This window comes from Qipengyuania sp. L-5Y (assembly GCF_056859455.1).
Genome location: NZ_JBSXOM010000028.1, coordinates 1 through 110,367, shown reverse-complemented (window position 1 = coordinate 110,367; position 110,367 = coordinate 1). Strand labels below are relative to the sequence as shown.

Here is a 110,367-nt window from a genome sequence, read left to right as displayed (position 1 = left end):
GGCATCGGCAAGGGCGGCAAGCAGATCGAAAACCGGCCACCCGACGGCGCGGAAGGCGGCGAATCGCAGGCCGAGGAAAAGGCTGGCGAAAAGGGCAAGAAGGAAACCGCGCTCGACCAGTTCACGGTCAATCTCAACAAGAAGGCCGAAGACGGGCGGATCGATCCGCTGATCGGCCGTGGCCCCGAAGTCGACCGCACCGTCCAGATTCTCTGCCGCCGCAGCAAGAACAATCCGCTGTATGTCGGCGATCCGGGCGTCGGCAAAACGGCGATCGCCGAAGGTCTCGCCCGCAAGATCGTGGAAGGCGACGTGCCCGAAGTGCTGCAGGATGCAGTGATCTATTCGCTCGACATGGGCGCGCTGCTTGCCGGTACCCGCTATCGCGGCGACTTCGAAGAACGGCTCAAACAGGTCGTGAACGAACTCGAAGGCATGCCCGAAGCGATCCTGTTCATCGATGAAATCCACACCGTGATCGGTGCCGGTGCGACCAGCGGCGGGGCGATGGACGCCTCGAACCTGCTCAAGCCCGCATTGTCCAGCGGTGCGATCCGCTGCATCGGATCGACCACCTACAAGGAATTCCGCAATCACTTCGAAAAGGACCGCGCCCTGCTGCGGCGCTTCCAGAAGATCGATGTAAACGAACCCACGATCGAGGATACGATCAAGATCCTGAAGGGTCTGAAGTCCGCATTCCAGGATCACCACAAGGTGACCTACACGGTCGATGCGTTGAAAACGGCGGTGGAATTGTCGGCGCGCTACATCAATGATCGCAAACTGCCCGACAAGGCGATCGACGTGATCGACGAAGTAGGCGCGATGCAGATGCTCGTGGCGCCCAGCCGCCGCAAGAAGAAGATCACCGCGAGGGAAATCGAAGCGGTCATCGCGACCATGGCGCGCATTCCCCCCAAGTCGGTATCGAGCGACGACAAGAAGGCGCTCGAGAATCTCGAACGCGACCTGAAGCATGTGGTTTTCGGGCAGGATGCGGCGGTGCACAAGCTGTCCACCGCGATGAAGCTCAGCCGTGCAGGGCTTCGGGATCCGGACAAGCCGATCGGCTCTTTCCTGTTCTCCGGCCCGACCGGCGTCGGCAAGACCGAAGTCGCCCGCCAGCTTGCCTCCATCATGGGGATCGAACTCAAGCGCTTTGATATGTCCGAATATATGGAGCGCCACAGCGTTTCGCGGCTGATCGGTGCGCCTCCGGGCTATGTCGGCTACGATCAGGGCGGTTTGCTGACCGATGCAGTCGACCAGAACCCGCATTGCGTGCTGCTGCTCGACGAAATCGAAAAGGCCCATCCGGATCTCTTCAACATTCTGTTGCAAGTCATGGATAATGGCCGCCTGACGGATCACCACGGCAAGACGGTCGATTTCCGCAATGTCGTGCTGATCATGACCACCAATGCCGGGGCAGCCGACATGGCACGCAGCGGTATCGGGTTCGGCGATGTCAGCAAGGAAGATGCGAGCGAAGAAGCGGTGAAGCGGATGTTCACACCGGAATTCCGCAATCGTCTCGATGCGATCGTGCCGTTTGCCTATCTCGGTAAATCGACGGTGGGACGCGTGGTCGACAAGTTCATTCTCCAGCTCGAACTCCAGCTGGCCGAACAGAATGTCGACATCCAGTTCGATAAGGAAAGCCGTTCCTGGCTGGCGGACAAGGGTTACGACCGCCTCTATGGTGCCCGTCCGATGGGCCGGTTGATCCAGGAAAAGATCAAGCAGCCTCTCGCCGAAGAACTGCTGTTCGGCAAACTGGCCGATGGCGGCGAGGTGTCGGTAACAATGAAGGACGGCAAACCGTCCTTCGAACTCACCCCCGCCCCGCCCAAGGCGAAGAAAAAACCAGCGGCCAAGAAAAAGGCCGCCCCGAAACGCAAGTCGGCTCCGAAAAAACCCGAAGCCGATACGCCGGAAGGCGCCGACGAAACCAAGGGCTGATCAAGCCTGCAATCGAAGAAGGGGCACCACCGGGAACGGTCGGTGCCCTTTTTTCTATCCGCGATGGTCTTTTGATAAATATCTTCCGAGGGCGGGCCGCCGGGAATTTCTTCGGCGCGAATACCAGCTAGCGAGCCCCCTCGATGGGGCTCTGTTGATCGTTCACCGAGCCACGCTTGTGAAGGTGGACAGCTTCACTTACGCCCTACCGTTACATAGTCGGGGGGATGCATGTCGGTTCTCAAAATATCCAATCTGGTCAAGCGGTTCGAAGGCGTGGTCGCTGTCGACGACCTGTCGTTCTCGGTTTCCCCAGGCGAGATTTTCGGATTTCTCGGTGGTAACGGCGCTGGCAAGACAACGACCTTGCGCATGGTGCTCGACATCATCCGTCCGACGTCAGGGACCATCAGTGTGCTGGGCAGCCCGCCCGACCGACGCAATGCGCAGGCCATTGGGTTCCTCCCGGAAGAGCGTGGTCTGTACGCCGGAATGAGCGCGATCGACACGATCGTGTATTTCGGACGGCTGAAGGGGATGAAGCCCGCCGATGCCCGTAGTCGCGGAATGGAACTTCTCTCCCGCTTCGATCTCGCCGACCGCGCCAAGAGCGATATCGGCGACATGTCGAAGGGGATGGCCCAGAAGGTCCAGCTTGCCACTTCGCTCGTCAACGATCCCGAATTGCTGATGCTGGACGAGCCGTTTTCAGGACTCGACCCGGTGAATCAGGGGCTGCTGGAAAACGAAATCCTGCGCGCATCCGATCGGGGCGCAGCGGTCATCTTTTCTACCCATGTGATGCAGCACGCCGAGCGCCTGTGCGATCGCCTGCTGCTGCTGCGCAAGGGCCGAAAGCGGTTCGAAGGCACGCTGGATGAAGCGCGCGCGGCCTTGCCCGCACGGCTGATCGCCATGGCCAAATCGGATCTTTCGCTGATCCCCGGCGTCGCCCGCGCCGAACGGGGCGAGGCACATGGCGATGGCTGGCACGACTGGACCCTGCATCTATCCGATGGCGTCGATCCCGCTACGGTCCTCGAACACTGCAGTGCCAATGCGATTGCGCTACGCCGCTGGGAAGAACACCGGGCAAGCTTGCACGATGTGTTTGTTCAGTTGGTCGGGGCGGATCCCGATCAAGCGGCGATGGAAAGGGAGGCCGCCTGATGAGCCCGTCGATCGACATGAATAATGTGCTGCTGGTCGCGGGGCGCGAAATTCGGCAGATCCTCAAGATGAAGAGCTTCTGGCTCACTCTGCTGATCCTTCCCGTCGCATTCGCGCTCGGGCCGATTTTTGCTGAGAGTTTGGATGACGATGAGCCCACCCGGGTAAGCGTGGTGGATCGGTCCGGAGGCGATGCGGCGAAGGCGCTGGAGGCGCGGTTTGCGGCCGAAGATGCCCAATGGCTGCTGCGCGACCTGTCGCGCTACGTCCAGCGCTACGGACTGGAACAGGCCGATCCGAAAGCAAGCTGGGCACAATATGACCGCTGGTATACCGACGCGGACATCGCGGCGTTCGAGCGTGCGGGCGGGCTGGACGCCGCTCTTGAAAAGATCGCTGCCGTCCGGCCAGAGGGCGTCCCCCAATTCGAGCCTGATCCGCCCGCCTATGCTTTTTCCGCTCCGTCAGCAGAACTCTCTGCCGCAAGGGGAGAGGATTTCGGTACCGAGGCCCGTGCCCTGTTCGATGCAGATGACGATGCTTCGCCGGAAATCGTTGTTCTGATCGGCGAGAATTACCCCGCCGACCCGCGTATCCAGCTCTTCTCCGCCAACCAGCCCCGCGGCAGCTTCGTCACTACCATGCAGGAAGTGCTGACAACCGATCTGCGGGCGCGCCTGTTGGCCGCTCAAGGTGTCTCACCTGCGAATGCGGCGGCCGTGCAGAGCGCAGCCCCCGTCATCGCGGTCGATACACCTCCTCCCGGCGGCGGCGCGCGCGAGGCTTTGCTGGTACGCTCGATCGTGCCGCTGGCCCTCGCCTATATCCTCGTGATGAGCCTGATGCTTTCGGGCAGCTGGATGCTGCAGGGCTCGGTGGAGGAGCGCTCAAACAAGCTCCTCGAATCGCTCCTTGCCTGTATTCGCCCGGAAGACCTCATGTACGGCAAGCTCCTGGGCTCGCTCAGCGTCGGTCTGCTGATGATCCTCGTCTGGGGTGTCTGTGCAGGCGTTGCCGCTTATGCGACGCAGGGCGCGATATCGGATATGATCCGCCCCGCGCTCGATCCGGTCTCCAGCCCCGGCATCATCGCTGCGATCCTGTTCTTCTTCATCGCCGGCTACATCGCGATTTCCGCCCTGTTCGTGGCGATCGGCGCGATGGTCGATTCGATGAGCGAGGCGCAAGGCTACCTCATGCCCGTAATGCTCCTGATCCTGCTGCCGGTGACCTTCCTGATTCAGGCGATCCTGGCGGGGAATTCGGGCTGGATCGTACAGGTTCTCACCTGGGTTCCGCTATGGACGCCGTTCACCGTGCTGGCGCGCCTCGGCATGGGCATCGAGTGGTGGGAAATGGTCGGCTCGGGCGTCCTGCTTGCCGGTGCCATCGTAATCGAGCTGGTCCTGATCGGCCGACTGTTCCGGGCCAGCCTGCTCTCCACTGGCCAGAAACCAAGCCTGAAGCGCGTTATCGAGCGTCTGCGCGCGTCTCCTGCTCGATAGCGGGCACCTACGCGGGAACGCTTGTGCGTTCCCGCGCTTGAATCGAGGATGGCCGCCGCCCCCTTCTCCTGGATCAAGCCTGAACCGCACGGTATTCATATCGTCCCTGCCGATTGCTGGGTCGATCCCAGCCGCGCGGTCGACAGGGCGCTGGTGACCCACGGCCATGCCGATCATGCGCGCGGCGGGCATGGGCAGACCGTCGCCACGCCCGAGACGCTGGCCATCATGGAGTTGCGCTACGCCACGCGCGACGGAGCGACGCCAGTCGCCTATGGCGAGACCATCCGCCTCCCCGGCGGCGTCGATGCGACCTATATTCCGGCAGGGCATGTCCTCGGCAGCGCGCAGATCCTTCTGGAACATGCGGGGGAGCGCGTGATCGTCACCGGCGATTACAAGCGACGCCACGACCCCACCTGCCCGCCTTTCGAAGTCACTCCATGCGACATCTTCATCACCGAGGCGACGTTCGGCCTGCCGGTCTTCTGCCACCCGCCGATCGAGGACGAGATGGCCAAGCTGCTCGATCGCCTCGCCGCGAACCCAGACAGCTGCGTGCTGGTCGGCGCCTACGCCCTGGGCAAGGCGCAGCGTGTCATCGCCGAATTGCGGCGCGCGGGGCACAAGGACCCGATCTACCTCCACGGCGCGATGGAAAAGATGTGCCGGCTCTATGAAGAACACGGGATCGACCTCGGCGAGCTGCGACTGGTTGCCGATCATGCCAAGGACGATATGCGCGGATCGATCGTCATCTGCCCGCCGTCGGCCCTCAACGATCGCTGGTCGCGCCGTCTGCCCGAACCGATCACCGCCATGGCCAGCGGCTGGATGCGCATTCGCCAGCGCGCGCGTCAGCGCAACGTCGAACTGCCGCTGATCATTTCCGATCATGCCGACTGGGGGGAGCTTACCCGCACGATCCAGGAAGTCGGCGCGCAGGAGAACTGGATCACCCACGGGCGCGAGGATGCCCTGCTGCGCTGGTGCCAGTTGCACCAGAAGCGCGCACGCGCGCTTGCCATGGTCGGCTACGAGGACGAGGACGATTGACCGGAACGAGCACGCGGTTCGACAGTTTTTCCAACCATTCGCGTAAGGCGAAAAAGGGAGATTGCGATGCGTAAGACGTTGGCAACACTATCGATGGCCGCAATTCTGGTGGCCGGTTGTTCGGTAAAGGAAGACAACAACCAGGCCGAAGGCTCCACCATTTCGACAAGCGATCAGGCTGACGAAGCATCCGCCTCCGACGATGGCGCGCTGTACGCCGATGGCGAAGCGATGCCGCTCGATATCGAACAGACGCACCCTACCGGCACCAGCATCGCGCTCGAATCGATCCGCGCAACGCCTACCGAAACGCTGGTCACCATGACGATCAACAATGGCGCCGATTTTCCGGTAACGCTGAACGGCTTCGGCGGCGCCTATCTGTTCGGGCCGGATGGCGGAAAGCTCGAAGTCCAGGCCCCCGCCAATAACGAAAAGCTAGAAATCCCTCCCGGCCAGCAGGTTCGGGCAGAACTCGTCTTCAAGGGCCGTCTCAGTCAGGGTGGCCCTGCGACCCTGTTCTTCAACGAAGCCCGCGACCTCGACAATGACTCGTCCCGATATCCGGGCTTCCGCATTCCGATGCAGCTGACCAGCGCCGCCTTCACCGAAGACGGAGCAAAAAAAAAATCTAGTTCGCTTCGGCTGATCGGCTCCGCGCCGGGCGCGTCGGCGCGATCGGCCAGTTCGGTCTCCACGCTGCGCTCCGAACTGGAAGCGAAGGAAACCGATCGCGGTACGCTCGTGTCGCTGCCCGGCGATGTCCTGTTCGATACGGACAAGGCCGAAATCCGCGCTGCCGCCCGGCCCACGCTCGACAAGCTGGCTGAGCTGATCAAATCCGATTCCTCGGCCAAGGTGGCCGTGGAAGGCCATACCGACAGCCAGGGCGACGATGCCTACAACCAGCGACTGTCGGAACGGCGGGCGCAGGCGGTCCGCGACTATCTGAAGGATGTGCGCCAGGTCCCGGCAGACCGGATGACCGTAAAGGGCCTGGGCGAAAGCAGGCCCGTGGCGCAGAACATGACGCCGGACGGGAAGGAAAATGCCAGTGGCATGCAGAAGAACCGCCGCGTCGAAGTGGTCATAGCCAAGAGCTGACGGCTTGGAGCAGTTCGCCGCCCTTATCGATGCGCTGGTCTATACGCGCAGCCGCAACGAGAAATTGCGGCTGATCGCCGAATATCTTCGGGCGACACCCGATCCCGATCGCGGCTGGGCGCTGGCCGCCCTGTCCGACGGGCTGGATTTTCCGGCCGTCAAATCCTCCACCATCCGCAATCTGCTCAAGGATCGGATCGATCCGGTGCTATGGACGCTGAGCCGCGATTTTGTGGGCGATACCGCGGAAACGGCCAGCCTGTTGTGGCCCGCGCCCGAACATCCTCCCTCGCCCCCGGGCGTGACCGAAACGGTCGAACTGCTCGAAGCGATGAACCGCAAGACCGTCGTTTCCGAACTGCCCCGGCTGCTCGACCGGCTCGACGCATCCGGCCGCTACGCCCTGCTCAAACTCGCCACCGGGGGTATGCGGATCGGCGTTTCCAGCCGCCTAGCCAAGACTGCCTTTGCGCAGGCTTTCGACGTCTCGGTCGACGAGGTGGAGGAATATTGGCACGGCCTCGCCCCGCCCTATCCCGAACTGTTCGACTGGGCCGCCCATGGCGAAGCGCCGCCCGACATGGCGAACCTGCCGACCTTCCGTCCCTTCATGCTGGCCCACCCGCTAGAAGAAACGGTGGTCGATCTCGCGGATTATGCGGCAGAATGGAAATGGGACGGTATCCGCGTGCAATTGGTACGGGCGGGGGACGAAACGAAACTGTTCTCCCGCTCGGGCGACGATATCTCCGCAACCTTCCCCGAACTGCTCGATGTACTGCCCTTTCCCGCCGTTCTCGATGGCGAACTGCTGGTGCGCGGAACGCATCAGGGTGGGGAAGAAGGGGGCGCAGCCAGCTTCAACGCGCTGCAACAGCGGCTTGGGCGCAAGACGGTGTCCAAGAAGATGCTGGCCGAAGCGCCCGCCTTCGTGCGGCTTTACGACGTGCTGCTTCTCGACGGCGAAGATCTGCGCGCCCTGCCCTGGACCAAGCGGCGCCAACGCCTGGAAAAACTGATGGAGCGCCTGCCCGAAAGCCATTTCGACCTCAGCCGGGTGGTCGACGCGCGCGATTTCGAACATCTGGGCGAAATCCGCGAAGGCAGCCGGGATGACGCAATCGAAGGGCTGATGCTGAAACGCAAGGACAGCCCCTACATCGCCGGACGCCGGATGGGATATTGGTACAAGTGGAAGCGCGATCCCCTGCTGGTGGATTGCGTGCTGATGTATGCCCAGCGCGGCAGCGGCAAGCGGTCGAGTTTCTATTCCGACTACACCTTCGGATGCTGGGACGGCGATCCCGATGCCGGGGCGGATCTCCTCCCGGTCGGCAAGGCTTATTCCGGTTTCACGGACGAGGAACTGAAGAAGCTGGATCGCCATGTGCGGCAGAACACGGTCAACCGCTTCGGGCCGGTGCGCGAAACGGACAAGAGCCTGGTCTTCGAGGTGGCCTTCGACAGCGTGCATGACAGCAAGCGCCACAAATCCGGCCTCGCCATGCGATTTCCCCGCATTCACCGCATCCGCTGGGACAAACCGCCGCACGAAGCCGATCGCATCGAAGCGCTGAAGGCGCTGATCAAGGATTGATTTCAAACCTGCGGTGGGCATGGTGCCGGCGTGCACCGTTACGATCCCGCAGGAAACTCGCTCTCGGCCTCGCCTTTCTGGCAGGCACGGTGGATGCGACAGGCTTCATCAGGACCGGCGGATATTTCGCCTCCTTCATGTCGGGCAATACCACCCGGCTGGGTCTGCACATCGCCGGGCAGCCGTCGATCGCCTACATCCCGTTTGCGCTGATCTGCGGCTTTGTTACCGGCGTGGTGCTGGGATCGCTGCTTGCATCGCGCTGGCCTGACTGGCGCAAGAGAGCCCTGCTGGCCGCCGTCACCCTGGTCCTCGGCGCCGGTGCGATCGCCAGCATGCTCGGATCGACGGTCGGGTTTCTCGCCGCATCGGCGCTCGCCATGGGAATGGCGAACAACGTCTTTACCAAGGATGGCGAAGTGACCGTCGGCGTGACCTACATGACCGGGGCGCTGGTCCGGTTCGGACAGGGCCTTGCCGCGCGCATGTCGGGCCGTTCTCAGGAAGGTTCGCGCGGCTACGGGTGGCTCTGGATGGCGCTCGCTCTGGGCGCGATTGCCGGCGGGATGCTCCACAAGCTTGTGCAGGATCACTCGCCGGCGATCCTGTGCGCGATGGCCTTCCTGCTGTTTTGCTACGCCGCCCTGGTGGAAAAAGGTCGAACGGACGATCCGCCCGCGGACGAGGGGATCTAGAGCGCAATCCGCAGCAGTTTCTCGCGCGAAGTTGCGCCGCGCAACAGTTCCACGCGTGACGGCGCCAGATCGAGGGCGCGCGCGACCAGCTGGATCACGGCCGTGTTGGCGGCCCCCTCCTGCGGCTTGGCGCGTACTTTCACGCCGACGCCGGTCTTGGTGATCGTGATGGTTTCGCTTCGTGCGCCTGGGGTGGCCCGAACGGCAAGGCGTCCGTGCTCGTCGATCAGGGCGCGCAGGGCGTCCGCGTCGGATAGGTCAGCGGGTAAGCGCTTCATCCACCGCTGCCGCGTGATGCCTGGCGTTTTCGGCGTAATGCGCCACGCCCATCCGCATGCCCGCGATTGCCGCATCGTCGAGATCGCGCATCTTTCGTGCAGGCCGCCCGCCCCATAATTCGCGCGGCCCCATCACCTTGCCCTCGGTCAGCATGGCGCCTGCGGCCAGCATGGAATCGCTGGCGATAACCGCCTTGTTCATCGCGATGGCACCCAGTCCCACGAAGCCGCGGTCCTCGATCGTGCAGCCATGTACCATGGCCATATGCCCGATCAGCACGTCGTCGCCGATGATCAGCGGCGATCCGTCCGGATCGCCCGGGCGCTCCGGGTCGCAATGGCAGACACTGCCGTCCTGGATATTCGTCCGTTCGCCAATGACGATGCGGCTGACATCGGCGCGCAGCACGCAATTGTACCATACCGAACTGTCGGCACCGATCTCGACATTGCCGATGACGGTACAGCCAGGCGCGATGAAGGCGCTGTCATGGATTTTCGGCGTGTGGCCGTGAATCGGAATAATGGTGACGCCCGGTCGGGACACAGGGGGGCGGCTCGCGGTCATCGTGTGCTCTCCCATTGCTCGCGTGAAAGCGAATACTGGATCGTCGGATTGTCCTCGGCCGGATAGGCGGGGTCGGAGAAATCCAGATCTTCGCGGCGCACCATGCCGAGCTTTTCCATCAGTTTCCAGCTGCCGATGTTGGCGGGGCTCGTCAGCGCGACCACATGGGGCGCCCCTACACGGGTAAAAGCCCAGTCGAGCACGGCATGCATCGCTTCTTCGGCATAGCCGCGCCGCCAGCGATCCTCCCGCACCAGCCAGCCGATCTCGTGATCGCCCTGGTTCCGCGCCAGTGGATTGTCGACCTGTTTGATGCCGCAGTGGCCGACCATTTCACCGCTGGCCTTTTCGATTATGAACAGGAAGCTGAAACCATGCTGCGCATAAAGCGCGCGCGATTTCGCATGTTTCGCTTCGATCTCGTGCAGCTCTTTCACGCCGCCGAGACGCGCCATCACGGTCGGCGTATTCAGCACGCGATCCTGTTCCGCCGCATCGCCTTCTTCGATCGTGCGCAGGATCAGCCGGTCCGTTTCGGCAATGATGTCAGCCACGGTCCGTACTCCATGCATCGCGGTCAATCGAATAGACGATGGTCGGGTTCCACGGTTCTTCGTAGCGGTTGTCGACATAGTCGAGCTCTTCGCGCCGGGCCATGCCCAGCCGCTTCATCAGGCCCCAGCTCGCCGTGTTGCCGGGAACCGTCAGGGCGAAGACTTCTTCTGCGCCGAATGTGTCGAAAGCGGCATCCAGCGTCGCCGTGGCCGCTTCTCTGGCATAGCCCCTGCCCCAGGCATCTTCGCGCAGGCGCCAGCCCACCTCGAACTCGCCCGTCAGCGTCGATCCCGGCGCGTCGGCGCGCTTGATCCCGCAGAAGCCGAGCATGGCGCCGTCTTCCTTGCGCTCGACGACCCAGAAGCAGAATCCGTTCTTCGCGCGGCAGGCCTCGACCCGGGCGCGCTGCTTGGCGCGGCCTGCATCGTCGAGCACGTCGCCCAGCCATTGCATGACCGCGGGGGTGTTGGTGACGCGGAAGAACTCGTCCCAGTCGGCATCGCCGCGCCAGTCGCGCAGGATCAGCCTTTCGGTCTCCAGGCGGAACTCAGCCATTGAGGAGCTGTGCGGCGCGCGGGGCGTGATAGGTCAGCACGCCGCTGCATCCGGCGCGCTTGAAGGCGAGCAGCTTTTCCATCAGCAAGGCATCGCGGTCGCCCACGCCCGCTGCCGCACCGGCTTCGATCAGCGCATATTCTCCGCTCACCTGATAGGCGAAAACGGGGACGTGGAATTCCTGTTTCGCGCGCCAGATGATGTCGAGATAGGCCAGCCCCGGCTTGACCATCACGCTATCCGCGCCCTCGGCAATATCCATCGCGATCTCGCGCATGGCCTCGTCGCCATTGGCGGGATCCATCTGATAGCTTTTCTTGTCGCCCTTCAGCAGGCCGCCCGACCCCACGGCGTCACGGAACGGGCCATAGAAGGCAGAGGCATATTTGGCCGCGTAAGCCATGATCTGGACATTGGGGTGCTGGTTCAATTCCAGCGCCATGCGGATCGCCCGCACGCGCCCGTCCATCATGTCCGACGGCGCAATGATATCCGCGCCGGCATTCGCCTGGTTCACGGCCTGATCCACCAGCACTGCAACCGTATCGTCGTTGAGGACATAGCCGCTATCGTCCAGCAGCCCGTCCTGCCCGTGGCTGGTATAGGGGTCGAGCGCGACGTCCGTCAGAATACCGATGTCCGATCCGCAGGCATCGCGGATCGCCTTGATGGCGCGGCACATCAGATTGTCGGGATTGAACGCCTCTACCCCATCGTCGCTGCGCTTGTTCGGCTGGGTGTTCGGGAACAATGCTACACATGGAATCCCCAGATCAAACGCTTGTTTCGCATGCTTTGCGATACCGTCGACGGACCAGCGCGATACTCCGGGCAGGCTCGCCACCGGCTCCTCCACACCCTTGCCGTCGGTGACGAAAAGCGGCCAGATGAGGTCCGCCGGCGACAGCACGGTTTCGCGATACATCGCGCGGCTCCAGCTGCTCGCACGGGTGCGGCGCATGCGGGTGTTGGGATAGCTTGCGTTTGTCATACACGCGCTCTGCCGCAAGCACGCACGCGGCGCAATCGCCGGGCTACTTCTTCGGCAGCGCCAGCCTGTCGATTTCGCGCACGGGCGCTTCGGCAGCGACCTCGGTGGCGGTCTGTTCCAGCTCGGCAAGCGCGGCCCCGGGCTCGACCGTCTTCATCCTGGCCAGAGTATCCTTGAACCGCTGCAATTCGGCCCCCGCAAGCTGCGCCCGCGTCACATACTGGACCGATGCGGGATCGATGGCGCGCCCGTTGCGATACATCTCGTAATGGAGATGGGGCCCGGTCGACAGGCCGGTCGAGCCGACATAGCCGATCACCTGCCCGCGCCGTACATTCTGCCCGCGGTCCACGGCGATGCGGCTCATGTGGCAATAACGCGTATCGATGCCGCCACCGTGGCGCAGCTTCACCGCATTGCCGCATCCGCCAGCGCGCCCTGCCGACAGCACGCGGCCATCCGTGACTGCGACGATGGGCTGGCCGTGGCCCGCCTTGAAATCGAGCCCCGAATGCATCCGGCGATAGCCGAGGATCGGATGGCGGCGCATGCCGAAGCGCGAGCTCATACGACCCGGCACGGGCGCCATCAGGCCGCCGCGTTGCTCCCCGACACCCGATGCCTCGTAAAACTCGCCATCCTTGCCCCAGCGCATCAACTGGACGGCAGATTTTTCGCCCCGGTCCAGACCCGCATAAAGCAACTGGCCCGCCTGCCGTTCGCCCGTGGCGGCACGGCGATGCGCGACGATGAAATCGAATGTATCTCCGGACCTGACTTCCCGGTCGAGGTTCACGTGCTGGCCCAGCGTCTTGAGATAGGCCTGAACGGCGCTCGCCGGTGCTCCCGCCGCTCGCGCCGAGCGGTACAGACTGTCGCCCACCACACCGCGTATCCGCAAAGGCGTATCGTCGACGCGTATAATCTTGCGGGTAAGTGAAAGATCGGCGCCATCGTCAAGGCGGCCAACGTCCAGTTCGAGATCGAACCGCGCGCGAAATGCGATCGACTGCAGCGGCCGGGGTTGGCCAGGGGCCGTACGGCGCCCCAAGGTGATATCGAATTGCGTGCCCGATTCCAGGTCCGACAGGGGGATTGCCCCTGCGACCAGCGCGGCTACGCGATCGGTGTCGCCCACACCGACACCTGCCCGGCGCAGCATGCGTTCGAAGCTATCGCCCTTGGCCAGCGTCGCGACCATCTCAATCGTGGGTCGCTCCGGCGCTGCGGCAAGCGGCGCGACGAGAGCGGTCGCCCCCATGTGGCGGCCACTGTCTGCACCGAGTCCCAGTGGCAGAATCATCTGGCTGCGAAACTCGTCGCGTACAGCATCATCGATATGCGCAGGTGGCGCAGCCTCGAGCGGCGCGAAAGTCGGCCAGAAAGCTAGAGCGGCCGCGCTCAGGCCAAGAAAGGTTCCTAAGCCGCGGAACCAGCGTTTGCTGCCGATTTCACTGCCAAGGTCGGGTGCCAGGTCCAGTCCGGCGATGCGACCCGAAAGGCGTTCGCGCACGGCGGACCACGAAAATTTGGAAAGAGGCAGGTTAGGCAGAATCTGGTCGTGCGCAAGCGCTGCGGCCGAGCCATTTCGCCCACCCGTCGCCGACTGCAGATCCGCTTCGTTACTGTCCGTATGGGACGTATACACGCCTGTCCCTCCGTATTGGTCACCCGATGCGTGTTCGGTGCGACCCAATCCCGCTTAAAGAGCCTGTGCCCGCTTTGCCTGCCAAAACAAAGTAAAGACGGTCTTAACTTGCGGCCATGCGAGTCCGGATTGCGGTGAATCGAACTTCCGGCGCGCCGCACGGTTGCCCTGAGGCCCGCGCACTGCCACCTAGGGCGCGTGCAGAGAAGCGCTATCAAGGCAGTCCTCGGACCCACCAATACCGGCAAGACGCATCTGGCGATCGAGCGCATGGCCGCGCATTCCAGCGGCTGCATGGGCTTCCCGCTTCGCCTGCTTGCTCGCGAAGTCTATGACCGCGTTCGCGCGATCAAGGGCGATGACGCCGTGGCGCTGATAACTGGCGAAGAGCGTATCGAGCCCAAAGGGGCGCGTTACATGTGTTGTACCGCCGAAGCGATGCCGCGCGATGGAGCGGGCGCCGCCTTCGTTGCTCTGGACGAAGCCCAGATCGGAGCGGATCGCGAGCGGGGGCATATCTTTACCGATCATTTGCTCAATACGCGTGGGCGCGAGGAAACGATGCTGCTGGGCGCGGCCACGCTCGAACCACTGGTGCGCCAGCTGGTGCCCGAGGCAGAGATTTCCGATCGCCCCCGCTTCTCCACCCTTACCCACATCGGGCCGCGCAAGCTGTCGCGCCTTCCGCCCCGAAGCGCGATCGTCGCATTCAGTGCCGAGCAGGTCTACGGCGTGGCCGAAATGCTGCGGCGCTTTCGTGGCGGCGCCGCAGTGGTCATGGGTGCACTCAGCCCGGAGACGCGCAACAAGCAGGTCGCCTTGTTCCAGAATGGCGAAGTCGACTACATCGTTGCCACCGATGCGATCGGCATGGGGCTGAACCTTGACGTCAACCATGTCGCCTTCGCCGGCCTGTCAAAATTCGACGGGGTCCGGATGCGCCGGCTTTTTCCCGCGGAAATGGCCCAGATCGCCGGGCGGGCTGGCCGTCACCAGCGTGACGGGACCTTTGGCACGCTCGCCGGGACGAACAAGCACGGCACGGCGCCCGAATTTACCGAAGAAGAAGTCTATGCGATCGAGGAACATCGGTTCGCGCCGCTCACCCACCTCTACTGGCGCGAGCCGGAACCGCGCTTCGATTCGCTTGCGACGCTGATCACGGACCTGGAGACGCCGCCGGGCGATCCTGCCTTGCGCCTTGCCCCGGAAGCCATCGACCTGGCCACGCTCAAGCGCCTGGCGGACGAACCGATTGGAGCCAATGTCCGGGGCGCAGGCATGGTGCGCCGGTTCTGGGAAGCCTGTTCCCTGCCGGACTTCCGTCAACGCGGCGCCGATGTTCACGCCCGTTTCGTCGCGCGATTGTGGCAGGACCTTGCGCAAGGCTATCTTGGCGCCGATTATGTCGCGGCGCGCATCAGCGAACTCGACAACATGTCCGGGGACATCGATACGCTGCAGGGGCGGATCTCGGCGATTCGCACTTGGGCCTATATTTGCCAGCGACCCGATTGGGTGCTGGCGCGTGACGAAATGGCGTCGCGGGCGCGCGCCGTCGAAGCCAAATTGTCGGATGCGCTCCATGCGCGACTGACCGAAAGATTCGTGAACCGAAGGACGGCGATATTGATGAAGTCGCTAGGACAGGATGCAGGCATGCTGCCGATTGAATTGAATGACAGTGGCGAGGTTAGCGTGGAAGGCGAAGTGCTGGGCCACGTTGAAGGATTGCGGTTCAAGGTGGATTCCTCTGCCCGCCACGAAGACCGGCGCATGCTTCTCGCGGCCGCGGAAAAGGCGCTGCCCAAACTGCTTGGGACGAAGGCTGACCAGCTGGTGGCTGCAGACATGGAAGGCATCGAGCTTGCACGCGGCGCCATACGGTGGAAGGGCGAGGTTCTGGCCGAACTCGAACGTCGAGACGGGAGCATAAAGCCACTGCTGAAACCCAGTCGTGAAGTGTCTGCATTGCCCGAAAATGCGCGCAACAATTTGATGGCCGGGCTGGAAAAATGGCTCGACAAGAAGCTCCAGCCTCTGGAGCCGCTTGAAAAGATGCACCATGCGGCAAGCAATCCGGATGCCGGGTCGCAAGCGCGCGCTCTGCTGCTCAATCTCATTGCCGGGCATGGTTACGTTACGCGCGACAGAGCGGGGATCGAGCATCTGCCCAAGGAGATGCGACCGTTCCTGCGAAAGATAGGGGTGACCTTCGGAGCCCTGGACGTCTTCGCGCCAGCCTTGCTGAAACCCGCTCCGCGGCAATTGCTCAATATGCTCGGCGTGGATCGCCGACCTTTGCAGGAAGCGATGCTGCCGGTGATTGCGGAAACCAAGAAACTACCCTCGGGCTATCGCGCCGCTGGCACGCAGGCCATCCGAATCGATCTGGCAGAGAAGATACTGCGCGCGGCGCATGAAACGCGGGCGAAGGCGCAAAGCAAGGACCGCAGACGCAAATTCGTGCTCGACTATGCCCTGCCGATATCCATCGGTTTGGAGGAAGATAACATCTCCCGCTTGCTGGGGAATGCTGGTTTTCGGGTGCAGAAAGCAAAGCCGCTGCCCGAAGGCCAATTCGGTCCGCCTCGACCCGATCGCTGGGAATGGCGGCCATCGCGCCGCAAACAGGAGCGACCTACCCCCATGAAACCCCGTGAAGGGAGTGCCTTTGCCGCACTTGCCGATCTAGTGCGTACATGATGGGGCCCGTGTGAGGATCGACAGGCTGCTGTGCCATTTGCGCTTCACACGAACGAGGAGCGCGGCACACAGGCTGATCAACGAGGGCCATATTCGCCGCAACGGCGAACGCGTCAGGCGCTGTTCGCGCGACATCGTCGAGGGCGACATCCTCACCTTGCCGCTCGGTAACACGGTAAAACTGATCGAAATCCTCGCGTTGCCGGAACGCCGCGGGCCGCCCCGGGAAGCACAAGCCTGTTATCGGGAGCTTGACCCCAACGGATAATCCGCCCTAGCAGCGCGTTCAGGCAAACAGTTCCAGGGATTACGCCACCAATGACCTATGTCGTCACCGACGCCTGCATCAAGTGCAAGTACACCGATTGTGTAGAGGTGTGTCCGGTCGATTGTTTCTACGAGGGCGACAATATGCTCGTCATCAATCCCAGCGAATGCATCGATTGCGGCGTTTGCGAGCCCGAGTGCCCCGCTGAAGCGATTCTCCCCGACACGGAAGATGGCCTGGAAAAATGGCTTGAACTGAACACCAAGTTCAGCGCCGAATGGCCCAACATCACCCAGTCGAAAGAACCGCCGGCCGATGCCGACGAGCACAAGGACGAAGAAGACAAGTACGACAAGTACTTCTCGGCCGAACCCGGCGAAGGCGACTGATCGCTTGCGGCCGTTGCCGCTCTCAGTTGAACGCTGCATCCTTGCCAATTGCGATTCGCAATTTTGTTGCGGCTGTGCTATATAATGCAACAACTGAGCCGGCTTGCTCCCGGCCAGGTGAGATAATTGAAAGGGCACGCCGCTTCCAGCAACGTCACAACCGGGTTTACACTGCACTCTCGCATGGGTCGCAGTCAGGCCTTTCTTGACGCTGCTGCCTTCGCGCCGCGCTCCGACGAAAGGAAAGATTGCATGGCTAGCAAGCCTGATGCCTTCGACGTTGGCGATTACGTTGTTTACCCCAAGCACGGTGTGGGCCGTGTCATCGAGCTCCAGAGCGAAGAAATCGCCGGTATGCAGCTCGACCTTTATGTCCTCCGCTTCGAAAAAGAACGCATGACGCTGCGCGTTCCGGTCAACAAAGTCGAATCCATCGGCATGCGCAAGCTGTCTTCCGACAAGACGCTCAAGGAAGCGATGGAAACTCTCAAGGGCAAACCCAAGGTCAAGCGGACCATGTGGAGCCGCCGTGCGCAGGAATACGAAGCCAAGATCAACTCGGGTGAAATCGTGCTGATCGCTGAAGTGACTCGCGACCTCTTCCGTCCCGACGATCAGCCGGAACAAAGCTATTCCGAACGGCAGATCTTCGAAGCCGCGTCCAGCCGGCTCGCGCGCGAACTCGCCGCAATGGAGAAGACGGACGAGCCGACTGCGCTCGAGAAAATCCTCGACGTGCTGCGCGAACATGCCCCGCAATATTACGAGAATGCCGAAGACGCGTAACGCGCTTGATTAATCGAACACGTAAGGGGCGCCATGCGGCGCCCCTTTTCGTTGGTGCCACTCCGGCCATAATCCGCCAAGCGATTACATTTGTCGACGAACGCGTTGGACGTGGTTATTCCGCGGTGCGAATGATGCAGTCTGCAATTTGGAGACTGCACATGGTACGCACTTTGACGATAGCTGCACTCGCGCTGGCAACCGTTACCGCCATCCCGACAACGCCCCTGCTTGCAGAAAAGACATGGCGCTCGACACTGGATGACGGCCGCCTGATCGGCGAGACGAGCACAGCCACGCAGCGCTTCGAAAAGGTCACTCTGGCAGGCAACGACACGGTGTCAGTCACGCGAGGCAATCAGTGGCGAATCCGCGCCTCCGGCAGCCCAGCCGTGCTGGCCGAACTGCGTTATGTCGTCGATGACGGGCAATTGGTCATCGGCCGCCGCTGGCGCCGTGAACCGATAAAGGGCACAGCCAGAATCGAAGTCACCGCGCCATCTGTCACCTCTGCCACGCTTGCTGGATCGGGCAATCTCATTGTCGATAGCATGAGCGGATCGGATATCGGCGCCACGGTTGCTGGCTCCGGTACGCTGGAGATCGGCCGGGTGAAAGCTTCGCATCTGTCAGCAGCAATTGCAGGGTCAGGCGACCTGAAGATCGTAGGCAATGCAGAGGACAGCAGTATCAATATCGCCGGGAGCGGAGATATCGATGCAACGCGCCTTCGTGTCGGTCGATCGGCCGTATCGATCGCGGGATCGGGCGGTGCCAGGTTCCGCGCCGACGGCCCGGTGAAGGCAAGTATCGTGGGTAGCGGCAGCGCCATCGTTACGGGAACCACTGACTGCTCCCAGACCCGCATGGGATCTGGACGTCTGACCTGCTCACGCTGAGCCGCATCCAAATCGGATGACCGAATACAGCATTCTTACCTTGTTGATGATCAAGCACTGTATTATATCAGCAATACGGACTGCCGCAGCGAGAGGAATACTACACCGATGATCCACCGAATTCTGAAAGGCCTTGCCCCGCTCGCAGCCTTGGCTGGAGCAGCACTTGTAACAGGGTGCGACAACATGAACATCCACATCGGCGATGGCGACGGTGTGCCGCTTGCCGAGCTGGATATGAGCGGTGCCGCACCGACCGAACTTGCTCTTGCCGGACCGGACAAGGTTATTGTGACCGAAGGCGAAAAGCTGGACATCGCCGTGTCCGGAGAAGACGCGGCCGTCGACGCGGTGCGTTTTTCGCTCGACGAGGGCTCTTTGGGCATAAGCCGCGCCAAGGATATGGGCAAAATCGGTGGTGTGGCCACCGTTCGGGTGACGATGCCCAGCCTTACGGCGATGGTGCTTGCAGGATCGGGCGATATCGAGGCCGCCTCCATGCGAGGCAAAGCCGATGTCACCATCGCTGGATCGGGGAAAGCCAAGGTCGCCCGGTTCGACGCTGATTCACTGGATCTGACCATTGCTGGATCGGGAAGCTTCGAAGGCGCCGGAACCGTCGATATGCTGGATATGACCGTAGCCGGATCCGGCAAGGCCGATATGGCCGGCCTCAAGGTCGGCAATGCCGACATATCCGTCGCCGGCTCAGGCGATGCCGAATTCGCCTCGGACGGCAAGGTTGATGCGAGCATCATGGGCTCGGGAACGATCACGGTAAACGGCCGCGCAGACTGCACAGTAAGCGCGATGGGGTCGGGCGCGCTCAACTGCCGCGATATCCGGACGGCAACACAGGCACCCACTGCACCTGACGCCCCTTCGAGCCCGACTGCGCCGGATGCTCCAGCAACGCCCGAAACGTAAGTTCATCGACGGCTCACGCTATTTAGGCTAGGCGGCGCGGCGAGAGGATTTCGCCATGCGCCGTCTAGCCTTAATCATTCTGCTGCCTGTGACCCTTGCCTTGCCCGGTTGCCTTGCAAAGACCGTGGTGGATGTTGCCACGCTGCCGGTGAAGGCAGTCGGCAAGGGTGTCGATATAGCCACTACCAGCCAATCTGAAGCCGACGAGAAGCGCGGCCGCGAAATTCGGCGTCGGGAAGCCCGGCTTGCCCAGTTGGAACGGGACTATGACAAGCAGCTCGACCGCTGCAAGGATGGCAATCGCCGGGCCTGCGACGATGCACGCAATAGTTATGCCGAGATGCAGCAGATCATTCCATCGATACCGGTCGAGCCCGAGTGATCAATCGGGCGGAGTGGCGGCACGGCGTAGCCGGTCGTTGATCGCAATCCCCACGCCCACTTCCGGAATTTCTGCAACCGCAATGCGAGGTTTGGCCGACAAGGCTCCCTCGTGAAGGCAGGCATAGAGGCGTGACGCCGCTTCCGTGAGATCACCCCTCTCCGACAACGAGCAATCGCCAGCCAGATCACCGAAGCCGATCAAGAACTCGTCTGGCGCAACTTCTGAAGCCATCAGCCGAACGGGCTTGCCCGGTGCGTAATGGCTCGCAAGCTGCCCCGGCGCTTCAATATTCTTTCCATCTGCCGCCGAGGCCGCGAGAAGTATGGGACCTGGGCGCAAAACGGCGACAGATCCATCCGCACGAACCGCCGCAATCGTCGATTCCAGGCCCTGCTCGCACACGCCGCCGTCGATCACCGCGTCGATCCTGCCGTCGAGCGATGCGAGAACATGTGCCGTCGAGGTCGGGCTGATGAAACCGCTGCGATTCGCGGATGGCGCGGCGATCGGCAGACCGCTATTCTCGAGCAAGGCGCGCATGACGGCGTGCGAGGGCATGCGTATCGCGACCGTTTCAAGCCCCGCTGTCACGGCCTCGGCAAGACCGGCATCTCGGCGGCGCGGGAGCACAAGGGTGAGCGGTCCCGGCCAGTGCTCTGCCGCCAGCTTCTCCGCTACGTCGGAAAAGTCGGCCAGCTTGCGCGCAAGCTCCAGCGATGCCACATGGACGATGAGCGGATTGAAATCGGGTCGACCTTTTGCGCCATAGATCCGCGACACCGCCTCGTCGTTATCTGCGCGCGCGGCAAGGCCATAGACCGTCTCGGTAGGTACGGCGACGAGACCTCCATCGCGCAATATCCGTGCAGCGCGTGTAATTTCGTGCGCATCGGTCCCTATCGTTTCCGTAACGTATTTGCCGCTCATGCCCGCGCGCTATATCTCGTTCGGCACAAAGCCAAGAGGATTACCCGTGACCTACACCCCCGCCACCCAGGACCAGTTGCTCGCCATCCGCGTAAACGCCGGAATCGACGATTTGGCGAACAGCGAAAAATTTGCCGCCGCCGAACCGGATATGGTCGAGGCCATCGTGGCCGGCATTGGCGAATTTGCTGCTGGGGAATGGGCGCCCCTCAATCGCATCGGCGATATCGAGGGCGCAAAGCTGGAGAACGGTGTGGTCCGCCTTCCTGACGGATTTGCCGAAGCCTATGCGCATTATGTCGAACAGGGCTGGAATGCCATTTCCGGACCCGTGGGGTTCGGCGGACAAGGCCTGCCGTTTACCCTGTCATGCAATGTTCTCGAAAACCTCGGCACGGCGAACATGGCCTTCAACTTGCTTCCAATGCTGAGCGTTGGCGCGATCGAATCGCTCGACCATCATGGCTCTGCGGAACTTCAGGAAAAATACCTTCCCAAACTGGTGAGCGGCGAATGGTCAGGAACTATGAACCTAACCGAGCCTCAGGCTGGTTCGGATGTCGGTGCACTGCGTACTACCGCCAGACCCATCTCGGAGGGAGAGCACGCAGGCAGATATCTGATCAAGGGTCAGAAAATTTACATCACCTGGGGTGAACACGAACTTGCCAAGAACATCATCCACCTCGTGCTCGCCCGTTTACCCGACGCGCCCGATGGTACGCGCGGTATTTCGCTGTTCGTGGTGCCGAAGTACCACGTGAAAGAGGACGGGTCGCTCGGATCCCACAATGACTTGCGATGCGTAAGCATCGAGCACAAGCTCGGCATCAACGCCTCGCCGACCTGCGTCATGAGCTATGGCGACAATGACGAATGCATCGGCGAACTGGTTGGTGCCGAAAATCGCGGCCTGATGGCGATGTTCACCATGATGAACAATGCGCGCATAAATGTCGGCAACCAGGGGGTCCAGATCGGCGAACGGGCGACGCAGCAAGCTTTTGCGTACGCGCAAGAACGCGTGCAATCCGCACGCGCCGGATCGCCCGACAGATCATCGGTGGCCATCATCGATCATCCCGATGTCCGCCGCATGCTGCTACGAATGAAGGCCCTTACTGAAGGCGCGCGCGCGCTGCTGTATTATACGGCGGGACAGGTCGATCGCGGGACGCTGGGCGATGCCGGCGCGCGTGCGCGTGGCGAGGTTCTCACCCCGCTGATCAAGGCCTGGGGAACCGATATCGGAATCGAAGTGGCGAGTCTGGGCGTCCAGGTCCATGGCGGCATGGGCTTCATCGAGGAAACTGGGGCCGCACAACACTGGCGCGATTCGCGCATTGCGCCGATTTACGAAGGCACGAACGGTATTCAGGCCGCCGATCTCGTCACCCGCAAGCTCGCGCTCGACGATGGTGCTGCCTTGGCGACGCTGACGGCCGACATTGCCCGAGATGCGCAGGACGAGCCGACGCTTGCTGCGCTTGCTGCCGATTGCGACACAGTGGCGAAATGGATGCGCGCTGATGCCAGCGTGGACGATAGCCTTGCCGGGTCGGTTCCCTTCTGCACCATGCTCGCAGTGGCCGTTGCCGGGTGGCAATTGCTACGCCAGCTGCGGGCGATCAAGGACGGTGCCGCGCCGGAGTTGGCGACCACAAAGGCCGCTAGCGTTCGGTTCTTTCTCGACCGGATCGTGCCCGAGGCACGTGGCCTAACCGCGGCAGCGACCGCAGGAGCCGAATCGCTTTACACACTGACCGCCGAGCAATTGGCTGGGTAGGCTATTCCGCCGTCACCCGGCGCGCGTAATCGTCTGCACCGAAGGTAGCTTCCTGTCCCCGCAGTTCGCGCTGCGGGGGCAAACGGTCACCGGTGATCCGACCGATTGCGCCCTGCCCCTGTGCACCGGGAGCGAAGACACGCCAGATGATTCCCGCGGTGTCGTCGGACACGAGCAGAGACCCATCGCTCGCCCATTCGACCCAGGTCGGGCGGCCGCGCGTCGTCCCATCGTCTTTGAGGAAGCCGGTCAGTACGGGCACGGGCTTACCGGTAGGGTTCCCGCGCTCGTCGAATGCAACATAGACGACGTCATAGCCCGACGGCGGCTTGCGGTTCCAAGATCCATGCTGGGCGACGAATGCGCCGCTGCCGAACCTGTCGCCCATCTTTGCGCCTTCCTTACTGAAGACAAAACCGAGGGCAGCCACGTGCGGTCCCAGGGCATATTCGGGGGTACGAACGTAATTGATATATTCAGGGATCGGATATTTCACGCGGCGATCGAAGTTGTTGCCGTAATAAACCCACGGCCAACCGTAATTCGCGCCGATCGGCACATTGGTGAGATAATCCGGCACCAGGTCAGAACCGAGCATGTCGCGTTCGTTGACGGTGGTCCATAATTCTCCCGACCATGGGCTGAAATCGAGTCCATTGGCATTTCGCAAGCCGCCTGCGAACATGCGCTGGCGGCCAGTCTCGAGGTCGATTTCCCAGATCAACGCACGGCCTTCTTCGGCTTCGAGACCTTTGTCAGCAATGTTCGTATCCGAACCGACAGCCGCGTAGAGGCGATTGCCGTCGGGATGCAGCGCCAGGTTGCGCATCCAGTGTCCGCCCCCAGGCGCAAGATCGGCGATCTTGCGTGGTTGGCCCGATACACGAGTGGCCCCCAGCTCGTAAGGATAGGCAAGCACAGCGTCGTTGTTGGCGACGTAGAGCGTGCCATCACCCCAGGCCAGACCGGATGGAGAGTTGAGGCCATCCAGCAGTACCTGGCGAATTTCGGCCTTGCCATCGCCGTCCGCATCGCGAAGCAGAACGACCTGGTTCGGCGATTCTCCAGTGGCACCTGCGCGCGACATCAGCAGATTGGCAATCCATCCGGTGATACCGCCGCTCTCTTCGCTCTTCGGGGCGCGGGTCAGCGAAACGAGGATGTCGCCATTTGGCAGTGCCCGCAGGGTACGCGGATGATCCAGCCCTTCCGCAAACCGGTTGACTGCAAGCCCTTCTGCAGCGGCGGGAACTTCGTTGGCAGCCCATCCCACCGGCTTGGCGACCGCGACAGTGGGAATGCTTTCCGCATTCGCTTCCTGCAATGTCGGGTCGGTCCCGACGACATCATCGAACGGAACATCGGCCGTATCACCGCGTGTGAGGAAATAACCCGCGACGGCAACGACCAGCAGGATGACAACGAGCGCGATGCCCAGTTTCTTGAGAATACTCATGCGCACCGGATAAGCGACCGCGCGCCGCGGAGCAATGGGGCTTGCGAGCCGCCAGTTCGCCGCTACATCGCCCGGCATGTACGATTTTCGCCCTGCTCCCGATACGCCCAAGCCCGAAACCTACCGCCAGCTGCTCGATGCAGCCGATGCGCTGACCGCGGGCGAACCGGACGCGGTGGCCAATATGGCGAATATCGCGGCCTTGTTGTGGGATTTCCTGCCGGATTTGAACTGGTCGGGCTTTTACAGGGTCGTGGACGTGCAATTGGTGCTTGGCCCCTTCATGGGTCGACCGGCCTGCATCCGCATTCCGCTCGGTCAGGGTGTCTGCGGCATAGCTGCGAGCGAAGGCAAGACTCAACTCGTAGAAGATGTACACGCCTTTCCCGGGCACATCGCCTGCGATGCGGTAACCAATTCGGAGCTCGTTGTGCCCGTTGCGCGCGATGGCCATGTCATTGCGGTGATCGATCTCGACAGTCCGAAACCGGCCCGCTTCGACTCTGAAGACGCCGCGGGCATCGAGGCCGTCGCAGCCATGTTATCTACGCGGATCTGACAACCCCTGCCCCATCACGGCACACCCGCGAGCGCGCTTTTGCGCGCGGGTTGGCGGCTGCTAACGAATGGCGATCACGAACGGGCTCGAGCCGAGTCGCCCGAAGGAGCACGCATCATGAACGCCCGCGCCGCCATTGTTCTTACTGTCTCCAGTCTGGCGTTGATTCCGTTCGGCGCCTTGGCACAGAGCACCATACCCTATGAGGTCGGGCAGTATGAATTCGCACAGCCCTTGCCGGAACTCGATGATGATGTCGTCACGGAAACGGTGACAGAGGACGCAGCGGAAGCCGCACAAGCTGTGCAGAGCAACGCAGCCCCCGTCTTCGTGAGCAGTCCGACGATCCAGACGATCGATCCGTCGGATTCAGCCTATGCTGGCAATGAAACCGTGCCGGCGGCTCGCTCCATCCCTGCCCGCACAGGTGCCGATTTCGTTACCACGCCAACACCGGCAGCAGGGCCCGCTCCCGTGATCTATCGCGATGCGTCCCGTAGCGCGCCGGCGCCTGCTGGTACCAGTCGGACGGATAATGTCCCGGGGACGACCACTTACAATGCCGCGACCTATCTGCCGGCGGGTGGTCGGGTTGTTGCCTTCGATCGCTCTGCCTGGCTGGATGAATGCCGCGCTCGCCTGGACACGTATGACAATGAAAGCGAGCGCGGAAAGGTTATGGGTGCCTTGATCGGGGGCGTCGCCGGAGGCGTTCTGGGCAACCGCATCGCCGGCGCGGGCAATCGCACCCCAGGCACGATCATCGGTGCAGGCGCAGGCGTTGCGGCAGGCATGGCCGTCGGCGATGCCATCGACGATCGCAACCGATCGCGCAGCGACAGCTACGGGCAATGTGAGGCCTATCTCGACGATTACATGCGCAGTGTAACCGCCGAAGCGGGAAGCGTTCAGTACGTTCAGCCCGGGCAGTACATGCTGGTGCCGGTTACCGTTTCGGTGCCTCAACGAGTAATTTACCGCGAGCGTACATCGGGCAACTAATCCTTGAGCGCGATGGCGCGTGATGTGCAATGCGCCACAAGTTCGGGCATTTCAAAGCTGTCGGGATCCAATTTCGGCAAGGCAGTCCGGCAATTGTCGCGCACATCTGAACCAAGGGCTATCCAGTCATCAGTGGACAGGCCGTTAAAATCCACCAGTCCATCAAACGCGACCATGTATTCACGGCCCGATGGCAAGGCCACGATGGTGCTGCCGACCGGTAACGGTTCGCCGCGTTCATCGATTACTCGCATCAGCACGGACCGATACGCCTCTATGTCCATATCGACCAGAACCACGCCACCGCGCGATGCCTGCATCCTGCGGAATGTGGACCTTGCTACGGCGGCCGAAGGAAGCTTGTCGGGGGCGATATCGAACTGCATCGGTACGAGAGGGGTGATGCGCGTAACCAGCAGCCGCCCGCTGTCGTCCGAACGGCCGACTTCCCGATGCTCATGGGTCACCGTAACGCCCCCCACGTTGCCGGTGCGCACCAACGCATAGGCATCCGATGCCCTGTCTCGCGCAAAGATTCGCTTGTCGGCGATGACCAGCGATCCTTCCGCTCGCACGCGCGCGGCAACATTCCCCGCCGCATATTCGGCATCCGCTGCCACGCGCGCAAACGGCGCGCGATAAGCAACCGTCCCCGCATACCGCGAACGCTCGCCGACCCTCGCATGTGCGGCATAGCCGAACTCGCCGATTTCGGTATCTGGCCGGAAATAGCTGAGCTGTGCGGCCACAGTCTCCGCCGCCGTGTGCTGCAACGATGCGCTGGCGCTCGTGCGCGGCCCGAACCTCATGTTGAGATTGAGCCCCGCCACAAGTTCACTACGGCCCGCGGACTTGCGAAAGCTGACATCGGCTGCGAGCGTCATCTGGTCGGTCAGTTCATGACGCGCCGCCGCGCGCAGAACGGTTGTTTTCTCCGCCGAAATCAGTTGCGACGGATCGAAAGGCCTCGACAGGCGAGCTACAGAGAACTGAAATCGTGTTGAATCGGCAAGGTCAAAATCCAAAGACCCTATGAATTGTCTGGGGACCGGGCCGTCGCCGGACTGGGCCGCAATGTCGCGATATCCTTTGGTCGGCAGCACTGCCTCTACACGGCCGGAGACACCCCTCCCGACCGATTCGGCACCGAACTTCAACAGAGCTCCCATTTCACGAGAAGTGCGGCTGTACCGCGCCTCGCCATAAAGCATGGCTAGCGCGCCAATCGTGCCTTGCGCGTGGGCGCCCACATTCCACAGTCCTACCCCTGCTTCGCCGGACATGCCGACGGTGAGTGACCTTGTCAGTCCTCTTCGGACGTAGAACGTTCCGACAAGGTCTCGATAGTCATTGCTACGTGTACCGAATCTTCGTCGGATCCAGCCTATGGCCGCCCCCCACTGGCTGAGGCCTTTGTCCAGCATTTCCGGGGCGGTATATATTCGCGCTGTCTGGACCGTCTCCTGCCCAAGTTCATCGCGCAAGACGACGGACACTTCGCCACGCCCTGCGGCCATCGGGATGTTGTGGACGCGAAACTCGCCCGCCTCGATCTCCGAAGACTGGAAGCGGCGGTCGTTGACGATAAGATCGACGGATGTCGGTACTGCCACCTGCCCTTGAAATTGTGGCAGCGGATTGGTGATGAGATCTGGCCTGAGCGCGAAATCTGAGCCGATCTGTATGCCGCCAACCCGGAGCGGGCGCTGCACTTCGCTACCCAGGGTTATCACGTCGCCAGCGCTGATCAGAAGAGCCTTTTCGGGCAGGGCAAGTGTCGCCGTTGTGTTGAGGCGAACCAATTTGTCCTCCGAAGCGTCTACGTTCGTGCGATAGGTGAAGGCACTGCCAAGGATGAGATTTCCGTAAGTCACCCGTGGCGCGACATATGCGCCCAAATCGCTTTTGCCACCGGATCGGGTGGCGGTCAGGCTGTAATCGACGATCCCGGCGAGGAGAGGCGACATCTCTCCGGGGTCATAGTTGCGCCGCGCAACATTTACGTCGTTGGGCCCATCGCCTTTTCGATATCTCTTTACCGTGAGCTGCTGGGTAATCCGGTCGAATTCGAACCGGGCTATCTGCATTGTCTTGAGTTTGAGATATCCGCTACTTTCCTCTTCTATAGGTAGGCCAGCAGCCGCTGCGGATTCGGCCAGAATGGCAAGCTCACCATCGATCCACTTGAGGTCGACCATGCGTTTTTGCTCAACGCCGTCGACAAAGATCGCACTCAGCCCGGGCCCATCTTTTTCGGCCTCCACGGCACTCTTGAGAGTGAGATCCCTTTCGATCGCAAACGGATCGTTCGCTTGGGCGAACAGGCTGACGGGCGCCATGAAGACGCCCGTCGCAACCAGCCAAGCCGCAGCGAATGATTTAGCTGCAGATAACAGGGACCTGGACACGCTGCGTGTCGCCCTCGATACGCGCCTGAAGGGTTAGCGGTCCTGTGGGACACCCCGCTGGCAGCTTCCATTCGAGCCATGAGCCGCCGTGCACGTAATGGAGCGACGCTCCATCGATTTCGACCGGTGAATTAACCGTATTGGTAAGGGCCAAACTAACCATACGAGCGGATTGCTGACCGCGATTTGCGACGCGCAACGTATCGCCATTAACGGTCCATTCTAGATCGGCGGGGCTTGCCGCCGCTCGGTCCACGAACATTGGAATAGTAAAACGGATACGCGTCATCGCAGTGCCGCTTTGTGCCTGCTCGGGATCAGGTAGCTGATCAATCGCCACTCGATAACGGCGTTCACCCTCAGGCGGGAGCGCGCGGCGTTGTACGCGAAAGAATTGCGTATCGCCGGGCTGAATGACCACGATCGCCGGTGAAACGAGTACATCCGTCGTGGGAGCATAGACATCTTCGCCATCGGATTGTGTCCAGTCGAATGCCCTGACCTGGATACCGATCGGTCGATCCGAAGGATTGATAACCCGGAGCGTCTCCTGCATTTTCTCACCGTCCATCTCGAGGCGGAGCGGCGCTACCGTTACGCGCGCCGACGGAGCCGATGAGGCAGCGTTGGCTGGCGCCTCTTGGGCAAGCACTCCGCTAGACGGTATGAGGGAAGCAGTAGCCAGTATGGCTGCGAGACATGTTTTCATGATTGGCTATCCGGAGTGGCGACCGGCGGGCCGAAACCCGCCGGACGAGGATCAGAAGGTAACCGTGACGGCAACCGAGTCCGAATAAGTGTCGGCCGCTACGTTGCCTGCAGTCGAAGGAATGCGACCGCCGATAGTGAGCGTCTGCGCGCTGCCAGTCCCGGTTCCAGCCGCGATGGCATTGTTGACCGCGAGAAGCGTGCCCGAAGCAGGAACACCGAGATAGAGGCTGTACGGAATCTTGTCCGTGCCCGAGCCGGCCATGTAGCGCTGGCCCGAAACGGCGTTCCCGCCTGCACCCATAGTTACGTTGAAGTCGGAACCGTCAGTGCAGGTGAGCGACATCGAGGTGCTGGTATCGTGGTTGGCGCCGTTGAGCACGCCAAGTCCAGTCCAAGCCAGTGTAGCGTCGCTTACCTCGCATGATTCGAGGACTTCGGCGGTGACGGTCAGAGTGGCCGAGTTGGTACCAGCAACGGCGGGCGTTGCAGCGACCACACCGGCAGCACTGGCGGCGACCAGAATAATCTTACGCATTTGTTGATCTCCTAAACCCTGTTCCAAGCGGGTGATTCGGAAAATACTTACCGGCGGTATAGATTCCGTTAAGCAGCCCGCGGGGGTTCGGATTGACAGCGCGTCCGAGCGGATCTCTCCACTAAAGTATTGATTTTACGAGTGGCAAAAAGGTGTGGCGGGAGAGATGCGCTAGAATTCGACGGTTACTGTGACGCTGTCTTCATAGCGTCCGGTCACAGCAGACCCGTCGAAGGTCAGTTCGCCATAGACGGGAAAAGCGATCGATCCGGTCGAGCCTGAATTGCCGCGAACCTGCCCTGCACGTTGATCGGTCCAGCGGCGGGAATAGGCTGGATCGGAGTAGAGATTGTATCGCATGTACGCACCGCTCGTCGCATTGCGCATTCGGCGATTGATGCCTTGGCTGTGCTGGCCACGGTCCATGGAGATCGCAAAATCGAGATTGGCGGTACACTGAACATCGACCGCACCTGTGGAGCGCAGGGTTCCTCTCGTTCCGATGATCAAGCCAAATGCGACGTCTGTAGTCGTGACGGTGCACCCGTCGACGATTGCCACATTGACCTGGAGATCGGCCGCATTTTCCCGCGCCTCAGCGGGAGTGTGAGCAGCGCCGAGAGCTGCCGCGCCGATCAAAATCGGACAAAGGCGAATGGGAAGTGCCATAGCAGGTCAGTAGTGACCCGTACTGCACCATTAGGGTAAACAAAGGGTTTGAGGGCGCGTTGGCGCGCTGCCCTGCTAGATGTCTCCGCCCGTAAGTCTCTGACAGATCAGATCTAATTGATCTAGTGTGCGATACCGGATTGTCACGCTTCCGGTGTTCGGTGTGGCATCCGTGGTAATCTTTACCGGCATGCCGAGGAATTCTTCGAGATGCCCCTGCACGGCCGAGATATCCGCATTTCCCTCCGCTGTCTGCTCCGGTCGCGCCTTTTCGCCACTGCCACTCTTACGCGGTTTTCGCGTCAGGGCTTCCATCTGACGGACGGAAAGGCCTTCGGAGACAGCCTTTTGAGCCATCTCCGGCGCATCGTCGCGCCCGATAAGTGCGCGCGCGTGGCCCATGGAGAGCGAACCTTCTGCCAGAAAGGTAAGCACGGATTCCGGGAGCGCCAAGAGACGTTGAAAATTTGCGACGTGGCTGCGCGACTTGTCGACCAGCTTGGCAATTTCAGCCTGGGTCATGCCCTCGTCGTCCGCGAGCTTCTGATAGGCTCGCGCTTCTTCGACAGGGTTGAGGTCCTCGCGCTGAAGGTTCTCGATGAGGGCGAGAGCCATGACCTCGCGTTGGTCGAGTTCACGGACGAGTGCCGGGATCTGGTGCAACCGCGCTCTTTGCGCAGCGCGCCAGCGGCGTTCGCCGGCGACGATGCGGTAACGCCCCCTGCCCAGCGGCGATACGATGATGGGCTGAATCACACCGCGCTCGGCGATGGACGACGCGAGCGAATCTAGCGCTTCCTCATCGAAGCGGGTTCTGGGCTGTCCGGGTAGCGGTTCGATGTCGGCCACCGGGATCGAAGCCAGGCCTTCCGACATGGTTGCGCGCCCGGAACTGTCCGGCATCAACTGATTACTGTCGTTACTGGATTCCCGCGCCACCAGCGGTTCCTCGCGACGCGTTTCCCCCAGCAGGGCACCAAGACCTTTGCCGAGCTTCTTCTTGCGGTCGATAGGATGCGCTCCTCGTTCAGCGTGTGTCTGGCTCATGCGGCTTTCCGATTTTCAGGCAAACGCCCGATAAGTTCGCGAGCGAGGCCGATATAAGCACGGCTGCCCGGGCAGTTGTGGTCATAGACGAGAGCTGGCATGCCATGGCTCGGTGCTTCCGACAGGCGGACATTGCGCGGGATTACACTCTCGAAAACGAGATTGCCGAGACAATCGCGAACATCGTCGGCAACCTGGTCGGTCAGGCGATTGCGTCGATCAAACATTGTCAGAACGACACCGACGATGCCCAGCGAGGAATTGAAACCCTGTTGAACCCGCTCAACGGTCTGAAGGAGCTGGCTGAGCCCTTCCAAGGCGAAGAACTCGCACTGCAGGGGGACGAGCAGGGTATCAGCAGCACACAGGGCGTTGAGTGTCAAAAGCCCCAGCGACGGTGGGCAATCGATAAAACAAACGTCGTAACCGGTGAAACCACCGGGAGTTTGTTGATGAAGTGCATGCGTGAGGCGAGCGGTTCGATCGTCGACGGAAACCAGTTCGACTTCGGCGCCGGAAAGATCCTGCGTGGCCGGTACGATGTCCAATCCGGGAATTTCGGTCGGTTGGGCGCATTCGGACAATGTCGCCTGCTGAAGGAGAAGATCGTAGCTGGTATTTTCACGTGCGGAACTGGCAACCCCGAGGCCCGTCGAAGCATTGCCCTGAGGATCGAGATCGATCAGCAGCGTTTTCCACCCGGTTGCCGCCATCGCTGTGGCGATATTGATCGCGGTGGTCGTCTTGCCCACCCCGCCCTTCTGGTTGGCTATGGCGATGGTGATCATTGATTCTTGCTCCATTGTCCGCGGCCGACGACAATTCCTGCGTCCTGATCGGTGAGAGATTGTTCCACGTGAAACATCTTACCGTGATTCTTCGGCAGGTCTTTTACTTCTTGCGATGCAGACCGCCCCTTCGGCAACACCCAAAAGGTATCCTTTGTGGAGAAGCGTGCGGATAACGCGAGCAACCGATCCAGAGGCGCAAAGGCCCGGGCAGAGATTGTGCTGGCAGGGAAGGCCTCCACACTCTCGAGACGGGCGCCTTCTACACGACAGTTCTGCAGGTCGAGCTCGGCGATCATGCGCTCAAGCCAATCCACCCGTCGCTTGCGCGATTCAACGAGCACAACCGACAGTTGAGGGCGCATGGCGGCAATCACAAGACCGGGGAAACCGGCCCCACTGCCGAGGTCGAGCCACGCGGATTCACCCCCGCCCCAATTCAGGAGTTGGGCCGAGTCCGCGATGTGCCGCTGCCACACTGTTTGTAATGTTGCACGTGCAACAAGATTCTGACGCTCGTTCTCCTGCACCAGCTCAGTGGTGAGTGTTTCGAGTTTGTCCATAGCAGCGGCGTCACACAGATCGGACACGTAGTGCTTTGCCTGATCTTCGTTGGTGATCATGCCGCTCTGCTTTCCAGCTTGCGCGCATGAACGAGCAAAGCCGCCATGGCTGCGGGCGTGACACCGCGAATCCTACCGGCAGCTGCGAGGGACTCCGGCTTCGCCCGTGAGAGCCGCTCTATCATTTCATTCGACAGGCCAGGAACCTGATGGAAGGGAAAGTCGCTGGCCAGAAATTGCGCTTCGTTCGCGCGCAAATCGGCCAACTCCGCATCCTGCCGCGAAAGGTACGGAGCATAGAAAGCGTCTTCCGCCATCTCGACGGCCAGAGGATCCGACGCATCAACCTCGCCGATCCATGGCCGCAGTTCTTCCAGAGTAGCATGACCGCCGCCAATCCATTCCGAAACCGGACGGGGGCCCGCATCACGTTTCACGTGAAACCCCGCATCTGCCAGTGTTTTCGAATGAAGCGGAGCCTCGAACTGCCGGGAATAGCGCACCCTGAGCTCTTCACGTCGTTCATACCATTCCGCCCGTTCTGCGCCAACGATCCCACTGGCGATACCCAAGGGGGTGAGCCGCGTATCCGCATTGCTCGCACGGAGCCGCAAGCGATATTCCGCCCTCGACGTCAGCATACGATATGGCTCGGTAATGCCCTGCAGGGTCAGATCATCCAGCATAACCGCGATGTAAGAATTGGACCGATCCATCTGGACGGCGTCACCGCCAGTTACACGCGCGGCAGCGTGCATCCCAGCGACCAGACCCTGCGCGGCCGCCTCTTCATAACCGGTTGTCCCGTTAATCTGGCCCGCACAATACAAACCGGGGATCGCGTGTGACTCAAGACATGACAAGAGAGCGCGCGGATCGATATGATCGTATTCGACGGCGTAGCCTGGAACCGCCATCTCGACCCTTCCCAGACCATCCATCTCCCGCAGCATAGCTAACTGCACGTCCGCAGGCAGCGAGGTAGAGATGCCGTTGGGATAAACGAGACTGGTATTCAGCCCCTCCGGTTCGAGGAAAACCTGGTGACCATCCCGATCGGCAAAGCGGTGAATCTTGTCTTCGATCGACGGACAATAACGGGGGCCCGCAGCGCCGATAGCCCCAGAGAAAAGCGGCGACCGATCGAGATTGGCGCGAATAATATCATGAGCGCGTTCGTTGGTGCGCGTGATAGCGCAGAAAATCTGCGGATTGACGCGCCGGGTAGAAAGCGCACTCATCGTCCAGACTTCCTCGTCCGAAGCTTGCTCTTCCAGACGCGCCCAGTCGATGGTCCGACCATCCAGCCGGGGCGGTGTGCCAGTCTTTAGCCGGCCCATGGGAAGCGCTGCATCCCGCATCTGTGAAGCGAGCCGGTGCGCTGCGCCCTCCCCGATACGGCCGCCTTCGAACCGCTCTTCCCCTCGATAAAGAACGCCGCCGAGGAACGTGCCCGTGCACAATATTACCGCGGAAGCCTCGAGCCTGTCGCCACTCGCCAGATCAATTCCGGCAACACGATCTCCCTCCAACCGGAGTGCGGCTACCTCTCCCTCTACCAGTTCGAGCAAGGGGTCCTTGCGAACCACCTGCTGGACGGCCTGGTGAAACAGATGCCGGTCCGCCTGTACACGGGGGCCCCATACCGCGCTGCCCTTGGACCGATTGAGCATGCGATAATGAATCGCCGCAGCATCCGCGGCCCGTCCGATGACTCCGTCAAGAGCATCCACCTCCCGAACCAGATGACCTTTGCCCAAGCCGCCGATAGCCGGGTTGCAACTCATCGACCCGACCTTGTCGATATCAAGCGAGACAAGCGCAACGCGCGCACCCGTGCGCGTAGCAGCGCAGGCTGCTTCGACGCCGGCGTGACCGCCACCGACTACAACTACATCGAACTGGTGCATGCAGGCGCTTTACTGAAGGCACGCTTGCGCGTCAAAGGCCCATGTTTCACGTGAAACACTATTTACCGATGCAAAACCGACCAAACAAAGCGTCGAGCATCTCTTCCGTGGAATCCCGACCGACCAGACGATCAAGCGCCCGCCGCGCGGCCCTGAGATTCTCGGCAGCGATCAACAAATCCGAATGTGTATCTACAGCCTCCAGGCTCTGCGCCGCGGTCTGGGCCCATTCCCGCTGCCTGCGATTGAAGGCGATCTGATCGACCGGAGGTAAAATTTCCTGCGCTTTCTCAACCAGCATGTCCGTCAATTCAGATAAGCCAAATCCAGTTACAGCCGAAACTTCCAAGCCTTCCGATTGCCCTGCCCCAAGGTCGGATTTCGCGCTGATCTGGATCGCGCCAACGGGCAGCTCATCCGGAGCGCCGAGCCACAGAACAATGTGCCCATTCGCAACCTCCTTGCGCGCGCGTTCGATGCCCATCTCTTCGATCGCACCTGCGCCGCTATCGCGCATACCGGCTGTATCGACCAAAACGAGGGGTACGCCGCCGATAGAAACCGGGCGTTCAAGGACATCCCTCGTGGTCCCGGCCTCACTCGTCACGATGGCCGCATCGTCGGACAGCAATGCGTTGAATAGCGACGATTTTCCGGCGTTTGGCGGGCCCGCAAGCACGACGCGAATGCCGTCCCTCAACCTCTCGGTCGCCGGTCGCTGCGATGTCGCCCGGATTTCGCCAATCAGTTCGTCGAGTTCACGTGAAAAGGATGCAGGAAGCGATACATCATCCTCATCCGCGAAATCGATCACCGCTTCGATTGACGCGGCAAGGCCAAGTACACGGTCCCGCCATCCTTCAATGCGGCGGGACAAATCTCCCCCGGCTGCGAGCAGCGCACCGCGGCGCTGCAATTCGGTTTCAGCTGAAAGTAAATCGGCCAGACCCTCGGCTTCAGCCAGATCGATACGGCCATTGCTGAAGGCGCGGCGGGTGAATTCACCCGGTTCCGCTTCCCGTAACCCGTCGATACTGGACAATGCCGCAAGAAGGGCCGCAACCACCGCCCGCCCCCCGTGGCAATGAATTTCCGCAAGATCCTCACCCGTGGCCGTGTTCGGTCCCGCAAACCACATCACCAGCGCCTGATCCAGCGCATCACCCTCGCCATTCCGCACTATCCGCAACCGGGGCGAGCGGGCTGGCGGAAGACCACCTGCCATTCGCGACAGAGCTTCCCCTGCCAGAGGACCACTGATCCGTATAACGCCGATGCCTGCAGGTGGCGCGCCGCTGGACAGCGCGTAAATCGTGTCAGCCATCGGGCGAGTAAACCTCAGTCGCTATCTGAAGGCTTGCTCTGCGACGAAGATCGACCGGCGTTGGCCCCTTCCATGAAACTCTGGAACAGTTTGAAGCCGGCCTGCCCCATCGGGGCGAGCTGCTTGGCATATTCCTGCAGCTGATCGGTGCTGCTCACGCCCTTCATCGCTTTCGACATCATGTCGACATAAACGGCGTTCGCCTTGCCCACATCGGGAAGACCCATGAAAGTCCGCGCCTCTTCAGGCGTGCAATCGATTTCGACATGGACCTTCATCGCGTTTCCTCCGTTATGGTATGCGAGATCCTATTTGGGTCCGCACACCGCGTCACGCAAGCACAGACACCAATCAAATCGAGGGAGCCCCCCGCCCATGAGCGAAACCGTCACCGTAACGAGCCTGACCGACAATGAAGAATTCGACGCCTATGTCGCGCGTCCTGCGGACACGCCGAAGGCTGCCATCGTCGTGATCCAGGAAATCTTCGGGGTGAATGCCGGCATCCGCCGCAAATGCGACAAGCTGGCAGAAGACGGCTATCTTGCCGTTGCGCCGGATTTGTTCTGGAGGCTCGAGCCGGGCATCGAACTCGACCCCGATGTCGAACCGGAATTCCAGCGCGCGCTCGACCTGATGGGCAAGTTCAACCAGGATCAGGGCATTCGCGATATAGAGGCGACCATTCATCACATCCGCGAACGCGAAGGTGTGAAGAAGGTCGGTGCCGTCGGCTACTGCCTTGGCGGCCGCCTGGCTTATATGACCGCAGCGCGAACCGATGCGGACGCCACGGTCGGCTATTACGGGGTTGGTATCGACGAATTGCTGCGCGAGAAGAATGCCATCGCCAATCCGCTGATGCTGCATATTCCGACCGAAGACGGCTTTGTCGACAAGGACACGCAGAAAGCAATGCATGACGGTCTGGACGATCATCCCAAGGTGACGCTCTACGACTATGAAGGACTGGACCACGGCTTTGCCACCGAATTCGGCAAGCGGCGTAGCGAAGATGCCGCGCAGCTGGCCGACAAGCGTACGGCAGAGTTCTTCGCCGAACACCTCGGCTGATGCGCAATCTCGCGCATATGCGCGAATCGTCCGAACTGTTCATGCGGTTTGGCCCGACGTTGGTCGTCGTGCTGCTGACCGCCCTGTTCGGTATGGTCGGATCACTGCGCTGGGGCCTGGTCTTCACGATCCCGTTACTGGTCGTGGCGGTGTATGACTTCTGTCAGCGCCGCCATACCTTGTGGCGGAATTATCCGCTGCTCGCCCATGTGCGCTGGATGATGGAAGACCTGCGCCCCTATGCGCGGGCCTATCTGGTAGAGGGTGACCTCGAAGGGCGGCCCTTCAACCACCAGCAGCGTGCGCTGGTCTATGCGCGATCGAAGGGCCAGCTCGACAGCCACCCATTCGGCACGGAACTGGACGTATATTCGGACGAATACGAGTGGCTTGCCCATTCGATGACACCGAATGCCGATGTACCCGCGGAATGGCGGGTCGATGTGGGCAGCAGCCAGTGTGACAAACCCTACTCCGCGGCGCTGCTCAACATCTCGGCAATGAGTTTCGGATCGCTGTCGGCCAATGCGATCATGGCCCTGAACAAGGGCGCAGCGGCGGGCAATTTCTACCACGACACGGGCGAAGGCGGCATTTCGCGCTATCACCGTTCGCATGGCGGGGACCTCGTCTGGGAAATCGGCAGCGGCTATTTCGGATGCCGCAAGGACGACGGATCGTTCGACCCGGACCGGTTTGCCGACAATGCACGCGACGACCAGGTCAAGATGATCGAAATCAAGATCAGCCAAGGCGCGAAGCCGGGTCACGGCGGTGTATTGCCCGGCACCAAGGTAACGGAAGAAATCGCCGAAGCACGCGGCGTGGCCGTGGGCACGGATTGCATTTCACCCGCGGCGCATTCGACCTTTTCGACACCGATCGGCATGCTGGAATGGGCCGCAAAACTGCGCGCTCTTTCCGGAGGCAAGCCGATCGGCATGAAACTCTGTGTTGGCAAGCCGCACGAAGTCTTTGCCGTGATAAAGGCGATGCGGGAAACCGGCATCGTGCTCGATTACATCGTCGTCGATGGCGCAGAAGGCGGCACGGGTGCAGCGCCGGTCGAATTTTCGAACCGGGTGGGCATGCCTTTGCGCGAAGGGTTGATCCTGGTTCGCAACGCTCTGGTCGGCTCTGGGCTTAAGCCCGAGATAAAGCTGGCGGCGGCGGGAAAGGTGCATTCCGGCGCGGGCATGGCGATGAATTTCGGGCTCGGCGCGGATTTCTGCAATGCCGGCCGCGCCTTCATGTTTGCGCTCGGCTGCGTCCAATCGCTCAAATGCCATACCGATGCCTGCCCTACCGGCGTCGCCACGCAGGATTCGACCCGGCAGCGCGGGCTCGTACCCATGGAAAAGGCCGAACGCGTAACACGCTTCCAGCGGCATACGCTGCATTCCTTCCGCGAAATGGTGATCGCCATGGGACTCGATAATCCCTGGCAGATCGCGCCGCATCTGATGTCGGAGCGGATCAACGGGGTGCAGTCGGACAGTTTCGAGCATCTCTATCGCTTCCTCGAACCCGGCCAGCTGCTCGACTCTCCCGAATCCACCCCCTATGCCAAAGCCTGGGCAGCCGCGCGTGCGGACACGTTCAGGGAGGTAGCATGAGCGCAGAACTCGGCTTGCATAAGTGGCACAAGGTCATCGAAGAAGGCAGCGCGCCGGACGCACTGGCAGCGATCATCCGCGAAGACGCGGTATTCCATTCGCCGGTCGTGCATACGCCGCAGGAAGGTCGCCAGATCGTGGTCGCCTATCTAGCGGCGGCCGGGCAGACGCTCGGCAACGACAGTTTCGAATATGTACGCGAGCTCGTCGATGGCGATAACGCGATGCTCGAATTCACGACCGAGATGGATGGCATCCACGTGAATGGCATCGACCTCATCCGCTTCGATAAGGATGGCATGATCGCCGACTTCAAGGTGATGGTGCGGCCGCTGAAGGCCGTCAACAAGGTCTGGGAACAGATGGCGGCGATGCTGGAGCGTCAGAAAGCCTGAGGTATCAGGATCTTACGCAGTCATGCGCGGTGTCATGACGGTTTCGACCAGACGCGCTATCGTCGCCTGCGAAATTTCGGTCTGCCGCAGTTTCTGCTCGAGCATCCGGGCGTCACCGCCAGATACGGCCAGCCGCTCCATCCGCCAGTTCGGGAAACAGCGCCCGCGCCCTTCCCGGCGTTCCAGAACCTCGAGGCGCTCGTGCCTGCTGTCGGCCTTGAGATCGTCAAGCAAGGCGTCGAGCGACGCGGCGGGACCCTCGACGAACTGAACGAATGTGTCGTGGGCGTAGACCAGGAAACCGGTCACATCCCGCGTGGGATTGTTCCGCGCGGACGTCTCGATGATCTTGAATACATCGCCCGACTGGAAATCGTAGCTCGCGTATGAAACGTAAATCAGTTGCTGCATAAATCTTCCTTGCAGCAACTGATACGTCCGACGTGTCTAACAGGTCGTTAACCGCAAATGGTTGTATTTACTGGTTCATATTGGCGAAGAAATCTTCGTTGGTCTTGGAATCCTTCATCTTGTCGAGGAGGAATTCCATCGCATCGATCGTGCCCATCTGCATGAGGATACGGCGCAGGACCCACATCTTGGAGAGCTTGTCCTTCTCGACCAGCAGTTCTTCCTTGCGCGTGCCGGACTTGCCGACGTCGAGAGCGGGGAAGATGCGCTTGTCGGCGACCTTGCGATCAAGCACGATTTCGGAGTTACCCGTGCCCTTGAATTCTTCGAAGATAACCTCGTCCATGCGGCTGCCGGTATCGATCAGCGCCGTGGCGATGATGGAAAGCGAACCGCCCTCCTCGATATTACGCGCCGCACCGAAGAAACGCTTGGGCCGCTGCAGGGCGTTCGCATCGACACCGCCGGTCAGCACCTTGCCCGAGCTGGGAACCACGGTGTTGTAGGCACGGCCGAGACGGGTAATCGAATCGAGCAGGATGACGACATCCTTCTTGTGTTCGACCAGGCGCTTGGCCTTTTCGATGACCATTTCCGCGACCTGGACGTGGCGATTGGCCGGTTCGTCGAAGGTCGAGGAGATGACCTCGCCGTTCACGCTGCGCTGCATGTCGGTGACTTCTTCCGGGCGCTCGTCGACGAGCAGCACCAGCAGGAAGACTTCCGGATGGTTGTCGGTAATCGCCTTGGCGATGTTCTGCAGCAGCACGGTCTTACCGGTGCGTGGCGGCGCAACGATCAGCGCGCGCTGGCCCTTGCCCTGCGGCGAGATGATGTCGATCACCCGCGCGCTTTTGTCCTTCACCGTCGGATCGAGCGTATCGAGCGTCAGCTTTTCTTCGGGATAGAGCGGCGTGAGATTGTCGAAATTGGTGCGTGTGCGCACATTGGCCGGATCTTCGTAATTGACCGAAGTCAGGCCGGTCAGGGCGAAATAGCGCTCGCCTTCCTGAGGTGCGCGGATCTGGCCTTCGACCGTATCGCCGGTGCGCAGGCCCCATTTGCGGATCTGGTTGGGCGAAACGTAGATATCGTCCGGGCCGGCAAGGTAATTCGCTTCGGGCGAACGCAGGAAGCCGAAGCCGTCCTGCAGCACTTCGATCGTGCCGATGCCCATGATTTCTTCATTGTATTCTTCATCGTCCGCAAGTTCGCGCAGGATGCAGAACATGAGATCCTGGCGGCGCATTGTGCCCGCCGCTTCGACGCCCAGTTCTTCGGCCATCGCGACCAGATCTGCCGGAGCTTTTGCTTTGAGGTCTTTAAGATGCATGTGGTTATACTCGGTATTCGGTTGGGATGGCCGGCGGGTCGGTAGGGGCTTGGAGAAAGCAGACCCGGCCTCGTCAGGATGCGAAGCCCGTAGCCGGTTGATGATGCGCAGTTACGCCCGCGTCAGGGGGGCGTCAATTCACAAAGCGACGTACCGAAGCTCAGAACGGTTTGACGACAACCAGCACGACGATGATGGCGAGCGCGATCCCGGGAAATTCACCCCAGATCCGCAATTGTTTTACCGTCATCGGGCGCTCGCCCGCTGCCATCTTCTTGGATCGTGCAACCATTATGCCGTGGAACGCCGTCAGAAGCACCACAAACAACAATTTCGCGTGGAACCATCCCTGGTCCCATGCACCGATCGACATCGCCAGAAGCAGGCCCAGAACCCAGACAACGATCAGGCTGGGTGTGAGGATCACCTTTCGCAGCAGACCCATCCTTTTCGCCCACAGAGCCGATTCTTCGGATCCGGGCGCCGCTGCATGCAGATAGATCATCTGACGGGGCAGCATGAACAGACCGGCCATCCAGAACACCATGAAAATGATGTGGCCGGCCTTCAGCCAGTAGTAGGTCATGGCGAGGACATCCTGCATTGCCCGAACATGTAATGACCGCTCACGCCCTCGTCACCCCTTGAAACTACGAACCGTCGCAATCAGCCGATCGACATGTTCGATCGGGGTGCGCCGGTCTATCCCGTGACCGAGATTGAAAACATGCGGGCGGTCTGCAAAGGCTTCGAGGATCAACCGGACGCGTGGCTCCAGCCGATCGCTGCCGGCGAGCAGCAGCAGCGGATCGAAATTGCCCTGCACGGGCATGCCGGCGGGTAATTCGCGGGCCGCCCAGTTCGGGTCGATCGTTTCATCCACTCCCACCGCCTGCACCCCGGTTTCGCGGGCGTAGGCCGGCAATTTCTCCCCTGCCCCCTTCGGGAAACCGATCACCGGCGTATCGGGATGGCGTGCACGCAGTGCGGCGACGATCCGCGCATTCGGCGCAATCACCAGCCGTTCGAATTCGTCGGGTGCAAGACTGCCTGCCCAGCTGTCGAATAGTTGGACCGCTTCGGCGCCAGCATCGATCTGTCCCGAAAGATATTCGATCGTTTCGCCCACGATCGCATCCAGGATCGCGTCGAGCTTGGCTGGATCGCGATAAGCCATGGCCCGGGCATTGTGCTGGTCGCGGCTGCCCTCGCCCGCCACCATGTAGGTCGCTACCGTCCAGGGGCTGCCTGCAAAACCAAGCATCGTCACACCATCTGGAAGTCGCTGGCGACAGCGCCGGACGGTTTCGTAGATCGGATCGTAGCGCGAACGGTCGCAGGTCAGGGCATCGAGTGCTGCATCGACCAGCGGCGGCGACAGCTTGGGACCCTCGCCCGCCAGAAATTCCAGATGTTGCCCCAGAGCGTGCGGCACGATCAGGATATCGGAAAACAGGATCGCCCCGTCGAAGCCAAACCGGTCGATCGGCTGCAAGGTGATTTCGCAAGCCGCTTCGCTGTCGTAGGCCATGGCGAGAAAGCCGCCCTTTTCCGCCCGCAGCGCGCGATATTCGGGCAGGTAACGACCAGCCTGGCGCATGAGCCAGAGAGGCACCTGCGCACCGCGCTTGCCGTTAAGCGTATCGAGAAGAAGACCGGGCATCGATGAGTCCAATCCAATAAATAATATTATTTATATAGAGGTTGAAGGAGTCTGTTGGCCCTGTGGATTTCAGGGATAACTGGCCCCTGCCCGATTTCTCCCGCGCTGCAAAGGGCAACCTCTGCAATGCGACTCGCCCGCCGTGTTGAGTCGAGTCAAACTTATCCTCGCTGTCCCCACCCCTGCGCATAAATCGGATTTGCTGTGCGGGAATCGGCCCGTGAAAGACTCGTTTCGTGGAGGGTTTTTCGTCCCGAACTTGTCGCCAGCTTTCTCCCGTGGTTTATGCCACCCGTTCTCCACAGGCTGCAGGACCGCCAAAATCTCCAATCGCGTGCATCTCCATCTGCTGTCAGATTCGACCGGCGAAACGCTCGAAATGCTCGCCAAAGCGGCCCTCGCGCAGTTCGAGGATGCCGATGTCGTACGCCACTTCTGGCCGATGGTCCGCAGCCGGCAGCATCTCGAACGGATCCTGCCCGAGCTCAAGGGCAATCCGGGGCTCGTATTGTTCACGCTCGTCAATCTGGACACTCGCACGAGGCTCGAAGAAGCATGCGGCCAGCTGGGTCTGCCCGCCGTCCCGATCCTCGACCGGGTGACGGAGGCGCTGGAGAAGGCGCTCGGCCAGGAAGCGCATGGTCGGCCGGGCCGGCAGCACGCCATGGACCAGGCTTATTTCAATCGGGTCGAGGCAATCCAGTTCACCATCGCCCATGATGACGGGATCGGCTGGGAGAACTGGGAGGAAGCGGACATTGTTCTGGCGGGCGTCTCGCGCAGTTCGAAGACCCCGACCAGCATCTACCTCGCCAATCGCGGGTACAAGGTCGCCAACATTCCGCTGGTGGTGGAAAGCCCGCCGCCGCCCAAGCTGTACGAATTGCAGAACCCGATGGTGGTGGGGCTCACGACCGCGCCCGAGCGGCTCATCCAGATCCGCCGCAACCGGCTGCTTACTCTGAACGAGGAACGGGAAACCGACTATGTCGATAACGAGCGCGTGAAGGACGAATTGAAGTTCGCCCGCCGCATGTTTGCCGACAATGGCTGGGCGGTAATCGATGTAACGCGCCGTTCGATCGAGGAAACTGCCGCCGCGATTATTCGGCTCCACAACGAACGAAAGGCGCGGGGTACGCGCCAGGGAGCAAAGCCCATATGACGAAACTCGGCGGAACCGGCATCGTGCTCGCCTCGAACAGCGCGTCGCGCAAGGCGATGCTCGAAGCGGCGGGCGTCTCGTTTACCGCGCAAGCGGCAGATGTGGACGAGCGCGCGCTCGAAGCGGAGATGGACGATGCCGACCCTGCCGAGATTGCACAGGCGCTGGCCGCGGCGAAGGCAGCCACGGTTTCCGCAAGCCGGCCCGGCGATCTGGTGCTGGGATCGGATTCGCTGGTCGAGATTGATGGCAAGCGGTTCGACAAACCCACCAGCCGCGAGAACGCGGCAGACCATCTGCGGTCTTTTTCCGGTGGGGTAATGACATTGCACAGCGCTGCAGCGCTGGCGCGTGATGGCCAGATCCTTTGGGTCGGGTCCGACTTTGCAAGGTTGCATGTGCGTGAATTGAGCGACGCGTTCATCGAAACCTATCTCGATGCGGAATGGCCCGCAGTAAGCCAGTGCGTTGGCGTATTCCGTATAGAAGGCCCGGGCGCGCAGCTCTTCGACGGTATCATGGGAGACCAGTTCACCGTGCTGGGGATGCCCCTACTGCAGGTGCTCGATGCCTTGCGGGAAGAAGGCGCCTTGCTGTCGTGACGCGCCATGCCGAGGTGATCGGCGATCCGATCGCGCAATCCAAATCGCCCGCGATTCACGGTTTCTGGATAGAACGGCTGGGGCTGGAAGCCGATTATCGCGCGACACAAGTCGATGCGGGTGGACTTGCGGACTATGTTGCAGACAGGCGCAGGGCCTCGGATTGGTGTGGATGCAATGTCACCATGCCGCACAAGCAGACAATCATGCCACTGCTCGACCGCCTCGAACCACTGGCAAAGCAGGTTGGCGCGGTGAACACCGTCGTAAAAGCGGCTGATGGAAAGCTGGTTGGGCGCAATACCGATGTGGCAGGATTTCTCGAACCCTTGACCGATCGACTTCGCCAGCAGCATTATTTCCGCATGGCGCGAGTAATCGGAACAGGCGGCGCTGCACGGGCGATCGTTTCGGGTCTCGCAAGAGAGGGCTTCACCCTCGTCGTCGCGGGACGGGACCGGGCCAAGGCCGACGCCCTGCTGGAGGAACTGGACCCAAGCGGGGAACACCATGCAGCACAGATCGACCACTTTGCTGCGGCCACGGACTTCGTCTTCGACGACCGCAAGGGCTGCTGCGATCTGGTCGTCAACGCTTCGCCCCTGGGAATGAAAGGCAAGCCGCCGCTGCCCTTCGACTGGAGTCATGCTCCGCCGGGTTCGATTGCTTACGATATCGTCACGGACCCCGTGGATACACCATTTTTGAAATCCGCTCGCGAAGCCGGGTTCGAGACCATCGATGGACTGGCGATGCTGATCGGGCAGGCGGCCGCAGCATTCACGCACTTCTTCGGAATAGAGCCGCCGCGTGAATTCGATGGGGAATTGCGGGAAAGACTTATGGCGTGACCCGCCCCCTCATCATCGGCCTTACCGGCTCAATCGGCATGGGAAAATCGACCGTAGCGGCCATGTTCGAGGCTGCAGGGGTGCCCGTATTCGATGCCGATGCCGAAGTGAGGGCCATGCAGGGACCCGGCGGCGAACTGGTTGCTGCCATTGAGCATGCGTTCCCCGGCACTACGGACGAAAGCGGCGTTTCGCGCGAAATGCTCGGCGCGCTGGTCTTCGGTAATGCCGCACAATTGGCTCGGCTGGAATCCATCGTCCACCCCGCCGTCGCACAGAAGCGTCAGGCCTTCATGATCGAACATTCGGGAGCGCCGGTCGTCGTCTTCGACATTCCGCTCCTGTTCGAGAAAGGTGGCGCCGCTGCAGTGGACCGGGTGGTGGTCGTTTCGGCATCGGCTGAAAAACAGAGGCAACGGGTACTTGCCCGGCCCGGCATGACCGAGGAAAAATTTACCCAGATCCTCGCCATCCAGACTCCCGACAGCGAAAAGCGGAAGCGGGCGGACCATGTGATTGATACCGGCACCAGCCTTGGCGAGACGGAAGATGCAGTCCGCGTGCTGATTGAGGAATTGAAGTCTGCGCCAAGGCAGCAAGGCTCGCTGTAACCCCCTTGTAATCTGCGGTCACGGGGCCGATAGAAGTATGGATGCGTGAGATCGTATTCGATACCGAGACAACCGGCCTGGATCCCAAGACGGGGGACCGAATGGTGGAGATCGGCTGCATCGAGATGGTCAATCTCGTGCCGACGGGCGCAACATATCACGCCTATTTCAATCCCGAACGCGACATGCCGGCTGGCGCTGAAGCCGTTCATGGTCTTTCGGCAGCATTCCTGTCGGACAAACCCCTGTTTCGCGAAGTGGCGCAGGAATTGCTCGACTTCATCGGGGATTCGCCGCTTGTCGCGCATAATGCCGGCTTCGATTTCGGTTTTCTCAATGCGGAACTGGCACTGATCGCCATGGAGCCGGTGTGTACGACGCGTATGGTCGACACGGTGGCCATTGCGCGCAAGCGTCACCCGGGTGCCAAGCTTTCGCTCGATGCGCTGTGCAGCCGCTACGGGATCGATCGCAGCCACCGGGTCAAACACGGCGCGCTGCTCGATGCCGAGCTGCTGGCGCAGGTCTATGTAGAACTGAAGGGCGGCCGCCAGATCGGATTGGAACTGGCAGCTGAGGCGGCGATGGCCGAGATCGCTGGCGAACAGACTATCGTTGCGGTGCGAAAGGCTCCCACGGGGCCGCGGCGCGAACCGCGTCCGCATTTCGCCAGCCAGGCGGAACTTGCGCGGCATCGGGAATTCATGGCGGGAATCGAAAACCCTCTCTGGGGCTAGATTCCCGGCAGATGGAAACCGGCAGACGGGCCGGAGAGTTGGGGTCACACGGGGGACGATAAAGGAGAAAACGACAAGATGGACATTCGCGTTTCCGGCCACCAGATCGACACTGGCTCCGCCCTGCAGGAACATGTCGACGATCGACTGAACTCCATCGTCGATAAATATTTCAACCGCGCAATTTCATCGCACGTCACCTTCGGCAAGGGGCCGGGTGGCGCCTTCACCTCCGATATCGTGACTCATGTGATGCAGGGTCTCATCCTGAAGGGTCATGCCGAAGCGCATGATGTGCATCAGGCATTCGATGCCGCCGCGAGCAAGATCGAAAAGCAGTTGCGCCGGTACAAGCGCCGGATAAAGGACCGTCACGAACAGGCCGCTCACGCGGTACGCGAAACGGAAGCTGCCTATACGATCCTGGCAGCGCCCGAACCCGACAATGACGAGGAAGTCACATCGGACAGCCCGCCCATCGTCGCCGAAACCAAGGCCATGATACCCGAATGCAGCGTTGCCGATGCGGTCATGCTGCTGGATCTGCAGAACGCCAATGGTCTGCTGTTCAAGAATGCCGGTAGCGGGGCCCACAATATGGTCTATCGCCGGCACGACGGGTCGATCGGCTGGGTCGAGCCGCGCTAGGGGAGAGAGGGAGCAATGACCGGGGCCGCATCCAGCGGGGCACAGCGCCATCACCGGGCGCTGGAAAGCCTCTACGCTTCGGCGCCGGTCAATGCACTCTTCGCATCCCGCCTCGAAATCACGGGCGAAGGGGCTGCGCGCATCACCTTCAATGTGACCGAAGAGGTCTATCACGCCGCTGGGGCAGCCCACGGCACGATCTATTTCAAGATGCTCGACGATGCCGGCTTCTATGCAGCGAACACCTTCGTTTCCGACCGTTTCCTGCTGACGACATCGTTCAATCTCCATTTCACCAAGCCGGTGCGGATCGGCGAAGTGGTGGCGGAAGGGCGCTGGGTGAGCGGGCGCAAGCGGGTATTCGTCGCGGAATCTAGGCTGGTCGACGCCGAAGGCGACGAGATCGGCCGGGGAACCGGGACATTCATGCGCTCGCACATCCCCTTGTCCAGTCTGCCCGGTTATCTGGCCGAAGGTTGAGGGCGATGTCCGATGCCCGCCTCCCTGCCCATCTGGAAGTGTCCGGCCTCGTGCGCGCCGTGGAATCAGCGGGCGGCTTTGGAATGGTAATCCAGAAGGGGGAAAAAGACGCGGGCGTCATCCTCGTGTTAACCACACATAATGGCGCGAATACAATGCTCTGGGAGCGTATGCCGCAGCGTGACGGCTCCCGCGCCTTCACTTGCACCCGTGAGCAAGATGCTGAAAACAAAACCGATTTTGATGAGTATCTCGCCCGCAGACGCAATTCCGACCCGGATTGCTGGGTGATCGAGCTGGACGTCGAAAACGCAGAACGCTTCATCGCACAGGGCGCGCATTAACTTGACTTGATTGCAATTGAGACTATTTGGCCGCTCAACTTCGATGCGCAGGCGGCGTAGGACGGCAATGGGGTCGGTACGCATGCACGCAGACGGGGGGTGGTCGGCAGGCCAGTAAACGGATCCGCATTTCAGGACGCAACCAACGCGCCAAGGACCCCGACCTGCGACAGACTGCCAACCGCTTAGTTGTCAGTGACAAATGATTCGCAAGACTACCGGTTTCACCGCGATTATCGCGGCAATTACCCTTACTATTCTTGCCGGAGCCGAAGGTTCCGGGGCCAATGCCCAGGTTGCGGCACATGCAACCGATCAGAATGCTACCGAGGCACAGCTTACCGAAGAAGTGGTGCCCGTCTTCGTAGAGAAGGCCGTAGTGCAGGAGCTTCCCGGCGACGCGGAACTCCCCGCTGAAGATTCAACCGATTCCGCCTCCAGTGCCAGCAGTCTGCGCGAACTGGTTTCGACCATACCCACCGCGGGCCGGCTTTCCGACGAGCTGCATTGCCTTGCCGGTGCCGTCTATTTCGAGGCACGCGGCGAACCGCTCGAAGGTCAGCTTGCCGTCGCTCAGGTAATCGTCAACCGTGCCGAAGATCGCCGGTTCCCTTCCAGCTATTGCGGCGTGGTTTACCAGCGCTCGCAATTCTCGTTCGTGAAGGGCGGCCGTATGCCCAAGGTCCGCACCGGTTCGGCCGCGTGGAAACGGGCAGAAGCGATCGCTCGCATTGCCCATCGCGGTCTGTGGGACAGCAAGGCGGGCGACGCGCTGTTCTTCCATGCAAATTACGTGCGGCCGCGCTGGAGCCACCGCAAGGTCGCCCTCGCCACCATCGACACGCACGTCTTCTATCGCTGAGCGGCTTTAACGTCTGTTGTGCAGGAGCAGCCCATACAGGGCCCCCTCGCGCAGCCTCAGTCCCTCAGGTCCACCCAGACCGGGGTATGGTCGCTCGACTTTTCCCTGCCGCGATAGGCCTTGTCGACACCTGCGGCCGTCATGCGGTCGGCCAGTTGGGGCGACAGCAAGAGATGATCGATGCGGAAGCCGTGGTCACGCTGCCATGCGCCTGCCTGGTAATCCCAGAAGGTCCACACGCCGCCCCGGGGGTTGAGCGTGTCGATCGCATCGGTCCAGCCATCGGAAAGAAAGCGCGCATAGTGATCGCGTGATTCGGGTTGCATCAGCGCATCGTCCGCCATGGCCCTGACGGACCAGACATCCTTGTCTTCGGGGATGACATTGAAATCGCCGAGGATGACCGCCGGGACTTCCTCGTCCCAGATTTGGCGTGTCCGCTCGCGCAGCTTTTCCATCCAGGCCAGCTTGTAATCGAACTTGGGCCCTGGATGCGGATTGCCATTGGGCAGGTAGAGGTTGCAGATCCGTACGCCGTTTACGTCGGCTTCCAGATAGCGGGCCTGTTCACCCTCCCCTTCTTTCGGGCCGTCGATGCCGAGGCCGCGCTGTATTTCCTTGGGCTCTACACCGTCGGCCAGAATGGCCACGCCGTTGAAGCCCTTCTGGCCATGCCAGATGGCTTTGTAACCGATCGCCTCGAATTCGTCCGCGGGGAAACCTTCGTCCATCGTCTTGATTTCCTGCAGGCAGGCGACGGTCGGACGGGTTTCCTCAAGCCATTCCTTGAGACGAGGCAGGCGGGCCTTGATACCGTTGATGTTGAAGCTGGCGATACGCATGGCGGACCTGATGCCCGAAACGCCAGCGCGGGTCTAATCTAAATGCCGAAGCTGGAACCGCAGCCACAGCCGGCAGCCGCCTGCGGGTTTTCGACCCGGAACGCGGCTCCGCCCAGCGATTCGACGAAATCGACGGTGCTACCCGCTACCAGGTCGAGACTGACGGCATCGACCACCAGTTTCACGCCGGCATTCTCGCTGATCGAATCCTCGTCGTCCATGTCTTCGGCGAGCCCGAACCTGTACTGGAAGCCCGAACAGCCGCCCCCTTCGACGGACAGACGCAGAATCGCAGGCTTGGCCTGCTTTTCGGCGATTGCCGCAATACGGGCAGCGGCAGCGTCGGTCAGGGTGGGTGCTGTTGTCATGGCCAGGATGTAGGTTGTCCCGAGCCCGGTCTCAAGCGGTACGGATATATTCGCGCATGGCTTCCGCCTCGTGCTGGATCTCGTCCAGACGCGCCTTGACCAGATCGCCGATCGAAATGAACCCGCACATCGTCTCCCCGTCGACAACAGGCAGATGGCGGATCCGGCGCTTCGTCATGAGAGCCAGCGCATCGAGAACGGTCGCCGATCTTTCGACGGTGATGGCCGGGGCGGTCATCACCTCGCCGATCGGACGCTCCAGGCAGGCATCACCTTCGTCGGCCAGACGATAGATCACGTCGCGCTCGGAAAAGATGCCGACGATTCGGCCGCCTTCCATGATGGGGACCGCGCCGATGCGTTTCGATGCAAGGAGCGCGATCGCTTCGCGGACCGGCGCGTCCACAGTCGAGGATATGACGTTCGAACTTGCCCGTCCCTCGATCAGTCGGCTGATTTCCATGCGAGATCTCCTCCGTTGCTGTTCACCTAGAATGCCAGTTTCACAGGCAAAAAGCGAATCGGAAGCAGGCGGGCGTTGAATCACGGTGCGATGACGGCCATGTGCGGTGGCGATGGTTCAGAAATCTCCCCTCGACGATCCTGAACAGGCTGCGTTTGCCTGGGCGCGTTATCGGCGGATCATGCGGTTCATGTTCCTGCTGACTGTCGGGGTCGTCGCCATCGCCCTGGCCCTGCTGTACAAATATGGACACGAGGAAATCTCGATCCATTATTACATCGCATCTGCCCTAGGGATCGGGTTCACCATGCTGCTGACCAGCGCATTGATGGGCCTGGTTTTCCTGTCGTCCGGGACGGGTCACGACGAATCCATCGAAGACCGTCTTCGCGACGACGATTAATCGGCCGGGCGCAGCCGATATTCTTCGACCGGGACGCCAGCGATCAGATGGCGCTGGATGATCGCCTCGAGCACCTCCGGTCCGCAGGAATGGTACCAGACGTTATCGGGCCAGACGACTGCAATAGGCCCGGCTTCGCAGATCTGCAGGCAATCGGCCTTGGTCCGCTGGACTGTTCCTTCGCGCCCGACAAGGCCAAGATCCTTCAGGCGCTTCTTGAGGTAGTTCCAGGCTTCCTTGCCTTCTTCGCGGCGGCAGCATTTCTGCTTTTCCGAAATGGCGCACAGGAAAATCTGACGCTCTGCTGATGCGCCCCCGGTCTTCGCCAGCGCCTTTTCGGCCTTGCGCGTGGATTTGGAACTGGAGGTCAAAGGAGCCTGATTAACTGCGCTTGCCGGCGATCCGCGCGATTTCCGCCTTCACCAGGTCTTCCACCATGCCAGGCAAATTGTCGTCCAGCCACTGGGCAAGCATCGGTCGCAGCATTTCCCGCACCAGACCTTCCAGTGACGTTTCGCCAGACCGTACGATCTGCGGCTGCTTGCCGGGCTTGGCCAGCATCGCAAGGGCAGCGAAGTTCTGCCGCATCGCGTCGCGTGTATCGCCGCGAGTCAGCGCGTCCGTATCGGAATCGGCGCTTTCGCCACCATCGCCGGAGGTTGCAGATGCATCGTCGAGAGCGATCTCTTCGGCCAACTCGAGGACTTCGTCCGTTTCGCGTTCGTCAGACGGGGATGCGCTTTCTTCGGTGCTTCCGGGCGAAGAACGCCGACGGCGCTCGAGGATCATGCCTTCGCGATTGTCGCGTGCGATGACCTTCTTGATCGAGTCCAGAATTTCTTCGACCGACGGTTCACCCTGTTGCTGCATTGTCTGTCAGGCCCCTGTTAACGAATCGGTTCTTCCCGATTCGGTACACGAACGCGATAGCCTGATTCCAGAGTGTTTTCACCATCGGTCGGATAGCTTGCGTCCGGCGCAGGCACGTCCACCGTTCGGGTCGCTTCGGCTTCAGGGTCCGGATCGCGGTCCCAATCCCAGATCTTGCCGCGGACGCGTTCGTAGTTGAGCGCAGGATTATAAAGCATTCCTTCGCCCATCAGGTTGAGGTCGCGCGCTTCCGCCCGGCCCATGGCGGCAAGCAGTGAAAAGCCCGCAACATAGGCGTTTCGGCGGGCCGTCACAAGCTGCACGCGCGCATTCAGCAATTCCTGTTCGGCATTCAGCACGTCGAGAATCTGGCGCGTACCGATCGAATTTTCCGCCTGCACGCCTTCCAGGCTGAGCGATGCGGCATCGACGGCCACCTGGCTGCTATCGATCACCGCCAGCGATGCCTGCCAGCTTGCCCACGCGGCGCGGACCTGCGCGATCACGTCGCGTTCGGTAGCGATGACCTGTTCCAGCGCCGCCGACTCGCGAGCCTGCGCCTGCCTTTGGCGCGCCGCGGGCAAACCGCCCTGGAAGATCGGGATGCTCAGACGTACGCCGGCATTGGATGTTGTTTCGGATTGCGACACGCCGGCCAGATTGCCGCCCAGCGTGCCCAGATAATCGGTGTAATTGCCGCCGGCAAAAACCGACACACGCGGGGTTCGTCCCGATCCCGCCACCTCGCTGTCGAAACCCGCGGCTACGGCGCGTTCCTTGTCGCCGATCAGGTCGGGATTGTTGGCCAGCGCCACATCGACCGCTGTTTCCACGTCAGCGGGGATGCCCGGAAGGTCGGGGGGTGCCTGCAAATCCTGCGGCGCCTCGCCCACCAACCGAATGTATGTTTCGCGGGCGCTGATCAGGTTCGACCGCGCGCTTTCCAGATCGCTCTGCGCCAGCGCGAGCCGGGATTGCGACTGCGCCACGTCGGTGCGCGTGAGATCGCCTATTTCGAACCGGTCGCTCGTGGCCCGAAGATTGACGCCCAAGACTTCGACCTGATTGGCCGACAGCGACACGATCGCTTCGTTGCGCAAGACGTCCATGTAAGCGGCGACGACCTGGCTGAAGACCGAACTTTCGGTTGCACGCAGATCGGCTTGTCCGGCCGAAACGCGCTCCTTCGCTGCCTTCAGGGAGTTCTTGACGGCGCCACCCGAATAGATCGGTACTTCTAACGTGGGGCCAATCTGGACCACTCGATCAGGTGCGGCGAACTGGACGGCGCTCTGCTTGAGAAATTCGGTGTAGGCGCCCGCCACGCTGACGGTGGGCAGGCCTTGGGCGCGCTGGATCGGAACTTCTTCGTCGGTCGCGCGCTGACCTGCTCTTGCTGCCAGCAGGATCGGGTTGTTTTCGTAAGCGCTGGTCAGCGCTTCCTGCAGTGTGTCTGCCTGCGCAGGGTTGGATGCCGCGAGCGCGAAGGCACTCGCCCCGATGCTCAGAACACTGACAAACCCGGCGCGGCGCATCAAAAGCTCCAGCTTTGTGGCCGGTCGAACGCGCCGAGCCGCGGAATTCCCATCTCGGCGAGTGGAAGCAGTGCCAGCGCCTTGCCGGACTTGCGCCCGGTGGCGAGCCGCGTGACGCCCCGTTCGACCATGCCGGTAACGACACGGCCGCCATCTTCGACCATTTTGGCCAGCGCCGCGGGCACATGCTCGATCGCGCCATCGACCAGGATGAGCGTATACTTTCCACGCTTGTCACCGTTGGCGGCTTCTTCCGGAGTGATCACATCGACTTTGTCGGCCAGCGGTGTGACCAGCGCCGGCAGATATCCGCTACCGGCGTCCACGATCAGAACCCGGTCGTCCAATGCCGGCCGCGCTTCTGCCAGCATCGCACCGTGAAACAGGGGAGCGGGCAGGAAGCCGCCGCCTTCAAGGCGAATGGCTCTATCCATATAGGCCGTGGCCTTTGCGCTTTCAGGTACGAAATCTTCGCGCGGAACGGCCTTCATGCGATCGAGCACGAAAGTCTCGTTCACGCCGCTCGTGCGCAGCTGGCTATCGATCATCGCCTTCCGGGCGGCGGCATAATCGGGGCGGGTAGAGGTCAATGTCATGGTCATTCCGCGAACTGTATTACATCAATAATACGCTTGTGCAAGCATCAGATGCCTTTAGGCGCATGGCCGGTTTGGGCCAAGCGCTTTGACCGATGGCCGGTAACGCGCCTATCGGGGAGCGCAAATCTGCAACATGGGAATTTGCGGCGATGAGCGACATGACTGTCATCAGCGAAAACGACCTTATCGAGAGCGTCGCCGACGCCCTCCAGTATATTTCTTACTATCATCCGATGGATTACATCCGCGCCCTGGGCGATGCCTACGAGGCCGAGAAAGGGCCCGCGGCAAAGGATGCAATCGCCCAGATCCTGACGAACAGCCGCATGTGCGCCGAAGGGCACCGGCCGATCTGTCAGGACACCGGTATCGTCAACGTCTTCGTCAAATGGGGCATGAACTGCCGCCTCGACAGCGAACGCTCCTTGCAGGAAGTCGTCGATGAAGGGGTTCGCCGTGCCTACAATCATCCGGACAACAAGCTGCGCGCCTCGATCCTTGCCGATCCGGCGTTCACGCGTCGCAATACACGCGACAATACGCCGTGCGTGCTCTCGGTGGAGATGGTCCCCGGCAATTCGATCGGCGTCGACGTGGCTGCCAAGGGCGGCGGCAGCGAAAACAAGTCGAAGTTCAAGATGATGAACCCGTCGGACAATATCGTCGACTGGGTGCTGGAACAGATCCCTTCCATGGGCGCGGGCTGGTGTCCTCCGGGGATGCTGGGCATCGGCATCGGCGGCACCGCGGAACATTGCATGAAGCTTGCCAAGCAGAGCCTGATGGATCCTATCGACATGGGCCAGCTCAAGCAGCGCGGCGCGCAAAGCGATATCGAACAGCTGCGCATCGACATATTCGATGCGGTCAATGCCATGGGTGTGGGCGCGCAGGGGCTTGGGGGCCTGTCGACCGTGCTCGACGTGAAGATTCTGGACGCGCCGTGCCATGCTGCCGGCAAGCCGGTGGCAATGATACCGAACTGTGCCGCCACACGGCATGCACATTTCACGCTGGATGGCTCGGGGCCAGCCTATCTCGAGCCGCCCAGGCTGGACGAATATCCGCAGGTGACATGGAAGCCGGACGCCGCGGCCAAGCGCGTCGATCTCGACGCCCTGAGCCCGGAAGAAGTCGCCAGCTGGCAGCATGGCGACCGCCTTCTCCTGTCGGGCAAGATGCTCACCGGGCGCGATGCGGCGCACAAGCGGATCAAGGACATGCTCGATGCCGGCGAGCCGCTGCCGGTCGATTTCAAGGGCCGCGCCATCTATTACGTCGGCCCGGTCGACCCCGTCATGGGCGAAGTCGTCGGCCCCGCCGGCCCCACCACCGCCACGCGTATGGACAAATTTACTGAAACGATGCTCGACCTCGGCCTCCTCGCCATGATCGGCAAGGCGGAGCGCGGCCATAACGCAGTCGAGGTGATCAGCAGGTTCAAGGTGGCCTATCTGATGGCAACCGGCGGCGCGGCCTACCTCGTCAGCCGCGCCATCAAGGGCGCCAGGGTCGTCGCTTTCGAAGATCTCGGCATGGAAGCGATCTACGAATTCGAGGTCGAGGACATGCCTGTCACAGTAGCGGTCGATGCCGCGGGCAATAATGTTCACACGCTTGCCCCGGCAGAATGGCGTCGCCGGATCGCCGAAGGGGAATTCGAGCCTGCCGAATAGCAGGCCAGTCGACCAACCACACAGGGCTGTCGACCGCGGCTCTGGCAATTGCGGGAGCGAATGGGCACACGTTCAATCGTGTCGACCAATGAACCCCAGATAAGTCCCGATGACGAGCCCGTACCGGTAAAGGTCGTGTTCGCGTCCATGGTCGGCGTGTGGCTGTGCTATTTCCTGCTCATCACCCTGCGCGGCGCGATCGTCGGCCTCGAATTCCAGGATGAGCTCCTGTGGCGCCGTGCCCTCGTCTGTCTGATCGGGGTAGGCGTCACCGCTTTGCTCTGGCTATGCCTGCGCGTCGTCGAGCAGCGATCACTCGGCATCAAGATCGCGGTGGCGCTGATCGCCTCGATGCCGGGGGCGATCATGATCGCGCAGGCCAACCGCTGGGTCTTCGATTCGATCGAGGAGAAGGTCGAGCAGCAGATGGGCAAGGATCGGGGGATCGCTCTCAGGCGCGACGATGCCGGTAATCTCCTGATCGACCTTCCGCGCACGCAAATGAACGAGGATGTCGAGGACGTGCTGCCCCAAAGCGTGTTGATTGCGCCGGCGCCGACGGCGCTCGACCAATGGAAGATGACCTTCGATCTCGCGATCGGGCGCTACTTCCTGCTGCTGGCATGGGCCGCGCTGTTTCTCGCCTTGCTCGCAGGGGCGCAGGCGCGCGCTGCCGAGCGGCGGGGCGAGCGCTTCCGCAGCGCGGCAAAGGCGGCCGAACTGCGCTCGTTACGATATCAGGTGAATCCGCATTTTCTCTTCAACACGTTCAATTCGCTGTCCGCACTGGTGATGACCGGCAAGGCCGAACGGGCCGAACAGATGATCCAGACAATCTCCCGTTTCTATCGCCACAGCCTGGCCGACGATTCGACCGGCGATGTGACCCTCGAGGACGAGATCGATCTGCAGGAGCATTACCTCGAAATCGAATCGGTTCGTTTCCCCGAAAGGCTTCGGGTCAGGGTCGATCTTCCCAGCGAACTTGCAGGCTACAAGGTGCCAGGCATGATCCTGCAGCCCCTTGTCGAAAATTCGGTCAAATACGGCGTTTCGGTTTCCAGCAAGCCCGTGACGATATCGATTACGGCACGCGAAGAATACGGGCGCCTCGTACTGACGGTGAGCGACGACGGTCCGGGAAGCGCGGGCGATAAGCATGGGTTCGGAATCGGCCTGGCGAATGTGCGGGATCGGATAGAGGCGCGCTTCGGCAACGCGGCAACGATCGTTTCCGGTGCAACGCTGACCGGCTATGAAACCGAACTGAGACTACCGATGGTGAAGCATGGCTGAAAATCCGGTCGAAACGCTAAAGACGCTAATCGTCGATGACGAACCTCTGGCTGTGGAGCGGATGCAGGTCATCTGCGCCAAGATCCCCGCCATTCAGGTCGTCGGCACGGCGAGCGACGGGGCGCAGGCGCTGCGGCTGGTCGATGCCCTCAAGCCCGATCTCATCCTGCTCGACATGACGATGCCTGAAGTGGATGGTATCTCGGTCGCGAAATCATTGGCCAAACAGACGGAGCGTCCGGCCGTGGTTTTCGTGACGGCACATGACAATTACGCAGTCGAAGCCTTCGATCTCGATGCGGTCGATTATGTGCTGAAGCCGGTGAAGCCTGAAAGGCTGGAGCGGGCGGTGTCGCGGGCCGCAGGGCGACGCGGTGAAGGAAGCAGGTCGGAAAGCGCCTGGCTGGATGAGCTATGGATTCCGCATCGCTCCGAACTCATCCGCATAGCGACGTCGGAAGTCGATCGGATCGATGCCGAGCGCGACTACGTCCGCCTGCATGTCGGTAGTGACGACGCTGCCAGGACCTATCTTCTGCTGCAAACCATCGCGGGCCTGGAAAAACGGCTCGATCCTGCAAAGTTCATTCGTATCCATCGGTCCACCATCCTTCGCAAAGATCGTATAACGGGCCTGCGCCACGACGGTCTTGGCGTGTGGTCGGTCGAACTGGACGATGGCGAAACCCTGCGTATCGGGCGGACCTACCTACCAAAGGTCAAGGCAATGGCCGGGCGCTAAGGCTGGCGAGGAGAAGGGATTTGGCAGCACGGTCCGGAATGGCCTAGAACGTCCGTTATGCTGCTTGGCATCCTATTTGTTCTCGGCACCGTGAACTTCGCGGTTCACAAGGCGGTTCTGGAATCGAACCACCCGATGCTCGATACTCTGCCGCAATCTTTCACTGCGAACGGCGGAAAGCTGTCCCTAGTGATAGAGTTCTGCGTGCTGATTGTTGCAATGGCCCTGAGCGATAACGGCTGGCCCGCTGCAGCATGGGTCTATGGCTGTTATAGCGCGCTCAACGCGGTAACGGCATGGCTGCTACTCAACGGTAGAGTCTGAGCGTCGGGAACTGCGACGTCGGTTCCGCGCTTTCTCGGCATGTCGTCCCATAAAACCTGGCTGGTGGTCAATTCACGCAGTGGCAGCAATGACGATGCTGGCCTGAGGGCTCTCGATCAATCTCTCGCCGCTCACGGTCTTGGCGAAGAAAGAAGGATAGAATTTCCAGCCGATGATCTTCCGACCGCCCGTGAACTCGAAGACGGAAACGTATCGCGTCTGATCGTTTTTACCGGCGATGGCAGTCTCAATGCGGTGATCGAGGCCGCTTCCGGCTGGGATGGGGAAATCCTCGTGTTGCCCGGCGGCACGATGAATCTGCTGAGTGTCAGGCTCCACGGCGAAGAAGCCACCTGCGAAGATGTCCTCGATCGCATTGCGCGAGGCGCTTACCGGGCGATCCGCCCGCTGATGGCATGCTGCGACGCCGGGCGGGCGCATGCCGGGCTGCTTGTCGGGCCGGGCACGGCCTGGGCCGGCGTGCGCGAAGCCATGCGGGATTTCGACGTCGCCAGCCTAGCACAAGGTGCCAGTGATGCATTGGCCGAAACGACGGGCGGTGCGCGCGTCCGAATGGTAGATCCCGCCATCGGCGATCAGGAAGGCTACCCGCTGATCGAGCTGACCCCCAGCCACCGCGGCATGCAGACCGATGGCTATCCGCTCGAGAACGCAGGCGAATTCCTGCAGCAGAGCTGGGCCGTGTTGCGCCGCCGATTTCGCGAAGGTCCGCACGAACGCCTTGGCCTGCTCGACCGGCTCGTGATCGAAAATTGTGCCGGCGAACCTTTGAACATCCTTATCGACGGGGAGCCGGCACAGCTGGAATCCCGTGCCGAATTCACGGTGGCTGAATGCCCGGTCGATCTGCTAGCGACTGCGCATGGCTACTGAATTTCGCCGCATTTTCCACCTTTCCGATATCCATTTCGGACTTGAGAACAACCGCGCACTCGACTGGGTGAAGCAGGAAATCTCCGATAAATGCCCCGATGCGGTGGCGATAACAGGGGACCTGACGATGCGCGCGCGTCATCGGGAATTTGCTGCGGCAACGCAGTGGATCAATTCATTGGATGCGCCCGTTACCGTCGGCGTGGGCAATCACGACCTGCCTTACTTCAATCTGTTCGAGCGGTTTGCCACACCGTACAAGCGGTTTCGCGGCATGCAGGAAAAGGTCGAGCGAGAGCTGGATCTCGGCTCGCTTGCCATCGTGCCGCTGAAGACTGCGGTTCGCATGCAGCCGCGTCTCAATTGGTCGAAGGGCTGGGTCAGCCCGCGCGCGCTGGAACGGTGCCTAGCAAAGATCGATTCCCTGCCGAAGGGTACGCGGGTTCTGGTTGCCGTCCATCACCCCCTTCGCGAAGTCGGCACGGAGGGGACGGCTCTTACAAAGCATGGTGACCACGCTTTGCGGGAACTGGCGAAGCGTAACGTCGAGGCAGTCCTGTCGGGCCATGTGCATGACGCGTTCGATATTCTGGAAAACACGCAGGAAGGTGCGGTGCGCATGGTCGGGGCAGGTACCCTGTCCAAGCGGACCCGTTCGACACCGCCCAGTTTCAACGAAATCGAATGGGATGGCAGCACGCTGAAAGTCTGCGTGCGCAATCTCGAGCATATCGAAACCCGCGACATGCAAATCGACGACGTCCCCGAAAATGCCATGCCGCCGCGTCACGAGGGCGAGCCGGTGGCACCCGTGCGGCAGGTCCCGCGCGTCGATCCGCCAGTGCACTGACGCGCATTGCGGACAAAGAAGAAGGGCGGCTCCTTGCGGAACCGCCCCCCTGGTGATCCAAAGATCGAATAAAGCTTAGCGCTTCGAGAACTGGAAGCTGCGGCGTGCCTTGGCACGGCCGTACTTCTTACGCTCGACCACACGGCTGTCGCGGGTGAGGAAGCCAGCAGCCTTGACGGTGCTGCGCAGGGCCGGTTCGTACTTGGTCAGAGCCTGGCTGATGCCATGCTTCACGGCGCCTGCCTGTCCCGAAAGTCCGCCGCCCTTGACGGTGGCGACGACATCGTACTGGCCCTGGCGATCGGTGATCGTGAAAGGCTGGTCGATGATCAGGCGCAGCGTCGGACGTGCAAAGTACACTTCCTGGTCCTTGCCATTGACGATGACCTTCCCGCTGCCGGGCTTGAGCCACACGCGGGCAGTCGCATCCTTACGGCGGCCGGTTGCATACGCACGGCCTTCCTTGTCCAGTTCCTGCTCACGCAGCGGAACGTCGGCAGTTGCCGCGATATCGGAAGCGTCGCCTTCAGGCGCGTCACCGGCGATGTCCTTCAGATCGGCGAGATCCGAAACGGTTTCGTTCTTGGTTTCGTCGGCCATTATGCGACAACCTTGTTCTTGCGGTTCATCGAGGCAACGTCGAGCGCTTCGGGCTTCTGGCCGTCATACGGATGCTCGGTGCCGGCGAATACATGCAGCGCACGCATCTGCGCACGGCCAAGCGGGCCGCGCGGAATCATGCGTTCGACAGCCTTTTCGAGCACGCGCTCGGGGAACTTGCCTTCCAGCACCTTGGCCGGAGTAGTTTCCTTGATGCCGCCCGGGTGACCGGTGTGCTTGTAGTAAACCTTGTCGTTCATTTTCTTGCCGGTGAACTTCACCTTGCCAGCGTTGATGACGACAACATGGTCACCGCAATCGACGTGCGGAGTGTAGCTCGGCTTGTGCTTGCCGCGCAGGTGGTTGGCGATGATCGCCGCGACACGACCGACGACGAGACCTTCGGCGTCGATGATGTGCCACTTCTTTTCGACCTCGGCCGGCTTGATCGACCGGGTGGCCTTCGTAAGAGCCTTCATGGCTGGTTTCCGTTCCTAGTGTTCGTGTCCCGCCCCAAAAAGGGGGTGGCGCCAATCGGCGAATCCCCAGTTGTGGACCCGCGAAGCGCGCGCCGAATGGCTGGAGATCGCTCGTTAGTCAAGCAATTCCGCGGTTCTCGAGTGAGGTAAAATAAAACCACAAGAGGAATTAAGGGCTCGAGACTCCGGAATTCAACCTTGGAACTATACCGCCCCGAGCCACATGCGCGTCGTCCTGGCTACAGGAGAGTAATGCCCAGCCACTATTGGCGGGCATAATTCGCCGTCAGGTGCGTCTGCCCAACGCATGAACGCCCCATGCGAAGCTCGCCACTAGCAAGGCGCCCACTACCTGATGCGCCACGGCAACCCAGAGGGCGACGCCAGTGAGAACCGTGATGATCCCGAGAATGATCTGCGTTCCCACGACCGCCTGTATCGCGACGGAAGCCTTCCGCTCCACCGGCTTCACTTTTCTCGCCAGGACGATCAGTGCGACAAGCGCGATCCAGGCCCACCAGCGGTGGAGAAAGTGGAGCAGGAAGGGGTCATGCGTGACTGCCCAGAATGCTCCGTGAGAACTGTCGAATTCTGGAACGAGGCGACCTTGCATCAGCGGCCAGGTGTCCGATGCCAGTCCGGCATTGAGGCCGGCGACCCAGGCCCCGAGAAGTAACTGGACGAACAGGATGGCGCCGACGACGCTGGCCATGCCGGTCCACCGGGATGGTTTCCGCTGGCCGTGAGCGAGTCGTTTGAGGTCGAGCGCAGTCCAGACCAGCCCCCCAAGCGTGAAGAATGCAGTCAGCAAATGAATCGAAAGCCAGAAGTGGCTCACATCGGTCATCGTACCGGCAAGGCCGCTGCGCACCATGAACCAGCCGAACACCCCCTGCAGACCGCCCAATGCCAGCAAAGCAACGAGCCGCCACTTATATCCAGAGGGAATCGCCTGCTTGACCCAGAACCACGCGAGCGGGAGCGCAAACGCGAGACCGATCAGGCGGCCAAGAAGACGATGGAACCATTCCCAGAAGAATATGAACTTGAACGCCTCCAGATCCATTCCCGCTGGTCCGGTCACGTTCTTGTATTCGCCCGTCGCCTTGTAGAGGTCGAATTCCGTCTGCCACGCGGTTTCCGAAAGCGGCGGGATCGCACCGGTGATCGGCTTCCATTGCGTGATCGACAGCCCGCTTTCGGTCAGGCGCGTAATGCCGCCCACCGCAACCATCAGAATCACCATGGCTGCAACGATGAAGAGCCAGGTGGCCAACGCATTCGGGCGCGCATGCTTGCTAATCTTGGACATGGCTAGCGTCTCTGGTTCCGCCATTCGCGCAGTGCAAGCGCAAATAGGGAAAGTGTTCGCTCGGTTCGTGCAAACGACAGGAAAGATGCCGGGCCCGGACGGTTTCCCTTGAAATAGGATACACCATAACATAACTGCAATGTCATGTTGCAACGCGCAATCTCGCCGATTCGTCGGAGGCTTGACCGTGCCGGGATCTTTCTTTCCGCGGCATGTGCGGTGCATTGCGTGCTCTCGATCCTGCTTGTGTCGGCCTTCGGCATCGGGGGCGAGTTATTCTTTGCGCCCGATGTCCATCGGATCGGTCTCGTCGCTGCGACCCTCATTGCCGGTGTTGCCATTGGCTGGGGCGCGGTGCGGCATCGGGTCGCCGCACCCTTTGTGGTCGCGATGACGGGCCTGACCTTCATGGGCGGTGCGCTGGCCGTTCCGCATGGCATCAAGGAAGCCGTTTTGACGATCATCGGCGTGGCGCTCGTGTCGCTTGGTCACATACTCAATCTGCGTCATGTTCATTCCGCCGCTTGCAAGGATCGCTGCGGGGACTAAGTCGGGCGGCATGATTGCCCTGACCGTAAATGGCGAAACCCGCCGAACTGCCGCTACCACCATCGCCGAACTCGTGCGTGAGCTCGATCTCGATCCCGCAAAGGTCGCGGTCGAACATAATGGGACGATTGCGCCGCGCAGCGAACTGGGCGTGCACACTATTGCCTCAGGCGATAATCTGGAAATCGTGCACTTCGTCGGCGGCGGCCAAGGCGTCGAACCGCAAAGCGACAGCTGGACCGTCGCGGGGCGCACCTTTACCAGCCGTCTCATCGTCGGAACCGGGAAATACCGCGATTTCGAACAGAACGCCGCCGCGCTGGAAGCCTCGGGCGCCGAAATCGTTACCGTCGCCGTTCGTCGGGTCAATGTCAGCGATCCGAAGGCGCCGATGCTCACGGATTATATCGATCCCAAGAAGGTCACTTATCTCCCCAATACGGCCGGTTGTTTCAACGCCGATGACGCAATCCGTACTCTGCGCCTGGCGCGGGAAGCGGGCGGTTGGGATCTGGTGAAGCTGGAAGTGCTTGGCGAAGCGCGCACCCTTTATCCGAATATGCGCGAAACTCTCACTGCGACCGAGACGCTCGCCAAGGACGGTTTTCTGCCCATGGTCTACTGCGTCGACGATCCTATTGCGGCCAAACAGCTGGAAGATGCCGGTGCAGTTGCGGTCATGCCGCTGGGTGCACCAATCGGATCCGGGTTGGGCATTCAGAACCGCGTGACCATTCGCCTGATCAAGGAAGGCGCAAACGTTCCGGTGCTGGTGGATGCTGGTGTCGGCACTGCCTCTGATGCCGCAGTGGCGATGGAACTTGGCTGTGACGGCGTCCTCATGAACACGGCGATTGCCGAAGCCAAGGATCCCATCCGCATGGCCCGTGCCATGAAACTGGCGGTCGAAGCGGGCCGCGACGCCTATCTTGCCGGGCGCATGGGCACCCGCAAATATGCCGACCCGTCGAGCCCGCTCGCGGGCCTTATCTAACACGAGAAGGGCTGCCCTGCGGAACTGACCTTTTCAAAGGTGAACCCCTTCCTCGTCTTCAAAGCGCACGCCATGCGTCACAACCGGGGGCACGATGCGGTGAAATTTCGACTGCGCAAACCGCTTGTTAACCATCTTGGGTGAAACTCTTTCTTGTAACAGGGGGAACGCCATCATGGCTGTCACGGGAACCGCATCGCTGACCATTGCCGAAATGCGCGAGTTTGCCGGCTTTACCGCCGCCGAACAGCGTTACATCCGCCGCAGCCTCGATATCGGACTGGGTCGCTGCGACGCGTTCCGCATATGGGGTCGCAACGCAGGTGAAAATGCGGCCATACGCAGCCAGTATGTCGCTTACCAAGAACTCAAGGCGTTACGGCAATCCATCCCGGAGCAGTCGGGTTTCGACAGCATCGAAGGGTTTGTCGGCAAACTGACGCGCGTCGCGGCGTTCGACCTGGCGCAAGAGCGCATAGACAGTTTTTCGGCGTTTCGCTTTCTATACGAACGGCTGATTTCGGCCGATGCGCGGCCGTGGCTGCCAAGTGCGTTTTGTGCCGCTGCCGCGCTGCCGCAAATCCGGCCGGACCGGCGCAAGATGCTGTTGCAAAGTATCAGCGAAGCCGCGGCGACTGCTCCTGGATGGAGCGACCGCGAACCAAGCTTCTACCCGGAGTTTATCGAAGAAGCCGCTTGAGATCCTCAGAAATCAGGGGCGACCGACAGCGTAGATCACTACGCACCGACCGCCTCTTGCTGCCGAACTGGTTTCGCACCTCACGCGCGATACAGGCGATCCATCCGTTCGCCATAACGTTCCTTGATCTTATGGCGACGGATTTTCATCGAGGGTGTCATTTCTTCGTTCTCGATGGTGAAAGGCTCGTCGGCAAAAGCGAATTGGCGCACCTTCTCCACGACCGATAAATCCTTGTTAACACGGTCCACAGCAGCGCGCACAGCATTACGATATTCAGGCAGTTCTTGAAGTTGCTTGCAATCGAACTGCTTGCCTTGGGCCTGGCACCATTCAAGCGTCCACTCCGCGTCGGGCACAATCAGGCCGACAATGTATGGCTTTCTGTCGCCGGCCACCATTGCCTGACCGATTTCGGGCTGCAACGTCAGCATGCCCTCGACCTTTTGCGGCGCGATATTGTCACCCTTGTCGTTGACGATCATGTCTTTCTTGCGGTCGGTAATGACAATCCGGCCTTTGTCGTCGAGGTGTCCGATATCGCCGGTGTGCAGCCAGCCATCCTGGATCGTCCGCGCAGTTTCGCCTTCGTTCTGCCAGTATCCATGCATGACGAGTTCGCCGCGGCAAAGGATTTCTCCATCCTCTGCGATCTTGATCTCTACTCCGCGCAGAGCCGGGCCGACGGAATGCATGGCAATGCCGGCGGCGGGCCGGTTGCAGCTTATGACAGGCCCTGCTTCGGTTTGCCCATAGCCCTGAAGCATGGTCAGCCCCATCGATTCGAAGAATATCCCGACGTCGGGGTTGAGCGGCGCGCCACCGGACACCATCGCTTTCATGCGACCCCCGAAACGCTTGCGGATTTTGGGTTTCAACAAACGGGCGACCGCGAAATCCTTCAATTGGTCGCCGAATTTCGGATTACCCGCAGCGCGGCGTTCGCCGACCTCGAGAGCTGTGTTCATGAGCTTTTCGGCAAGGCCACCCTGCTTCTGAACCTGCTTGAGTATTCGGGTGCGCAAGACCTCGAACAGGCGCGGAACGACAACCATGATGGTCGGGCGCGTTTCCTCGATATTGCTGGCGAGCTTTTCCAGTCCTTCGGAATAGTAAATCTGGGCGCCGACCGCGATGGGCAAGAACTGGCCGCCAGAATGTTCATAGGCGTGGCTCAGTGGCAGGAAGGATAAGAAGCGCTCGTCTTGCTCGATCCCGAAATCCTCCATGAGAATTTCGGCCGCGCCAGCGACATTGCACAGGATTGCGCCATGGTGCTGCATGACGCCGCGCGGCGCTCCGCCCGTGCCGCTCGTATAGATGATACATGCGGTATCACCGCGCCCAATCCGTGAGATCCTCTCATCTACCGCCCGGCGCGCCGCGATTGCATCGCCCTCGAGCATGCGATCCCATTTGTGATAGGCGAAGCTCCCGGACTGCTGACGGTGCAGATCATCTATGCCGATGACGTGTTCAGCGACGCCCGTCGCCTGCAAGGCACCGTGGAGCGGCCTCAGCAGTTTTTCGGTCGAGACGATGACCGCCTTGGCACCTGAATTGTCGAGAATATGAACGTGATCGCGTTCTGTGTTGGTGATGTATGTCGGGACGGTGATGCACCCCGCCGCCATGATGGCCAAGTCTGCGATGCACCATTCGGGCCGGTTCTCGGCGACGAGACAGATGCGGTCGCCATTCTTCAGGCCCAGTTCCCGCAAGCTTTCCGCCAACAGACAAACTTGCTCGGCTGCTGCGCTCCAGCTTGTCGTTTGCCACACCCCGCCCAATTTTGCGCCGAGAAAAGGCAGATCGCCCTTTTCGTCAGCACGTTTCAGGAAAAGTTCGACCAGATTGTTGGCGGAATCGATATCCGACAGCACGGCAGGCTCCTCAACGCACGTTATTATTTAACAATGTGCCGGGCTTAGGCCCCTGCCATGACATCGGCAAGTTGGTCTGCACCAGTGTCAGGGTGCCTCGATCTGCCCCGCAAGACGCGGGTCACGCGCGGACTGCCACCCGGACGCTCCAAATAAGACGGCGCCGCCTTTGACTGGCGCTTCTTGAAGAAACACATCCTTGTGGCCCAGTGATCGGAACGCAGCCTGTGCGCCTTCCAGCCAAGTACCCTTTTCGAGCATAACACGGTCGCCATAGGCCATGATGAACGGCAGGCCGAGCATCTCCTCTGCCGATAAGCCAAAATCGATCGCGCCGATGATGCTACGTGCCGTCTGGACGGGGATGGTACTGCCGCCCGCAGCGCCGATCGCGAGGAATGGCCTGCCTTGCGGATCCCAAACCACTGTCGGGGACATGGAACTGCGCGGGCGTTTGCCGCCTTCCACGCGATTGGCGACCAACTTGCCGTCAATCTCGGGCGAACGGCTGAAATCGGTGAGCTCGTTGTTCAGAAAGAATCCGCCCACCATCAGGCCCGATCCGAACGGCCCTTCCACAGTCGACGTATAGCTGACCATGGTATTGTCGGCATCGACCACAGCGAAATGCGTGGTCCCGTGTTCTTCGGGTTCGTCGCCATCCGCCAATGCGGTCGATGCGCCGACAGGCACGCCCGCAACGGCTTGGGCAAGCGTGCCGCGCTCGTGGATCAGCGCACTGCGCTTGGCAATGTAATCGGGTGCTAGCAGGCCGGACACTGGCACCGACACGTAATCGGTATCGGCAAGATAAAGTTCGCGGTCCGCATAGGCGAGCCGCTGGGATTCCACGAAGAGGTGCCACGTGACGGGATTGCGCGGCCCGAGCGCGGAAAGATCGAAACGCTCAAGCTGACCGAGCATCTGCAGCACGGCCACCCCGCCCGAGGTCGGCGGCCCCATGGTGCAGACGCGGTACTCGCGATAGCTTCCGCACACGGCGTCGCGCGCTTTCGCGTCATAAGAGGTGACATCGCTGTAGGTCATCGCATCAGTATGCGGCGTATCGCTGGCGACGGTCGTTGCGATCGCGCGGGCCGTGTCTCCTGAATAGAAGGCTTCACGGCCACCCCTGGCGATCGTCTCAAGCGTCTGCGCAAGCTGTTCGTTTCTCACAACGGTGCCCACCGGCAGGGGCTGACCTTCGGCATCGAAGAAAATACTGCGCGCCTGTGCCGAGTGTGCGGAGCGGTTCCTGGCCGACTCGAGCATTCCGTTCAGGCGCGGGTTCATTTCGAAACCCTGCCTCGCGAGCTTTATCGCGGGCTCGAACAGGCTAGCCCAGGGCAGCTTTCCGTAGGCGGCATGTGCTTTGGCGGCCAAAGCGATATTGCCTGGTACCCCAACGGATAATCCGCTGCGTACCGATTCGATGAAGGGCGGTAACTGACCGTTTTCATCCAGAAACCAATCGGGCGTGGCGCTGGCAGGCGCAGTTTCACGGCCATCGAACGTGCCGACCGACCCGTCTGCCGTACCGCGGACCATGAACCCGCCGCCGCCGATGCCCGAACTCTGCGGCTCGACGACGCCCAATGCCAGCATGACCGCGATTGCCGCGTCGGTTGCGCTGCCGCCACGGGCGAGCATCTCTTCACCCGCTGCCTGAGCGCGTGGGTCGGCGGCCGATACAGCGCCAGCCAGACTGCGAGGCGCGTCCGTAGACGTCGAAGAAAGCGGAGTATTCGTCGTGCAGGCGGCAAGCGCCAGCGCGAGTAGCGATGCGGATAGGGTTCTGGTCATGCGCATGGTGCTATTCGCTTCCGACCGCTTCGGCAATTGAAGCGAAGCCGTCGCGCTGCATCAATTGCTCCATACCCTTCAGAATTCTGCGCGGTAGCCCCGGCCCCTCGAAGACCATCGCGCTGTAGAGCTGGACGAGACTGGCGCCGGCGCGAATGCGGGCCCAGGCGTCGGCTGCATCGGCAATGCCGCCGACACCGATGAGCGGCACGGCCCCACCGGTGGCCCGGCGGAAATCGCGCAACCGCTGCTGGGCAAGGTCACGCAGGGGGGCGCCGGACAACCCGCCGGTTTCACCAGCCTGCCGCGATTGGAGGATGGGCCGCGAAATGGTTGTGTTGGACACGATCAGAGCGCCGAGCCCCTTGTCGATCGCGATCCGCGAAATGGCGTCGATATCGGCTGCCTCCAGATCCGGCGCCACCTTGAGGAAAATGGGCACGGTATTCGCGCCGCGCGCATCGATCACGGCATCCAGCAGGCCGGATAAGGCATTTTCGTCCTGCAATGCCCGTAGGCCCGGCGTATTTGGGCTCGATATGTTGACCGCGAGATAGGAGGCATACGGCGCCATGGTTAGCGCCATGACTTCGTAATCGGCGATCCGGTCCTCGCTGTCTTTGTTGGCGCCGATATTGATGCCAACGATGCCAGGGCGTTCCGATCGTCTGGCGAGCCGGGTTTCGGCAACATCGGCTCCGCGATTGTTGAAGCCCATCCGGTTGATCACTGCCCGATCTTCCACCAGCCGGAACAGCCGCGGCTTGGGGTTGCCAGCTTGCGGACGAGGCGTGATCGAGCCGACTTCGGCAAATCCGAAACCCAGACCCAAGAGCTGGTCGGGTACTTCCGCATCCTTGTCGAATCCCGCAGCCATTCCGAGCGGATTGGGAAACTGCAGCCCTGCCACCTCGACTGCGAGGGGGCCTGTATTTGGCGGACCGGCCCGGGGCGAAACGGCAAGCGCCCGCACAGTAAGGCGGTGGGCAAGCTCGGGATCAATCTTGAAGAGCAGTGGGCGGGCCAGATCGAATATCATGCCCTGCGCCATGGCGCGGCGCAGATATCATGTCGAGACGCTTCATGAACCTTGGCGGGCGCCGAATCCGAGAAAAAGTGGGCCGCTTCGGGAAGGTCTGTCGCTTGCATACAATCAACGCGCGGAGATTCGATCTAACACATCCTTGCGACCCGAAGGGCTCGGAGCATTTCTGCAACGAGTTCTCGACTTCAAAGGGGTAGCCCTAACGGGCTACCCCCTTTTTTTCGCCCGCTTCCATATTTGGTGGCGCCTCGCACAGTGGTGTGATTACGAATTGCAGCCCGTCTGCGTAATTATACGAGGGGGCCGCAAAGTTGGGACTTCGGGGGGAAGGTATTGTCGCGACTGCAAAAAGACGACCCTTCGCACTCGCTCGAATATCTCGATCTGCCGACTGATCTCGCGCCTTATCTGAACGGGATATATGTCTGGCGTACCGCGGAAACCGTGATCGACGATCACATACCGGCCTATTCAGGTCAGATGGTTGTGATCGCACAAGGACGCGGGCGGATGCAGTTCGGCTCAACGGATCTGGAAGATGCCGGCGTGGCCAGTTTCCTTGCCCCGATGGGCGAGTCGCGGCGAATCGTGGTTGATGGCCCGGCGTTCGTATGCGGGCTTTCGCTGAACCATCTGGGCTGGGCTACGCTGACAGGCCTGGCGGTAGACGAACATCAGGATCGCTTCCTCGAACCCGACTACGTTCTGGGCGAACGACTGGGCGACGAGCTGACAGCGCTGATACCGCATTGGCACGCGGGGACGCTGGACGACGCGGGATTGGCGGGCGCCATGTGCGATGTTGCCAGAAAGGCGCTGACTCCGCTGCCGAACAGGCAGATGGCCGTAATTCAAAGAACAGTCGAATGGCTGGCAAGCTCGATCCGTCCGGACATCAATGACCTTTATGCGACGCTGCCCTATTCGAAACGCCAGGCACAACGGCTGGTAGCGCGGTTTTTCGGGCAATCGCCGGTCAGGCTCGCCCGCCGGTTCCGCGCCATTCGCGCGGCAGCCCATATGCTGCGGCCCGACATTCCCGAACCGATCGAAACGGGTATCCAGGCCGCGTTTTACGATCAGGCGCATATGATCAAGGAAATCCGCTACTTTACCGGGCTCACCCCCAAGGGTCTTCAGCAGAATGCAGGATCGTTTGCCAATTATCTGCTGGGCCCTGATGGCCTGACGCCGCTCGATCCGTTCGCCGCGACCGCGCGCACGGGGAATGCGCCACCTCGCGATGGGGACGATTGATAACGACTCGCAGCAAGGCGTTTTCCGTTGAAATGGCCAGGCAAGCCTCTTAGCTGACCAATCGGAACGATTTGGTCCGATTTGATATGCGCCTTTCTAACCTTGCCGATTATGCCGTGGTCACGATGAGTGCCGCTGCCCGCCATTGTGGCGGTGCACGCACCAGTGCGGCAGAGCTGGCCGCCGAGACCGGATTGCCGGTTCCGACGGTGCAGAAGCTGGTAAGCAAGCTGTCGGCTGCAGGGCTGCTGCGATCCACGCGCGGTGCCGGCGGCGGGCTGCAACTGGCGCGGCCTGCTGCGGCGATTACCGTTGCCGACATCGTCGAGGCGGTCGAAGGGCCAATCGCACTGACCGCCTGCGTCGAAGGCACGGACTGTTCTGTCGAACATGACTGCACAGTCAAACCTCACTGGCCGGTCGTCAACGAAGCGTTGCGAGGCGCGCTGGCGGCGATTCCGCTGACCCAGCTGGCCCGCACAAGAGAGATTGCATGAGCGAAAATATCGACATTCAGGATCGCGAAGCGAAGGAAGCTGCCGAAAAGGCCGCCGAATACGAACATGGCTGGTCGGCTGAAATCGACACTGAATTCGCCGAAAAGGGCCTTAGTGAAGACACCGTCCGGTTCATCAGCGCCAAGAAGGGCGAGCCGGAGTGGATGCTCGACTGGCGGCTGAAAGCGTTTCGTCTGTGGCAGGAAATGGAAGAGCCGGACTGGGCCAAGCTCGGCTATCCGGCCATCGATTACCAGGACGCCTATTACTACGCGGCACCGAAAAAGAAGGAAAAGCTCGCCTCGCTCGACGAGCTCGATCCGGACATCAAGGCGGTTTACGACAAGCTCGGCATACCTGTGGCGGAGCAGGAAGTGCTTGCCGGTGTCGAGGGCGCGCGCAAGGTCGCGGTCGATGCAGTGTTCGACAGCGTGTCTGTCGCCACCACCTTCCGCGAAGAGCTGAAGAAGGCTGGCGTCATCTTCCTGTCGATCAGCGAAGCCATCAAGGAATATCCCGAACTGGTGAAGAAATGGCTGGGCAAGGTCGTGCCTCAGCATGACAATTTCTTCGCGACGCTCAACTGTGCGGTCTTTTCCGATGGCACCTTCGTCTATGTGCCTGAAGGCGTGCGCTGCCCGATGGAACTCAGCACCTATTTCCGGATCAATGCCGAAAATACCGGCCAGTTCGAACGCACGCTGATAATCGCCGAAAAGGGCAGTTACGTGAGCTATCTCGAAGGCTGCACCGCACCAATGCGGGACGAGAACCAGCTGCATGCTGCCGTGGTCGAACTGGTCGCGCTGGAAGATGCCGAGATCAAGTATTCGACCGTCCAGAACTGGTATCCCGGCAATGCCGAGGGCAAGGGCGGGATCTACAATTTCGTCACCAAGCGCGGCCTCTGCCAGGGCGCGCGGTCCAAGATCAGCTGGACGCAGGTCGAAACCGGCAGCGCAGTGACGTGGAAATATCCCAGCTGCGTTCTCAACGGCGAGGACAGCGTGGGCGAATTCTACTCGGTCGCGGTGACGAACAATTACCAGCAGGCCGACACCGGCACCAAGATGATCCACAACGGCAAGGGCAGCCGTTCGACGATCATCTCCAAGGGCATCTCGGCGGGCAAGTCGAACAACACCTATCGCGGGTTGGTGCGCGTGGCGGCCAATGCCGACGGCGTGCGCAACCGCACGGAATGCGACAGCTTGCTGATCGGCGACCAGTGCGGCGCACACACCGTGCCCTACATCGAGGTGAAGAACCCCGGTGCGCAGATTGAGCACGAGGCGACCACCAGCAAGATCAGCGACGACCAGCTGTTCTATGCAATGCAGCGCGGCCTCGATGACGAGGAGGCCATGGCGCTGATCGTCAACGGTTTCGCCAAGGACGTGCTGAAAGAACTGCCGATGGAATTTGCAGTCGAAGCGCAAAAGCTGCTGGCGATTTCTCTCGAAGGGAGCGTGGGGTGACCGAACGCAAAACTCTCCAGCTTCGCGATCCCTCAGAGGTCAGCGACGAAGCGCCTGCGATCAAGAAGAAGGGTCGCGGTTGGGAAATCTCCGAAAAGCGGCTCGATGCGCTGCACGACCGCGCCCGCGAAATGCGCCGGCATTCCTCTCCTGCGCACAAGGCGCTGGCGGCTCGTTTCGCAAAGGAAGATTTCGGGAAATACAAGTTTTCACGCCACACCGTGGTCGGCTCGGCGATCCTCGATTTCGTATCGCACCCACTTGGCCTCGCTATAGCGATCGACGAGGAAGACCAGAACGATGCACTGGCCAAGCGCCGCGACAAGAGCCTCGCCAGCGTCGGCATCGAAATGCTGCGGATACCAGCCGCAACTATCCTCGAGGACGTGGAAGCTGCGATGCAGCCGATCTTCGGTGCCATGAATGCTCGCTACCGCGACAAGGAAACGGCGCGCCGCGCTCATCAATCGAAATACGGACCGACACCCCGGCGCCCCCGCGCCCCGCGTCGAGACGACAGGAAGTAACATGCTGAAAATAGAAAATCTTCACGCCGAAATCGACGGCAAGACCATTCTCAACGGCCTTTCGCTGGAAGTGCCCGCGGGCGAAGTCCACGCGATCATGGGCCCCAATGGCGCGGGCAAATCCACGCTGGCGTATGTGCTGGGCGGACGCCCGGGTTACGAGGTTACGCAGGGATCCGTAGAATTCAACGGGATCGATCTGCTTGATATGGAGCCGCACGAACGCGCCGCAGCCGGCCTGTTCCTGGGCTTTCAGTACCCGGTCGAGATACCCGGCGTCTCCAACCTGCAATTCCTGCGCGAGGCGCTCAATTCGCAGCGCAAGGCGCGGGGCGAAGAGCCGCTTACGGGTGGTGAATTCCTCAAGCTGGCCAAGGACAAGGCCGCGCTGCTCAAGCTCGATCCGGAAATGCTCAAGCGCCATGTGAATGTCGGCTTCTCGGGCGGCGAAAAGAAGCGCGCCGAGATGGTGCAGATGGGCATTCTCGATCCCAGGTTCGCAGTGCTGGACGAAACAGACAGCGGACTGGATATCGATGCGCTGCGCGTTGTCGGGGACGGCATCAACGCGATCATGCGTTCGCCGGAGAAAGCGGTGCTGCTGATCACCCACTATCAGCGACTGCTCGATTACGTGACACCGGCCAAGGTGCATATTCTCGCAGGCGGCCGGATCGTCACGACTGGCGGACCCGAGCTCGCGCAGAAGCTCGAGGCCGAGGGGTATGAGGCGGTCGCGGCGTGAAAAACATTGCAATCATACTGATGCTGATGGCCGGCGCCGCGCATGCACAGGACGCAGCGCCATCGGCCGACCCTGTCGATGACCAGATCGTCGTCATCGGCGAGAAGCTGAAGACGTGGAAGGGCGGCGTCACGAAAGAGAATGGGCGGCTCATGTGTCGCACGAAGGAAAGCACGGGCGACAAGCAGCTCGATGCAATCCGGTGCGGGGGCATGCTGACCTGCATCAAGCCGCTGGAGCCGCGGATCGACAAGCTGATGTCTTCCGACGCATCCCGCCTGGAAAAGCGCGATAAGTTCAACGCGATGCTGGCCGGGACCAAGCCTTGTCTCGACGAATACGAAGACGCGGCCATCGCCCGACTGGCCGCGGAAAGGACCAAATCGTGACGACTGCAACCCTTCCTACCCGCAAGGATGAAGCCTGGCGCTATTCCGCTGTCGAGAGGCTGCAGGGCGAGGCACTGGACGACTGGCGCGAGATCAAAGTCGAGGCTGGCGATAGCTTTCGCGAGATACTGGTGATTGCCGACGGCGCCAGCGACCCGACGGAATTGCATCGTTGGCGCGTGACCGTCGGCGAGGGCGCGACGTGTGAACTGTTCGCCGTGCTTGCCTCGGCCGAATACGCCCGCCTCGAAATCGAAGTGACCTTGAACAAGGGCGCACATTTCGAATTCGGCGGGATTACCGTTGGCGGGCGCGACACGGTGCGCGAATTCGTCACGCGTACCACCCATGCCCAGCCCGAAGCGACCAGCAACCAGACCGTGCGCAGTGTGCACTGGGGACATGGCACCGGGAATTTCCTTGGCAATATCGATGTGGTTCGCGATGCGCAGAAGACCGATGCAGCGCAGGATTTCAAAGGTTTGCTGCTGGAAAAGGGCGCCAGCGTGAACGCCGTGCCGCAGCTCGAGATCTTTGCCGACGATGTGAAGTGCGCGCATGGCGCCAGTGTCGGCCAGCTCGATGAAACGGCCCGCTTCTATATGGCGGCGCGGGGGCTTTCGCCCGATGTGGCTCGCCGTCTGCTGGTGCAGGCATTTCTTGGCGATGCGCTGGTGTCGCTGGCGGATGAGGCGAAGCGCGAGGAGTTGATGAAAGTCGCGCTCGACAAGGTGGACAAGTACCTGTGAGCGATACAGCCGTCCTTTCCCGCAAGGCCGATTTCCCGGGACTCGTCACGGCCGATGGCGAGCCTTGGCACTATCTCGATACGGCGGCGTCTGCGCAAAAGCCGCAGGTGGTGGTTGATGCGATGAGCCGCGCGCTCGGCGTCGACTATGCCACGGTTCATCGCGGCGTATACGGGCGCAGCGCGCAGATGACGCTCGGCTACGAATCCGCCCGGCGGCGGATTGCGCAGTTCATCGGCGCGAAAAGCGAGAACGAAGTGGTCTTCGTGCGCGGTGCGACAGAAGCGATCAACCTTGTCGCTGCAAGCTGGGGCATGGTGAATATCGGCGAAGGCGACCGGATTGTGTTGTCCACGCTCGAGCATCATTCCAACATCGTACCCTGGCAGATGGTGGCGGAGCGTACGGGGGCGCAGATCGATGTCTGTCCGCTGACGGAAGACGGCCAGATCGACCTCGGTGCGCTCGAGGCGATCCTCACGCCGCGAACCAAGCTGGTTTCGCTGGCACATGTTTCCAACGTCCTTGGCAGCGTGCTCGATGCGCGGGCGGCGGCGGATCTGGTGCATTCGGTCGGTGCGAAGCTGATGCTGGATGGATGCCAGGCGGCGCCGCGCATGACGCTCGACATGGCCGCAATCGATTGTGATTTCTACGCTTTTTCCGGACACAAGATCTACGGACCCACCGGAATCGGCGTGCTGTGGGCGCGCGAAGAGATCCTGGATGGCATGCCCCCGTGGCAGGGCGGCGGGGCGATGATCGACCGCGTGACCTTCGAAAAGACCACTTACGCCCCGCCTCCGCAGCGGTTCGAGGCCGGCACGCCGATGATCACGGAAGCGATCGCCCTGCATGCGGCGATCGAATACATCGATGATATGGGTGTCGATCAAGCGTATGATCACGAGCGTCAGCTCGCCCGAACGCTGCGTGAAGCACTGTCTGCACACAATTCGATCCGTCTGTTCGGGCCGGAAGAGAGCGCCGGCATCGTCAGCTTTGCGATGGAGGGGGTTCACCCGCACGATCTGGGCACCATATTGGACGAAGAACATGTCGCAATCCGGGCCGGACATCACTGTGCGCAGCCGCTGATGGACCATCTCGGCGTCCCCGCCACCGCCCGCGCAAGCTTCGGGCTGTATTCCGACGAAAGCGACATTGCTGCCCTGCTGCGCGGCATCGAACGTACCCAGAGGATCTTCGGATGAGCGAAGAAACGAATACCGATACTGATTTCATCGCAGCCCCCCTGCCGGGCGATGTGGCGCCTGCCGACAATGCAGGCGGCAAGCCCCCGCGTGCGCGGGTGGAGGATGCCGTCGATACGGAAGAATCCCCGCGCGAGACGATGGAACGCAAGCGCGATTATCTGGAGGGGTTCCTGCAGAAAAAGCCGGAGAACGTGCCCGCAGGTGCGCCCGGCGGCGATCTGTACGAGGCCGTGATCTCCGCGCTCAAGGAAATCTACGATCCGGAAATCCCGGTGAACATCTACGATCTGGGGCTGATCTACGGCGTCGAGGTCGATGACGAAAGCGACGTGACCGTCACCATGACGCTGACCACGCCGCACTGCCCGGTGGCCGAAACCATGCCGGGCGAAGTCGAACTGCGCGCTGCCAGCGTGCCGGGCGTCCGCGATGCCGAAGTCAATCTGGTCTGGGATCCGCCCTGGGGCCCGGACAAGATGACCGACGAGGCGCGGCTGGAGTTAGGAATGCTATGAGCGACACCGAAACGAAAACCCGCCCCGCACCGAAGGCCGCTGTTATCCTGACCGCCGCCGCCGAGCAGCGCGTTGCCGATCTGATGGCCAAGGCCCCCGAAGATGCGATCGGCGTGAAGCTGTCGACCCCGCGCCGCGGCTGTTCAGGTCTGGCCTATTCGGTCGACTACGTCAGCGAGGAAACCAAATTCGACGAGAAGATCGAGACCCCCGGCGGTGTGTTCTACATCGACGGCGCCAGCGTCCTCTATCTGATCGGGAGCACGATGGACTGGGTGGAAGACGATTTCACCGCCGGCTTCGTGTTCGAAAATCCCAATGCCAAGGGCGCTTGCGGCTGCGGCGAGAGCTTCATGGTCTGATGACCGGGTAAATCGCTACCGGCGTCTGCGGCCGGAGCGCGGCGTCCCAGCCGTACGCAATTCGGTCCCTACCGCCTGAGCGCCCGCACACAGGCGGCGCGGTCCACATCGATGCCGTCGCTTGCCCGCCGGGCATCGACATAGGTGGCGCTGGGTTCTCCGCGCGGTTGAAGCGGGTAGAGATAGACGTCGAGCACGCAGGCATCGCCGGCGAACTGCAGTTTCCTCGCGTCGCCTTCCTTCACATTGAGCCGCGGTGCGCCGAAGAGATTGGCGAGCGCGGTTTCATTCTTCCCGATGACATTTTCCAGCCCTGGCATGTTCATGATGCGCGGTGCGCGGAAGGCCCGCGTCGTCGGCGCGGGGCGTACCTGCTGCGGCGGCGTGCCGGCGGATGGACGCGACGGGCCGGGGCCAGAGGGTGAGGGCGTGCTGACGCAGGCACCGAGAAGGGGGAGCAGGAGAAGGGCAGATTTACGCATTCGGAACTCTCTGTCGGGCGCGGTGGACCATGTGGGTCGCGGCGGCAGCGCCTATTATCGGGGCGAGCAGGTTGATGAAAGGGACAGCGAGGAGCGCGACCACGACACCGCCGAGCAGGAAGCGGTTCACGCCGCCCATGGGGGCGCTTTCGGCTGGATCGCTGCGGTGCCTGATCCAGACCATGTCGCGCAATTCGCGCCCGATCAGGAAGGCGTTCACCGCCCAGAACACGGCGGCGGCGCCGATCCCGGTGAAAAGCAGCAGCGCGGCGACCGGCAAAGCCGCAGCATTGGCCAGCACGGTGCGCACCAGCGAGCGCAGCGCATTGCCGACGTCTTCGGTGAAAGGGATGTCGCGTACGCCATGCGCGGCGTGCGGATAATGTTTCGCCTCTACCGCGCGCACGACGTCTTCGGCGAAAAACTGCAGGACGAACAGAGCGACCACGCGAAACAGGAACCAGCCCGCGATGATCATGCCGGCCGCAGCGACAAGGGCACCGAATGCGGATGTATCGGCCTGGGTGAAACTGTCGATCGCCCGTTCCACACCGACATAAAGCGCCGCGCCGCCGGCAAGAAAAATGCCGAGCGTTATCAAGGCGGTCTTGAACAGGACGCCGAGGATCGCCCGGTCGCCGAGCTGGCGTAGCGACAGGGCGAGGGCGGCAGGCAGCGAATTCATGCGAAGCGGGGGATGCGCGCGCCGCCGTTCCAAGTCAACGCCGCCCTTGGCGCGCGGGCGACGAACCGCTAACGGCGCCCGACATACCGAAATCCCTCCCGGAGTATCCATGACCGAACCCCGCTACGACGTGATCGCCATCGGCAATGCCATCGTCGACGTAATGTCCCCCTGCACCGAAGAACTGATCGACGAACTCGATCTGAACAAGGGCGGGATGACGCTGGTGGACGAAGACGGCGCGCAGCGGCTTTACGAAGCGATGGGCCCGGCGCGGGAAATTTCGGGCGGTTCGGCAGCGAACACGCTGGCGGGCATGAGCGCGCTGGGTGCCCAGTGCGCCTTCGTGGGCCAGGTAGCCAAGGACCAGCTGGGCGATGTGTTCACGCACGACATCCGCGCCGTCGGTATCGATTTCGATACGCCATCGCGCGACGGCCAGCCCTCGACCGCACGCTGCCTCATCTTCGTGACGCCCGATGGCGAGCGCACGATGAACACTTTCCTCGGCGCCAGCCAGTTCCTGCCGCCTGCGGCGCTCGACGACGAGCTCATCGCCAGTGCGGGCATTCTCTATCTCGAAGGCTATCTGTGGGACCCGGAAGAGCCGCGCAGCGCAATGCGCCGCGCGATCGAGGTTGCGCGCAAGGCCGGCCGCAAGGTCGCCTTCACCGCTTCGGAAAGCTTCGTGATCGATCGCCATGGCGATGATTTCCGCAAGATGATCGAGGAAGGCCTGATCGACATCATGTTCGTCAACGAAACCGAACTGGCGACGCTGACGGGCGAAAGCGAGTTCGAAGCAGGCCTCGCCGCGCTCGACGGCAAGATCCCGGTGCTGGTCGCGACCCGCAGCGCCAAGGGCGCCGTCGGTATCGCCAATGGCCAGCGCGCCGAAGTGAACGCCGAGCCGGTCGAAAAGGTGATCGACACCACCGGTGCAGGCGACCTTTTTGCGGCAGGCTTCCTAACCGGCCATGCCCGCGGCGAAAACCTAGAGACCTGCCTGCGCATGGGCTCGATCTGCGCCGCCGAAATCATCTCGCACTACGGCGCGCGGCCGGAAGTGGATCTGAAAGCGCTGATGGCCGATAAGCTGGGCTGAGGAGCCCCGCTAAGCATTTCGGCGATTCTTAACGGGTGAGCAGTCCCAAGCACGCGATCGCCTGTGGAAAACAATTTTTCCACGGAAATTATGACCGTGCTCCGCAGAGCGCAAAAGTCCAGCTTTCTCGATGAGTCGATCCTTTGAATCGAACTCATCCATGCTACGCAACCCCACATCTCCCCACAATCCACAGGGGGTTGTGGGTTGCGACTCGTTAATCAGCGCTGCAAATTGAGCAATGGACAGCGAAAGGACCGATTCCCTTGAGGAAACCGGCCCGATCGCTTGCCGGGGCCATGGGGCCGTCCGGCGCGGTGCTCCTTACGAGAGCGACTGCACAATGTGTTGTCGCTTGCAACCGGTCAAGGCCTCTTCGATAGAAGGACATATTATTATGGCCAAGGTTGCTGCGTGGCATTCGATCAAGTCGAATGTCCATCACAACGATACGAACTGCAATACCGGGAACAACATCGAACGCGAGAATCGTCGTTCGGGCACCGGTGGCAAGCCGCTATGCTACGAGTGCAAAAACCTGTAGCGAATTGTCGACTGCTCAAGAGTTGGCCGACGCTCGAGCCTCGTAGCGTCGGCCAATTCATTTTCACGCACGCTCCCGCCGCACCTCGCGCTGGCCGATGTCGCGGCGGCAGAAGCCGTCGGCAAAGTCGATGGCGTCCACGGCGGCATAGGCTCTGGCCTGCGCTTCGGTGGCGCTGGTGCCGCGGGTGGTTACGTTGAGGACGCGGCCGCCGCTGCTGGTCAGCGTATCGCCATCCAGCTTCGTGCCCGCGTGGAAGACCCTGGCGCCATTGGCCTCGGCCTCGCCAAGATCGATCCGGCCGCCCTTTTTCGGCGTATCGGGATAGCCTTCGGCCGCCATGACCACCGTCAGCGCGAAATCATCGGACAGTTTGGGCGCGTCGACCTCGGCCAGCCGCCCTTGCGCGCAGGCCTGCATCAGTTCGACGAGATCGCTTTCCAGCCGCATCATCAGCACCTGGCATTCCGGATCGCCGAAGCGGGCATTGTATTCGATCAGTTGGGGGCCGTCTTTCGTGAGCATCAGGCCGGCATAGAGCACGCCGGAATAGGGCGTGCCTTCGGCTGCCATGGTACGCACGGTCGGCTCTACGATCTCGCGCATGACCTGCGCCTGCAGGGCATCGGTCAGGACGGGGGCGGGGGAATAGGCGCCCATGCCGCCGGTATTGGGGCCGGTGTCGCCTTCGCCCACGCGCTTGTGATCCTGCGCAGTGCCGATGGGGACGATGGCCGTGCCGTCGGTCAGCGCGAAGAAGCTGGCTTCCTCGCCGGTAAGAAACTGTTCGATCACCACTTCGCTGCCGGCGCTGCCGAACCTGCCATCGAACATTTCACCCAGCGCTTCCTGCGCCTGTTCGTATGTTTCGGCGATGACCACGCCCTTGCCTGCAGCGAGACCGTCGGCCTTGAGCACGAAGGGCGGCTTGAACCGCTTGAGGGCGCCCCATGCCGCCTCCAGCGAGGTGCAGCGTTCATACCGCGCGGTGGGGATGCCGGCGCGCTGGCACAATTCCTTGGTGAAACCCTTGCTCCCTTCGAGCTGGGCGGCCTGTTTCGAGGGGCCGAAGGTATCGATCCCGGCCGCGCGCAGCGAATCGGCCAGCCCGTCGACCAGCGGTGCTTCGGGGCCGATCACGACGAGGCCGATGGCATTGTCCTTCGCGAAGGCGATGACGGCATCGTGATCGGTCGCATCGAGGGATGTGCATTCGGCAAGCTGTGCTATGCCCGGGTTGCCGGGCGCCGCCCACAGCTTGTCGCACAGCGGCGATTGCGCCAGTTTCCAGCCAAGAGCATGTTCGCGCCCGCCACTGCCGAGCAAAAGGATATTCATGACCGCCGATTTCCCGTCAGATTCAGATGATGCGAGCTTGGTAGCGAAGCCCTACGCAGGCGACAACGCCGAGCCGCTGACGGTGAGCGAAATATCGCAGGCGCTCAAGCGAACGGTGGAAGACCGGTTCGGCTTCGTGCGGCTGCGCGGCGAATTGTCGGGCGTGAAGCGGGCCGCGAGCGGGCATATGTACTGCGCGCTCAAGGACGAGAACGCCGTGCTCGACGGGGTGATGTGGCGCGGCAATGCGGGGCGCCTGCCGTTCCGCCCGGAAGACGGGCTGGAAGTCGTGGCAACGGGCAAGATCACGACCTATCCGGGGCGCTCGAAATACCAGATCGTGATCGAACGGATGGAGTTGGCCGGCGAAGGGGCGCTGCTGGCGCTGCTGGAAAAGACCAAGGCAAGGCTCGAAGCGGAAGGGCTGTTCGATCCCGCGCGCAAACGGCCGGTGCCCTATCTGCCGCGAACCATCGGGGTGGTTACATCGCCCACGGGGGCGGTGATCCGCGATATCCTCCACCGGCTGGCAGACCGTTTCCCGAGCCGCGTGATCGTGTGGCCGGTGCTGGTGCAGGGCCAGGGCGCGGCAGAACAGGTGGCAGGCGCGGTGCGCGGGTTTTCCGCCCTGCCACAGGGCCATGCCGATCGGCCAGACCTCGTCATCGTGGCGCGCGGAGGCGGTTCGATCGAGGATCTGTGGAGCTTCAACGAGGAAGTGGTGGTGCGCGCCATCGCCGATTGTCCGATCCCCACGATCAGCGCGGTGGGGCATGAAACCGACACCACTCTGGCAGACTATGCGGCGGATCGCCGCGCGCCGACGCCCACCGCGGCAGCCGAAATGGCAGTGCCGGTGCGCGCGGAACTGGCTGCGGCGCTGGCGGATTTCGAGGCACGCAAGAAGCGGGCGATCCTACGCCCGGTGCAGCTTGGCCGGGAGCGGCTGCAAGCACGGGCCGACCGTCTGCCGAAACGGGAGGCGCTGTTAGAGCCGCATGCGCAAAGGCTCGACGATCTGGCCGAGAGGCTGCGGCGGGGCCTGCGCGACCGTGCGGCCCAGGGGCGGGAGAGGCTGTCCAACCTTCGCCTTGCGCCTGCGGTGCTGGAACGCAACCTGCGCGAGGCGCAGCGTGCGCTGGCGGGACAGAAGCTGGCGCCTGCGCTGGTCGAACGTCCGCTGGCCGAACGGCGCGAGCGGCTGGCGGCGCTGGGGCGGCTGGCGGAGCAACTGCATCCCGACCGCCCGCTGGCGCGCGGCTATGTCCGGGTAACCGATGCGGAGGGCCGGACCATCACCGACAGGGCGGGCGCGGCAAGGGAAGCGGCGCTGACGCTGAAGTTTCGCGACGGCGATCTCGACGTGTCGACCGGCGGAGCGGCAGCGCCTACTGCGCCGCGTCGCAAGCCGGCAAGGTCCGGAACTGCCCCCAAGCAGGAAGATTTGTTCGGTTAAGGTGGACCTGCTAGGATTCGCGCCATGTTGATGAACAAGAATTCTTCGCCCTCGAATGGCGAGGCCAAGCTGCAGTACGGGCCTTCGGGCTTTCGGGTGCTGCGCCCGGGAAGCCACGTCATCTGCGCGATGAGCGGGGTGCCGATCGCGCTCGACGAATTGCGCTACTGGTCGGTGGAGTATCAGGAGCCCTATGCCAGCGCCCAGCTCGCCACGGAGCGGCTGGCGCCGTGAGGTACGCAAGGGTCGCGCCGCTTCTTCTGCTTGCGACCGCCTGTGTGCCATCGGCAGGGCCGGAGAGGGCGGCATCGCCCGAAGTGGTGCAGCCGGTGCGCGCCGCGCCCGCGCCTGCGCCTACCCCGACGCCCACGCCCTCGCGGCCCGCCGTGTTTACCTTCGACGGCGAACTGGAACAGGGCGGCTGGATGCGCGGGACCGTGCCCGGTGGGACCAGGGAAGCGAAGCTGGGCGAGGAAAAGCTGACCTTCGACGACGAGGGGCGGTTCTTTGCCGCCTTCGATCGCGATGCGCCGGCAGCGATGACGCTGACAGCGCGGCTGGCCGATGGGCGCATGATCGAAAGCCCCCTTACGATTGCGCCGCGGGCATGGAATATCGAGCATATAAATGCGGCGCGCACGCCCGGCGGCGCGTCGGCCGCTTTCATGAAGATCCGCCAGCCTGAACTGGACGCGATCTGGGATGCGCGGTTGAAGGACACGGGCAGCACCGGCTGGACGCAGGATTTCATCTGGCCGGTGACGGGGCGTATTTCGGGCCGGTTCGGCTCGCAGCGGGTGTATCGCGGCGAACCGGGCAGCTATCATTCCGGGATCGATATCGCGCCTGGCAATGGCGTACCCTACGTGGCCCCGGCAGACGGTGTCGTGGTGCTGGCAGTCGAAGGGTATAGCCTGGAAGGCAATCTGCTGATTATCGATCACGGACAGGGGCTCAACAGCGCGTTCCTGCACTCCTCGCGCCTCTATGTGAAGGAAGGCGATCGCGTCAGGCAGGGGCAACATATCGGCGATGTCGGTTCGTCCGGCCGCGCCACCGGGCCGCACCTGCACTGGAGCCTGAAATGGCGCAATGCCCGGCTGGATCCGCTGCTGTTCACCGGACCGATGCGCTGAGCGCGTGACGCGCACAACGGCGCAATCAGGAGAGCACCTTTCCCATGCGCCCGACGCGTCTTGTCCTGGCTGCCCTGCTGACTGCGGCCATCGTGCCCGGAACCTGGCTTCGTACAGCCGAGCCCCCGCAGGATTTCCAGCGGCTCGCCACCATCGAGCCGATCGACGTGACGCAATCGCAGCGCGGTCCATTCACTTTGATGGCCGGGTGGGAACTGACGGGCGACAGGGCTCAGTTCGGCGGTTTTTCGGCGCTGGTCGTACTGGATAGAAAGCGCTTCCTGGCCGGGAGCGACACCGGCCAGAAGTTGATATTTGGCCGTCCCGACCGTAGCAATCTGCCAGCAATCCTGAGTTCGTTCGACGATGCGAATGACGGCCCGAAAGAAAGCCGCGATCTGGAATCGCTGGCCATCGATCCGAGCTCCGGCATCCTATGGGGAGGATACGAGTTCCGCGAAGCCATCGTCCGCTTCAATGCCGACCATCGCCGAAATGCCGAAGTCCGGCCACTGCAGATGCGTAATTGGGAAAGCAATGGCGGCGCCGAATCGCTTGCGCGCTTGAGCGATGGCCGCTTTCTGGTGATCGAGGAGAGTGCGCAGCGCTGGATGGGGCGTCAGCACGAAGCGCTGATATTTGCGACCGACCCTATCGAGGACAAGCGCCCGCAAAGCGTATTGATCGACATTCCGCAAAGTTACAGCCCGGTCGATGCCACCCCGATCGGCGGCGGCCGGGCACTGATCCTGCTGCGCCGTCTTGCCTGGTCAATCCCACCGGGATTCGAGACGGCGATTGTCGAGATCGATATCGACCGGCGCAACGCCGATGGATCCATCCCCACACGCCTGCTCGCCGAATTCGGGAATGCGATCCCGCGCGACAATTACGAGGGCATTGCCGTCACCACGGACGACGACGGACAGTTCGTCTGGCTGATTTCCGACGACAATTTCATGGCGATCCAGCGCACACTGCTGCTCAAGCTACGCTGGGACAGACGCGAAAAAGCGCGCGAGTAGTCCCGCGCGCCTTTCGTTCTTTCAAGCTGCTGCGCCGAGGCGCAACGCCATGCGTTAAGAGGCGGCGGCAGCTTTCTTCAGCTCGCGCTTCACCTTGAGCGCGTTGGCCGAAAGCTTGTCGTCATTGGTCTTGAGCAGCCAATTATCGAGACCGCCATTATGTTCAACCGAACGCAGGCCCTGTGTCGACACGCGGAACTTGAAGCTGCGATCGAGCTTTTCGCTCATCAGCGTCACGTTCTGAAGGTTGGGCAGGAAGACCCGCTTGGTCTTGTTGTTGGCGTGGCTCACATTGTGACCGACCTGGCGGCCCTTGCCGGTGAGTTCGCAAATGCGCGACATGATAAGTCTCTTCGTTCGAATGGACGGGCGAGTTCCCTTGGCCGCTCGGCGCGGTTGCGGGGCTCATTAATCCCGGAAAGCGGCGCGCATAGCTGCGAGGGTGCGAATCGTCAAGCACGTTGCGCCCCAAGTGCACGCGAGCTAGCGCAGTTCCGCTATGGCTTCCTGGACCCTTCCGCAACCCATGCACCGTGCGCTGGCCCTCGCCGAAGACGCCGCCCGGGTCGGCGAAGTGCCTGTGGGCGCGGTGATCGTGCGCGGCGGGACGATCGTGGCAGAAGCCCATAACGCCCCGCGCGAACACCATGATCCGACAGCCCATGCCGAGATTCAGGCGATTCGCCTCGCGGCCAGGAAGCTTGGGGAAGAGCGTCTCACAGATTGCGAATTGTGGGTCACGCTGGAGCCTTGCGCGATGTGCGCCGGTGCGATTGTCCATGCGCGGATCGGCAAGCTCTATTATGCCGCGAGCGATCCCAAGGGCGGGGCGGTCGAACATGGCGCGCGGGTGTTCGACCAGCCACAATGCCTCCACAAGCCCGAGATATATTCGGGCATGGGGGAGGCAAGGGCGGCACAAATCCTGCGGGAGTTTTTCAGACAGCGACGGTGAGCATCAGTAAATGTTCGCGCGGCTGGTAATTCAGAACGCGCTCTCGATTGTAGTGCGCGTCAAAGCCCTCGCCAGATTTTGGCCGGAGTCTCGTCTCGCGCGCCGAACCTTCGGCGGTCGCAGGCGGTGGGCATGAAGCGTTTGTCGTAGCACAGGCGCAATTCTTCCAGCCATCCGCGGCTGTTCAGCAGCACGCCAACTGCGTCTGGTTTCCAGCCATGATTTGCATCGACGAACCGTGTGCGGATTATACCGGCGGTCAGATCATCCTCCCGGCTCACGCGATCGAAGTCGGGAAAGCGCAAGCCCTGCCACAAGATGCGAGTGACCTTGAAATAGGTTGCCGGTCGCTGCGCCATGCAGGAGCCGTGCTTAGCCCATTGACGCGCTATCAACGCGGCCGAGGGCGAAAGGCACATATTGGCGGCTATCTCGCGCGCAAGCGGCTGACGCGGTGCCGTGCACCACTGTGGCCAGCTGCGTCCGCTGTTCGGCCACAATCCATGGACCACGAGGCCGAACAGGCCGTCCCGCCCGTTGCATTGACGCGCTTGTTGCGGGCGCCCCTTACGCGGCTTGCAGAATTCGGGGCTCCAGCTCAGTGCCAGCGTGTATCCCGTTATCGGCAAAGGGCGTGGGCGTGCTTCACGTTCGATACGGGGAACCGCCACTGTGCGTGGCGGGCTGCACTGGTAATGCTGGGCCGCAAGGGGGGCCGCCTGAGACGCCAGGCCAGCCATTGCGAAGGCGGCCAGTATCCTTGGACGGGTTGACGGGAGCATGAGTTCGGCGGGGCTTCGCTCGAAGCGTCAGCGGCCAGGCTAGGGCTGCCCGTCGCCACCCTTCTTTTCGGCAAACCATGCTTTGGCATCCGGCTGAAACAGGAACCAGAGAGCGACGATCGTCATGATCGTGCTGATCAGACCCCAAGCCACGCTGGAATCGAAAACGGATGCGGCCGCAGTGGCGGTTGTCAGGACGGACCAGGCCGTCAGCAGAAGGAGTAGCCATTTGGCCAGTTCGATGCGCAAGATCGAGATCATGAACCATAGCGCCAGGCTGATCGCCGTTCCGAACAATAGCCCGCCGATCAGCACTCCGGTGCTGAGGCCCTCGACACCATGTGCAGCGAGTTCTGCATTGGTCTGGGCGGCGATGGTGTCGTAATTGAAGACAAAGCCCAGCAGGCTGACGGCGATCGACCCGAGATAGAGCCAGTCGAATTTTCTGATGGAGCCCGGTTTCATGAATTCCCCTCTCGCGAATGTCGGAGACAGGAATATCCGAAATTACAGCGGCGTAAAGTCGAGGCCGATATCCGCAGCGGGCGCGCTTTGCGTGAGGCGACCGACGGAAACGTAATCGACCCCTGTCGCAGCCTTGGCGTGAATGGTGTCGAGATCGATCCCGCCGCTCGCCTCGGTCGGGACCCGACCGGCCACAAGCGCGACAGCTTCACGCAGTACTGCAGGCCCCATGTTGTCCAGCAGCAGCCGCGTGGCGCCCGCCTGCAGCGCCGGTTCGATCTGGTCGATCCGGTCGACTTCGCAAATGATTTCCTGCACCCCTGCCGCGACCGCACGCTGCACCGCTTCGGCGACCGATCCTGCGACAAGGACGTGGTTGTCCTTGATCATCGCGGCGTCCCACAGACCCATCCGGTGGTTCGACCCGCCGCCCATGCGCACGGCGTATTTCTCAAGCTGGCGCAGACCGGGAATGGTCTTGCGCGTATCCAGCAATGTGCAGCCCGGATTGTCCATCGCGCGAACATATTGGGCAACCATCGTGGCGATGCCGGAAAGGTGCTGAACGGTGTTGAGCGCGCTGCGTTCGGCGGTCAGCATCGCGCGAGCATTGCCTTCGAACCGCATGAGGTCGGTGTTCGCAGGTACGCTCGCGCCCTCTTCGACGAGAATCTCGACCGTCATGTCAGGATCAAGAGCGCGAAAAAATGCTTCGGCGATGGGCAGACCGGCCACATGGATGGCATCCCGCGTATCCATCACGCCTGCAAAGCCTGCATCGGCAGGGATTACGCTTTCGCTGGTCACATCGCGCCCACCACCCGGCAGGCCCGTACCGAGATCCTCGGCAAGGGTGTCGTTCACGAATCGGGTGAGGTCGAAGCCCTCTAGCTCGAAAGCCATCAGTGGACGAAACGCGCCACGACGTCGCGGTAGCTACGGCTCACCTTCACCTCCGCCCCGGAGTCCAGGACGAGGAAGCATTCGCCATTGGTGTGCGGCTTTACCTGGCGCACCTGATCGAGATTGACGATGGTCGAACGGTGTACGCGCTGGAACTTGCGCGGGTCGAGCCGGCGTTCGAGATCCTTCATCGTTTCCCGCAGGATCAGCGAATTGTCGCCCGTGTAGATGCACATGTAATCGCCGGCGGCTTCGATATGCTCGATCGTGCCGACTTCCACGCGGAATATCTGGCCGCGGTCCTTCACATTGATGAGCTTTTCGAACCGGCTTGCCGCTTCGGTATCCTCGCCAGCGAGATTTTCGGCTGCTTCGGGTGCCACTTCGGACAGAACGTTCTTGAGCTTTTCAGCTTCTTCGGTCGATTTCTTTTCCGCCAGACGCTGGCGTACACGCTCGACCGTATCGGCCAGCTTGTCCTCGTCCACCGGCTTCATGAGGTAGTTGACCGCATTCGCCTCGAAGGCGCGAATGGCATGTTCCTGGAAAGCGGTAACGAACACGAACAGCGGCGGATCGATTTCCATGACGCCCTGCACCACGGAGAATCCGTCGAAACCGGGCATCTGGATATCGAGGAAGACCAGATCGGGCTTCTGCGTCTTGATCGCGCGGATCGCCTCGCGGCCGTTCTGGCAGGTGTCGATGATTTCGACATCCTCAAACGGTTCGAGGCGAAGCTGGAGACCCTGGATGGCGAGCTTCTCGTCGTCGACGAGTATGGTGCGGATGGTCATGTCGTCTGGGGTGCTTTCGGGGGTAGGTGTGGGGGTATAACGGCCGTGGGGGGCGTGGGTTTCTGCGAAAACGCGGCCTGCTGGGCGGCTGCTGATTGCCCTTGGCTTAACGCATCTTCCGAATCGGGCTCGAACGGCAGCTCGACGAGCACGGAAAAGCCGCCGCTTTCCGGTGAGCGGATTTCGAACCTGTGCTCCTCACCGTATGCCTGCGCCAGCCGGTCGCGAATATTGGCAAGTCCCACCCCGGTCGAATCGCGGCGGGCATGGGTTGGCCGGACAGCAGGCAGGCCCTCTTCCGTGCCGTTCATGGTCATGCCGGGCCCGGTGTCCGAGACGGTCACGCGCAAGCGCGGGCCGACGATCTGCGCAACGATGGCGATCTCTGCGCCTTCTTCCTGCGGGCTGACGCCGTATTTTATCGCATTCTCCACCAGAGGCTGGAGCAGCATGGCGGGCAATTGCGCTCCTGCCGCCTCGGGTTCGATCCGGAATGTGGAGCGCAGGCGTTCTTCGAACCGCATCTGCTCGATGCCGAGATAAAGCTTCAGCGTTTCCACTTCCTGCGCCACCGAAACCTTGCCGCCCGGCTGAGTGACCAGCGTATGCCGCAGGAAGCTGGACAGCCGGGTGAGCATGGCGTTGGCGGTCTCGCTCTGCTTGAGAAGCACCAGCGTACTGATCGAATTGAGCGTGTTGAAGAGGAAGTGCGGATTGAGCTGATAGCGCAGCATCGCAAGCTGCGCGCTGGTTGCCTGCGCTTCCAGCCGTTCGAGCCGATCGGCCTGTTCTTCGATCTGAAGGAAGAAATTGATCGCGAAATACAATGCGGACCAGGCGCCGAGCAGGGTGAGGTCGATGAAGTAGATGCCGACGAACAGGCTGACGAAATTGCCGCTGCCCGTGGCGCCGCCCGCCACATTGAGGACCCAGCTGTCGATGAAAGCGTGCAAGGCGACGGCGAAGGCCAGCACGACTGCCGTCGCGCTCCAGGTGATGACCGGCCGCTGTTTTATCAGCTTGCTGTAGATGACCGCCAGGATCAGGCTGATCGAGAACCCGGTGATGCTGGAGATCAGGATGATGACCAGGCGGTCGGGCGACTGGCCGTTAGCCAGGGTAGACATTGCGCGCAGCATGGCTGCACCGCCCCAGCCGGCCAGCTGGAGGTTCCAGAACGCCTGGTTCTTGTTGGCGAAGAACGGCGTGGGGCGAATGGGCAAGACTGCCATTGGAACGCCCCTCTAGCGCAATTGCGACGAATTGCACCAGCCGCTACACTCACCGTAACAGGCAAAACGAGAGAGAGACGCGATGGGCATTCAGGAAAACATCGAACATTCGGCCGCCGAACGGGCGAAATTCCGCGAGATGAAGGAAGGTACGGCCGAAGACTGGGCGATCATCGGCGGCGAATACCGCGCTTTTGCCAAGGGACTGCCGGACCGTGTGCTGGACCATCTCAAGCTTCTCGATGGCGATTTCGGCGGCTTTCCCGTCTGCCGGCTCGAGCATTCGCTGCAGACCGCAACGCGCGCGCACCGCGACGGGCGCGACGAACAATATGTAGTGATGGCCCTGCTGCACGACATCGGCGATACGCTCGGCAGCTACAATCATCCCGAAGTCGCCGCTTCCATCATCAAGCCGTTCGTTACTGACGAAATCCACTGGATATGCCAGAACCATGGCGCATTTCAGGGATATTACTACTTCCATTTCCTCGGGATGGATCAGAACGCGCGGGACAAGTTTGCCGAGCATCCGCATTTCGAAGCGTGCCGCGAATTCTGCGAGAAATACGATCAGGCCGCCTTCGATCCCGATTATGAAAGCGAACCGCTCGAGTTCTTCGAACCTATGGTGCGCCGGGTAATGGAACGCCCCTTGGCTTCCATGTACGCCAAGGCATTGGAGGAAGAGGGCTAAGCCGCTATCCGGCGGACGATTTCAGCGCTTCCGCCAGGCGTTCGGGCGGCACCAGACCTTCGATCACTTCGTCGCCTGCGATCCAGCTGGGCGTGCCGCTGAACTGCATGGATCGGGCAAACGCCATATTCCGGTCCAGCTCTGCGGTGGCTTCATCGGACTGGGCGAACGCCTTTGCCGCGGCTTGATCCAGTCCGGCAATCTGCGCTGCGCGAGCAATCGTCGCCTCGCTGGGCGGTCCCTGTTCGAACATGGCGTGATAGAATGCGGCGTATTTACCCTGCTTCGCGGCGGCCAGTGCCATGCGCGCAGCCGCTTCACTGCCTTCGAAGATGGGCCATTCGCGCACGACGACCTTCAGTTCCGGATCCGCAGCGATCAGCTCGTCCGTTCCCGCGATCGACTGACGACAATAGGTGCAGCCGTAATCGGTGAACTTGACCAGGACGTGCGAGCCTTCGGGATTGCCGAGCACCGCACCAGGGAAGGGCTGCTTGACCCCGTCAGGCGCCTGAGCAAGGCGATCTTTCGCCTGTTCGCGTTGGTACGCCTCGGCCATGTCCGGCAGGATCTGAGGGTTCGACAGCAGATAGCTGCGTGTCTGATTGTGACCCAGGCCCGATAGCGACCAGAGGCCTGCACCGGCGAAACCGCACACCAGCGCTATCAGCGCCGTCAGCAGATGATTTTTCATGACGTTCCTTCGTTTCGTCAGCCGGGCGCACAGTTGCGTTTGCGCTGCATTTCGCACTGCCGTTCGAGCAGGGCGCGTGCCTGCATCCCGATATCCTGTGACCGGATCCAGTCCGGGCTGCCGTGGTCCAGTCCGCTTTCCGCTGCCTGCGCGCTGCGGATGGCCAGCCCGTATTCGCCGTTCATCACCTGTTGTTCCGCGGATGCAAGGCGGGCCCGTGCGGTATCGCCGCGCGCTGCATAGACGACGCCGAGCTGATACCAGGCGAAGGGATTGCGACGATCCCGCCCAACGGCGGCTCGCAACACACGCTCGGCCTCTTCGTAATTGCTCTTGTCTTCGGTAGCGATCAGCGCATGACCGAACAGGCTGGCGATCAGCGGTTCGGAATTGGTCAAATCGGTCGCCCGGCGCAGCGGCTCGAGCGATTCGCGAGGGCGGCCCGATTCAAGCAAGACCTGTCCCTTGAGTTCGAGGAAATATGGGTCGTCGGGATCCTTTGCCAGCAGCTTGTCCGCCGTCTCGAGCGCGAGATCGACGCGGGCATTCTGGTGGTAGGCATAGGCGCGGGCGTAGAGCGCGGGTATCGTCTGGTCGGTTTCGGGATAATCGCGCAGTGTCGCCGACGGCTTCGATATGTAACCGATGAGCTTTGCCTTCACCCGTTCGAAATTCGCCTGGTTGCGGGCGTTCGCGGGACGCTGCCATGCGGGGTCTTTTTCATACACGCCGCGCAATGCCGAAATACGGTCACCCGAAAGCGGGTGCGTGCGATAGAAACCTGCCTCATCGCTCTGGCTGTAGCCATAACGGTATTCCTGATTGAGCAGCTTGCCGAAGAAATCGAGCGAACCCTGTCCGGAAATACCCGCCTTGGACAGATATTCAGCTCCGGCAAAATCGGCAGACGATTCCTGGGTCCGGCTGAATGAAAGGAACTTGCCCATCGCCGCCTGCTGCCCGGCCATCATGATGCCCATGGCCGCATCGCCAGCACCTACCAGCGCAGCGCCAAGACCGGCCAGCAGCGAAAGCACCGTGATCTTGGTAGCCGACGCCATACCTTCGCCATAACGGAGGATATGCCCGCCGGTGATATGGCCCAGTTCGTGCGCAATCACGCCCTGAACCTCTTCGGCCGTATCGGCGGCGTCGATCAGACCAGAATGGATGTAGACCGCCTGACCGCCCGCCACGAAGGCGTTGATCGACGGATCGTTGATTAGAATTATATCGACGTTGTCGGGCTGCAGTCCGGCCGCTTCGATTAGCGGAGCCGATATTTCATCAAGAAATGCTTCGGTTTCTGCATCGCGCAGAATGGACTGGGCAGCAACCGGCTGCGCCGCGAGCATGGCGGCAGCAAGCATGGCGAGCAGGCGGGCAAATAGGCGCATTGGCGGCGAGCCTAAGGGCTTTCGGCCTGAACCGGAACTGAAACCTTGCTCACCCGGCGGGCGAATTCGACCACGGCATCATCCACATCGCGCGAATTGCGCCACGGACTGGCGAAGGAAATGAGCGGGGCATTGTGGTCGAAGCTGTCGTAAAACCGAGTTTCCACAGGCGCTCCCACATCTCTCAGGGCTTTTGCCAGAGCGCGGGTATTGCGCGGTTTTACCAGCGTGTCGCGCTCTCCATGTACAAGCAGCATAGGCGGCGCGTCGGCGCGCGCGTGATTGACCGGCTGGCTCTCGGGTCCGGCGCCTACCGAACCAAATGCGTCCCGACTCGAATCCTTGTCGAATGGGTAAAAATCATAGGGCCCGGCCAGGCCGACCACGCCGCGCGGCGTCACTCCGATGCGGGAGAGCCACTTTTCCTCCAACGCCGCCTGAACCACATTGTAGGCGCCTGCCGAATGTCCGGCCAGGATCACGCGGCCCGGATCACCGCCGAATTGCGGCGCGATCCGAACTGTTTGGCCGATGGCGGTTACGGTATCTTCCAGCATGGCGGGATAGCGTCCGTCCTTGCCCAGCCGGTAACCGGCCAGCGCAACAACGAAGCCTTCCGGAGCCAGAGCGCGCGCGATGAACGTGTAATCATCCGGATCGCCCCAGCTCCAGCTGCCACCATGAACAAAAAGGATGATCGGTAAGGGTTGGTCATGGTCGGCTTTCGCAGGCGCGTAAATTCGCAACTTCTGGTCTCGGTGCGGGCCATATTGGGTGTTCGAAACCAGCGTAACGCCCCGGCCGCCACCTGTGAGCCGGTCGATGCCATTCAACACTGCGGGACCGTTCGTGCGTATGGCCAACAACAGCAGGCCGCCGGCCAGCAACAGGAACAGAACGATGCCGAGACCGATCTTCATCGCGCGCTTCATGCCTTCCACTTTTTCGTTGCTTCTACCGTGTCGACGATCGCCTTTGCCTCTCCGTCGCCAAGGAGGCCGATGGAGGCGAGGAATTCGTGACCAGTATCATAGCCATCGCCCAGCCATAACGGTATTTGGGCCGCTTCGAGATTTGCGGTAGCCGTCAGTTCCTCCGCGCTCATCGCATCGCCAACCTTTCGGATGAAGATTGCGCGAACCCGCCCGGGATGGTCGACTGCAATCTGGGCAAATGCGGTCAGATCGCCCTGGCTGTCATCCCCGATCAACGCGAATTTTATCTCGGGATAGGTTTCAATAATGGCTTCGATGGCGGCGCGCTTGTGTGCACCGTGGCTGGCAGATCCGAAGGTAGCACGGTTGAGGCCCCAATCGCGCAGCGCAATAGGCCCCAATGGCAGGCCCCGACCGCGAATATAGGTCACCAGATAGCTGAACAGGTTCCACGGGCTCGAGGAAACATAGAAGAACGGCCGATGAGTCGCAGGCTGCGTCTCGCCGGCGCGACCTTCTCCGCTGGTAAGCGCTTCTCCACCGCCCAGCGCATTGTAGAATACGTCGGCGCCGGGAACGAGGATGCGTTCTTCCGGCATTTGAATCAGAATCCTGCGCCAGTTGCGCAAAACCGCGCGAAAATCGCCGGTGATGCCGGTTTCGACGATTGTGTCGTCTATGTCCGAAATAACTGCCAGACCGGTATCGGCCCCTGGCGCGAGGACATGCGCATCGACGCATTGCTCTTCCTCGCCCGCTCGCCAGTGAAAAACGACCGTTTCCCACACAGGGTGCGTACCGTAATCCCAGCAGGGTTCGAGCGGGATATCGAAATTGACGAAGCCTTCGCTGTCCGTTCGCCCCAGATGGCGTTGAGCCTTTCCGTCGGGAAGGGCGATTTCCAGTTCGACAGGTAGATCGGGGACTTCATGGCTGACGAACTGGCTCAGCATGGTTTTCGCTGCACGCCACTTGCTGCGCTGCTCGAACTTGCCGACGCGCGAACGCAAGGCCCTGGCCGAAATGCGCAGCCGTTCACGGTTCCTATAGCCGAAATAGGGCTGAATGCGGACGGGTGCAGTGGGGAAAAACGGCATCGCCCCCGCGCTAGCCAATCGAGCGCGGGGGCGACAAGCGAATTGTAGCAGCGTTGTCCTAGGCGAGCAGCTTGCGCGCGGCGCGTTCGACCAGCGGCACGTCGTCAGGTATTTCGCCGACGATTTCCAACGTACCGGCAGCGGTGCGCCGGATCATGACCAATGCGAATTCCGCGCCGTCCTCGTCTAGATCGACGAGGGAAAGCGGTTCCAGGGCGCGAAGCTTCTTCGCGAGGGCAGGGCGAACGGTTTTTCCGTCCGCGACCGCTTTGCCCTGCTCTTCCTTACGCGCATCGCGTTCGGCATTGACGATCCCTTTGAGGCCGCCCTCTGCTTCGCGCAGGAACGTTGCGAGCTTGCCGCGTTCCACACCGATACGGTGGGCATGCATCAGCACGGCGGCGTATTCGGTCAGGCGAGTCTTGTCGTAATCGGCACCGAAAACCAGCTTGACGATCGGCGTCATCGGCGCGCGATCCTGGACGGTCAGGCCGTTGTCGATAAGCAGTTCGTTGAAATCTCCGGGAGCGCTCTGCGCTTCAAGGCTGAAGTCGTAAGCCCTTGCGACCGCCGAATAAAGTGTCTTGCGGCTGCGATCCTCGGTGTTCTGCGCAGCCTGCGCCATTTCGCGCGCCGCAGCGAGACAATCGTAGAGGCCCTCAGGCGAAGCGTCCTCCGAGTTGGCATCTGGCGCAGCCGCCACTTCTTCGACGTCCTCTGGTGGAGTATCGGTGAGCTGCGGTTCTTCAGCAGGTGCCTCGTAGGGCTCGGGAACGCGCGGCGCAGGGGCGAAGCCTTCGCCTTCACAAGCCTGCGGAATGGCAGGCGCGGGTTCCTGATGTGAAAGGTCGACGCTCTTCTTTGTCCGACCGCCGCGGCTGACCAGCGAGATCAGACTGCTCGACGTCTCATCGTCGGCAAGCGGATCGACCACGGCGTCGACGTCCTCGTCGCCCTCTTCCTCGTCGTCCCAATCCGGCAAGCCATAATCTGCGGCAGTCTTGATAGGATGATCGAAATCGTCTTCGTATTCCGGCTCGCCCATGTCGTCCGGAACGTAGTTGCCGATCGGGTTGCCCAATGCATCGACACGGGTTGCGGGCTGATAAGCGACGCTCGGTTCTGTGAATCGGTCTTCATCATCATCTGCCGCACCGAAAGAAGGTTGCGGCAAGGCATTGTGCGCAGGGCTGTCGGTCATGGTGTCGTGTCCGAGTTCAAGTATGCTGTCGGAATGTTCCGCGTCCATGCCCGACGTGAGCATTTCGGCCGTCTCGACCATGGTATCAAGATCGCTTTCGCCATCATCTACCGGGCCGAGAGCCTGGTCTATCGCCAGAAGCAGCTCGTCGGCGGTCTGCTGGTCGGCCATTTCCTTCCAGTTGATCACGCCATAGATGAAATCGATCGTCTCGTTGTCGCTCGAGTAGGGGAGCAGAATACCGCGATAGAGGACGTTCGCGCCCCGTTCGTTGGAGAATTCCGCTTCGAATCCGATCGGTGCCTGATTGGCGATGATCTGCATGTAATGATCGGTAATGCGGCTCAGCACCGATCGACTGGGCACGGCAGACAGACGGGAAAGCGTGCTGTCCTGACCGGACTCGATCGTCAGTTCGGAGCCGACGAACGCAACCTTCGGATCATCGATATCATCCGACAGGTCGAGCAGAACCGAATAGGGTCCGAAGTCGTCGAGCATGTCGGGTTCGAGGTCGGAAATGTGTGGGAAGTTGAGATCGCCGAGAAGGGTCGCCCAGTGATTATAGGCGCGAACCTGCATGCGGCGTTCGTCCTGGCCGACCGGCGATGGCGGCGGATCGAGATCGGTGTCATCCGCCTCGACGTAGTCGTCGTCGAAGTCCTCCTCTCGATCACGGAAGCCGAAAAAGCCGCCCAGCCTGTCCATCACTGCATTAGCCCCCGAAGAGTTCTGCCCAATCGAAGGCGGTATGCAGCGGGTGCGGTAAAGATCGGGTTAAAGAAATTAACCATGTGGCTGCGCCAAAAGCGGCGTCAGAGCATGTAGCGCATCCGGATGGTCAGCTTGCGGTTCTGCGCACCGATATCGATTGCGGCGTCGGAAAAGCGCGGCGGGCCCATCCGGACCTTTGCGTCGCGCGAAAAGCCGAAGCCTTCCTTAGGCATCATCCCCAGGGCGCGATCGGCCTTGCCGTTCGAATTCTCGTCATGGAGCAAGGCTATGGCATACTGCCCTGGTCTCACGCCGGAAAACGTGAAGGTGACGCTGCCTTCTCTTGCTTGCGCCGTCGCACCATAAGCGCCCGGCACGCCGCGGCAGCGCGGAAACGTCGCTTCGTCCGCGGTCATGCAGGCACGGACGATACCTTTGGAATTGCGCAGATCGGTAACCGTGACCGTTACGGTGGCCCCTTCCTGCGCTGGCGCAGTTGAAGCGATGAGCAACGGTGCGAAGACCAGTGAAATCAGTGCAAGAACAGGATTCACGCGTTCGGACTTAGTCCGCGATCCGTGCCGCAAAGCCGATCCCAGATGCGAAAATAGAGGCCGTAATTGCATTTGTACTCTTCGTGATGACGCTGATGGTGGCTCGCCGTTATCAACCAGCCTCCCAACCTGGAATGAACCAGCCACTTCGGGAACATCTCCCATCCCATGTGATTGGTGACGCCCATTACCGTCATCACCAGCAAAACCACGCCAAGCATGGCCACGTGGATGGGGATCAGGAAGACAAGCGCCGGGATCACCACCGCGCCGGTCAGCGCTTCCCACGGATGGAAACTCATTGCTGCCCAGGCCGTAGGCGGACGGCTGGCATGGTGCACGGCGTGCATGGTGCGAAACCACACTGGCCGATGCATCAGGCGATGGGTCCAGTAAAACCAGCTGTCATGAGCCAGTAGGTACAGCATCGGTGCGACGGGCAAATACCACAGCGGGTAAGCGCCCCAGTCTGTGTAGATCCGCGTCCATCCGAGCGCCTGCCAGCCCCAGGCAACCACACCTGCCGGTATCCCGTAGACCGCGGCAGAGGCGAGCGACCAGCCGATCTCCTTGCGGATCTGCGTCCCCAATTTGGCGTGATAGCCGGGCCGGACGCGGTTGGTTGCAAAAGCGAATAATCCGCTCGTGGCGAGGTAACGGACCGCAACGATAGCGGTCATCGCGAGTACCGAAAGGATTATGGCGCCGAGCATCTTGCCTTGATGGTAGGCGGCAATGCACCTTCCGGAAACAACGAAAAGCTATTCCGGGGTGCCCCAGGGTGCACATTGTGGGTCGAGTGCAACGGTCGCGCGCCGCAGCGCGGCACGGGCAAGCCGTTCGACCTCGACCTTTCGGCGCGCCGCGGCAAGCGGGTGTAGCGGAGCAGGCCGCAGGATTTCGCCATCGTAACCGTCTGCCACGATGATCCCGCAGCAATCCGGACGGTAGCCTTCGCCCTCCAGAAGACTGCGATCCAGGCCCGGCGGTACCCCCCAATAGAAGCGATCGCAGAAATCGAGATAATCGGGCCATTTCCCGTCGCCCAGCAGATCTGCGCGCTGGACCTTGATCTCGACGATTATGACGCGGCCCTTGGAATCCACGCCCATAAGATCCGCTCTCCGCCCATTTCTGAGCGGCATTTCCGACAGGCACCAGATGTCATTACGCGCAAAGAGCCGCGCAATGCCCCTTGCGACCACTCCCGCCTTTTGCGCTTCCATTATCGAGTCCATCATGCGTCGTAATTGGAACAGATCGCGAACGCGCGCAAGATCGAATTGTTGCGCAAATATCTGGCAGCTTATCGCACAGCCAGCAGCCCAACGTGGTAAACAAGCTGTTAAACAGACCGGAAGCGTTCTAACCAATGGATGACCAAAGCACGTTTGGGCACAACTGGAATGAGATGAAGCCGATTTTCGCCTTTTCCGCCGCCATCACGGCGATCACGCTTTGCACACCGGCCGAGGCGCGCCAAACCGAAGCCGTATTGCACGTCAGCGCGGTGGTAGAGGAAGGCTGCAGCGCGAGCGCCGATCCATTGGACTTCGTTCTCGATACTACCGCTAACGCAAGGACACATGGGCAAGCATCAATCGACCTGTCGTGTTCGGGACCAACCGCATTCGAAATAGCCTTGGATACGGGGCAAAACGGTGCGCGGCGCATGTTGGATTCAGCGAGCGGGCAGACGCTCGCTTACGAAATCTATTCCGATGCAGCACGCAGTGTGCGGTGGGGCAACGCCTCGGGCGTCGATACAGTTGCAGGTGCGGCAGACGCGAATGGCAAAGCCACGCTAACCGCGTATGGTTCAACATTCGCGAATGTTGAACGCGTGGCGGCCGGAACCTATTCCGACGCAGTTGCTGTCACCGTCAATTTTTGAAAATCAGCGATCGTAGGCCAGATCGACGATCGCTGAACGCGAAGCATGAAATTCGCGCCACAGCGTGAGCGCCGCTGCGGTAGTGTCCTGGCCACGCGCGGTCAATGACAGCAAGGCACGCAGCCCTGGCTGCATGATCGCTGCCAGATCATCGATACCGCGGGCAATCGTCTCGAAGCGCCAGCCGCTCAGTTCGGCAGCGCGAAGCGGCAGTTTGGCGACCTGCTCTGATTCGGCTTCGCGACCTAGCTGAGCAAGATTGGCCACTGCCGCGGCAGCCTCGTGCACCGCTTCCCACTGCCCACAAAGCCTGCCCAGTTCCGGCAGTTCGTGCGGGATGCAGCTTTCCGGAGGGAGCATCATGGCATGTGCCAGGTCGAATTCGTGCGACAATGCGTTCATGGCTTTGAAGAGTACAAACCCCGTCTTGCCAAATCGCTAACGACGCCGCTGCGAATCCACCCAACCTTTTAAGACTGGCGAGCCGCCCCACGCTTTGCTAAGCGCCCCGCTCGCCATAAGGTGAACAAAGCACCCGTAGCTCAGCTGGATAGAGCGCTGCCCTCCGAAGGCAGGTGTCAAGGCTTGATGAATAACAATTTTTAGAGGTAATGTATTAGATTTCAATAACTTACAAAAGCTCACTTGATGGGGTTCACATTGCAATCCTTTCCGCGTAAGCATCGCGTAAGCACGAGGCACCCGTAGCTCAGCTGGATAGAGTGTCGCCCTCCGAAGGCGAAGGTCACTGGTTCGAATCCAGTCGGGTGCGCCATTTCCTTGGTATTAAGTAGCAAGCGTACAAAGCGATAAGATGCTAATTTCGCTATCTCATCGCGCATGGAAATCACAAGCTTTGACGTACCACTTGAGGACGACCCGTTCTTACGATTGAACGCATGAAATCCCACATCGACCACTGCGTACGGTGTGCTTTGTCAAAAGGGGCTGCGAGCGTCGATTCTAATTGAGCTTCCCGACTGTTTCTTTTGGCGGATTTCTGGGCTTTCCCGCCGGAAAAGACTTGGCCTTTCGTCCGTGCGACGAGAGCGCGGGCGAGGCCAGTCTTCTATGAATGTTCCCAGGAGGGAACCAGAAGCCATCAACAATTGGAGAACTACCGGACCCGTAAATCGATGCGGTCTGGTTCGCCACATTCGGCCCCAAACGTCCTTTGGTCTTTTGCCAGTTCTGCGGCATCCTCGCTGATTGGTTTTCGGCCCTCGATATGTTCGAGGACCGGGGTCTCTTCCGCGTCATGCGCGCTACTGGTGAGGTCGAGCGTGACACGAGCCGGTTTCATCACGGTTTGCAGGACCGAAAGATGAACATGTTCCTTAGCACTGGATCATGCGCGAATTCATGCACCAGACTCATCAACACATGTCCGCCGAAATATATCCACATCGGGAGGCCCAGTGCCTCGTGCACCCCAAGCGCCCAGCTCTGGTCGTAGAAATAACCAAGCGTGCCCGTCGCCGCCAAGGCAAGAGCGATTAATGCGCCAAGGCCATGGAAGGCATTGGCCAGCGGCTGATCATCGCTGATCGGCAGCTTGCCGCCCCGAAGGATAGCCAGATGCGCCTTGGTATCGGCCCACAATGCGGCAAGCCGACGACCAGATAGATAAGGGAACCAGTCACCAAGACTAGGTTCGCGGCGCCGGAAGACGGCCCATAGCCAGAACAGGACCAATCCGCCGAGAGCGACCAGTCCGGCCTTTTCATGCACTTCAAACCAGAAATCACCCGGCTTTCCGCCCTTTGGATAAGTCATGAACAAACTGATGACAAGCGCTGCGGTGACCGCCATTACCGTAACTAGATGAAGAAAGCGCGTCAGGTTCGAATAGTACTGTGTATTACCTGGTTTCTCTACTTTCATACGATAATTTCCTCTCGTGGGATGTCCGTCAGCCGATAGCCTGGCCGACCAGCTTCCTATTGCAAACGGTGCAGTTGCAGCGACGCTGCCAATCGCTAATTGTCGCAGTGAGATATGCCAGCGTCCCCGACCTGTTAGGAGCGCGCAGGCGACCTCGAAAACCAGCAAACTCATTCTGGTCGCTATAAATGCTTTGCCCTCCTTTCAGCGCCATATGAATAGGAGAGATGTCGCCCCGCCAAAAGTGAACAGGCCGCACGATGTCAGCGCAACGGTCATGGGGGATTCGTAAAGATCGCTCCGGACGATCCCTAACCCCACCTTCGGAAGTGTATCCAGCACCGGCCCAGGCCCAAGCAGATGTGACGGTCTTCATTTGTTGTTTCTCAAACTTAGAACCAGAACCGGAGACCAACTACGTAGCTCGTCACGCTCGGGTCTTCGCCAGCCGCGCGTGCAAAATCGGCGCTTCTGCCAACTTTCCAACCCTGAGCGATGCCGATATAGGGTGCAAATTCGCGTACGAATTCATACCGCAAGCGAATTCCCGGTTCGATCCGGTCGATGCCGGCGCCGATGCCCAATTCGGGCACGTCTTGAGCGGCAAGGTTAACCTCCACCCGTGGCGTGAGAATCAGACGCTGGGTAATTCTCTGGTCCAGTTCAGCCTCGAAACGAGCGGTGATATCTCCGGTGTTAGAGAGAAACGCTGCTCCGAGAATATCGAACTTGTAGGGAGCCAAACCCTGAAAGCCGACCACACCATAGGTCCGCTTCGGTCCGGTCAAATCCTGGCGGATACCTGCCTGGAAATCAAAGAAGGGGGCAATGGCCCGGCTCCACAGTCCCTGAACCTCGGCACTTTCAACTTTATTGCCGAACGCACCTTCGCCCTCAGATCGGAACCAGAACTTGTCGATGTCGCCGCCATAATAGCCCTGAACATCCCACAAATAGCCATCCGTGCCTTCGCGCGCACGATATTCGAGGCGGTCGCCCTGGATCCACAGTCGCTTGCCGCCGTCGGTCTCGCGGATCAGTTCCTGCCGGGCTTCGTTCATGGCTTCCTCGCCCCAGATCGGAATCGCCGCGCGGGCAGGCCCGCTTCCGGCTTCGGGCGGAGGAGGAAGTAGAGGAATGTCAGCGCCGGAATTCATCTGCATAGCGGAGTGGTCTATACCCTGCATGCCCTGCGCGCGTGCTGGAGCATCGGTCATTGTGCCGTGATCCATCCTTGGGACCTGCTGCCCGGATTGGTTGATGGGCATCGCCATGCCCGTTTGCCCTTCGGCCATAGGCATCGCACCGTGGTTCATCTGCGAACGATCCATGCTCTCATGATCCATTTCGACCTCAGCTTCAGGCTTAGGTTTGCAGGCGCCATCCGGGACGGTGTGGCCCATTGCGCGATGGCGCTGTGCCTCTTGAGCACATTGCTGCGCTGCTTGCCCCGCACTCTGCTGTGGCTGAGCCATGTCATGCCCGGTGTGCTGCTGTGCCGATACCGGCGATACCAACGCGGTTCCCGCAGCGAGCGATACGATCGTGCTTACAACAAAAGTCTTCATGCTTCGTCTCCGGCAGGATTGGCAACGGTGACGATCTGGAACATCCCGGCGACCAAATGATAGAGGATATGGCAGTGAAAGGCCCAGTCACCGGGTTCGTCAGCGGTCAGGTCAAACTCCACACTACCGCCGGGCTGGACATTGACCGTGTGCTTCAGCGGCTGCCGGTCGGCGGGCGCGCCATTGACCAGTTCGAAGAAATGCCCGTGCAAATGGATCGGGTGCGTCATCATCGTGTCGTTGATCAGCTTGACACGCACGCGTTCATTATAGGCAAAGCGGATCGGGTCGTCGGAGACGGCTGAGAACTTCTTGCCGTCGAACGACCACATGTAGCGCTCCATGTTACTGGTGAGATGGAGTTCCATCCGCCGCGAGGGAATCCGCCGGTCAGCATTGGGGGTGAGCGCGCGCAGTTTGCGATAGTTGAGCGTTCGGTGCGGGACATCGGAAAGGCCAACGCCTGGGTCTCCGGTGCGGTCGACAGGGTTTGCTGACACCATTGCAAGCCCCGGGCCCACCTCGACGTCCGCTGGCAATCTGGACGTATCGCGCATTCCCGGTCGGGCCGCTCCTTGGCCGCTCGAATTTCCGGGCATGCTTTCTGAGCCGCCCCCCATACCAGCCATACCGGCCATGCCGCCCATGCCCATATCTGCCATGGTCAGCAACGGCGGGTCGCGCAGCGGTGGAATCGCTGCGCGCGCGCCGGGCGCAGACGCTAGTGTCGCAACCCCCATGCCAGACCGGTCCATCGATTCAGCTACCATCGTGTAAGCGGCGTCATTGCCCGGGGTCACAATCACATCATAAGTTTCTGCAATGCCTATCTGGAATTCATCCACTTCGACCGGCTCGACATTTTGCCCATCGGCCTGAACCACGGTCATAGGGAGACCGGGTATACGGATGTTGAAATAGGTGGCGGCACCAGAATTTATGAAACGCAATCGAACGCGTTCGCCGGGCTGGAAGTTGAATTCAAGATTGTCCGCCGGTCCGTGGCCATTGATGAGATAAGTGAACGTGGATCCCGTAATATCTAATATATCAACGGGCGACATTCGCATCCTTGCCCAATTCCTTCTCTGTGCTCCACTAAGCGGGTAGTCATCCGTCCATGTTGGTTGCTCGTAGTTGAAATAATCAGCACTCTTTTTCAATTTGTCGTAAAGCACATTTGGATCTGTCTCGCTGAATTCGCTCAGCACCACGATATATTCGCGGTCCGCCTGCACCGGATCGGGTCCTGCCGGATCGACAACTATCGGACCATAATGACCCGCCTGTTCCTGCAGGCCGCTGTGCGAATGCCACCAGTACGTGCCCGATTGCCGCACGGGGAATTCTGCAGTGAAGGTCTCACCCGGCTTGACGCCGGGGAAACTAACGCCTGGCACACCATCGAGCTGGAAGGGGACCAGGAGCCCGTGCCAATGGATCGAGGTATCTTCCTCTAGCTGGTTGTGAACGTTGAGGCGGACGGTGGTCCCCTCACGCAGGCGGAGGAGCGGCCCCGGGATGCTCCCATTGACGGCAATCGCGCCGCCACGCCTGTTGCCAGTGGAGAAAGCCGAGCGGGCAACTGTCAGGTCTATGTTGGAGCCGCTCACCTCATCAAAGCCCTTGCGAGCAACCCCGGAAAGCAGGTCACCACCGCGAGCCCAAGCCGGAACCGCACCGGCCAGGCCCAGCAGACCCATTCCGGTAGCTCCTGCCCCAAGAAGTTTGCGTCGATTAACGGTGATCATAGTACCAGCCCCTCGTCTCAAAATGCCATTCACTTAACACATACGCGGAGGATCGGACTAACCCTCATCTTTTTCTAGGCTCAGGACTCATTGATTGAGCCAGAAGATGACGGCTGCGGCGATGCAGATGGCGGAGATGAAGGTGTGGGCGGATCGGTCGTATCGGGTGTGGATGCGGCGCCGGTCCTTGAGTTTGCCGAACATGTTCTCGATCCTGTGGCGCTGGCGGTAGAGCACCGGATCGTGCAGGATTGGTACCCTTCGATTGGCTTTTGACGGGATACGGGCGGCAATGCCGCGCTCGGCCAAGGCATCGCGGAACCAGTCGGCATCGCACCCCGGTCGGCCAGCAACGCGTTGACCTTGGGCAAGGCCTCGATCATCAGTGCCGCGCCCTTGTAATCGCAAACGGTCCGGATAATGGGACTGATCCGACAGGGGAATCGATTACTGTCTCCTGTTCGGTTGAGGATGGGAAAGTACAATCCTGCACGGCGTCGCAGACGGACGACGGCGTCGACAAAGTCTTCCTGCGAACAAAGACGACCAATTCCGACGGTTCCGTTTCGACCCGCACGAGCGTCATCGGCAAGGAAAGCGATCTTACTTTCGGTCGCGATCTTGCCAACAGTGTCGAATCTGCCTTCAAGCAGCTCTACAATGTCGATTTGACGATGACCGGTGGCACTGCAGCTGCTGCTGCGGGCACAGTAAGGGGTTCGCCAAGCTCAGCGGGCAACATTCAACGGCAAGTGGAGCGTGGCCAAGTCCCACGAGAAATTGATCGAGTGGACAAGGGGCGAGGGCCGTATGAGAAGGATCATATCGAATTGAAGGATGGTCGCGCTCTTAATCGCGATGGCACTTGGAAGCACGGTATCTGCTAGGTGAACAATTCTGTCCGGAACTGGCTTGTCGGGAATGGCTGGAAACCACCGAGGTAACTGCCAATGCGTTTTTTCACCCATGACTGGTCTACGCTAGATGACGTTGAAACCGACAAGATATCGTCAGAGCACTTGAGAGTGGTCAAGCTCGCGTCTGATCAATGCGGGATACCTTTGGTAAAATTCGTACGAGAATTTGATCTACGTGGGGCGCTGGTTGACCGGTTGCTAGTGCAATCTGGGGAAGCTGAATTGAAATTAGATTTGATCGCGGGAGACAATCTGCATGGGTATTTTGTGCTCTCTCTTGCGTATGCGAGCAGCTCATTTCGCTATTTTGGCGAGGACCTCGGCACGGCTCTAGACTTTAGATCAACTCGTATACGCTTCGTTGAATTCGATCTGGATAACAACGGCGAACTACAGCACCGCTTCCTGCTATGGCCAAAGAGTCGATGCGAAATTGACATTCAGTTTGCCGGACTGGAATGGGCCAAGGCTCACTTGCCACATCGAGCATACCAGAATTTTGAGGACGTGCTTCAACTAAGCGAGCCACTTTCAACTGCGACTGAGTAGATTGCAGCCCTATTGAACGAACCGGATTTGTCACCGGATCGCCTTTCGAAATGTGGGAAACCTTAGGGCCCACACCGTACACAGCGCCTGCTGTTGATGAAGCTGCGTTAGATCAGTGATTTGTCGCTGATTTGGCGGTGCGCACCTTCTGTGCCGCTAGCGTACCATTACGGAATCTGCGGCACAGACCGGCTCAGCCGCGCTACAACATCCTGTAATCCCTGACTAATCTCTCCCGCTTTGTCTGTGCCACTTCAGCCCTGAGCGCGGGCGCCGTCGCTTGGTCCGTTGAAAACCCATGACAATCTGCGCCGACCGCCGCCAGGGATGTTCGGGAGCCGTCGGTAAAACCTCAACAAAACCAACCACCTGCAGCCCGGCCGACGGCGCTGCTTTTATCTCGCGCTCGATTTCTTCTTCGTTCTCAGACGCTCACGGACACTCACTTCTTTCGCTAGCGCAGACTTCCCTGCGGGCTAGTATTCGCCGACCTCGTTCCAGAACGCGGCCTCTCGCTGTGCTTCCAGCCGTTCCAGCGATACGTCGATCAAATCGAACTTGAGATTGTACATCGGAAGCTGCCAGTGGTTGTAGAAGAGCCGCGCGTGCTGCTCGGTGGCGAGATCCGTGACCAAACCTTCCGAGTCTAGGCGAGCGCCAAGTTGCTGAGTGAGCTCGCGCGCTTCGACCGGCCCTTCTTCCTCTACGAAGTCGACGTTGCCCCAGACATCACTGGTAGCTTGAAGGCCTGCACGGGTTAGAACCCCCAGCGCCTCAAGGGCTTCGACAATCTGCAATGCGATGGGGCGCATAGTCATCGTGGATCCGCCCCAGCGATTGGGATCATTCCATTGCGGTATCCCTTCTTCGTGGACCTCGATGTCGGCATACATTGTACTCTCACGGAGATAGAGCGACCAATTAGGAACGATGTATTCGCTCATGCCTCCTTCGAGAAGGTGGCCTTGTCGCTCGTTGTCGACATACTCTTGAAGCTGGGCGATATTGGTAGGCCGCCATGACTGGGCAATCACATAGATCATGCGAGAGAGATGATCGTAAAGCGTCTTCTTAACGATCCGACCGATGCGCTTGCTAACCTCGGGCACCGGGCATCGCACCAGATCAATGAGGATAAGGGCCTTCGCTGACTCTTCCTCAGCGAATCCTGCGAGCACCGCTGCCTCACGCGGACAGTCCTCCAGCGTCTCCGCCGCTCGCCAAAAGCCCTGCGCGCTTTGAAGTATAATCGGCAGTCCTTCTGCAATGAAGTCGAGACGTTCCGAATGGCTCATGTTGCAGAGGGCGCGCGCCTGACGGCCACCGAAAGTCATCTTTGTTCCCTTGTCGCTCATGCAGCCTTTCTAGCACTGTTAATTCCGCGATGCTCATGCGATCAGCGATACATGGGAAAGACACCTTATGATGATCGCGATGATCTCGATAAACTTCAGTCTCAGTGGAAGAAAATCGATGGGATACTTGAACGCCGAAAGGAGTGGTCAGCAGCGATCGTAAGGGCTGCAACTGCTGCTGAGATTGCTGCCAACATCGCCATACGAAAGCGCTTCGAAAGCGAGAGCAAATTCTCGTCGGAGTTTGTGGATTCGCTACTGAGGTGGGCAAACGGCATCGATGGGAAATTTGGCCGCTTGATCATTCCGGCGGAGCGAGACGAGGTGCGAAAGAAGGCGCTCGGCAAGCTCAAAAAGCGCTCCGAGCGGTTGAACAAGAAGCCCAATGCCATCGTTCACCAAGGCGCGTTCGCAAGCAAGCGGGAGATGCGTGAACTGGTCAATCTATCGCGTGAAATCGTGAACGAGCTGGTCATCCCGTGGGAGCCCGAGTTCGTGCTTGGCGGAGAAAAACTCACAAGCTCGAAGGTGCCAAAGGCAAAGAAGGTGTTGAAAGCTACCAACGCTAAAGGCAGGAAAAAGAAGAGCTAGACTACCCCTAGTGGGAATGCAGGACGTCCTTTCCACCTAGCCTGTTGCGTCCAACTCGGCCTTGAGCTTTCCGAGGCGCTCAGTGCAGACCTCGTGGACGACCCGGCCCAGCTCCTCGACCTGCTCGCCGAGCCAATCGAGTTCATCCTTGGTGATGCGGTAGTGTTTCGAATAGCGCGCCTTTACGTAGGCTTCCTTAAGTTTCTCGAACCGCGCGCGATCCTTTTTTGTGTCGCGCGGCCAGACATAGGTTAGCCGCGCGTCGATGCGCTCAGCCTGCGTGCGCAGAAAGCCGAGATTGTGCACGTGGGGGGTATAGAAGGTGCAGACCAACAGTACGCAATGGTAGAGACGTTCGACAGTTTGGTGGGTATCAAAAGCGGCGTCTTTGAGGTGCCCTTGCTCCAGATAGTACTTCGCTCCACCAAACCGCTTCATCGCCGCCGGAAACCACTCGTCGAAGTATTCCTGCGCCATAGCCAGGGCCTGTTCGGGCGTCTTTGGCTTGGGCGTATGCAGTTCGGTGTCGTCGGACTGGTATAACGCTACCCCGTCCTGTTTCACGTCCATGAAGAAGTAGCGCCCATGCGCGAGGCCGTCGTTCACCTCTTGCAACGTGTGAACGATGAAATTCACTGGCGTGTTGAGCGTCTTGGCCACGCCGTATTCGCGCATCAGCCGCTCATCGAGTTTGGCCCAGTATTTGACTCGGTCCGTCAGTCTGCTGTCATTGACGATCACCAACAGGTCATAATCTGACTGATAGCCTTTGGCCGTATGTGGCTCGTCCACCCAGGTCCCGCGCGCATAGCTGCCGTAGAGAATGACCTTGAGAATGCGACCGGCCTTTTTCCATTCGTGCTTGGCGAGCGCGAACGCGTCATCAAACTCTTCGAAGATCAGCTGCACCACGCGCTCAAGTTCGCGCTGCTTTTGCGGGGGCAGATGATCGAGGTCGGTCTTCATTGCTCAATCCCTAGCAAGCACTTGAGATTCTTGCACCCGCCTAGTGACAAGGCGCGCGGCGACGGCGCACCCTAAAGCGCTGAGGAGGCGCGCGCTGATGGTCCGCGTTAGCAACAATCCGACAGGATTGTTTGTTAGGATAGTTAAGGGGCTCTCAAGCCCAGCGTTTCTGGGGGTTTGAGGCCTGTTTCGGTTCCCGATAGTCCGTACTTTGGGTTCCTGATCGTCCGAATCCAATGGTTCCTGATCGTCCAAAGAGCTCACAGCTTTATCCACAGGGTTAGCCATCCCCATTTCTGGGGAGGGGACTTGAATCCCGTTTGCAGTAGGAGTGTGCTGGGCAGTTTGCCCCGAAACCTGCTTCATGACCCGGATGCGTGCTCGGCGATAAACTCGCTCATAGCGCTCTTTCGCGCAGCGCGGTCCAGTGCAAAGCTACTGCGCTGGAAATTCGTGCCGTTGAGCAAGGCGCTGACATACCCTGCAATCATGTCGGCAGCGGTGATGAGCGTAGCGTCCAGCACGTGGATATACCTGCTGGTGATCGATCCTTTTGCGTGCCCCAAAAGCGCGGCAATTGTGATCTCGGTAAATCCGAGATCATTGCCCATGCTGGCGAAGCTGTGACGCAGCACGTGGGCTGTGATCCCCTCCAATGGTGAGCCGCTAAAGAGGGCGTTCCAGTGGTTCGGGAAGCCGCCAAAAGCATTATCTTCGCCATTTCCCGGGAACACAAAGCTACCCGTGGCAGTCTGACGCTGTGCCTCAAGAAACTCGACGACGGGAAGGCCGATGGGCCGAATTGATCGACCTTCCTTGCTTTCCGAAAGCCGCAGGCAACTTCCATCCAGGTCTACGTCGCACCATTTGAGATTTATGATCTCACCGCGCCTGCACCCGGTCAGAGCGATCTGGCGGATAATGTCCGTTGTCGGCCAAAATTTTTCGTTCGCCTGCGCGTCGCGCAGTATGTTCCCGAGAACGCCATACTCGGCTTCGGTCAAACGTCGCTCGCGCACCTTGTATTTCGGCTTCTTGATGCCGTGCGCGGGGTTGTGCTCGATAACTCCCAAATCAATGGCGTAGGAGAGTATTCCTCCGATGAGGCCAAGGGTGCGGGTAGCAGTGCCAGGACCACCCCTGACGATGGACTTGCCCCGTAGTTTCTTGGTTTTGACGATGATCCGCGACCGACCCGCCATGATGTCGCGCATAATCTTGACCATGTCCGCTCTGGTTAGGTCTTTAACGCGCCGGGTTCCGATGAGCGGAATGATGTGTCTCTTGATCCGACCGATATCGGTATCGATGGTCGATTGCTTCTTCGGTCGCCCTCCCTTACCGAGAATCAGGCCATCATCGAGGTCCTGAATGTAGCGCTTGCAAAGGTCCTTCATCGTCATCGCACGATGATCCTCAAGCCGCTCCTCCGCCGGATCGTCGCCTCCTGCAACACGCCCCAGCTGAGCCTTCGCTTCGCGGCGAGCCAGTTCCGCTGTCCACACGCCGTGCAGACCAAGTGTAAGCCGCCTCGCGCGTCCCCTCTGTCGATACTGGATTACGTAGCTACGCTTGCCCGACCGGTATACTCGGAGCCCAAAACCGGGTAGATCTTCATCCCAAATGATGTAGTCTTTCACCTGAGACTTGGCTGCCTCAACGGTGCGCTTCGTCAATTTGACCACGGCGATCTCCGTTTCCAGAGCCCCGTTTTTGAGTAACTGTGGTGTCATCACTCGGAGGAAAACCGGGGCGTAGGTTTGGGTACGCCAGCGAAATCCGATTTCAATCTAAATCTATATAAAACAGTAGTTTAGAGTAGTATTTCGTAGTCTGGCGTACCAGTTCTGTACCGGCTCCGAAGGCAGAGGCCACAGGTTCGAATCCTGTCGGGTGCGCCATGGGCCAAAATCTGCAGAACTCTGGGATTTTTAGATTCACCCGGCAGGAATGTGATGGGCACCTTATGACAGTTTCTTGGCCGCTTGGAGACTGTCCGCTTTTGGCGAAGGCACACCGCTAAGCGGACTATTGGAAATCTCACAATGCTGCCGCGTCTCCACTTTATCGGGAGCTACTTGCGGGCGACAAGTATGCGCACAATCTCGTTCCGGCTGCTCGAAATCTGGAGCATTTCACTTCAGCCGTAGAAGCCTTTTCGGATATCCTGATCTCGCGGCAACTCTCGCAAACGCCATTCCCTTACGCGAT

Annotated in this window: 120 protein-coding genes and 1 tRNA gene (1 of these 121 only partly in view); 61 read left to right on the top strand and 60 right to left on the bottom strand. The window is 60.9% G+C overall.

Annotated features, from left to right (window positions below):
- From clpA to AC13F2_RS07990, 7 genes are all read left to right on the top strand, one after another.
- Positions 1 to 1,965, top strand: the 3' portion of a protein-coding gene (gene clpA / locus AC13F2_RS08020) for an ATP-dependent Clp protease ATP-binding subunit ClpA (protein WP_103024701.1). The gene continues 423 nt to the left of window position 1, outside the view; 1,965 of the gene's 2,388 nt are visible here — the last part of the coding sequence; its start codon lies beyond the left edge, outside the window; the stop codon is at positions 1,963 to 1,965.
- Positions 1,966 to 2,196: 231 nt separating this feature from the next.
- Entirely contained in the window at positions 2,197 to 3,135 is a 939-nt protein-coding gene (locus AC13F2_RS08015; RefSeq protein ID WP_482965036.1) for an ABC transporter ATP-binding protein, read from the top strand.
- Positions 3,135 to 4,640 (top strand): ABC transporter permease, encoded by a 1,506-nt coding sequence (locus AC13F2_RS08010; RefSeq protein WP_482965035.1) that lies wholly within the window; start codon positions 3,135 to 3,137, stop codon positions 4,638 to 4,640. Before AC13F2_RS08015 ends, AC13F2_RS08010 begins: the two co-directional genes overlap by 1 nt.
- Before the next feature lie 48 nt (positions 4,641 to 4,688).
- Complete coding sequence (locus tag AC13F2_RS08005; RefSeq protein WP_482965034.1) at positions 4,689 to 5,696, top strand: ligase-associated DNA damage response exonuclease; 1,008 nt, start codon at positions 4,689 to 4,691, stop codon at positions 5,694 to 5,696.
- 66 nt (positions 5,697 to 5,762) lie between these two features.
- Entirely contained in the window at positions 5,763 to 6,800 is a 1,038-nt protein-coding gene (locus tag AC13F2_RS08000; RefSeq protein ID WP_482965033.1) for an OmpA family protein, read from the top strand.
- A 4-nt stretch (positions 6,801 to 6,804) separates the two neighbouring features.
- On the top strand, positions 6,805 to 8,397 hold the full coding sequence (locus AC13F2_RS07995) for a cisplatin damage response ATP-dependent DNA ligase (protein ID WP_482965032.1): 1,593 nt from the start codon (positions 6,805 to 6,807) through the stop codon (positions 8,395 to 8,397).
- Positions 8,394 to 9,092, top strand: coding sequence for a YoaK family protein (locus tag AC13F2_RS07990; protein WP_482965031.1), 699 nt, complete (start codon positions 8,394 to 8,396; stop codon positions 9,090 to 9,092). The genes AC13F2_RS07995 and AC13F2_RS07990 overlap by 4 nt, the downstream gene beginning before the upstream one ends.
- Here the strand turns inward: AC13F2_RS07990 and AC13F2_RS07985 are convergent.
- From AC13F2_RS07985 to AC13F2_RS07960, 6 genes are read right to left on the bottom strand one after another with little or no spacing between them, the layout of a single operon-like run.
- Positions 9,089 to 9,370 carry a DUF167 domain-containing protein gene (locus AC13F2_RS07985; protein WP_482965030.1) on the bottom strand — a complete coding sequence of 94 codons (282 nt, stop codon included), beginning with the start codon at positions 9,368 to 9,370 and terminating at the stop codon, positions 9,089 to 9,091. The genes AC13F2_RS07990 and AC13F2_RS07985 overlap by 4 nt on opposite strands.
- Entirely contained in the window at positions 9,351 to 9,938 is a 588-nt protein-coding gene (locus AC13F2_RS07980; protein WP_482965029.1) for a gamma carbonic anhydrase family protein, read from the bottom strand. The genes AC13F2_RS07985 and AC13F2_RS07980 overlap by 20 nt, the downstream gene beginning before the upstream one ends.
- Positions 9,935 to 10,492: a GNAT family N-acetyltransferase gene (locus AC13F2_RS07975; RefSeq protein WP_482965028.1), complete on the bottom strand. Its 558-nt coding sequence runs from the start codon at positions 10,490 to 10,492 to the stop codon at positions 9,935 to 9,937. The genes AC13F2_RS07980 and AC13F2_RS07975 overlap by 4 nt, the downstream gene beginning before the upstream one ends.
- A complete protein-coding gene (locus AC13F2_RS07970; protein WP_482965027.1) occupies positions 10,485 to 11,048 on the bottom strand; it encodes a GNAT family N-acetyltransferase in 564 nt (187 codons plus the stop codon). Before AC13F2_RS07970 ends, AC13F2_RS07975 begins: the two co-directional genes overlap by 8 nt.
- Positions 11,041 to 12,039 carry a porphobilinogen synthase gene (hemB, locus tag AC13F2_RS07965; protein ID WP_482965026.1) on the bottom strand — a complete coding sequence of 333 codons (999 nt, stop codon included), beginning with the start codon at positions 12,037 to 12,039 and terminating at the stop codon, positions 11,041 to 11,043. Before hemB ends, AC13F2_RS07970 begins: the two co-directional genes overlap by 8 nt.
- A gap of 43 nt (positions 12,040 to 12,082) precedes the next feature.
- The gene (locus AC13F2_RS07960) at positions 12,083 to 13,687 is read right to left on the bottom strand and encodes a M23 family metallopeptidase (RefSeq protein WP_482965025.1); all 1,605 of its coding nucleotides are present in this window, start codon (positions 13,685 to 13,687) and stop codon (positions 12,083 to 12,085) included.
- 270 nt (positions 13,688 to 13,957) lie between these two features.
- Here AC13F2_RS07960 and AC13F2_RS07955 point away from each other — a divergent pair, with 270 nt between their 5' ends.
- From AC13F2_RS07955 to AC13F2_RS07925, 7 genes are all read left to right on the top strand, one after another.
- A complete protein-coding gene (locus tag AC13F2_RS07955; RefSeq protein WP_482965156.1) occupies positions 13,958 to 16,393 on the top strand; it encodes a helicase-related protein in 2,436 nt (811 codons plus the stop codon).
- Positions 16,394 to 16,403: 10 nt separating this feature from the next.
- On the top strand, positions 16,404 to 16,661 hold the full coding sequence (locus tag AC13F2_RS07950; protein WP_482965024.1) for an RNA-binding S4 domain-containing protein: 258 nt from the start codon (positions 16,404 to 16,406) through the stop codon (positions 16,659 to 16,661).
- A 50-nt stretch (positions 16,662 to 16,711) separates the two neighbouring features.
- Positions 16,712 to 17,050 (top strand): ferredoxin FdxA, encoded by a 339-nt coding sequence (gene fdxA, locus AC13F2_RS07945; RefSeq protein WP_103024715.1) that lies wholly within the window; start codon positions 16,712 to 16,714, stop codon positions 17,048 to 17,050.
- 252 nt (positions 17,051 to 17,302) lie between these two features.
- Entirely contained in the window at positions 17,303 to 17,836 is a 534-nt protein-coding gene (locus tag AC13F2_RS07940) for a CarD family transcriptional regulator (protein WP_103024716.1), read from the top strand.
- A 161-nt stretch (positions 17,837 to 17,997) separates the two neighbouring features.
- Positions 17,998 to 18,735 carry a head GIN domain-containing protein gene (locus tag AC13F2_RS07935; protein WP_397489552.1) on the top strand — a complete coding sequence of 246 codons (738 nt, stop codon included), beginning with the start codon at positions 17,998 to 18,000 and terminating at the stop codon, positions 18,733 to 18,735.
- A gap of 108 nt (positions 18,736 to 18,843) precedes the next feature.
- Positions 18,844 to 19,662, top strand: a complete 819-nt coding sequence (locus AC13F2_RS07930) for a head GIN domain-containing protein (RefSeq protein WP_482965023.1) — start codon at positions 18,844 to 18,846, stop codon at positions 19,660 to 19,662.
- A gap of 55 nt (positions 19,663 to 19,717) precedes the next feature.
- Positions 19,718 to 20,044 carry a hypothetical protein gene (locus AC13F2_RS07925; RefSeq protein WP_482965022.1) on the top strand — a complete coding sequence of 109 codons (327 nt, stop codon included), beginning with the start codon at positions 19,718 to 19,720 and terminating at the stop codon, positions 20,042 to 20,044.
- Here the strand turns inward: AC13F2_RS07925 and AC13F2_RS07920 are convergent, their stop codons facing one another.
- Positions 20,045 to 20,974, bottom strand: a complete 930-nt coding sequence (locus AC13F2_RS07920; protein ID WP_482965021.1) for an L-threonylcarbamoyladenylate synthase — start codon at positions 20,972 to 20,974, stop codon at positions 20,045 to 20,047. It lies immediately after the preceding gene.
- A gap of 46 nt (positions 20,975 to 21,020) precedes the next feature.
- Between AC13F2_RS07920 and AC13F2_RS07915 the strand changes: the two genes are divergently transcribed.
- The gene (locus tag AC13F2_RS07915) at positions 21,021 to 22,760 is read left to right on the top strand and encodes an acyl-CoA dehydrogenase family protein (protein WP_482965020.1); all 1,740 of its coding nucleotides are present in this window, start codon (positions 21,021 to 21,023) and stop codon (positions 22,758 to 22,760) included.
- Position 22,761: 1 nt separating this feature from the next.
- Here the strand turns inward: AC13F2_RS07915 and AC13F2_RS07910 are convergent, their stop codons facing one another.
- A complete protein-coding gene (locus AC13F2_RS07910) occupies positions 22,762 to 24,216 on the bottom strand; it encodes a PQQ-dependent sugar dehydrogenase (protein WP_482965019.1) in 1,455 nt (484 codons plus the stop codon).
- A gap of 76 nt (positions 24,217 to 24,292) precedes the next feature.
- On the opposite strand from AC13F2_RS07910, the gene AC13F2_RS07905 reads away from it, so the two are divergent.
- Both AC13F2_RS07905 and AC13F2_RS07900 read left to right on the top strand, forming a co-directional pair.
- Positions 24,293 to 24,775 (top strand): GAF domain-containing protein, encoded by a 483-nt coding sequence (locus tag AC13F2_RS07905; protein WP_482965155.1) that lies wholly within the window; start codon positions 24,293 to 24,295, stop codon positions 24,773 to 24,775.
- Positions 24,776 to 24,892: 117 nt separating this feature from the next.
- Positions 24,893 to 25,777 (top strand): glycine zipper 2TM domain-containing protein, encoded by an 885-nt coding sequence (locus tag AC13F2_RS07900; protein ID WP_482965018.1) that lies wholly within the window; start codon positions 24,893 to 24,895, stop codon positions 25,775 to 25,777.
- Here the strand turns inward: AC13F2_RS07900 and AC13F2_RS07895 are convergent.
- From AC13F2_RS07895 to AC13F2_RS07850, 10 genes are all read right to left on the bottom strand, one after another.
- A complete protein-coding gene (locus AC13F2_RS07895; protein WP_482965017.1) occupies positions 25,774 to 28,116 on the bottom strand; it encodes a fimbria/pilus outer membrane usher protein in 2,343 nt (780 codons plus the stop codon). The two genes, AC13F2_RS07900 and AC13F2_RS07895, sit on opposite strands and share 4 nt — an antisense overlap.
- Positions 28,117 to 28,156: 40 nt before the next feature.
- Positions 28,157 to 28,894, bottom strand: a complete 738-nt coding sequence (locus AC13F2_RS07890; protein ID WP_482965016.1) for a fimbrial biogenesis chaperone — start codon at positions 28,892 to 28,894, stop codon at positions 28,157 to 28,159.
- Between the two features lie 51 nt (positions 28,895 to 28,945).
- Positions 28,946 to 29,431 carry a Csu type fimbrial protein gene (locus AC13F2_RS07885; RefSeq protein WP_158246662.1) on the bottom strand — a complete coding sequence of 162 codons (486 nt, stop codon included), beginning with the start codon at positions 29,429 to 29,431 and terminating at the stop codon, positions 28,946 to 28,948.
- A gap of 171 nt (positions 29,432 to 29,602) precedes the next feature.
- Positions 29,603 to 30,100 (bottom strand): Csu type fimbrial protein, encoded by a 498-nt coding sequence (locus AC13F2_RS07880; RefSeq protein ID WP_221596813.1) that lies wholly within the window; start codon positions 30,098 to 30,100, stop codon positions 29,603 to 29,605.
- 75 nt (positions 30,101 to 30,175) lie between these two features.
- Positions 30,176 to 31,147, bottom strand: coding sequence for a ParB/RepB/Spo0J family partition protein (locus AC13F2_RS07875; RefSeq protein ID WP_482965015.1), 972 nt, complete (start codon positions 31,145 to 31,147; stop codon positions 30,176 to 30,178).
- A complete protein-coding gene (locus tag AC13F2_RS07870) occupies positions 31,144 to 31,935 on the bottom strand; it encodes a ParA family protein (protein ID WP_103024727.1) in 792 nt (263 codons plus the stop codon). Before AC13F2_RS07870 ends, AC13F2_RS07875 begins: the two co-directional genes overlap by 4 nt.
- The gene (gene rsmG / locus AC13F2_RS07865) at positions 31,932 to 32,558 is read right to left on the bottom strand and encodes a 16S rRNA (guanine(527)-N(7))-methyltransferase RsmG (RefSeq protein ID WP_482965014.1); all 627 of its coding nucleotides are present in this window, start codon (positions 32,556 to 32,558) and stop codon (positions 31,932 to 31,934) included. The genes AC13F2_RS07870 and rsmG overlap by 4 nt, the downstream gene beginning before the upstream one ends.
- Complete coding sequence (gene mnmG, locus AC13F2_RS07860; RefSeq protein WP_482965013.1) at positions 32,555 to 34,408, bottom strand: tRNA uridine-5-carboxymethylaminomethyl(34) synthesis enzyme MnmG; 1,854 nt, start codon at positions 34,406 to 34,408, stop codon at positions 32,555 to 32,557. Before mnmG ends, rsmG begins: the two co-directional genes overlap by 4 nt.
- Positions 34,409 to 34,466: 58 nt before the next feature.
- Positions 34,467 to 35,732 (bottom strand): tRNA uridine-5-carboxymethylaminomethyl(34) synthesis GTPase MnmE, encoded by a 1,266-nt coding sequence (mnmE, locus tag AC13F2_RS07855; protein WP_482965012.1) that lies wholly within the window; start codon positions 35,730 to 35,732, stop codon positions 34,467 to 34,469.
- Positions 35,733 to 35,746: 14 nt separating this feature from the next.
- Complete coding sequence (locus tag AC13F2_RS07850; protein WP_196847273.1) at positions 35,747 to 36,010, bottom strand: DUF6489 family protein; 264 nt, start codon at positions 36,008 to 36,010, stop codon at positions 35,747 to 35,749.
- 97 nt (positions 36,011 to 36,107) lie between these two features.
- Between AC13F2_RS07850 and AC13F2_RS07845 the strand changes: the two genes are divergently transcribed.
- Genes AC13F2_RS07845 through AC13F2_RS07835 form a run of 3 tightly spaced genes read left to right on the top strand, consistent with a single transcriptional unit; the run spans position 36,108 to position 38,817 of the window.
- Positions 36,108 to 36,806 (top strand): dienelactone hydrolase family protein, encoded by a 699-nt coding sequence (locus tag AC13F2_RS07845; protein ID WP_196847272.1) that lies wholly within the window; start codon positions 36,108 to 36,110, stop codon positions 36,804 to 36,806.
- Positions 36,806 to 38,422: an FMN-binding glutamate synthase family protein gene (locus AC13F2_RS07840; RefSeq protein WP_482965011.1), complete on the top strand. Its 1,617-nt coding sequence runs from the start codon at positions 36,806 to 36,808 to the stop codon at positions 38,420 to 38,422. The genes AC13F2_RS07845 and AC13F2_RS07840 overlap by 1 nt, the downstream gene beginning before the upstream one ends.
- Positions 38,419 to 38,817 carry a nuclear transport factor 2 family protein gene (locus tag AC13F2_RS07835; protein WP_482965010.1) on the top strand — a complete coding sequence of 133 codons (399 nt, stop codon included), beginning with the start codon at positions 38,419 to 38,421 and terminating at the stop codon, positions 38,815 to 38,817. Before AC13F2_RS07840 ends, AC13F2_RS07835 begins: the two co-directional genes overlap by 4 nt.
- Before the next feature lie 12 nt (positions 38,818 to 38,829).
- Here the strand turns inward: AC13F2_RS07835 and AC13F2_RS07830 are convergent, their stop codons facing one another.
- From AC13F2_RS07830 to hemE, 4 genes are all read right to left on the bottom strand, one after another.
- Positions 38,830 to 39,228: a BLUF domain-containing protein gene (locus tag AC13F2_RS07830; protein ID WP_482965009.1), complete on the bottom strand. Its 399-nt coding sequence runs from the start codon at positions 39,226 to 39,228 to the stop codon at positions 38,830 to 38,832.
- A 67-nt stretch (positions 39,229 to 39,295) separates the two neighbouring features.
- The gene (rho, locus tag AC13F2_RS07825; RefSeq protein WP_103024735.1) at positions 39,296 to 40,561 is read right to left on the bottom strand and encodes a transcription termination factor Rho; all 1,266 of its coding nucleotides are present in this window, start codon (positions 40,559 to 40,561) and stop codon (positions 39,296 to 39,298) included.
- Between the two features lie 160 nt (positions 40,562 to 40,721).
- The gene (locus AC13F2_RS07820) at positions 40,722 to 41,165 is read right to left on the bottom strand and encodes a CopD family protein (protein WP_482965008.1); all 444 of its coding nucleotides are present in this window, start codon (positions 41,163 to 41,165) and stop codon (positions 40,722 to 40,724) included.
- Positions 41,166 to 41,198: 33 nt separating this feature from the next.
- Positions 41,199 to 42,224, bottom strand: coding sequence for a uroporphyrinogen decarboxylase (gene hemE / locus AC13F2_RS07815; RefSeq protein WP_482965007.1), 1,026 nt, complete (start codon positions 42,222 to 42,224; stop codon positions 41,199 to 41,201).
- A 379-nt stretch (positions 42,225 to 42,603) separates the two neighbouring features.
- Between hemE and AC13F2_RS07810 the strand changes: the two genes are divergently transcribed.
- The 9 genes from AC13F2_RS07810 to AC13F2_RS07770 all read left to right on the top strand — a co-directional run bounded on the left by AC13F2_RS07810 (position 42,604) and on the right by AC13F2_RS07770 (position 48,524).
- Positions 42,604 to 43,389 (top strand): pyruvate, water dikinase regulatory protein, encoded by a 786-nt coding sequence (locus AC13F2_RS07810; protein WP_234003251.1) that lies wholly within the window; start codon positions 42,604 to 42,606, stop codon positions 43,387 to 43,389.
- Entirely contained in the window at positions 43,386 to 43,991 is a 606-nt protein-coding gene (locus AC13F2_RS07805) for a Maf family protein (RefSeq protein WP_482965006.1), read from the top strand. Before AC13F2_RS07810 ends, AC13F2_RS07805 begins: the two co-directional genes overlap by 4 nt.
- The gene (gene aroE / locus AC13F2_RS07800; protein ID WP_375245662.1) at positions 43,988 to 44,842 is read left to right on the top strand and encodes a shikimate dehydrogenase; all 855 of its coding nucleotides are present in this window, start codon (positions 43,988 to 43,990) and stop codon (positions 44,840 to 44,842) included. Before AC13F2_RS07805 ends, aroE begins: the two co-directional genes overlap by 4 nt.
- A complete protein-coding gene (coaE, locus tag AC13F2_RS07795) occupies positions 44,839 to 45,453 on the top strand; it encodes a dephospho-CoA kinase (RefSeq protein WP_482965005.1) in 615 nt (204 codons plus the stop codon). The genes aroE and coaE overlap by 4 nt, the downstream gene beginning before the upstream one ends.
- A gap of 41 nt (positions 45,454 to 45,494) precedes the next feature.
- Positions 45,495 to 46,190 carry a DNA polymerase III subunit epsilon gene (gene dnaQ, locus AC13F2_RS07790; protein WP_103024741.1) on the top strand — a complete coding sequence of 232 codons (696 nt, stop codon included), beginning with the start codon at positions 45,495 to 45,497 and terminating at the stop codon, positions 46,188 to 46,190.
- Between the two features lie 78 nt (positions 46,191 to 46,268).
- A complete protein-coding gene (gene hpf, locus AC13F2_RS07785) occupies positions 46,269 to 46,838 on the top strand; it encodes a ribosome hibernation-promoting factor, HPF/YfiA family (RefSeq protein ID WP_103024742.1) in 570 nt (189 codons plus the stop codon).
- 15 nt (positions 46,839 to 46,853) lie between these two features.
- Positions 46,854 to 47,318, top strand: a complete 465-nt coding sequence (locus AC13F2_RS07780; protein ID WP_196847265.1) for a PaaI family thioesterase — start codon at positions 46,854 to 46,856, stop codon at positions 47,316 to 47,318.
- 5 nt (positions 47,319 to 47,323) lie between these two features.
- Entirely contained in the window at positions 47,324 to 47,662 is a 339-nt protein-coding gene (locus AC13F2_RS07775) for a DUF1491 family protein (protein WP_482965004.1), read from the top strand.
- 202 nt (positions 47,663 to 47,864) lie between these two features.
- Entirely contained in the window at positions 47,865 to 48,524 is a 660-nt protein-coding gene (locus tag AC13F2_RS07770) for a cell wall hydrolase (protein ID WP_222826902.1), read from the top strand.
- A gap of 56 nt (positions 48,525 to 48,580) precedes the next feature.
- Here the strand turns inward: AC13F2_RS07770 and xth are convergent, their stop codons facing one another.
- The 3 genes from xth to AC13F2_RS07755 are packed head-to-tail and all read right to left on the bottom strand — an operon-like array spanning position 48,581 to position 50,197.
- Positions 48,581 to 49,366, bottom strand: a complete 786-nt coding sequence (gene xth / locus AC13F2_RS07765) for an exodeoxyribonuclease III (protein WP_482965003.1) — start codon at positions 49,364 to 49,366, stop codon at positions 48,581 to 48,583.
- A gap of 38 nt (positions 49,367 to 49,404) precedes the next feature.
- Entirely contained in the window at positions 49,405 to 49,734 is a 330-nt protein-coding gene (locus tag AC13F2_RS07760; protein ID WP_103024747.1) for a HesB/IscA family protein, read from the bottom strand.
- Between the two features lie 31 nt (positions 49,735 to 49,765).
- Positions 49,766 to 50,197, bottom strand: coding sequence for a CBS domain-containing protein (locus AC13F2_RS07755; RefSeq protein WP_103024748.1), 432 nt, complete (start codon positions 50,195 to 50,197; stop codon positions 49,766 to 49,768).
- 112 nt (positions 50,198 to 50,309) lie between these two features.
- Between AC13F2_RS07755 and AC13F2_RS07750 the strand changes: the two genes are divergently transcribed.
- Positions 50,310 to 50,600 (top strand): hypothetical protein, encoded by a 291-nt coding sequence (locus AC13F2_RS07750; RefSeq protein ID WP_103024749.1) that lies wholly within the window; start codon positions 50,310 to 50,312, stop codon positions 50,598 to 50,600.
- Here AC13F2_RS07750 and AC13F2_RS07745 read toward each other — a convergent pair.
- The 4 genes from AC13F2_RS07745 to AC13F2_RS07730 are packed head-to-tail and all read right to left on the bottom strand — an operon-like array spanning position 50,597 to position 53,601.
- Positions 50,597 to 50,971 carry a (2Fe-2S) ferredoxin domain-containing protein gene (locus AC13F2_RS07745; protein ID WP_482965002.1) on the bottom strand — a complete coding sequence of 125 codons (375 nt, stop codon included), beginning with the start codon at positions 50,969 to 50,971 and terminating at the stop codon, positions 50,597 to 50,599. The two genes, AC13F2_RS07750 and AC13F2_RS07745, sit on opposite strands and share 4 nt — an antisense overlap.
- Positions 50,972 to 50,981: 10 nt before the next feature.
- Positions 50,982 to 51,470 carry a DUF2497 domain-containing protein gene (locus AC13F2_RS07740; RefSeq protein WP_482965001.1) on the bottom strand — a complete coding sequence of 163 codons (489 nt, stop codon included), beginning with the start codon at positions 51,468 to 51,470 and terminating at the stop codon, positions 50,982 to 50,984.
- A 17-nt stretch (positions 51,471 to 51,487) separates the two neighbouring features.
- Entirely contained in the window at positions 51,488 to 53,005 is a 1,518-nt protein-coding gene (locus tag AC13F2_RS07735) for a TolC family outer membrane protein (protein ID WP_196847259.1), read from the bottom strand.
- Positions 53,005 to 53,601, bottom strand: coding sequence for a protein-L-isoaspartate O-methyltransferase family protein (locus tag AC13F2_RS07730; protein WP_482965000.1), 597 nt, complete (start codon positions 53,599 to 53,601; stop codon positions 53,005 to 53,007). The genes AC13F2_RS07735 and AC13F2_RS07730 overlap by 1 nt, the downstream gene beginning before the upstream one ends.
- A 161-nt stretch (positions 53,602 to 53,762) precedes the next feature.
- Here AC13F2_RS07730 and AC13F2_RS07725 point away from each other — a divergent pair, with 161 nt between their 5' ends.
- From AC13F2_RS07725 to AC13F2_RS07700, 6 genes are read left to right on the top strand one after another with little or no spacing between them, the layout of a single operon-like run.
- Positions 53,763 to 55,280 carry a fumarate hydratase gene (locus AC13F2_RS07725; protein ID WP_435304229.1) on the top strand — a complete coding sequence of 506 codons (1,518 nt, stop codon included), beginning with the start codon at positions 53,763 to 53,765 and terminating at the stop codon, positions 55,278 to 55,280.
- 60 nt (positions 55,281 to 55,340) lie between these two features.
- Positions 55,341 to 56,576 (top strand): sensor histidine kinase, encoded by a 1,236-nt coding sequence (locus tag AC13F2_RS07720; protein ID WP_103024753.1) that lies wholly within the window; start codon positions 55,341 to 55,343, stop codon positions 56,574 to 56,576.
- Positions 56,569 to 57,318, top strand: coding sequence for a LytR/AlgR family response regulator transcription factor (locus AC13F2_RS07715; RefSeq protein WP_103024754.1), 750 nt, complete (start codon positions 56,569 to 56,571; stop codon positions 57,316 to 57,318). The genes AC13F2_RS07720 and AC13F2_RS07715 overlap by 8 nt, the downstream gene beginning before the upstream one ends.
- Before the next feature lie 57 nt (positions 57,319 to 57,375).
- Positions 57,376 to 57,642, top strand: coding sequence for a hypothetical protein (locus AC13F2_RS07710; protein ID WP_221596770.1), 267 nt, complete (start codon positions 57,376 to 57,378; stop codon positions 57,640 to 57,642).
- Positions 57,643 to 57,681: 39 nt separating this feature from the next.
- Positions 57,682 to 58,536, top strand: a complete 855-nt coding sequence (locus AC13F2_RS07705; protein ID WP_221596768.1) for a diacylglycerol/lipid kinase family protein — start codon at positions 57,682 to 57,684, stop codon at positions 58,534 to 58,536.
- On the top strand, positions 58,526 to 59,386 hold the full coding sequence (locus AC13F2_RS07700; RefSeq protein ID WP_301642011.1) for a metallophosphoesterase family protein: 861 nt from the start codon (positions 58,526 to 58,528) through the stop codon (positions 59,384 to 59,386). Before AC13F2_RS07705 ends, AC13F2_RS07700 begins: the two co-directional genes overlap by 11 nt.
- A gap of 75 nt (positions 59,387 to 59,461) precedes the next feature.
- Here AC13F2_RS07700 and rpsI read toward each other — a convergent pair whose 3' ends face one another.
- The 3 genes from rpsI to AC13F2_RS07685 form a co-directional block, all read right to left on the bottom strand.
- On the bottom strand, positions 59,462 to 59,986 hold the full coding sequence (gene rpsI / locus AC13F2_RS07695) for a 30S ribosomal protein S9 (protein WP_103024758.1): 525 nt from the start codon (positions 59,984 to 59,986) through the stop codon (positions 59,462 to 59,464).
- Positions 59,986 to 60,465, bottom strand: coding sequence for a 50S ribosomal protein L13 (rplM, locus tag AC13F2_RS07690; RefSeq protein ID WP_482964999.1), 480 nt, complete (start codon positions 60,463 to 60,465; stop codon positions 59,986 to 59,988). Before rplM ends, rpsI begins: the two co-directional genes overlap by 1 nt.
- A 286-nt stretch (positions 60,466 to 60,751) precedes the next feature.
- Positions 60,752 to 61,777, bottom strand: a complete 1,026-nt coding sequence (locus AC13F2_RS07685) for a COX15/CtaA family protein (protein WP_103024760.1) — start codon at positions 61,775 to 61,777, stop codon at positions 60,752 to 60,754.
- A gap of 144 nt (positions 61,778 to 61,921) precedes the next feature.
- Between AC13F2_RS07685 and AC13F2_RS07680 the strand changes: the two genes are divergently transcribed.
- From AC13F2_RS07680 to AC13F2_RS07670, 3 genes are all read left to right on the top strand, one after another.
- Positions 61,922 to 62,326, top strand: a complete 405-nt coding sequence (locus AC13F2_RS07680) for a MerC domain-containing protein (protein WP_103024761.1) — start codon at positions 61,922 to 61,924, stop codon at positions 62,324 to 62,326.
- 10 nt (positions 62,327 to 62,336) lie between these two features.
- Positions 62,337 to 63,320, top strand: a complete 984-nt coding sequence (thiS, locus tag AC13F2_RS07675; protein WP_482964998.1) for a sulfur carrier protein ThiS — start codon at positions 62,337 to 62,339, stop codon at positions 63,318 to 63,320.
- A 175-nt stretch (positions 63,321 to 63,495) separates the two neighbouring features.
- Entirely contained in the window at positions 63,496 to 64,020 is a 525-nt protein-coding gene (locus AC13F2_RS07670) for a hypothetical protein (protein ID WP_103024763.1), read from the top strand.
- Between the two features lie 80 nt (positions 64,021 to 64,100).
- Here AC13F2_RS07670 and AC13F2_RS07665 read toward each other — a convergent pair whose 3' ends face one another.
- The 3 genes from AC13F2_RS07665 to AC13F2_RS07655 form a co-directional block, all read right to left on the bottom strand.
- Complete coding sequence (locus AC13F2_RS07665) at positions 64,101 to 65,903, bottom strand: AMP-dependent synthetase/ligase (protein WP_196847251.1); 1,803 nt, start codon at positions 65,901 to 65,903, stop codon at positions 64,101 to 64,103.
- Between the two features lie 87 nt (positions 65,904 to 65,990).
- On the bottom strand, positions 65,991 to 67,706 hold the full coding sequence (gene ggt / locus AC13F2_RS07660) for a gamma-glutamyltransferase (RefSeq protein WP_482964997.1): 1,716 nt from the start codon (positions 67,704 to 67,706) through the stop codon (positions 65,991 to 65,993).
- A 10-nt stretch (positions 67,707 to 67,716) separates the two neighbouring features.
- Entirely contained in the window at positions 67,717 to 68,745 is a 1,029-nt protein-coding gene (locus AC13F2_RS07655) for a quinone-dependent dihydroorotate dehydrogenase (RefSeq protein WP_482964996.1), read from the bottom strand.
- Between the two features lie 339 nt (positions 68,746 to 69,084).
- On the opposite strand from AC13F2_RS07655, the gene AC13F2_RS07650 reads away from it, so the two are divergent.
- The 10 genes from AC13F2_RS07650 to AC13F2_RS07605 all read left to right on the top strand — a co-directional run bounded on the left by AC13F2_RS07650 (position 69,085) and on the right by AC13F2_RS07605 (position 76,487).
- Positions 69,085 to 70,008, top strand: coding sequence for a helix-turn-helix domain-containing protein (locus tag AC13F2_RS07650; RefSeq protein ID WP_482964995.1), 924 nt, complete (start codon positions 69,085 to 69,087; stop codon positions 70,006 to 70,008).
- 86 nt (positions 70,009 to 70,094) lie between these two features.
- Positions 70,095 to 70,505 carry an SUF system Fe-S cluster assembly regulator gene (locus AC13F2_RS07645; RefSeq protein ID WP_196847973.1) on the top strand — a complete coding sequence of 137 codons (411 nt, stop codon included), beginning with the start codon at positions 70,095 to 70,097 and terminating at the stop codon, positions 70,503 to 70,505.
- Positions 70,502 to 71,983: a Fe-S cluster assembly protein SufB gene (gene sufB / locus AC13F2_RS07640; RefSeq protein ID WP_103024768.1), complete on the top strand. Its 1,482-nt coding sequence runs from the start codon at positions 70,502 to 70,504 to the stop codon at positions 71,981 to 71,983. The genes AC13F2_RS07645 and sufB overlap by 4 nt, the downstream gene beginning before the upstream one ends.
- A complete protein-coding gene (locus AC13F2_RS07635; protein ID WP_482964994.1) occupies positions 71,980 to 72,510 on the top strand; it encodes a DUF559 domain-containing protein in 531 nt (176 codons plus the stop codon). The genes sufB and AC13F2_RS07635 overlap by 4 nt, the downstream gene beginning before the upstream one ends.
- A 1-nt stretch (position 72,511) precedes the next feature.
- Positions 72,512 to 73,255 (top strand): Fe-S cluster assembly ATPase SufC, encoded by a 744-nt coding sequence (gene sufC / locus AC13F2_RS07630; RefSeq protein WP_221596731.1) that lies wholly within the window; start codon positions 72,512 to 72,514, stop codon positions 73,253 to 73,255.
- Positions 73,252 to 73,644 carry a hypothetical protein gene (locus AC13F2_RS07625; protein ID WP_196847245.1) on the top strand — a complete coding sequence of 131 codons (393 nt, stop codon included), beginning with the start codon at positions 73,252 to 73,254 and terminating at the stop codon, positions 73,642 to 73,644. Before sufC ends, AC13F2_RS07625 begins: the two co-directional genes overlap by 4 nt.
- The gene (locus AC13F2_RS07620) at positions 73,641 to 74,393 is read left to right on the top strand and encodes a SufD family Fe-S cluster assembly protein (RefSeq protein ID WP_482964993.1); all 753 of its coding nucleotides are present in this window, start codon (positions 73,641 to 73,643) and stop codon (positions 74,391 to 74,393) included. The genes AC13F2_RS07625 and AC13F2_RS07620 overlap by 4 nt, the downstream gene beginning before the upstream one ends.
- Positions 74,390 to 75,607 carry a cysteine desulfurase gene (locus AC13F2_RS07615; RefSeq protein ID WP_482964992.1) on the top strand — a complete coding sequence of 406 codons (1,218 nt, stop codon included), beginning with the start codon at positions 74,390 to 74,392 and terminating at the stop codon, positions 75,605 to 75,607. The genes AC13F2_RS07620 and AC13F2_RS07615 overlap by 4 nt, the downstream gene beginning before the upstream one ends.
- Positions 75,604 to 76,125 carry an SUF system Fe-S cluster assembly protein gene (locus AC13F2_RS07610; RefSeq protein WP_196847243.1) on the top strand — a complete coding sequence of 174 codons (522 nt, stop codon included), beginning with the start codon at positions 75,604 to 75,606 and terminating at the stop codon, positions 76,123 to 76,125. Before AC13F2_RS07615 ends, AC13F2_RS07610 begins: the two co-directional genes overlap by 4 nt.
- Positions 76,122 to 76,487 (top strand): HesB/IscA family protein, encoded by a 366-nt coding sequence (locus AC13F2_RS07605; RefSeq protein WP_103024774.1) that lies wholly within the window; start codon positions 76,122 to 76,124, stop codon positions 76,485 to 76,487. The genes AC13F2_RS07610 and AC13F2_RS07605 overlap by 4 nt, the downstream gene beginning before the upstream one ends.
- A gap of 68 nt (positions 76,488 to 76,555) precedes the next feature.
- Here AC13F2_RS07605 and AC13F2_RS07600 read toward each other — a convergent pair whose 3' ends face one another.
- Both AC13F2_RS07600 and AC13F2_RS07595 read right to left on the bottom strand, forming a co-directional pair.
- Positions 76,556 to 76,969 (bottom strand): hypothetical protein, encoded by a 414-nt coding sequence (locus AC13F2_RS07600; protein ID WP_482964991.1) that lies wholly within the window; start codon positions 76,967 to 76,969, stop codon positions 76,556 to 76,558.
- Positions 76,962 to 77,654, bottom strand: a complete 693-nt coding sequence (locus AC13F2_RS07595; protein WP_375245641.1) for an EI24 domain-containing protein — start codon at positions 77,652 to 77,654, stop codon at positions 76,962 to 76,964. Before AC13F2_RS07595 ends, AC13F2_RS07600 begins: the two co-directional genes overlap by 8 nt.
- Positions 77,655 to 77,763: 109 nt before the next feature.
- Here AC13F2_RS07595 and AC13F2_RS07590 point away from each other — a divergent pair, with 109 nt between their 5' ends.
- Together AC13F2_RS07590 and AC13F2_RS07585 are read left to right on the top strand one after the other, a co-directional pair.
- Positions 77,764 to 78,759 (top strand): adenosine kinase, encoded by a 996-nt coding sequence (locus AC13F2_RS07590; protein WP_222826921.1) that lies wholly within the window; start codon positions 77,764 to 77,766, stop codon positions 78,757 to 78,759.
- Between the two features lie 397 nt (positions 78,760 to 79,156).
- A complete protein-coding gene (locus AC13F2_RS07585; RefSeq protein WP_482964990.1) occupies positions 79,157 to 79,303 on the top strand; it encodes a hypothetical protein in 147 nt (48 codons plus the stop codon).
- A 63-nt stretch (positions 79,304 to 79,366) separates the two neighbouring features.
- Here AC13F2_RS07585 and purD read toward each other — a convergent pair whose 3' ends face one another.
- Complete coding sequence (purD, locus tag AC13F2_RS07580) at positions 79,367 to 80,641, bottom strand: phosphoribosylamine--glycine ligase (RefSeq protein WP_482964989.1); 1,275 nt, start codon at positions 80,639 to 80,641, stop codon at positions 79,367 to 79,369.
- On the opposite strand from purD, the gene xseA reads away from it, so the two are divergent.
- From xseA to AC13F2_RS07560, 4 genes are read left to right on the top strand one after another with little or no spacing between them, the layout of a single operon-like run.
- Positions 80,640 to 82,097 carry an exodeoxyribonuclease VII large subunit gene (gene xseA / locus AC13F2_RS07575; RefSeq protein WP_482964988.1) on the top strand — a complete coding sequence of 486 codons (1,458 nt, stop codon included), beginning with the start codon at positions 80,640 to 80,642 and terminating at the stop codon, positions 82,095 to 82,097. The genes purD and xseA overlap by 2 nt on opposite strands.
- A 24-nt stretch (positions 82,098 to 82,121) precedes the next feature.
- Positions 82,122 to 82,331 carry a DUF2093 domain-containing protein gene (locus AC13F2_RS07570; RefSeq protein ID WP_196847237.1) on the top strand — a complete coding sequence of 70 codons (210 nt, stop codon included), beginning with the start codon at positions 82,122 to 82,124 and terminating at the stop codon, positions 82,329 to 82,331.
- Positions 82,328 to 83,233, top strand: coding sequence for a M23 family metallopeptidase (locus tag AC13F2_RS07565; RefSeq protein WP_482964987.1), 906 nt, complete (start codon positions 82,328 to 82,330; stop codon positions 83,231 to 83,233). Before AC13F2_RS07570 ends, AC13F2_RS07565 begins: the two co-directional genes overlap by 4 nt.
- A 44-nt stretch (positions 83,234 to 83,277) precedes the next feature.
- Positions 83,278 to 84,258, top strand: coding sequence for an esterase-like activity of phytase family protein (locus tag AC13F2_RS07560; protein WP_482964986.1), 981 nt, complete (start codon positions 83,278 to 83,280; stop codon positions 84,256 to 84,258).
- Positions 84,259 to 84,312: 54 nt separating this feature from the next.
- On the opposite strand, the gene rpmB is transcribed toward AC13F2_RS07560, so the two are convergent.
- The gene (gene rpmB / locus AC13F2_RS07555) at positions 84,313 to 84,600 is read right to left on the bottom strand and encodes a 50S ribosomal protein L28 (RefSeq protein ID WP_103025201.1); all 288 of its coding nucleotides are present in this window, start codon (positions 84,598 to 84,600) and stop codon (positions 84,313 to 84,315) included.
- Positions 84,601 to 84,757: 157 nt separating this feature from the next.
- Between rpmB and AC13F2_RS07550 the strand changes: the two genes are divergently transcribed.
- Positions 84,758 to 85,213 (top strand): nucleoside deaminase, encoded by a 456-nt coding sequence (locus tag AC13F2_RS07550; RefSeq protein WP_482964985.1) that lies wholly within the window; start codon positions 84,758 to 84,760, stop codon positions 85,211 to 85,213.
- 59 nt (positions 85,214 to 85,272) lie between these two features.
- Here AC13F2_RS07550 and AC13F2_RS07545 read toward each other — a convergent pair whose 3' ends face one another.
- Genes AC13F2_RS07545 through AC13F2_RS07525 form a run of 5 tightly spaced genes read right to left on the bottom strand, consistent with a single transcriptional unit; the run spans position 85,273 to position 89,392 of the window.
- Positions 85,273 to 85,995: a ribonuclease T2 family protein gene (locus AC13F2_RS07545; RefSeq protein ID WP_482970460.1), complete on the bottom strand. Its 723-nt coding sequence runs from the start codon at positions 85,993 to 85,995 to the stop codon at positions 85,273 to 85,275.
- Positions 85,996 to 86,034: 39 nt separating this feature from the next.
- The gene (locus tag AC13F2_RS07540) at positions 86,035 to 86,460 is read right to left on the bottom strand and encodes a hypothetical protein (RefSeq protein WP_482964983.1); all 426 of its coding nucleotides are present in this window, start codon (positions 86,458 to 86,460) and stop codon (positions 86,035 to 86,037) included.
- A 42-nt stretch (positions 86,461 to 86,502) separates the two neighbouring features.
- Positions 86,503 to 87,363, bottom strand: a complete 861-nt coding sequence (gene nadC / locus AC13F2_RS07535; protein ID WP_482964982.1) for a carboxylating nicotinate-nucleotide diphosphorylase — start codon at positions 87,361 to 87,363, stop codon at positions 86,503 to 86,505.
- Entirely contained in the window at positions 87,363 to 88,160 is a 798-nt protein-coding gene (locus tag AC13F2_RS07530) for a LytR/AlgR family response regulator transcription factor (RefSeq protein ID WP_103025196.1), read from the bottom strand. Before AC13F2_RS07530 ends, nadC begins: the two co-directional genes overlap by 1 nt.
- Entirely contained in the window at positions 88,157 to 89,392 is a 1,236-nt protein-coding gene (locus AC13F2_RS07525) for a sensor histidine kinase (protein ID WP_221596706.1), read from the bottom strand. The genes AC13F2_RS07530 and AC13F2_RS07525 overlap by 4 nt, the downstream gene beginning before the upstream one ends.
- Before the next feature lie 82 nt (positions 89,393 to 89,474).
- On the opposite strand from AC13F2_RS07525, the gene AC13F2_RS07520 reads away from it, so the two are divergent.
- Positions 89,475 to 90,089, top strand: a complete 615-nt coding sequence (locus tag AC13F2_RS07520) for an HD domain-containing protein (RefSeq protein ID WP_482964981.1) — start codon at positions 89,475 to 89,477, stop codon at positions 90,087 to 90,089.
- Positions 90,090 to 90,093: 4 nt separating this feature from the next.
- Here AC13F2_RS07520 and AC13F2_RS07515 read toward each other — a convergent pair whose 3' ends face one another.
- The 8 genes from AC13F2_RS07515 to AC13F2_RS07480 all read right to left on the bottom strand — a co-directional run bounded on the left by AC13F2_RS07515 (position 90,094) and on the right by AC13F2_RS07480 (position 97,907).
- A complete protein-coding gene (locus AC13F2_RS07515; RefSeq protein ID WP_482964980.1) occupies positions 90,094 to 90,783 on the bottom strand; it encodes a DsbA family protein in 690 nt (229 codons plus the stop codon).
- Between the two features lie 17 nt (positions 90,784 to 90,800).
- A complete protein-coding gene (locus AC13F2_RS07510) occupies positions 90,801 to 92,180 on the bottom strand; it encodes a M48 family metalloprotease (RefSeq protein WP_272019954.1) in 1,380 nt (459 codons plus the stop codon).
- An 11-nt stretch (positions 92,181 to 92,191) separates the two neighbouring features.
- The gene (locus AC13F2_RS07505) at positions 92,192 to 93,112 is read right to left on the bottom strand and encodes an alpha/beta hydrolase (protein WP_482964979.1); all 921 of its coding nucleotides are present in this window, start codon (positions 93,110 to 93,112) and stop codon (positions 92,192 to 92,194) included.
- Positions 93,109 to 94,212, bottom strand: a complete 1,104-nt coding sequence (locus AC13F2_RS07500) for an App1 family protein (RefSeq protein ID WP_482964978.1) — start codon at positions 94,210 to 94,212, stop codon at positions 93,109 to 93,111. The genes AC13F2_RS07505 and AC13F2_RS07500 overlap by 4 nt, the downstream gene beginning before the upstream one ends.
- A gap of 58 nt (positions 94,213 to 94,270) precedes the next feature.
- On the bottom strand, positions 94,271 to 96,121 hold the full coding sequence (locus AC13F2_RS07495) for a PAS domain-containing protein (RefSeq protein WP_482964977.1): 1,851 nt from the start codon (positions 96,119 to 96,121) through the stop codon (positions 94,271 to 94,273).
- 107 nt (positions 96,122 to 96,228) lie between these two features.
- Positions 96,229 to 96,681, bottom strand: a complete 453-nt coding sequence (locus tag AC13F2_RS07490; protein ID WP_482964976.1) for a DUF2141 domain-containing protein — start codon at positions 96,679 to 96,681, stop codon at positions 96,229 to 96,231.
- Positions 96,678 to 97,394: a sterol desaturase family protein gene (locus tag AC13F2_RS07485; protein ID WP_482964975.1), complete on the bottom strand. Its 717-nt coding sequence runs from the start codon at positions 97,392 to 97,394 to the stop codon at positions 96,678 to 96,680. The genes AC13F2_RS07490 and AC13F2_RS07485 overlap by 4 nt, the downstream gene beginning before the upstream one ends.
- A 48-nt stretch (positions 97,395 to 97,442) precedes the next feature.
- Positions 97,443 to 97,907, bottom strand: coding sequence for an MmcB family DNA repair protein (locus tag AC13F2_RS07480; RefSeq protein ID WP_482964974.1), 465 nt, complete (start codon positions 97,905 to 97,907; stop codon positions 97,443 to 97,445).
- Positions 97,908 to 98,053: 146 nt separating this feature from the next.
- On the opposite strand from AC13F2_RS07480, the gene AC13F2_RS07475 reads away from it, so the two are divergent.
- Complete coding sequence (locus AC13F2_RS07475; RefSeq protein ID WP_482964973.1) at positions 98,054 to 98,575, top strand: Csu type fimbrial protein; 522 nt, start codon at positions 98,054 to 98,056, stop codon at positions 98,573 to 98,575.
- Between the two features lie 3 nt (positions 98,576 to 98,578).
- On the opposite strand, the gene AC13F2_RS07470 is transcribed toward AC13F2_RS07475, so the two are convergent.
- On the bottom strand, positions 98,579 to 98,977 hold the full coding sequence (locus AC13F2_RS07470) for a hypothetical protein (RefSeq protein WP_482964972.1): 399 nt from the start codon (positions 98,975 to 98,977) through the stop codon (positions 98,579 to 98,581).
- A gap of 296 nt (positions 98,978 to 99,273) precedes the next feature.
- Between AC13F2_RS07470 and AC13F2_RS07465 the strand changes: the two genes are divergently transcribed.
- A tRNA-Arg gene (locus tag AC13F2_RS07465) sits at positions 99,274 to 99,350 on the top strand.
- 527 nt (positions 99,351 to 99,877) lie between these two features.
- Here AC13F2_RS07465 and AC13F2_RS07460 read toward each other — a convergent pair.
- The 4 genes from AC13F2_RS07460 to AC13F2_RS07445 form a co-directional block, all read right to left on the bottom strand.
- Positions 99,878 to 100,633, bottom strand: a complete 756-nt coding sequence (locus AC13F2_RS07460; protein WP_482964971.1) for a cytochrome b/b6 domain-containing protein — start codon at positions 100,631 to 100,633, stop codon at positions 99,878 to 99,880.
- A gap of 218 nt (positions 100,634 to 100,851) precedes the next feature.
- A complete protein-coding gene (locus AC13F2_RS07455) occupies positions 100,852 to 102,027 on the bottom strand; it encodes a copper resistance protein B (protein ID WP_482964970.1) in 1,176 nt (391 codons plus the stop codon).
- Complete coding sequence (locus AC13F2_RS07450) at positions 102,024 to 103,778, bottom strand: copper resistance system multicopper oxidase (protein ID WP_054527110.1); 1,755 nt, start codon at positions 103,776 to 103,778, stop codon at positions 102,024 to 102,026. The genes AC13F2_RS07455 and AC13F2_RS07450 overlap by 4 nt, the downstream gene beginning before the upstream one ends.
- Before the next feature lie 87 nt (positions 103,779 to 103,865).
- Complete coding sequence (locus AC13F2_RS07445; RefSeq protein WP_255351898.1) at positions 103,866 to 104,186, bottom strand: transposase; 321 nt, start codon at positions 104,184 to 104,186, stop codon at positions 103,866 to 103,868.
- A gap of 542 nt (positions 104,187 to 104,728) precedes the next feature.
- Here AC13F2_RS07445 and AC13F2_RS07440 point away from each other — a divergent pair.
- Positions 104,729 to 105,244 carry a hypothetical protein gene (locus AC13F2_RS07440; RefSeq protein WP_482964969.1) on the top strand — a complete coding sequence of 172 codons (516 nt, stop codon included), beginning with the start codon at positions 104,729 to 104,731 and terminating at the stop codon, positions 105,242 to 105,244.
- Between the two features lie 476 nt (positions 105,245 to 105,720).
- On the opposite strand, the gene AC13F2_RS07435 is transcribed toward AC13F2_RS07440, so the two are convergent.
- Positions 105,721 to 106,599 carry a hypothetical protein gene (locus AC13F2_RS07435; protein WP_482964968.1) on the bottom strand — a complete coding sequence of 293 codons (879 nt, stop codon included), beginning with the start codon at positions 106,597 to 106,599 and terminating at the stop codon, positions 105,721 to 105,723.
- A gap of 51 nt (positions 106,600 to 106,650) precedes the next feature.
- On the opposite strand from AC13F2_RS07435, the gene AC13F2_RS07430 reads away from it, so the two are divergent.
- Complete coding sequence (locus AC13F2_RS07430) at positions 106,651 to 107,190, top strand: hypothetical protein (protein ID WP_482964967.1); 540 nt, start codon at positions 106,651 to 106,653, stop codon at positions 107,188 to 107,190.
- Positions 107,191 to 107,226: 36 nt separating this feature from the next.
- Here the strand turns inward: AC13F2_RS07430 and AC13F2_RS07425 are convergent, their stop codons facing one another.
- Together AC13F2_RS07425 and AC13F2_RS07420 are read right to left on the bottom strand one after the other, a co-directional pair.
- Positions 107,227 to 108,156 (bottom strand): HEPN domain-containing protein, encoded by a 930-nt coding sequence (locus tag AC13F2_RS07425; protein ID WP_054527113.1) that lies wholly within the window; start codon positions 108,154 to 108,156, stop codon positions 107,227 to 107,229.
- A 362-nt stretch (positions 108,157 to 108,518) separates the two neighbouring features.
- Positions 108,519 to 109,889, bottom strand: coding sequence for a tyrosine-type recombinase/integrase (locus tag AC13F2_RS07420; RefSeq protein ID WP_482965154.1), 1,371 nt, complete (start codon positions 109,887 to 109,889; stop codon positions 108,519 to 108,521).
- Positions 109,890 to 110,367 lie beyond the last annotated feature (478 nt).

Bases quoted from the DNA above. Each gene is read 5' to 3' on its own strand.
- AC13F2_RS07645 (WP_196847973.1), top strand. From the start codon at position 70,095: ATGCGCCTTTCTAACCTTGCCGATTATGCCGTGGTCACGATGAGTGCC.
- AC13F2_RS07470 (WP_482964972.1), bottom strand. From the start codon at position 98,977: ATGAACGCATTGTCGCACGAATTCGACCTGGCACATGCCATGATGCTC.
- AC13F2_RS07485 (WP_482964975.1), bottom strand. From the start codon at position 97,394: ATGCTCGGCGCCATAATCCTTTCGGTACTCGCGATGACCGCTATCGTT.
- AC13F2_RS07895 (WP_482965017.1), bottom strand. From the start codon at position 28,116: ATGGCGCCCGTCAGCCTGTTCGCCCAAGCGAACGATCCGTTTGCGATC.
- AC13F2_RS07935 (WP_397489552.1), top strand. From the start codon at position 17,998: ATGGTACGCACTTTGACGATAGCTGCACTCGCGCTGGCAACCGTTACC.
- AC13F2_RS07930 (WP_482965023.1), top strand. From the start codon at position 18,844: ATGATCCACCGAATTCTGAAAGGCCTTGCCCCGCTCGCAGCCTTGGCT.
- AC13F2_RS07890 (WP_482965016.1), bottom strand. From the start codon at position 28,894: ATGAAAACATGTCTCGCAGCCATACTGGCTACTGCTTCCCTCATACCG.
- AC13F2_RS07970 (WP_482965027.1), bottom strand. From the start codon at position 11,048: ATGGCTGAGTTCCGCCTGGAGACCGAAAGGCTGATCCTGCGCGACTGG.
- AC13F2_RS07495 (WP_482964977.1), bottom strand. From the start codon at position 96,121: ATGGACAGGCTGGGCGGCTTTTTCGGCTTCCGTGATCGAGAGGAGGAC.
- AC13F2_RS07595 (WP_375245641.1), bottom strand. From the start codon at position 77,654: ATGAATTCGCTGCCTGCCGCCCTCGCCCTGTCGCTACGCCAGCTCGGC.
- AC13F2_RS07920 (WP_482965021.1), bottom strand. From the start codon at position 20,974: ATGAGCGGCAAATACGTTACGGAAACGATAGGGACCGATGCGCACGAA.
- AC13F2_RS07880 (WP_221596813.1), bottom strand. From the start codon at position 30,100: ATGGCACTTCCCATTCGCCTTTGTCCGATTTTGATCGGCGCGGCAGCT.
- AC13F2_RS07910 (WP_482965019.1), bottom strand. From the start codon at position 24,216: ATGAGTATTCTCAAGAAACTGGGCATCGCGCTCGTTGTCATCCTGCTG.
- AC13F2_RS07475 (WP_482964973.1), top strand. From the start codon at position 98,054: ATGGATGACCAAAGCACGTTTGGGCACAACTGGAATGAGATGAAGCCG.
- AC13F2_RS07900 (WP_482965018.1), top strand. From the start codon at position 24,893: ATGAACGCCCGCGCCGCCATTGTTCTTACTGTCTCCAGTCTGGCGTTG.
- AC13F2_RS07710 (WP_221596770.1), top strand. From the start codon at position 57,376: ATGCTGCTTGGCATCCTATTTGTTCTCGGCACCGTGAACTTCGCGGTT.
- AC13F2_RS07830 (WP_482965009.1), bottom strand. From the start codon at position 39,228: ATGCAGCAACTGATTTACGTTTCATACGCGAGCTACGATTTCCAGTCG.
- AC13F2_RS07750 (WP_103024749.1), top strand. From the start codon at position 50,310: ATGGTTCAGAAATCTCCCCTCGACGATCCTGAACAGGCTGCGTTTGCC.
- rsmG (WP_482965014.1), bottom strand. From the start codon at position 32,558: ATGATCACCAACGAAGATCAGGCAAAGCACTACGTGTCCGATCTGTGT.
- AC13F2_RS07590 (WP_222826921.1), top strand. From the start codon at position 77,764: ATGACCGAACCCCGCTACGACGTGATCGCCATCGGCAATGCCATCGTC.
- AC13F2_RS07460 (WP_482964971.1), bottom strand. From the start codon at position 100,633: ATGAGTTTGCTGGTTTTCGAGGTCGCCTGCGCGCTCCTAACAGGTCGG.
- AC13F2_RS07850 (WP_196847273.1), bottom strand. From the start codon at position 36,010: ATGAAGGTCCATGTCGAAATCGATTGCACGCCTGAAGAGGCGCGGACT.
- AC13F2_RS07870 (WP_103024727.1), bottom strand. From the start codon at position 31,935: ATGATCACCATCGCCATAGCCAACCAGAAGGGCGGGGTGGGCAAGACG.
- AC13F2_RS08000 (WP_482965033.1), top strand. From the start codon at position 5,763: ATGCGTAAGACGTTGGCAACACTATCGATGGCCGCAATTCTGGTGGCC.
- AC13F2_RS07510 (WP_272019954.1), bottom strand. From the start codon at position 92,180: ATGCGCCTATTTGCCCGCCTGCTCGCCATGCTTGCTGCCGCCATGCTC.
- mnmG (WP_482965013.1), bottom strand. From the start codon at position 34,408: ATGCACCAGTTCGATGTAGTTGTAGTCGGTGGCGGTCACGCCGGCGTC.
- mnmE (WP_482965012.1), bottom strand. From the start codon at position 35,732: ATGGCTGACACGATTTACGCGCTGTCCAGCGGCGCGCCACCTGCAGGC.
- AC13F2_RS07805 (WP_482965006.1), top strand. From the start codon at position 43,386: ATGACGAAACTCGGCGGAACCGGCATCGTGCTCGCCTCGAACAGCGCG.
- AC13F2_RS07955 (WP_482965156.1), top strand. From the start codon at position 13,958: ATGGCCGCGCATTCCAGCGGCTGCATGGGCTTCCCGCTTCGCCTGCTT.
- AC13F2_RS07670 (WP_103024763.1), top strand. From the start codon at position 63,496: ATGGCTGTCACGGGAACCGCATCGCTGACCATTGCCGAAATGCGCGAG.
- AC13F2_RS07685 (WP_103024760.1), bottom strand. From the start codon at position 61,777: ATGTCCAAGATTAGCAAGCATGCGCGCCCGAATGCGTTGGCCACCTGG.
- AC13F2_RS07480 (WP_482964974.1), bottom strand. From the start codon at position 97,907: ATGGAAGCGCAAAAGGCGGGAGTGGTCGCAAGGGGCATTGCGCGGCTC.
- AC13F2_RS07840 (WP_482965011.1), top strand. From the start codon at position 36,806: ATGCGCAATCTCGCGCATATGCGCGAATCGTCCGAACTGTTCATGCGG.
- rpmB (WP_103025201.1), bottom strand. From the start codon at position 84,600: ATGTCGCGCATTTGCGAACTCACCGGCAAGGGCCGCCAGGTCGGTCAC.
- AC13F2_RS07455 (WP_482964970.1), bottom strand. From the start codon at position 102,027: ATGAAGACTTTTGTTGTAAGCACGATCGTATCGCTCGCTGCGGGAACC.
- AC13F2_RS07505 (WP_482964979.1), bottom strand. From the start codon at position 93,112: ATGAAGCGCGCGATGAAGATCGGTCTCGGCATCGTTCTGTTCCTGTTG.
- rho (WP_103024735.1), bottom strand. From the start codon at position 40,561: ATGCATCTTAAAGACCTCAAAGCAAAAGCTCCGGCAGATCTGGTCGCG.
- AC13F2_RS07740 (WP_482965001.1), bottom strand. From the start codon at position 51,470: ATGCAGCAACAGGGTGAACCGTCGGTCGAAGAAATTCTGGACTCGATC.
- AC13F2_RS07655 (WP_482964996.1), bottom strand. From the start codon at position 68,745: ATGATATTCGATCTGGCCCGCCCACTGCTCTTCAAGATTGATCCCGAG.
- AC13F2_RS08005 (WP_482965034.1), top strand. From the start codon at position 4,689: ATGGCCGCCGCCCCCTTCTCCTGGATCAAGCCTGAACCGCACGGTATT.
- dnaQ (WP_103024741.1), top strand. From the start codon at position 45,495: ATGCGTGAGATCGTATTCGATACCGAGACAACCGGCCTGGATCCCAAG.
- AC13F2_RS08010 (WP_482965035.1), top strand. From the start codon at position 3,135: ATGAGCCCGTCGATCGACATGAATAATGTGCTGCTGGTCGCGGGGCGC.
- AC13F2_RS07735 (WP_196847259.1), bottom strand. From the start codon at position 53,005: ATGCGCCGCGCCGGGTTTGTCAGTGTTCTGAGCATCGGGGCGAGTGCC.
- AC13F2_RS07820 (WP_482965008.1), bottom strand. From the start codon at position 41,165: ATGCAGGATGTCCTCGCCATGACCTACTACTGGCTGAAGGCCGGCCAC.
- AC13F2_RS08015 (WP_482965036.1), top strand. From the start codon at position 2,197: ATGTCGGTTCTCAAAATATCCAATCTGGTCAAGCGGTTCGAAGGCGTG.
- AC13F2_RS07440 (WP_482964969.1), top strand. From the start codon at position 104,729: ATGCGTTTTTTCACCCATGACTGGTCTACGCTAGATGACGTTGAAACC.
- AC13F2_RS07980 (WP_482965029.1), bottom strand. From the start codon at position 9,938: ATGACCGCGAGCCGCCCCCCTGTGTCCCGACCGGGCGTCACCATTATT.
- AC13F2_RS07610 (WP_196847243.1), top strand. From the start codon at position 75,604: ATGAGCGAAGAAACGAATACCGATACTGATTTCATCGCAGCCCCCCTG.
- AC13F2_RS07530 (WP_103025196.1), bottom strand. From the start codon at position 88,160: ATGACCATCCGCACCATACTCGTCGACGACGAGAAGCTCGCCATCCAG.
- AC13F2_RS07570 (WP_196847237.1), top strand. From the start codon at position 82,122: ATGTTGATGAACAAGAATTCTTCGCCCTCGAATGGCGAGGCCAAGCTG.
- AC13F2_RS07420 (WP_482965154.1), bottom strand. From the start codon at position 109,889: ATGACACCACAGTTACTCAAAAACGGGGCTCTGGAAACGGAGATCGCC.
- hpf (WP_103024742.1), top strand. From the start codon at position 46,269: ATGGACATTCGCGTTTCCGGCCACCAGATCGACACTGGCTCCGCCCTG.
- AC13F2_RS07560 (WP_482964986.1), top strand. From the start codon at position 83,278: ATGCGCCCGACGCGTCTTGTCCTGGCTGCCCTGCTGACTGCGGCCATC.
- AC13F2_RS07770 (WP_222826902.1), top strand. From the start codon at position 47,865: ATGATTCGCAAGACTACCGGTTTCACCGCGATTATCGCGGCAATTACC.
- AC13F2_RS07885 (WP_158246662.1), bottom strand. From the start codon at position 29,431: ATGCGTAAGATTATTCTGGTCGCCGCCAGTGCTGCCGGTGTGGTCGCT.
- AC13F2_RS07905 (WP_482965155.1), top strand. From the start codon at position 24,293: ATGTACGATTTTCGCCCTGCTCCCGATACGCCCAAGCCCGAAACCTAC.
- AC13F2_RS07715 (WP_103024754.1), top strand. From the start codon at position 56,569: ATGGCTGAAAATCCGGTCGAAACGCTAAAGACGCTAATCGTCGATGAC.
- AC13F2_RS07845 (WP_196847272.1), top strand. From the start codon at position 36,108: ATGAGCGAAACCGTCACCGTAACGAGCCTGACCGACAATGAAGAATTC.
- purD (WP_482964989.1), bottom strand. From the start codon at position 80,641: ATGAATATCCTTTTGCTCGGCAGTGGCGGGCGCGAACATGCTCTTGGC.
- sufC (WP_221596731.1), top strand. From the start codon at position 72,512: ATGCTGAAAATAGAAAATCTTCACGCCGAAATCGACGGCAAGACCATT.
- AC13F2_RS07540 (WP_482964983.1), bottom strand. From the start codon at position 86,460: ATGAAACCGGGCTCCATCAGAAAATTCGACTGGCTCTATCTCGGGTCG.
- AC13F2_RS07755 (WP_103024748.1), bottom strand. From the start codon at position 50,197: ATGGAAATCAGCCGACTGATCGAGGGACGGGCAAGTTCGAACGTCATA.
- AC13F2_RS07730 (WP_482965000.1), bottom strand. From the start codon at position 53,601: ATGACATTGACCTCTACCCGCCCCGATTATGCCGCCGCCCGGAAGGCG.
- rplM (WP_482964999.1), bottom strand. From the start codon at position 60,465: ATGAAGGCTCTTACGAAGGCCACCCGGTCGATCAAGCCGGCCGAGGTC.
- AC13F2_RS07500 (WP_482964978.1), bottom strand. From the start codon at position 94,212: ATGCCGTTTTTCCCCACTGCACCCGTCCGCATTCAGCCCTATTTCGGC.
- AC13F2_RS07425 (WP_054527113.1), bottom strand. From the start codon at position 108,156: ATGAAGACCGACCTCGATCATCTGCCCCCGCAAAAGCAGCGCGAACTT.
- AC13F2_RS07585 (WP_482964990.1), top strand. From the start codon at position 79,157: ATGGCCAAGGTTGCTGCGTGGCATTCGATCAAGTCGAATGTCCATCAC.
- AC13F2_RS07550 (WP_482964985.1), top strand. From the start codon at position 84,758: ATGGCTTCCTGGACCCTTCCGCAACCCATGCACCGTGCGCTGGCCCTC.
- AC13F2_RS07810 (WP_234003251.1), top strand. From the start codon at position 42,604: ATGCTCGCCAAAGCGGCCCTCGCGCAGTTCGAGGATGCCGATGTCGTA.
- hemE (WP_482965007.1), bottom strand. From the start codon at position 42,224: ATGCCCGGTCTTCTTCTCGATACGCTTAACGGCAAGCGCGGTGCGCAG.
- nadC (WP_482964982.1), bottom strand. From the start codon at position 87,363: ATGGCTTTCGAGCTAGAGGGCTTCGACCTCACCCGATTCGTGAACGAC.
- AC13F2_RS07725 (WP_435304229.1), top strand. From the start codon at position 53,763: ATGACTGTCATCAGCGAAAACGACCTTATCGAGAGCGTCGCCGACGCC.
- AC13F2_RS07940 (WP_103024716.1), top strand. From the start codon at position 17,303: ATGGCTAGCAAGCCTGATGCCTTCGACGTTGGCGATTACGTTGTTTAC.
- sufB (WP_103024768.1), top strand. From the start codon at position 70,502: ATGAGCGAAAATATCGACATTCAGGATCGCGAAGCGAAGGAAGCTGCC.
- AC13F2_RS07835 (WP_482965010.1), top strand. From the start codon at position 38,419: ATGAGCGCAGAACTCGGCTTGCATAAGTGGCACAAGGTCATCGAAGAA.
- AC13F2_RS07760 (WP_103024747.1), bottom strand. From the start codon at position 49,734: ATGACAACAGCACCCACCCTGACCGACGCTGCCGCTGCCCGTATTGCG.
- AC13F2_RS07700 (WP_301642011.1), top strand. From the start codon at position 58,526: ATGGCTACTGAATTTCGCCGCATTTTCCACCTTTCCGATATCCATTTC.
- AC13F2_RS07780 (WP_196847265.1), top strand. From the start codon at position 46,854: ATGACCGGGGCCGCATCCAGCGGGGCACAGCGCCATCACCGGGCGCTG.
- xseA (WP_482964988.1), top strand. From the start codon at position 80,640: ATGACCGCCGATTTCCCGTCAGATTCAGATGATGCGAGCTTGGTAGCG.
- AC13F2_RS07515 (WP_482964980.1), bottom strand. From the start codon at position 90,783: ATGAAAAATCATCTGCTGACGGCGCTGATAGCGCTGGTGTGCGGTTTC.
- hemB (WP_482965026.1), bottom strand. From the start codon at position 12,039: ATGACAAACGCAAGCTATCCCAACACCCGCATGCGCCGCACCCGTGCG.
- AC13F2_RS07985 (WP_482965030.1), bottom strand. From the start codon at position 9,370: ATGAAGCGCTTACCCGCTGACCTATCCGACGCGGACGCCCTGCGCGCC.
- AC13F2_RS07525 (WP_221596706.1), bottom strand. From the start codon at position 89,392: ATGGCAGTCTTGCCCATTCGCCCCACGCCGTTCTTCGCCAACAAGAAC.
- xth (WP_482965003.1), bottom strand. From the start codon at position 49,366: ATGCGTATCGCCAGCTTCAACATCAACGGTATCAAGGCCCGCCTGCCT.
- AC13F2_RS07720 (WP_103024753.1), top strand. From the start codon at position 55,341: ATGGGCACACGTTCAATCGTGTCGACCAATGAACCCCAGATAAGTCCC.
- rpsI (WP_103024758.1), bottom strand. From the start codon at position 59,986: ATGGCCGACGAAACCAAGAACGAAACCGTTTCGGATCTCGCCGATCTG.
- AC13F2_RS07430 (WP_482964967.1), top strand. From the start codon at position 106,651: ATGGGAAAGACACCTTATGATGATCGCGATGATCTCGATAAACTTCAG.
- AC13F2_RS07875 (WP_482965015.1), bottom strand. From the start codon at position 31,147: ATGAGCCAGACACACGCTGAACGAGGAGCGCATCCTATCGACCGCAAG.
- thiS (WP_482964998.1), top strand. From the start codon at position 62,337: ATGATTGCCCTGACCGTAAATGGCGAAACCCGCCGAACTGCCGCTACC.
- AC13F2_RS07545 (WP_482970460.1), bottom strand. From the start codon at position 85,995: ATGCTCCCGTCAACCCGTCCAAGGATACTGGCCGCCTTCGCAATGGCT.
- AC13F2_RS07705 (WP_221596768.1), top strand. From the start codon at position 57,682: ATGTCGTCCCATAAAACCTGGCTGGTGGTCAATTCACGCAGTGGCAGC.
- AC13F2_RS07450 (WP_054527110.1), bottom strand. From the start codon at position 103,778: ATGATCACCGTTAATCGACGCAAACTTCTTGGGGCAGGAGCTACCGGA.
- AC13F2_RS07775 (WP_482965004.1), top strand. From the start codon at position 47,324: ATGTCCGATGCCCGCCTCCCTGCCCATCTGGAAGTGTCCGGCCTCGTG.
- AC13F2_RS07680 (WP_103024761.1), top strand. From the start codon at position 61,922: ATGTTGCAACGCGCAATCTCGCCGATTCGTCGGAGGCTTGACCGTGCC.
- AC13F2_RS07600 (WP_482964991.1), bottom strand. From the start codon at position 76,969: ATGCGTAAATCTGCCCTTCTCCTGCTCCCCCTTCTCGGTGCCTGCGTC.
- ggt (WP_482964997.1), bottom strand. From the start codon at position 67,706: ATGACCAGAACCCTATCCGCATCGCTACTCGCGCTGGCGCTTGCCGCC.
- AC13F2_RS07605 (WP_103024774.1), top strand. From the start codon at position 76,122: ATGAGCGACACCGAAACGAAAACCCGCCCCGCACCGAAGGCCGCTGTT.
- fdxA (WP_103024715.1), top strand. From the start codon at position 16,712: ATGACCTATGTCGTCACCGACGCCTGCATCAAGTGCAAGTACACCGAT.
- AC13F2_RS07435 (WP_482964968.1), bottom strand. From the start codon at position 106,599: ATGAGCGACAAGGGAACAAAGATGACTTTCGGTGGCCGTCAGGCGCGC.
- AC13F2_RS07520 (WP_482964981.1), top strand. From the start codon at position 89,475: ATGGGCATTCAGGAAAACATCGAACATTCGGCCGCCGAACGGGCGAAA.
- AC13F2_RS07925 (WP_482965022.1), top strand. From the start codon at position 19,718: ATGCGCCGTCTAGCCTTAATCATTCTGCTGCCTGTGACCCTTGCCTTG.